This is a genomic window from Roseivirga seohaensis subsp. aquiponti (assembly GCF_001267955.1).
GTDB classification, from domain to species: Bacteria; Bacteroidota; Bacteroidia; order Cytophagales; family Cyclobacteriaceae; genus Roseivirga; species Roseivirga seohaensis.
This window is the reverse complement of record NZ_JSVA01000015.1, coordinates 1-84,783: the sequence shown is the minus strand read 5'-3', so window position 1 is coordinate 84,783 and position 84,783 is coordinate 1. Positions and strand designations below refer to the sequence as shown.

Here is an 84,783-nt window from a genome sequence, read left to right as displayed (position 1 = left end):
GCAGTATTGTCAACCACTGTCACTGTAGCGGTAGCCGAGGCAGTGTTTCCACTTGCATCAGTGCCAGTCAATGTTACGGTTTGAGCACCCAAATCATTACAATTGAATGATGTTTTGTCAACAGACAATGTAAGGTTACAGTTGTCAAAAGAACCATTGTTTACTTGACCAGTAGTGATGTTTGCGTTTCCGTTGGCATCAAGCGCTACAGTGATGTTTTTTGCAAGAACAGTAGGGGCGATGTCATCAACAATCGTTACAGTAGCCGTTTTAGTGCTAGTATTTCCGTTGTTATCAGTTACTGTTAATGTTACAGTGTTATCACCAAGGTTAGAACAGTCGAAGCTTGTTTTGCTTAACGTCATACTTGCAATTCCACAGTTATCAGAAGAACCGTTGTTGATCTGAGTAGCAGAGATGATTGCGTTTCCGCTAGCATTCAGCGATACAGAAATATTCTGGGTGATTACAGCAGGAGCAGTATTGTCAACCACAGTTACTATAGCAGTAGCCGAAGCAGTGTTTCCGCTCGCATCGGTTCCAGTCAAGGTAACAGTCTGCGCACCAACTTTAGAGCAATCAAATGAAGTTTTATCAATAGATAAAGTGAGGCTACAGTTGTCAGAAGAACCATTGTCAATATCGGCAGCGGTGATATTTGCATTTCCGTTGGCATCAAGTATTACGGAAATGTTCTTAGTGATAATGGTTGGAGCAGTGGTATCAGTTACAGTAATTGTTACCGACTTGGTGCTAACATTACCATTGGTATCTGTAGCAGTTACAGTTACAGTATTGTCACCAAGGTTCGAGCAATCGAAATTTACCTTACTTAGTTCAATGGTAGCGATTCCGCAGTTATCTGTTATACCGTTATCTACTTGATTACTAGTAATGGAGGCATTTCCGTTCGCATCAAGTGTTACCATTACGTTCTGAGTAATAATGGTTGGAGCAGTGTTGTCTATAATAGTAATCGTAGCAGGAGCTGAAGCAGAGTTTCCACTAGGGTCTGTTCCTGTTAACATAACTGTATGGGCACCTATTTGAGCACAATTGAACGATGTTTTATCTATGGAAAGCGTAATGCCACAGTTGTCATAAGATCCGTTATCTACTTGCGCAGCAGTAAGATTTACGTTTCCATTCGAATCAAGCGGAAGCGTAATGTTTTGTGTGATAATAGTAGGGGCGGTGTTATCAGCAATAGTAACAGTAGCAGTTTTAGAAGTAGAGTTTCCGTTTGCATCAGTAGCTGTTAATGTTACTGTTTGAGTGCCAACATCTGAACAACCGAAAGAAGTTTTATCAAGAGAAAGTGTGACTCCGCAAACATCAGAAGACCCATTGTCTATTTGTGCAGGGGTAATGGCTGCATTTCCGTTGGCGTCTAAATTTACCGTGATGTTTTTTGTATTTACTGTTGGAGGTGTGATATCGTTTATAGTAACAATAGCTGTTTTAGAAGTTGAATTTCCACTGGCATCAGAAACAGTAACGGTAACTATATTCTGCCCAATATTAGAACAGTCAAAATCAGTAATATCTACACTAACTTCAGTGATAGAACAATTGTCTTTAGTACAGGTTGCTTCTTGATAGTATGGTGCAGGGATAAAACTAGCAGGTTCACCAGCTCCAGGTACAAATCCACCTCCGAAGCCTCCATCGCCAAATCCTCCATCGCCAAACCCACCATCACCAATGTCGATAACAGCATCGTCACAAAGCACAAGTAGGTCAAGCGCATCTGCAATAGATGCTTGACCAAATTCGTCAAGATTTAAGGATATATTTTTGGTTACTACAGTAGGGGCGGTATTGTCAACTACATTCACATTAGCTGTAGCAGTTTTTGTGTTTCCACTGTTATCGGTTACAATCAGCGTTACTTGGTTGAAACCGAGATTTGAGCAGTCAAAGGTTGTTTTATTTAATGATAAGCTAATTGTTCCACAAGCATCGCTTGATCCATTATTTATCATTTGAGGTGTGATTGTGGCAATGCCGTTAGCATCTAAGGCTACCGTTATATTTTTAGCTTTTGCCACAGGAATGGTGTTATCCCTGATATAAACTATTGCAGTTGCCGTGGTTACGTTTCCACTTTGGTCTGTAACAGTAGCTGTAACAATGTTTTCTCCAATATTGGAACAATCGAAAGTCTTTTTGCTTATCACATAGGAGGCAATAGAGCAGTTGTCTGATGTACACGGCTTTGCAAAGAAAAAATCTTCGCCACCTTCATTTGGAGCAACAATACTCTCTATTTTCCCATCAGCATTAAGAGTATTTGGCCCATATAAACTAGAAATACCTCCAGTGCTACAATTAAAATCTAGTACATCGTTTGCTGATATAGTGACTGTTCCATTCATCAGCGTACGGATTACATTTTTCGTTACAACTACAGGAGGTGTAACATCCTTAATATTAATGTCAACTTGCTGAGTACAAGTATCGCCAAACTGATCGGTTGAAGTGATTGTAATCGTATTTAACCCTAAGTTTGAGCAGTCGAAGGTAGTTTGGCTTGCTGTGTGATTGATTACCCTTTGTACCTGAGCAAGATCAAGGTTGAAATCGCCTTGGTGATAGTTTTGTCCATCCAATGAATAACTGAACCAACCCGACAGGCCAAAACCAGAGTTTTTGTTATTCGCAGCTGTACCAACCTGAAAACCAAAATTATAGCTAGCCGGCATGTGTGTAATTTCTACCGTCTTACCAGTATTTCCAGATAACCCCACTATGGTACTCGCTATATTTGGGTTTTCTATATAGTATGACCAATTGGTATAATTATTTCCAACTAGGCCAGACTCATCTTTGTAGGTTCTGCCTAAGCCACTCCACTGTGTCCAATTAGATTTACTAGATAGGTATAGATTAACTTCCCATTGGTCTAATGGGTTACCTGTATTGGTCAAAGTACCTTTTAGGGTAGCAGTTCCATCTGCATTTTCAATAAATGAAGCTCCAGCACTAAATACAAAATCTGTAGTGCTTGAAGGGAATGGGTTATTGCTTAACCACATTGCATGACCATCACCAACCGCTGCAGTAGGCGTGTACGGAGTAGATGTGAAACAGTCATTTAAGTTAAGGGAGGCCAAATCAAGAGAGGCATTTCCAGCTGAGTTCAAGTTAAGAACTGGTGTAACTTGGGCATTGGCTGAAATAAACAAAGAAAACCAACACACAAGTGTTAGTAGACCTTTCTTAAAATTAAAAGCACTCCTGAAGACAGGATGGAGTACAGGTTTTAACATTTTATACACACGTTTTGGTTAAAAGCAATCTTTAATTTTTTCCTCAATAATGCCTTTGCCAGTTTTAAGAACAAATACACACTAATGTTCGGCTAGGCTTGAGGTGAAAGAGATTAAGTGAAAGGAATGCAAATATATAAAAATACGTATAATGTATACGGTATTTTGTTATTTAAATACATTTAACAACTTGAAGATCAGAATTGATGGTTATGGAATACAATCAGAAAGCTTGCTTTTGACTTCTGATTTTGCCATACCCTTATTCAGTCGTTTATTTCTATTAATCCCTGTTTTCAAATTTTATTCAACCCTTCTTACAAGGGCTGTGATATTTCAATTTATAGTTTCTTTTAAGCTGTTTCTCTAACTTGAATAAATGCTTCTTTACTAATCGGCATTTTAAAGCCCTTTTCAATTAAATAATTGTGTAGTGCTGCTTCTAATTTGTAGTCGAGTTCTAAAAAATGATCTAACAAACACCATGGTGAAACCTTCAATTCAACATAATTTTCATGGAGCTTAGTTACTATTATTCTTGATTTAGGAGATTTTAAAATATTAGTGTGCTCTTTCAGAAAAGTATTGATAGCCTCTTTTACATCAGACATATTTTCTGAATAACACACATTAAGTTTTAGGTCTAACCTAATTATGTTTTTGTTGCTCAGGTTATTCAATGTGCCAAATATGAATTGAGAATTGTCAACTAGAACCTTTTCGCCATCAATCGTTTTAATTTCGCTATTAATCCAGTTGCTAGATGTTACTGAACCTATTTCACCATTTATTTCAATGAAGTCACCTGTCTTAAAAGGCTTTACTGTCTTTAAGAAGATACCTCCTGAAAGATTAAGTATAGACGTTAAAAAGGGCGCTTTCATTTTATTTGTAATGGTTCTCATATGCGATACTTTGATGAAAGTTGTTTCAATCTCTGTACCAAATACACATATGTGTATGTATACCCTACCAGATACACATAAATTTATTAGGTATTTCTCTTAGCGTGCAGAAGCATCCCATTTTGGGAGTAAAATAAGGGTGTTGGGAATAATTAAATTCTGTAGGTGGCTTAATGCAAGGCTATTTTATCAATGATAATTACGCCCTTAGAACTCTTGTTAAATACAAAACGTATTTTTGCCAAAGCGTCAAGATTGAACTCTGGCGATTTAGCGTTTAATATTTCTTCATATATAAAGAAGGTGTTGTAAACGGCTTCAGAAGTTTTGGTGGATTGAAGACTAGGGTTTTTCAGAACGTCAACTGTAAGCTGTCTTTGCAAATAACTGTATTCACTTAAGCTAAACTGTACTGTGTGGCCAGTATCATCGGTGAGTAGGATTGTGAAGTCAATAGGTTCTGGTGCTTTTTTGTCATCATCCTCTTCCTTTTTACTTTCTTCTGTTTCCTCATCGTTCTTATTTGAATTGTTTTGGTCATTGTCCGAGTCATTATTCTCGTTCGAATTTTCGTCAGCTTTCTTTTTATCTCTGTCTTTATCTGGGTAAGAGCTTTCTTTAGATTCGGCCAATTCGAAAGTAAGTGCGGTTGATTGCGGTAGTTTTTGTTGATCGCCAACAGAAAATTCAATCCAAGCGGTTTGGCTTTCATAAGCTAAACTGTCCCATCCTACATATACAGCTTGAGTTGCCTTGTTGCCCCATTTCATGCCTACCAACTGTTCTCTCCAAACGGTTAGGTTTTCAGAGGTTACTTTTCCTCCACTTGAATTAGTGGTAAGGTCTAAGTCTTCATCGAAATCGGCAATGACTTTCCAATCTGATGATTCGTATTGGTTGAGGTAAATAGTAGGAGGAAGCCAATTGTTACCGCTTCGATGGTCTTTGAATAGAACTTCATATTCTTTTTTGCCTTGCAATGTGACTTGCAAGAATGCACTTATATATACTTTACCAATTTCCAATTGATCTTCCATCGGTAACAAAGCTTTTTTATTCAGAAGAGAACCATAGGGTTGTCCTGAATCTGAATTGCCCCATGTGGTGTTGAATTGCCCATGATTTGCACCATATATATAGATAGCCGATTTGAAATGATAGAGGGAATCGGTGAATTTGACTCTTTCGTATTGTCTTAAGCCTGCAAACGACTGAACGTCACCATCATTTGCGCCATGTAAAACCAAGTAGTTTAAATTTTCTAATGGCGTTTGAGTTTCTCCTGGTTTGTATTGTCCATCTACAGGAGCAATAGCTACAACAGATTTTATATTAAAGTCGAAGTCGAATTTTTGCTTGGCGTCATCTGGATAGAACTGCAATTTGTTGAAGAAGCCAGCCACCGCAGCTGCTTCGCCACCCCGCGAATGCCCCATTACAGCAATATTTTCTAGGTCAACTTTATTTTGAAAAATATGGTCACTTTCATTATTCCACTTTCTCCAGTATTTTAGGTGCTCTAAAAGCAACCAGCCTCGGGCATCATTTTCCTCATCCAAGCCATCACCAAACATGTCTTTCCACGAGCTGTTGATGAAATTTTCATCTACACTCACCATTATCATTCCTTGGCTGGCCAGGAGTTTTCCTAAGTATTCATAACCGGGGTCTGAAAAATCTTCCATACCATGATTGCCATGAACAATTAATGCTAGAGGAAAAGGTCCATCACCTTCAGGATACCAAACTCGCCCATTGATAGGTAGTGCTTCTTCATCGAACCCCCAAAAGCGAGTGCGTAGTTTTCCTGCAAAACCTTCCCAATTGTCTAATAAGCGAGAGCCGTCTACTGAATCCGTAACAATCGTGACTTCTTCGGCAAATTCTTTTCGCTGTTTGTCATTTCCGCTACCATAAGTGAGGTAAGCAACCTTGTACTCACCTTCTTCGGCAGGATTTGGGGCTTGAATTAATGGGGCTTTGTAAGGAGAGGTTTGGGCTGCATCAATGTGCGCTATTTCTGGTAAGTTTCCTGTGTCGAACAACCAAATAAGGCCCCAGACTAAGCCTGCTAAACCAATAAGGCTGCCCAAACTTGATACGATAAGTTGATAAATAGAAAGTGTACTTCTGTTCTTTTTTGTAAGCGAAAACAAACCTGCGCCCGCTAATCCTGAAAAACCTATAACGAGCAATGGAAATTTTACGGCCAAGCTATCTCCAAAAATCATGGTGGTTAAAAAGAAAGCACCTGGCAACACCCATAGAAAATTCTTGGGTAATTTTTTAAGAATAAGGAGCAACAGAATTAAACTGGCACTACACAGAAATGCAAGAATCAGTCCGAGGGCTAAAGGAATTAGACCGATTGGTGTACCGGGCTCTAACACGAACATGAACATTGCTCCTAAAACCCAAATTACCACTGCGGTTGTGGCGATGGCTTTGTTAGCGCCTTTCCAAGCAATTTTCCCGGGGGTTATTTTTAATAAGAAAGATTTAACTGCTCTAGAAATACGTTTAAAGAAATTGCGCATAACGAATTAAGGTTTCCAAAATCTACTTATAAATCATTGATTATCAAATCAGATGGTTTATAAGTGTAATTATTTCAGAAAAGAGAATTACTCAAATTGTAGCGATGCACTTTAGTTCAATGGCAATTGGGGTAGGGAGGGAGTTAATTTCAACAGTTGTACGACAAGGTTGATTGTCGTTAAAGTATTCCGCGTAGATGCGATTATAGGTTTTGAAATCAGCCTTCATGTTGGTCAGAAAAACGGTAACATCTACCAACTGATCCCAGCTGCTTCCAGAATCTTCAAGAATGAGCTTTACATTTTTGAAAACCGAATGACACTGGGCTTCAATATCGTAAGAGAGAATATTGCCTTCACCATCTAATTCAACTCCAGGGATGTTTTTTGTACCTCGTTCTCTTGGGCCAACGCCAGAAAGAAATAGGAGGTTACCTACTTTTCGCGCATGCGGATATAAGCCTACAGGCTCTGGTGCTCTATTTGAATTTAGCTTGTCGCTCATTGTCTTATGTTATTGTGGAACCCAAATGTGTTTGGCGGAAATGCTCTCTAATCTAGTCGGAATCGTAATCTTTTCATTCGATTTACAATAGAATACAAAGCCTTTATATGAGGTGCTGTATTTATAAACGTCTTTAAAAAATAGTTTACTCTGATGCTCAATTACTAAACCGTCATCCATTTTTGAAAGCATTCGGCTAAAATCATTGGCTTCGATTTTGACAATTGCGCCAGATGCTTTTATGGCTTGTTGAATAGCGGCTTGTGCTGCGGCTGCTGTGCTCATTTTAAATGCTTTACAAGTTCAATGCGATAGTTCTCAAGTTCGTCTTTTGGTTTCACATTAAAAATATCGAAGCCGTTTTTAAGTGCAAACGCTAACATTGCTTTATGGCGGTTTAATGTTTTAAAACGAATTTTGGAATAACCTTTATCTAAGGCCCACACTTCCATTTCATTGGCTAGGGCCTTAGCTACGCCAAGTTTTCTGTATTCTGGTAAAACACCACCCAGCCAACTATAAAATGAGCCGTCTTTGTGTTTATGGTAACCCAATTTGCAACCTACCATGGCGCCATCAATTTTAGCCAATAATACGATATGGGCTTTATTCTTGATTTTTCCCTCGTAGTAATCTGAATCCAACAGTGGATCAAATTCAGGAACACTTTCTAAGACCTTTAATGCCTCTGAAAGTGTTCCGTGATAAATTTCTATAGCCATTTGAAATTAAGCGTTCATTATGCTTTCAATCTCCTCGGCCTCAATCGGGATGTTACGCATTAGGTTGAACGTACCATCTTTCGTAATTAATTCATCATCTTCTAATCGAATACCAAGCCCTTCTTCTGGAATATAAATACCCGGCTCAACTGTGAATACCATGCCCTCTTTAAACTCTGTATAAATGCTGGCTACATCATGGACATCCAAACCTATGTGGTGAGAAGTGCCATGCATGAAATATTTTTTATAAGCGGGCCAATCTGGGTTTTCATTAGCTACATCAGTTTTGTCAATTAAGCCCAAACCGATTAGTTCGCTCGTCATAATTTTACCCACTTCTTTATGGTATTCAGGAATCCTATTCCCTGGCTTCAGCATAGCGGTGGCTTCTTTTTTCACTCTCAAAACAGCATCGTAAACCGCGCGTTGTCTTTTCGTGAATCTGCCATTGACAGGAATTGTGCGCGTCATATCCGCATTGTAGTTGGCGTATTCTGCTCCAACATCCATCAATAATAAATCACCATCTCTCAATTGGTCTTTATTTTCAACATAATGAAGAACACAAGCATTTGGCCCACCACCAATAATTGGAGTATATGCAAACCCTTTAGATTTTCTTTTTACAAATTCATACTGAAATTCAGCTTCTACCTCGTATTCCCAAACGCCCGGCTTGGTTAAGCCTAGTACTTTTCTGAAAGCTTTTTCAGTAATATCACAGGCAGTTTGCATGAGTTCGATTTCTCTTTTCTCTTTAACTGTTCTCAGGTCGTAAATAATTGGTGCTAGTCTTTCATACTCATAGTTTGGGTAGTTGGCATGACACCATTTCGTAAATCTATCTGTGCGGGTTTCTACCTCAGTGGCATTACGAATATGCTCATTATTATAAAGGTAGATGTGCTCTGTTTCGGCAAGAATGGTGTTGAAAGTGTTCTCGAACTTGTCATTCCAAATCACCGTCTGAATGCCTGAGGTTTCCGTGGCCTCCTCTTGTGTGTATTTATGTCCTTCCCAAACGGCAATATGCTCATTGGTTTCTCTTACAAACAATACTTCTCTGAATTTAGGGTCTGGAAAATCAGGAGCAATCAATAGTATGGATTCTTCTTGATCGATTCCCGAAAGGTAGAGCATGTTGCTATTTTGGCGAAATGGCATGGTGCCATCTGCATTGGTGGGCATAATATCGTTAGAGCAAACTACAACAACTGAGTTTGGCTTTAAACGGGCTTTTAGTTTTTCTCTATTTTTAATAAACAGGTCTTTTCCTATTGCTTCGTATCTCATAATCTATGTTTTTATGAATTCAGACGAAATAACTAGGAAAAAGGGAGAAAAGGAAGGAAAGCTCATTAAGTCTTATTGACTATTCATTTATGGTTTCATCTTGTAAGAAATCATTTTTTAAATAGCCCATCTGTTTCTTATTTACCTTTTTGCCTTACCTTTGTGTAGAATTAGTCTAAATAAGGATAGTCAATTGAATCTCGCCCCACTTTACATCTGTTTTCCGCAGTACTTAATTCAGCAGGGTTTGCTGGCTTTGGCCAATAATAGCGGTCATTTTAGTGAGGTGAAGGTATTTAAACACACGTCTGAACTTAAGAAGTTGATTGGGAGTCATGAAACGGAAACTATAATCTTAGACTACCAAAATGAAGACGAAGGCTTTGTGCACGAACTTAGCCGATGGATTCAGACGCATCCTAACCTGAATGTGCTGGTTATTACTGATGATGTAGACAGTAATAGAATACGCAGCGTACTGAAAATGGGAGTGAATGGCTTTTTAACCAAATCTTGTAGTGAAGACGAAATTCTTGAAGCCATAAGCGCAATCAAAAATGGTAAGACATTCTACTGCAATAGAGTGCTAAAAGCGTTGGTTGAAGAAGGTAATGAGTTTTTTGAACTTTCTGAACGAGAGAAGGAGGTAGTGAAGCTGATTGCTGCTGGAAATTCATCTTCTGAAATTGCAGATATACTCAGTATTAGCATTCATACGGTAAACTCACACCGCAAAAACATACTTAAAAAGCTGAAACTCAAATCTCCTACAGAGCTTATCATCTTTGCTGCCGAACAAGGCTGGGTGAGCTTAGAACGTAAATAAGTCACTAATGCTAGTGATTATTTTCCCTAGCAATAGCGATTGTAAGCCAACTTAAAAGCCAGCTACCTTTGTGTTATTAAGAATCAATCTAAATAACACTCGTGCGCAGCGCTATTATTCTCATATTTATTCTCATTTGTTCTACCGTTTTTGGGCAGAAAATTACATTAAGAGACCAAACTACGGGCGATTTAATTGAAGGAGTGGCCTTTATGTTTCAGCCTTTAAATGGCACTTACAGTGGGCAAGTTATTTCCAATAATCTTGGTGTGGTTGAACTGAAATTGATCGACTTCCCTATCGTCATAAAAACCCAACATGTTGGTTATCAGTCCTATTCAGATACATTAAAAACTTCTAAAGATTATTTGATTCACCTTATGCCAAAAAAGGTTCAGCTCGGTGACTTTATTGTTACAGGACAGTTTAATCCTCAATCTGCTGAACAATCGGTATTCACCGTGAAGGTGATTGACCGAGAGGAAATAAAAGCACGAGGAGCGGTGAGTTTATCTGAAGCGCTTTCCAACACTTTAAATATTCGTGCATCTCAAGATTTGGCCATCGGAAGCTCCGGAATTAGCATGCAGGGAATTTCTGGTCAGAATGTAAAGATTCTTCTAGACGGAGTTCCTTTGGTTAACCGAAACGGAAACGGAAATGCGGCCGACCTTTCTCAAATCAACCTAAATAACATTGAAAGAATTGAGATTGTGGAAGGCCCAATGGCGGTGAACTATGGTGCGAATGCTTTGGCCGGGGTAATCAATCTTATTTCTTATAAAGACGCACAAAACACCACCGAAATTTCAGTGGGTATACAAGAAGAAACCGTAGGCTCTGAGTTTGGGGCAGATGAAGGAAAGCACATTCAAAGCATAGATGTAAGGCAACAAATTGCTAAGCAATGGTTTGGGCAAATAGGAGTATTGCATAACGATTTTAAGGGTTTTCAAGGAAATCAAACAGGCCGACCAAGGGAATGGAACCCTAAAGAGCAATATCAGGGCAATGCGCTACTTCGATTTAGCCCAGAAAATCACTCCATTTATTATAGATTAGATTATTTAGACGAGACGATCAATGACCTCGGTAAATCAAATAATAATTATTTACCCTCAGGAGAAAATCAGCCTTTCGCTATAGATGAAAAGTACTTAACTCAGCGTGCTATTCATCATATTCAAGCTGAAGGCAAACTCCCTTTTTTGAGCCGCTACAATGCTTTTGCCTCTTATTCTGACTTTGAAAGAATAAAGAGAAAAGTTTCGAAAAACCTGGTTACAGGTGAAGAACAGTTAACCACTGCTAATGGCGACCAAGATGTAAGTACATATAATGTATGGGAATTCGGAGGTGCTGGATATTTATCTTTTTCCGATAAAATTGATCTTCAGACAGGTTATAATGTAAGCTTTGAAAAAGTAGGTGGTGGAAGAATTCAGGAAGGCGAACAAGAGATTAACGATTTGGCTATTTATGGTTCGCTCGAGTGGAAAATGGCTGAGAATATTCTTGTTCGTCCAGGCCTACGCTTGGCTTCAAATAGTGCTTTCGGAACACAGCTAGTTCCTTCGGCACAAATCAAGAAATCGTTTGAGGGGAATGCAGATTTAAGACTTTCTTATGGAAGAGGCTATCGTGCGCCTTCTGTTCGGGAACTCTATTTTGAGTTTGTTGACTCGAACCATAGAATTTTTGGGAATGAAAATTTAACGCCAGAGTTTTCTCATCATTTAAGCTCTAATTTCACTAAATCTTACGAGGTAGGAAATGCTAAATCAGAAGCTGCAATTAACCTCTTCTACAATACGATTGACGACCAGATTGGGATCGCCCAATCAGCCTCTGATGCAACGGCTACCACCTATGTCAATATTGATAAATACAAAACCTTAGGGCTTGGTGTAAACCAGAAAATGGAGTGGGAGAAGCTCAAAACGAGTTTTGGGATTTCATATGTTGGTAGGTATAACCGTTTAGACGAAAATCAGCAAAATGATTTAAACAAGTTTTTCTATACACCAGAACTCAATGGAAATATTCAGTACGATTGGGCTGCGATTGGAACAAAAATCAATGTTTTCTACAAATACACAGGAGCATTAAGAAACTACATTTTCTCGGAAAATACTGCTGGTGAACAAGAGGTAACCATTGGTGAAGTGGAGGGCTACCACTGGCTAGATTTAACCTTATCCAAAACCTTTTTCACCCATTTTGATATGGTGTTTGGGGCAAGAAACTTACTAGATATTCAAAGAATCAATAACTCAGGAGTTTCAGGCGGAACACACTCTGGCGGTGCTTCTGTGCCTGTATCCTACGGAAGAAGCTATTTCATAAAATTAAACTATAACCTAAAATTAAAATGACGAACAGTAAATACACCTTGAAGCTAATTCTTGCTTTAGTAGCCATTGGCTTCTTAAATGCTTGCGATTCTGAAGATGATCAACCTAAAGTTGACCCTGCAGTTTCAAGCGCAATTATAGATGCAGAAGTGGGAGGGGCTGATCAACCTAACCAAGTTTTTATCGATTTTTCTTCTAAAACTCAAACAGTAGTTAATCGTGCTTCTTGGGATTTAGGTTTCTATGCGGGTAGCGAGTTTAGAGTGATTCTGAACAACCCTGCAAGTATGCTTGCTCAGGCAATTGACAAAACTGATTTGACCGAAGTTACTGCTGAAGATACCGTAGGAATGGGGGCTCAAATGGATATTGATGCCATCTTCGGTTCATTGTTTGGAGCGCCAGCGGAATGGTTACCTCTAGCCCAAACTTGGATGGATCAGCCAGATGGATCTTTAGAAGGAACTGCCATTGCTGAAGTATCTACTATAGCTGAGCAAAACAAAGTTTACATTATCAATCGAGGTAAAAATGCTGATGGATCAGGCCGAGGATGGATGAAAGCTCGATTCTTGAGAGAGGGTAGTGGGTATAAAATGCAATATGCAGAAATCAATTCAGCAACTTTCAGTGAAATACAGATTAATAAAGACAGTAACTACAATTTCAATTACGTCAACTTTAATCAAGGTTTGGTGAGTGTAGAACCAGAGAAAACTAAATGGGACATTTGCTTCACAATTTTCACTAACCTTTTACCTATTGACGCCACTTCCAAGATACCTTATGCTTACAAAGATTTTGTGATTCAAAACAGAGCAAATGTGGAAATAGCTGAAGTATCTGTATCGGATTATGCTTATGAAGATTTCACATTTACCAACTCCACTGACTTAAGTTACTCTTCAGATTTAGCTACAATTGGAAGCGATTGGAGGATTGTTGCCCAGCCTGGCTCTGATCAAGAAACCGGAGTGAATCCAGATATATTCTATGTGGTGAAAGATAGTGATAACAACTATTACAAACTGAAATTCACCAGAATGTTATACCCAATTTCTGGTGAAAGAGGCTACCCTCAAATTCAGTATGATTTATTGGTTCAATAAGAACAACAAGGTCAAAAACTCAAATCATTCAAGTTTAACTAAGTATTAATACACATTCAAATAATAAGTAAAATGAAGAATATACTGATTTGCCTTATGCTGATGATGTCAACTATTGCATTGGCACAGAATAAAAAGAAGCAAGATCAACAAGCCATTAAAGAGATGTGTGGCTGTTATGAAATCACTTTCAACTTTGCGGAAACTTTTGATTATCAGAGAGATTATCAGTTTCATGACAACTATAGAACCAAAGGGTTTGAGTGGGTGCAACTAATAAAAGATGATAAGGATGAAATCTCTATGCAACATTTGTTGATCGTAGGTGGTGGTCAAATTGTTAAGCACTGGAGACAAGATTGGCTTTATGAGAACACAGAGCTTTACAGCTATGTTAAAGACAATGGATGGAAGCTTCACACTTTGCCAAAATCAGCAGTGAAAGGGCAGTGGTCGCAAAAGGTTTACCATGTAGACGACAGCCCCCGTTATGAGAGTTCCGCATCTTGGGTGCATGTAGATGGAAAACATTATTGGGAAGGCGCTTCAGACTCACCTTTGCCAAGAAGAGAATATTCAAAGCGAAGTGATTACAACGTTATGCTTCGTACCAATAGGCATGAGCTTACAGATTTTGGGTGGATTCATGAGCAAGACAATGGAAAGGTAAATCGTACCGAAAAAGGAGATGAGCTTTTAGCTGAAGAGAAGGGAATGAATGTATACACGAAAGTGGAGGATAGTAAATGTGTTGCAGCACAAGAGTGGTGGAAGAAAAATGAGCAGTACTGGGCTGATGTGAGATCTGTTTGGGCTGAAGTTTATGCTGCTAACCCTGATTTTAGTTATGCACAAAGTCTTGATGATAAAATGCTTTATGAAGTACTTTTTGCTTTAGGTGATGAAATGGCTACTGCCGAGAAATACAATAGCACAGAGGTACAGGCTAAAGTATCAGAAATCATTAAATCTTATATGGATTAGGTTGTGTAAAAGCTGGGTGAAAGTCCGTCAAGGGAATTTTAAACAAGAGTTTTTGCCATTTAGAGCACTTCAGAAGAGGTGCTCTTTTTGTTTTAATTCAGGTATAAAAAAACACGTACCGATTGAAAAATCGATACGTGTATAACTGCTAACTAACTAAAACTATTACTAATTCTTTTACTGGATAGTTACGTTAAAAGTAACGCTAATGTCAGTTTCTCCGCCAGCGTTAGTTGGGTCGCCACCGCTAACTCCAGTAGCATCTTTATTTGGTTCGTGAATAAGAAGTACTTGTAAAGTTCCTGTACCTGCTGCACCAACTAAAACAGAGCCCGATAAACCAATTGGTTTTCCATTAACATCAACATCTTGGGCATCATACTGATAAGTGAAATTGATATTGTTGGCAATAAAGAATACTTGATGCTCATCACCTTCTTCCTGTACTTCCAAAGTGATGTTTTCTGCAGGAGATTCTGCTTCATTTAGAAAAGCTACACTTACATCATACGAACCGTTGGCGGCTAATACTGGGTTGGTAATTTCAGGATCATTTCCTCCTGTGCCATCAAGGTCTTTGAAAGTAGCTGTTACTACCTCACCCGCATTAGGTCCTGTTCCTGTAAAAGTTACCCTCAAAGTGGTGATTAATTCTTCTTCATTTACTGGTTCAGGATCGTCAGAACCACAGGCCGTTGTAGTCAAAATAGCTGCAAATACGGCTAAGGAATAAAGCTTGATACGTGTGAGTTTCATAATTATTAAACGTTATATTTTTAAATATACTTAAAGATCAGTTCTAAATCGAATGCAATATATGCAACGATAGTGCAAGTGCAACATTGTTGCAAGGGTTTGAAATTATTTTTCTCTTAATTCTTTATTAGTGGTAAATAAGGCTTGTAGTTTGGTGAATGGGAGAAACAAAAAATGGCCACTGAAAGCGGCCATTTTTTGTTATATAAAAGAATAAATCTTTATTAGTTCAAATGTTTTTTAACATCAACATAAGGTAAGTCAAAGGCTTCAGCAACAGCTTTATATACCACGTCTCCTTTGATTACGTTTAAGCCTAATTCTAGCTCTCTGTTTTCATTACATGCTTTTTTCCATCCTTTATTTGCCAATTGAATAGCGTAAGGTAGGGTTGCGTTAGTAAGTGCCACAGTAGAAGTGTAAGGTACTGCACCAGGCATGTTAGCTACACAGTAGTGAACAATATCGTCAATAATGAAAGTAGGATTCTCATGAGTTGTTGGTTTACATGTTTCAATACAACCACCTTGGTCTACCGCAACGTCAACAAGAACAGTTCCTTTTTGCATGTCTTTCAACATGTCTCTTGTAATCAAGTTAGGCGCTTTTGCACCAGGAATTAGTACCGCACCAATAATCAAATCCATCATCGGAATTAACTCACGAATGTTTACTTCACTAGAATAGCGAGTTACCACGTTTGCAGGCATTACATCGTTTAAATAGCGCAAGCGGTCAAGGTTGATGTCCATAATGGTTACTTGAGCACCAAGACCAGCAGCCATTTTAGCAGCTTGAGTACCAACAACTCCACCGCCTAAAACAAGCACTCTACCCGGGCTAACACCTGGTACACCGCCAAGCAATACACCTTTACCTTTAATAGGTTTTTCAAGGTATTTAGCGCCTTGTTGTGTAGCCATTCTACCTGCTACTTCCGACATAGGAATCAAAAGAGGTAAAGAGCGATCAGCTTTTTCAACCGTTTCGTAAGCCAAACAAACTGAACGATTTTCAATCATCGCTTTAGTCAATGGCTCATAAGAAGCAAAGTGGAAATAAGTGAATAACAACTGATCTTCTTTGATCAATTTATATTCGCTTTCAATCGGTTCCTTCACCTTCATGATCATTTCCGCAATGTCATATACAGCTTCGATAGTAGGCAATATTTTAGCCCCTACACTTTCGTATAATTCATTTGGGAAACCACTATTGAAGCCCGCATTATCCTGAACATAAACCGTGTGACCACGCTTAATAAGTTCTAAGGCACCACCCGGGGTTAAAGCAACCCTGTTTTCATTGTTTTTAATTTCGATTGGTACACCAATGATCATGATATCTGAATTTTAATGTTACTCGGCAAATATAGTAAGCTAGACATCAAACGATGGCAAAGTCAGAGAAAAAAGAGTCCGCTGATATAAAAGGTTTTTATTTAGGGGTTTATAGTCACTTTGATGAAAAATTTTATCTCAAGGTTAATGAGGAATAAAATTTCGTTCGAACAACTTATTCAAAATAATATATTGAAATTGTTGATTTTAATATATTTTATTCTGTATTGCCGTTTGTAATTTAGCTTACGCCAAATTTGATTCGTATCTGTAAAATTGTATTTTTGTTCACATTCGGGTAAAACGTGCTTTAAAAATTTAACATATAAGATCTTGGGAGCGACTAAAACAGATAAAAAACTGAGCATAGGGGTAGAAGAGATATTGAACGATTACCGTTTGGCATGCGAAAGCAGAGAAGCGAGTTTGATGGGGCGAAAGGAAGTTTTCATGGGGAAAGCTAAATTTGGCATTTTTGGTGATGGTAAAGAGGTAGCTCAAATTGCCATGGCCAAGGCTTTCAAAAAAGGAGATTTCCGTTCAGGATACTACCGCGATCAAACCTTTATGTTTGCTATTGGTCAGCTTAGTGTTCAGGAATACTTCGCTCAGTTGTATGCTCATACCGATGTTGAAGCAGAACCTGCCAGTGGAGGAAGATCCATGAACGGCCACTTCGGTACTCGACTTTTAGATGAAAATGGAGAATGGAAGAAGCAAACGGAAATGAAAAACTCCAGTGCAGATATCTCACCAACTGCTGGTCAAATGCCAAGACTTTTGGGTTTGGCTTATGCTTCAAAGCTCTATCGCCAAAATAAAGATTTACATCAATTCTCTGATTTCTCGATAACAGGAAATGAAGTAGCCTTTGGAACAATTGGTAACGCATCAACCTCTGAAGGTCCGTTTTTTGAGTCGATTAACGCTGCTGGGGTGCTGCAAGTACCAATGGTGATGTCCGTTTGGGATGATGAATATGGTATTTCAGTACCTAAAGAATACCACACTACAAAAGGAAGTATATCTGAGTTTTTAGCTGGAATACAGCGCACAAAAGACAAACCTGGTTTTGAGGTGTTTGTGGTGAAAGGCTGGGATTATATGGCATTGGTCGAAACTTTTGAAAAGGCCGCCAAAATAGCGCGAGAAGAACATGTGCCTACCTTTATTCACGTGGTTGAAATGACACAGCCTCAAGGCCATTCGACTTCTGGTTCTCATGAAAGATATAAATCAAAGGAAAGGCTTCAGTGGGAAGCTGATTTTGATTGCCTCAAAAAAATGAGGGAATGGATTCTAGAAAATGAATTGGCGCAAGAAGCTGACTTAGATATAATAGAAAAAGAAGCCAAAGAAGGTGCGAAGTCGGCAAAAACTGCTGCATGGAATGCCTTTATGCAAGACATAAAAGCCGAGCAAAATGAGGCGGTTGCAGCGATCGAGAAATGTGCTGAAGACAGTAATTTTATCGGAGAAATACACCAAGCGGCATCTGACCTAAAGAAAACGATGAATCCAATTCGATTGGATTCGATCAAAGCGGTTAAAAGAGTGCTTAGGCTGACTCGTTCAGAAAATACTGAAGCAAGAACGGAGTTAGCGGCTTGGCTTAAAAATGCCTTAGCGAAAAACGAAGAAAGATTCAGTTCACATCTTTTAAGCGAGTCTGCAAAGTCAGCTTTAAAAGTGGATGAAATTAAAGCAGAGTTTTCAGATGAATCTCCGCTGGTCGATGGTCGAGAAGTGCTTCAAGCATGTTTTGATGCCGCTTTAGCCCGCGATCCTAGGGTTTTTGCCATTGGTGAAGATGTAGGGAAAATCGGAGATGTAAACCAAGCCTTTGCTGGCTTGCAAGATAAATACGGACAGTTAAGAGTTACCGATACTGGTATTCGCGAAGCCACCATTATTGGACAAGGAATTGGCGCGGCACTTAGGGGCTTAAGGCCAATTACCGAAATTCAGTATTTGGATTACTTACTCTATGCTATTCAGATTCTTTCTGATGACCTAGCCTCTCTTCAGTACAGAACTGCTGGTGGCCAGAAGGCACCATTGATTATTAGAACAAGAGGGCATAGACTTGAAGGTGTATGGCATTCAGGGTCGCCAATGGGTATGATTTTGAGCAGCTTACGCGGAATTCATGTGTTAGTGCCTCGAAATATGACGCAAGCAGCTGGGTTCTATAACACCATGCTAAAAGCAGATGAGCCAGCATTGATTATTGAATGTTTGAATGGTTACCGCCTGAAAGAACGAATTCCGAATAATATTGGTGAGTTCACATTGCCTTTGGGTATCCCTGAAGTGTTGAAAGAGGGTACCGATATGACTATTGTTACATACGGTTCAATGTGTAGAATTGTAATGCAGGCTGCCGAAGAACTAGAGGAGATTGGAATTTCAGTAGAGGTGATCGATGTTCAGACTTTACTTCCTTTTGATGTTCATCATTCAATAGTGGATTCAATTAAGAAAACTAATAGGGTGATTTTTGCTGATGAAGATGTACCTGGAGGTGCTTCCGCTTTTATGATGCAGAAAGTAGTGGAGGAGCAAGGTGCTTACTTCTATTTAGATTCTCAGCCAGTAACCATTGCAGCAAAAGAGCACAGGCCAGCATACGCTTCTGATGGAGATTATTTCTCTAAGCCAAGTGTTGAAACTGTTTTCGACACGGCTTATGCGTTAATGAATGAGGTAGATCCAGTTAAATTCCCAGAATTATACTAATAAGGATATTAAAGCCGTAAAGTGGCTTTTAAGTAAAAGGAAAGGCTTTACCATATGGCAAAGCCTTTCCTTTTTTATTGAATAATGGTTGTTTAATTTTCTGTTTCTGCGGCAATGTTGGCTCTTTCTGCATTTGCCCAATTTCTCAGCTTTTCAATTTGCTCGTCAGAAAGTTCGGCATCTTTGTGCATTGGGAGGTAGTTAGGTAGTGGCATTTCACGCTTTTCAACCAACTCGACTACTTCCTCTAATTTATGGTCACGTCTACGGGCAGTATAAGTACCCCATAATGAAAAGTTTAATTCGTCTCTGCCGTGTTCAATATGATCGCCAATCCACCAACTTAAAGGAGCAACGTTTGAATACCAAGGGTAACGTGGTTGATCTGAGTGGCAATCATAACAAGATGTTTTTAGCATGGCAGCAATTTCATCATCTATATTCAGGGAAAGAATGATGTCGTTATCAGTAACTGGCTCACTTATTTTTTCAGGGCGATTGATAAATTGAATAACAACAAATGCAAAAAGAATGAAGAGAAGAATGTAGCGGAGTATTTTTTTCATGGTTAAGAATTAGCAGTTGAACATTCGGTGCTCATTCAAATATGAAAAATATTTCTGTATAAAATTAGGCGCTTGTATAAAAAATGGAAGTCGCAGCCTTTATACACTGCGACTATTGTTGGTATTCTTAGAAGATAAAATTCAGAAATTCATAAACTCCCCAGAATAGTAAAAGAGAGACTGCTGTACTGGCAGTAATTAGAAGTAGTGTTCTTTTTCTTTCTTCTAATTGCTCTTGTTGAATTTGTGTTCTGATTTTTTTTGACACTATAGTACTCAGCTTTTTGAAAGTGTATTTGCGCCCAGAGGGTTGGATGAATTTATTTGCTGACTGGATGTTAAAAGAGCCTCCTCTGTTTAGTAGAGCCCTATTATTCATCATTCTGTTGTTCGCATCTAATATGAAACCTAATCCGCTTGCCATGATTTTTTTAAGTTTAGTGACATGTAGGTTTTCGTGAAAAATTACGTTTGGGTTCCTGGCTGAGGGTAAGTGGTAGGAGACTTGGGTGAAGGGGTCTCGGTGATGTGTAAGATCTATCTTGCCACTTCTAATTCTAAATTTTCATGTAGATCCCCTGAATTTATTGAGAAGAAGGAGTTTTAATGAGTTTCGAAAACCATTTCTGGTTCTTCTACATCAACAGTTCCGTTTTCATTGATAGACTTTAGTGTAACCGTTTTTAGCTCATTGATGAGCATTGGGTCATATTTAGCGGAAACGCGCACATAGTTTTCAGTAAAGCCGTGCATCATACCGTTCTCAATATCATTCTCAAAAAGAACAGTTGCAGTAGACCCCAGATTCTCTCTATAGAATTGCTGTTTCTTTTTCTCTGAAAGAATTCGAAGCATTTTCGAGCGCTCTTTTCTTTCTTTTAAAGGAACTCGCCCTTCCATTTCTGGTGCAGCGGTATTTGCCCTTTCAGAATAAGTGAAAACGTGGAGGTAAGAAATGTTTAACTCGTTTAAGAAGTTATAAGTATCTAAAAAGTCCTCATGCGTTTCGCCCGGAAAACCAACTATAACATCCACACCAATACAGCAGTTTGGCATCAGTTGCTTGATTTTGTTGATTCTGTCCTCGTACAGCTCCCTCAAATAGCGTCTACGCATTCGTCTGAGCGTTTTGTTATTCCCCGATTGCAACGGAATATGGAAGTGAGGTACAAAACGTTTTGAGGTTGAAGTAAACTCAATGATCTCGTTGGTAAGCAAATTGGGCTCGATGGAAGAGATTCGTATACGGTCAATGCCTTCTACTTCATCAATGGCTTTTACCAAGTCTACAAAACGTTCAGTTCTTTTTCCGTCTTGAATTCCGAAATCGCCAATGTTTACACCGGTAAGTACTACCTCTTTCACTTCTGAAGCAGCAATTTCTCGTGCCGAATTCAAAATATTCTCCACACTGTCGCTTCTGCTTTTGCCGCGCGCCAAAGGAATGGTGCAAAATGCACAATGATAATTACAGCCGTCTTGTACTTTTAAGAAAGTACGTGTTCTGTCATTAATAGAGTAAGCATTATTAAAGGCTGTCGCTTCTTTAATTTCAGAAGCTAACACCTGTGTGTTTTCTGGCTTTACAAAGCCATCTAGTAATTCAATAAGTCTGAATTTTTCCGCAGCACCTAAAACTGCATCTACACCTGGAATTTCTGAAATTTCTTTAGGTTTTAGTTGTGCGTAGCAGCCAATAATAGCTACATAACCGTTGGGGTTTATGTTTTGAGCTTCGCGAACAATCTTCGCACACTTTTTATCTGCATTATCAGTTACCGAACAGGTGTTGATAATGAAAATATCGGGTGTTTCAGAAAACTCTACCTTTTGATAACCCTTTTCAGCAAACTGACGGGAAATGGTGGAGGTTTCTGAAAAATTCAGCTTACAGCCTAATGTATAAAATGCTACTTTTCTCATTTCGGGCTGCAAATCTAAGCATTTAACTTAGTATTCAGAAGTATTAAGCTTGAAGTGAGTCTGTTTCAGGTTATGCTTTGGATTTTGAAGTTGAAAATACTTTGTTGTATCTGATTTTAAGGTGTTTTTCGTTTTTTTGAAAAAAGTAGGGTAAAAAATCACCCTGTTTCTGAATTATTTGCTGTAATTCACTTAGTTTTGGGTGTAAATTTTAACCAATCAGTTCTATCGTATGTTAAATCAACGTCAGCGAGCGCTTAATATCGTTCAAACAAGAACTACAGAGCGCGTTTTCGCCCCTGCAGACAAAATTTCAGATTTCTTTGCCGATGATGTATTCACACTTGAGAAAATGAGGTCAACTTTGACTCCAGAAACGTTCAAGAAAGTTGAAGCGGTAATAAAGAAAGGAAAAAAAATAGACCTAGAAACTGCCAGCGAGGTAGCTTCTGCTGTTAAAACTTGGGCCCTTTCTAAAGGAACTACCCATTACACACACTGGTTTCAGCCTTTAACAGGGTCGACTGCTGAAAAGCATGATTCATTCTTTGATGCCCAAAAAGGAATAGAAGTGTTGAAAGGCAGTGCGTTGATTCAGCAAGAACCTGATGCTTCTTCTTTCCCGAATGGCGGAATCAGAAGTACTTTTGAAGCACGCGGTTATACCGCTTGGGATCCTACTTCTCCCATATTCATTTGGGGTAGAACGTTATGTATTCCAACCATCTTTGTTTCTTACACAGGTGAAGCCCTAGACCATAAAGTGCCTTTATTAAAGGCAGTAGAGGCGGTTGATAGAGCAGCTACTAAAGTTTGTCAGCTTTTCGATAGAAATGTAACTAACGTTAGTGTTTCATTGGGTGTTGAGCAAGAATACTTTGTAATCGATAAAGCGTTATTCAATGCGCGCCCTGACTTGGTAATGAGCGGAAGAACAATTTTCGGACACCACCCAGCAAGAGGGCAACAGTTAGATGATCATTACTTTGGTGCTATTCCAAGCCGTGTTTACAATTTCATGAAGGACTTTGAAATTGAGTCGTTGAAATTAGGAATTCCTGTAATGACCCGTCACAACGAGGTGGCTCCAGCTCAGTTTGAAGTAGCTCCATTATACGAAGATATTAACATAGCAACTGATCACAATTCATTGATGATGGATGTGATGGATCGAGTTGCTGAAAGACATGATCTAAAGGTTATTTTCCACGAAAAGCCGTTTGCTGGACTTAACGGTTCTGGAAAGCACAATAACTGGTCGCTTATCACAGGTACTGGTGTAAACGTGTTTCAGCCAAGCTCTAGCGCTAGAGAAAACTTGCAGTTTTTAACCTTCTTAGTAACCACTATCAAGGCTATTCACGAGCACCCAGGAATGCTGAGGGCCAGTATTGCTTCTGCTGGTAACGATCATAGATTAGGTGCGAATGAGGCTCCTCCTGCTATTATGTCGGTATTTATTGGTTCTGAACTTACTTCAGTTTTACAAGAATTGGAGAACAACGGAAACGTTAAAGTTGACAAAGGCGATAACATGTATATGAAATTGGGGATCGATAAAATTCCTCAAATCATACTCGATAATACCGATAGAAACAGGACTTCTCCTTTCGCCTTTACAGGAAATAAGTTTGAGTTCAGGGCTGTTGGGTCTGACCAAAATGTGGCAGAGCCAATGACTGTGCTGAACCTAATTGTAGCAAATCAATTAAAAGAGTTCTACAATGAGGTAAGCAAGTTGATTGGCAAAGGTGAGGACAAGAAAATTGCGATAGTTAATATACTGAGAAAGTACATTAAAGAATCTAAGTCTGTTTTATTTGAAGGTGACGGATATTCTGAAGAATGGGCAGAAGAGGCAAAGAAAAGAGGTCTTCCAAATGTGAAAGATACAGCAAGAGCTCTAGATGCTTATGTTGCTGAAGATTCCATCAAAATGTTTGAGGAATTTAAAGTGATGAATGCAGTTGAGCTTGAAGCCAGAAATGAGATTCAGCTAGAAAACTATATTCTGAAGCTGCAGATTGAAGCCAGGTTAATGGGTGAGATTGCAATGAATATGATTCTTCCTGCAGCTGTTGATTACCAAAGCAGACTAATGGATAATGCAAGTAAGCTTGCAAGTTTGGGTCTCGATAATTCTCATATTATGGCGGTAATAACAAAGGTGAACGGTTACATTCAAACCATTCAAACCAAGGTTAATGCCATGAATGATGAGCGAGGCGAGGTGAACCATATCGAAGAATCTAGAGATAGAGCAATTGCGTATTGTGATAGAATTAAAGGAAAGTACTTTGATGAAATTCGTAATGCAGTGGATAAACTTGAACTATTGGTTGACGATGAGGATTGGCCTTTATTGAAATACAGAGAGATGCTTTTCTTAAGATAACCGAAACTATTTCATAAATTTTAAAACCACTTCCGGTAGGGAGTGGTTTTTTTATGGTATGTTTCAAATGCTTATGAAAAAGAAATCGAAGTGGTTTAAAAGAGTGAGAATTGGTTGCTTTTCAAGCGTGGTGCTTATTATAGCTGTTTCTCAAATAGTAAGCGGTTGTATTAGCTTTTCCAAAAGCGATAAAGAGGTGGCCAAATTTTTTGAAGACCAGCCTGTAAAACCAGTCAGCGATACTTATACGGTTGACGACTATGAAATGCACTATAAAGTGCTGGACCTAAAACAACCTGCGACATTCGTATTTATACACGGTACGCCCGGTTCTTGGGATGCCTTCATTGATTATTTTGTTGATAGCGCGCTTTATAATAAAGCGGTAATAGTATCTCCCGATAGGCCGGGTTTTGGGAAGTCGAGCTATGGTAAACCAGTGGCTTCAATAGAAACCCAAGCCAAATATTTAGCGCCTATTTTGGAGAAATACCCAGCGCCAAGAATTCTGATTGGTCACTCATTGGGTGGGCCTATTGTAGCCAGAATGGCCATGGATTTTCCAGAGCTGGTAGATGGCATTATTATGCTAGCACCAGCACTTTCTGCCGAATTGGAACCGCATGAAGATTGGTTTAGGGTACCAATGCGTTGGCCAATTATTGAAGGAATTTTCCCTAAAATATTTAGAATCTCTAATGAAGAACTTATTTTCTTAAGAGAGGAACTTGAGTTAATGATGCCGCTTTGGAAGGATGTTACAATGCCTAGTGTTGTAATTGAAGGTGAAGCCGATGATCTTGTTCACCCAGGAAATGGGCCTTTTGCAGATAGCGTTTTGGTTAACGCACCTCATAAAATTATTATGCTGCCCAAGCAAAACCACTTTTTGCCTTGGAATGAATCTGACCTCGTTAAAAAAACGATTTTGGAGATGTTGGAAGAAATTAGGAGTGGGGTTGGGAGTTAGGATTTGTGTTCTATTTGATAGACTCTTTCGTTCTCGCCCGAAAGCGAGATCTTAGAGTGGCGGTTATTTTTGTAGTCATTGCGAACCTATAAATGTCAATCGAAGTGGATAAGAAAACGTGAAGCAATTTCACTTCTCCCATAATTGAGACTGCTTCGTTACAGCCCATTGCTATCGCATGGCCTGCTTCTGCGCCAACGCTGAAGCTAAGGCGTAAGCGTTCGCAGTGACGATTCTGATTTAAGCTTTGCGTTCCTTTGCGTGCTTTGGGGTTAGAAACCAAAAAAAACCTAACTCTTTCGAATCAGGCTTTTTTCTCAATACTCAATACCATCTACTCGGTACTAGATGACGATATTCACAATCTTCTTCGGTACTACGATTACCTTCTTAGGAGTTTTGCCTTCGAGCCATTTTTGAACGTTTTCGTTGGCGAGTACTTCGGCTTGAATTTCAGCATTAGGCTTGTCTACTGCGAAACTCATTTTCACCCTCATTTTACCATTAATGGCAATCGGGTATTCATGCTCGTCTTCGACTAAAAACTCTTCATTTAGAACAGGATAAGGCGCATTTACAATACTGCCTTCATTGCCCAATAAGCTCCAAAGCTCTTCAGTAATGTGTGGCGCATATGGAGAAATCAACACCACTAAATCAGCCAACACCTGACGGTTATTACAGTTCAATGCCGTAAGCTCATTCACGCAAATCATAAAGCTACTGACAGAAGTATTGAATGAATAACGCTCAATGTCTTCTTCCGCTTTTTTTATGGTTTTGTGAAGCACTTTCAACTCTGCTTTGTTTGGCGCTTCATCGCTTACTGCAAACTCACCCTCTTGGTTATGGAAGAGTCTCCAAAGCTTTTTAAGGAATTTAGAAACGCCATCAATGCCATTGGTATTCCAAGGTTTGAATTGCTCCAAAGGCCCTAAGAACATCTCGTACAAGCGAAGCGTATCGGCACCGTAACGCTCAATAATATCGTCTGGATTGACCACATTGTACTTCGACTTCGACATTTTTTCTACTTCCCAACCGCAAACATATTTGCCGTTTTCTTCAGTAATGAATTCTGCATTGGCTAAATCAGGTCGCCATTTTTTGAAGGCTTCCATATCGAGTTCATCATTGTAAACGATGTTAACGTCTACATGAATTGGAGAAGCAATATCTCCCTTATCATCTCCAAAGGTTAAATGTTCAGCGTTGATTTTCTTGTCTAATGATCTATTAAGTGTTTCCAGCATATCAGCGCTTAATTTTTGCTTAACAGGAAAAGGTCCGTCCCCTAATCGATGCCAGTTTTTAAATTCTTCAACGAATTCTGCATATCTAATTTTAGAAATAAAGATCTGGGGAAGCTTCTTGGTTTTAATTCCAATTATTTGATAATGAACTCTGAAGACAAAATTCGATCTTCCCTGAATCATCCCTTGGTTGATCAACTTTTTGAAAGGCTCTTGTTGGTTTACAATACCTAAATCGAACAAGATTTTATTCCAGAAACGAGAATACAACAAATGACCTGTGGCATGTTCAGAACCACCAATGTACAAGTCCACATTCTCCCAATATTCCTGAATGTCTTTATCTACAAAAGCCGTGTCGTTTTTGGCGTCCATATAGCGGTACCAATACCAGCTTGAGCCTGCCCAGCCCGGCATGGTGCTCATTTCCAGCGGATAAGCTTCTGTTTCGCCTTTTGGAGTATAATTGAAGTTTTCGGCCCTGGCCAATGGCGGATCGCCATCTTCCGTTGGTAAATACTTATCAACTTCAGGTAGAATAATCGGCAAGTCTGCCTCGTCTACCAAATAAGGAATGTCGTTTTTGAAATAGACAGGTACAGGTTCGCCCCAATACCTTTGACGTGCGAAAATGGCATCCCTAATTCTGAAATTGATTTTACCTTTTCCAATTCCTTTTTCTTCTGCAAACTCAATGGCTTTGGCAATGGCATCTTTGCAATTCAAGCCATTCAAAAAGCCAGAATTCATCATTACGCCTTCTTTGGTAGGATCAGCTTTTTCGCTGATGTCTGCGCCTTCAATTACGGGAACAATCGGTAAATCGAAGTGCTTCGCGAAGTCGTAATCGCGTTGGTCACCACAAGGCACGGCCATTACTGCGCCAGTACCATAACCTGCCAAAACGTAATCAGCAATCCAGATTTGAATTTTTTCTCCGTTGAATGGGTTGGTGGCATAACTGCCCGTAAACACGCCTGAGATGGTTTTTACATCACTCATTCTGTCGCGTTCCGAACGGTTTTTGGCCGTTTCTACATAAGCAGCCACCGCTTCTCTTTGGTCTTCTGTGGTTAATTCGGCCACCATTTCGCTTTCAGGTGCTAGAGACAAGAATGTAACCCCGAAAATTGTATCGATACGCGTGGTGAACACATTGATTTTCAAATCATGACCTACCACAGGGAAAGCCAATTCGGCACCAATGGATTTACCAATCCAGTTGCGCTGCATTTCTTTCAATGGTTCTGGCCAATCAAGATTGTCCAAACCTTCGAGCAATCTTTGGGCATAGGCAGTGATGCGCATGCTCCATTGCTTCATTTTTTTCTTTACTACGGGGTGGCCACCGCGTTCCGAAAAACCATCTTTTACTTCATCGTTAGACAATACGGTTTTCAGTTCGGGACACCAGTTTACTGAGGTTTCGGAAAGGTAAGTGAGTCTGTATTTGAGCAACATGCGCTGCTGCTCTTCTTCCGACCAAGCATTCCATTCGTCTGCTGAAAAAGACGGAGTATCTTCATCGCAAGCAGCATTTACATTTACATTGCCCGATTGGCTAAAAGTAGCTACCAATTGGTCGATGGTTTCGGCCTTTTCGGTGGCTTTGTTGTACCAACTGTTGAATATTCTTAAGAAAATCCACTGCGTCCATTTGTAGTAGGCAGGGTCGCAGGTTTGAATTTCTTTGTCCCAATCAAATGAAAAACCGATGTTCTTCAACTGCTCTTTGTAGCGGTCGATGTTTTCTTTGGTGGTAATGGCGGGGTGCTGCCCAGTTTGAATGGCATATTGCTCGGCAGGTAAACCGAAGGCATCGAAGCCCATAGGGTGCAATACATTAAAGCCCTTGTTTCTTTTGAATCTAGAAACGATATCGGAAGCGATATAGCCCAGCGGATGACCCACATGAAGCCCAGCGCCCGAAGGGTAGGGGAACATGTCGAGCGAGTAAAACTTAGGTTTGCTCTTGTCTACTGTGGCTTTGAACGTTTGGTTTTCGTTCCAGAATGCCTGCCATTTAGGTTCTATATGCTTGTGATTATAATCTGCCATTGCCGCTTAACCGTTTCTAATATCTAAAGTGTGCAAAAATAGTGTTTTTCGCCCTTGAAGAAATCATTTTCGAGATTATTCGTGCCCTTTGAGCAAGAGCCATTATATTTAATCATTGAATAGAAATTTATGTTCGGTTTATTTAAAAAGAAGCCCAAAGAAAAGCAGGCGCCAAAACTGCTCGATCTGAATAGCAATCCCATCAACGAAGGTGATATAGTGACCTCGTTGCGCTATGATTTGGGTGATTGTAAAGTGGTATTGGAAGAACTGGTATTTTTTTACGAGTCGATTGAAACTGGAGAGCGTGTAAGTTATGTACGTATGGTGGATGCGATTACCGAGAATCAGAAAGTGATTTTAAAGAAGGATTGATTTGTAAATGATAGTACTTCACTAGTTCAACTACTGTCGCAGGTTTTCCAAACCTGTGACCCACTATGATTTCTAGGACTCTGTCTACATGATACCAAGTCCTTTGCTAGTTCCGCGTCTCGCTTGGGTTTTTGTGTTAGTGCAAGGCTAATAGGGGGGTATCAGTCCTTTATTTGAACATTAAGAATCGGAATTTCCTTCTAAAATTTAATTTCTTTATAAGAAAATAAGCCCTTGTCGAAATGTTGGAGAAGTATTCTGAGTCTTCAGTAATTTCTTGATTGCTCTTTCGAAGGGTTTCTCGTCTATTAAGAGGGTTGTCCATTTCTAGTGTGTAAGTTATTAACTCCCATCTAATCAGAGTCTTTTTGTTCATTTGCCTAACTTTTATTGATTCTAACCTATCCATTACGAGTTCTCTAAAATCCATCTTAATAGTACTTTCCAAGTGGAATAATAGTAAGGCCGCTCCTGCAACTTCATTGTGGGTGTCACCTACAAACAGAGTATCAATAAGGGCGCTTTTTGATGGGAAAGGAGTTTGCGCCATTACTTCAATGTCCATTCTAAAATACATTGATCTAATGGTGAAAAGTATCCAGTCAGAGTCTTCTCCATGAAAAACTTCCTCTCCTAAAGCATTGAGTCCAGAAGAGTGGAGGTTCTTTTTGAGCTCTAGGATTCTTGATTTGTCTATTTCAATAATGTTCAATGGTGAGTTATCCATAATATTCATCTCAATCTACTAAATTTTACCGCTTTGTCACCTCCCTAACCCTCTTTAAGCAGGGAATGCTTTGGTGGTTAATAATCGGCAGATGTTCATAGGTGCGAAAACTTAATGATGCTCTCAGAAAGCAGTGGAATGAATCATTAATCATTTTCGGAAGAGTTTTTGACAATGGGTTTTAAAATAGCTATAATTTCTACGTAAGGCATTACGTATTTTTATTACATTTATAGCGGTCAATTTTTTTTTAATCAGATTCTCAAATCTAAAAACAACACACATGCTTAAAAATTACATTAAGGTTGCTTTCCGCAGCCTGCTAAGACAACCCGGCTACACGGCACTCAATATTATTGGACTCACCGTTGGTATTGCCTCTAGTTTAATAATTCTTCTATACATCTTTCATGAAACGAGTTTCGATAAGCAGCACTCTAAGGGTGATCGGATTTATCGTCTTTCAACTGAAATTAAGGAACCTGACAATTCATTTAAGTGGGCAAATATGACAAGGCCTGCTGCATTTACAATTAAAAATGAAAATCCAGAGGTAGTACAGGCCACTCGATTGTCTGGTATCAGTGGTCAGGGAGGCAGGCGATTCGACTATAATCAAGTAGACTATTATCAAGATAATGTATACGCTGCGGATTCAACGATTTTTGAAGTATTTGATTTTGAATTTGTAGCAGGAAATCCTAAGACTGCACTAGAGGCTCCAAATTCGATTGTTATCAATCAGTCCATGGCCAAAAAAATATTCAAGAATGAAGACCCCATTGGTAAAACAATTAGAAGTGATGGGAATAGGGAGATTTCCTTACAAGTTACTGGGGTTTACAAAGACATGCCTCAAACTTCTCACCTTATTGCCGAAGCACTGGTTTCTTGGAAGACGATCTTCCCAGATGGAGATGGCAGTTGGGGCGGTTGGGGTGTTTTTTCCTATGTTTTAGTGAATGAAGGTGTGACGCAAGAAGCTTTACAGGTGAAGCTTGATGAGACTGTTACCAAATATATTGCTCCAATTTTTGACCCGCTTAATATCAAGGTTAAAATGATACCAGTTCCGTTAAAAGATATCCATTTAACGTCCGACTTTGAAGGAGAGCCCGTGGCGGTAGGCAATATGGAATATGTTCAAATTTTCACGGCAATAGCAATTTTTCTTATCATTATTGCCAGTATCAATTATATGAACTTGGCCACAGCACGATCTGCCAAAAGGTCAATGGAAGTGGGTTTAAGAAAAGTAATGGGCGCTCAAAGAGGCGGTTTAATAGGTCAGTTTTTAACTGAATCAATTCTGATTACACTAATTTCCTTATTCTTAAGTGTGCTGGTAATGATTGCAGTGGTTCCAGCTATAAATAGCATTGTGGGCACTAATTTGGCTATTGAGGCATTGCTGGATACTAAGGTGATATTGGCCATTATCGGTATTGTATTTATTACAGGATTTTTGGGTGGCTGTTACCCTGCCTTCTTTCTCTCTTCTTTTAAGCCAGCGGCTGTGCTTAAAGGAGGTGGCGGAAAATCTGGAAGTAAATTTTTAAGGAAGTTTTTGGTGACGCTTCAGTTCTCCATTTCCATCTTTATGTTGATTGGTACTTTGGTTATTTATCGTCAAATGCAGTTTTTGAGAGATAAAGATTTGGGTTTTGACAAAGAACAGATGATGCAGATTGACTTTAGAAGTAGGGCCGATGTAGAGAAATGGAATGTTCTTAAAAATGAACTAGTACAAAACGCCAATATAGGTGGAATTGCATCTGCGAGCACCACTCCAGGTAATGGTTATGCTAAAAACGTAATGGCAATTGAGACTGAAGAAGGGCCAATGGATAACCGTGGATTAGATCATTATCAGGTAGATTATGATTTCTTTCCTACACTAGGTATTGAAGTGGTTCAAGGCAGAAACTTTTCGTTGGATTATCCTTCAGACTCATCTCAGGCCGTAATGGTAAACGAGACCATGGTTCGTAGAATGAATTGGACTAACCCAATCGGAAAAAAAGTAAATATATCAGGGGACGAGTCTCTGCCTCCCGCTGTGGTGGTTGGTGTGGTGAAAGATTTTCATCAACAATCTCTTTATGAACCAATTTCGGCTTTATTGTTTACTCCGGGCCGCCTTAATCCTTCGGCAATTGTTAAAATTACAGGCGATGTAGCACCTACCGTTGCCTTTATCGAGGAGGCATGGGAAAGAACATATCCTAATACTGCATTTGAGTATGTATTTATCGATGAGCAATTTATGGCGAGTTACGAGGCTGATAAGATTCGTGGTCAATTATTCTTGGGCTTTTCTGGCATGACAATCTTGATTGCCTGTTTGGGCTTATTGGGCTTGGCTTCGTACACTGCGGAACAGCGTTCTAAGGAAATTAGCATTAGAAAAGTGCTTGGCGCTAATACACAAGGGCTAATTAGCTTGCTTATTAAAGATTTTGTGATCCTTATTGTGATTGCTGCTATACCAGCATCAGTATTGGGCTATTTTTCTATGATGGACTGGCTGGAAAACTTCCAATTTCATATAACTCCGGGTTTCACAATCTTCGCTACTGTTTTGATTGGGACTATTGTGGTAACTGTGCTTACCACGGGTTATCATGCCCGTAAAGCAGCCACCGCTAATCCTGCGGAAAAGTTGAGGAGTGAATAATACGTAAAGTAATTAAAAGTCAAAAGGCTCATTCTGTTTGTGGAATGGGCCTTTTTAGTAACTAGGATAATTCCTAAGACCTGTTTAAGAGGTTTTTATATTTCGATGTCATTCCAAACATCAAAATAATACCCAGTAATGTTGTCGGGCTGAATATACAGTGAGGCTAAACTAGATAGCCACAAGCTAAGAGTTCCTTTAATTTTCGAAAATACGATTGAATTAGTTCCAGTGATACAGAGCATTCTAGGAGACATATTGTCTCTTCGTGATACAGTTTCTCTTATATTGCCTTTGTTATCTCCCACTATGAATGCTTCATTGTGATTAAAAGCCCAGACAAAATCAATCAATTTAGGGTCAATGACTTCTTCGATATCTTTTTTAGTTAGTTGAGACTCTAAGCCAATGATTCCAAACATTGGTGATCTTGTCCCAGGTTTAATTGTTACTGAAAGTGAATTATTGCCCTCGTCTTTTTTTCTAAAACCTTTTATTACGTTTTCATAGGTATTAGATATTTGTTCGAATGCACTCTTAATCGATTCTCTTGTTAACGTTCTTTTCACTTCAATTATACCAACCATTGATTCAATTGGCACAACATCAATTTCATTATTTACAATCGAAAAAATAGGAGGAGTAGCCTTATTTGCAAGAATAATATCATGTTGAGCAAGGTTTATTTCGGACTTTAATATTTTAGGGTTTACCACATATCCAGATGTTACTTTAATGGCGTCCGGTGAGATTTGACTAATGAAATTCCTGATATAACTTTCTACTAGATTTCCTGCTGATTTTAATTCACCAGATTGCCCATAACTATGTTTTTGTAAAAGCAATTTAGATTGAGCTATTACAGCTTCTGTTTCTTTGAGATGTACTTCAATTAAATCCTGAATTCTGGCCATTGCTTTATTTGTGTCAATATTATCATGAAAGCTAGACTGCTACGTTGGCATGCTTACTCTCTTTCTAATTTTTCTCAATCTAACAATTTTTCATGGTCCGTCACCTCCCTAGCCTTCCTCAAGGAGGGAATGCTTTGGTGGTTAATAATTGCAGAATGTTCCTAGCTTGAGTTTGCTGGCGGAGCTTAAAAATAATGCTGAACCATTCCCCTATAATAAGAGGGGCTAGGGGAGTGTCGAAACGTTTTGAAACTCGTGTTGGTGTCAGCGGACACTAAGCCCTTTGAGCTAATCACATTTCGTAAACATTTGTAAGTCAATATTGAATTTGTTCGTCAACTTTGCTGAGCAAGAAGAGAGCGGTGCAATCAAGAGGAACATCCATTTGGTCTTGCTCCATTTCAACATTCACCAAATAAGAATAATTCTATGGGAAACTTCTTTCCAGAGCAAAGATGGACAAGTGAGGGAGAGCCTGAACTAGGCGTGGGAATCGTTACAGAAACCAGCAAAGGAAGGGTCACGATTCATTTTCCTGTACCAGATGAAACGCGACAGTATGCTATGGGAAATGCTCCATTGCGTAGGGTAGTTTTCAAGCCTGGAGACACCATTGTAGATAAGAGCAAGCAACCCTTATTGGTGGATCGGGTAGAGGAGAAGGGTGAATTATTCCTCTATATAGGGAAAGATAGAAGCCTTTCGGAAGCTGAGCTTGGTGATGTATCCGTGACGCACGGGGTTGACGATCGCTTGTTTATGGGAGATGTTGAAACCCCTCAATTATTCGCATTACGTAGAAAGACATTAGAATACGACCACCATAGAAGAATTTCGCCCATCAATGGGTTTGTGGGTGGCCGAATCGACCTTATTCCCCATCAGTTATATATTGCTCACGAGGTGAGTTCGCGTTATGCACCCCGCGTGCTGCTCTCCGACCAAGTAGGGCTTGGTAAAACCATTGAAGCCTGTTTGATTTTGCATAGACTACTCTTGAGCGGACGGATTTCTAGGGTGTTAATCCTTGTTCCCGACTCATTGGTACACCAATGGTTTGTAGAACTGCTCAGACGTTTTAACCTGTGGTTTCATATTTATGACGAAGAACGCTGCGCTTCGCTCGATGAAAGTGCGCCAGAAGGAAATCCGTTCTTAGATGATCAATTGATTATTTGCAGCACTTCTTTTGTGGCGGGTTCAAAAAAGCGTGCTCGGCAGGCCCTAACCGCCAGCTGGGACATGTTGGTGGTGGATGAAGCTCATCATTTGGAATGGTCTGTTGATAAAGTAAGTCATGAGTATGCCATCGTGGAGCTATTAAGTAAGGTGGCAAAAGGCTTGTTGTTATTGACGGCTACGCCTGAACAATTGGGTGTAGAGAGTCATTTTGCAAGGCTTCGATTGCTTGATCCAGAGCGGTATGCGGATTATAATGTGTTTAAAAATGAATCACAGGACAATACTGCCGTTGCCAATATTGTAGAGAAATTGTCGTCTGGCAAAGATTTAGTGGCGGCTGAGTTCCAATTACTGGAACAGATTTTTGGCAAGGAAAGAATGGATGCCTTTGCCAAAGGTAGCAAAGCAGCAAACAACCATCTTATCGAAGATTTGCTCGACCAACATGGCCCAGGAAGGGTGGTGTTTAGAAACACACGTTCAGCCATGAGTGGATTTCCGAAGCGAAAAGTTCACCTTATTCCTCTTCAAGCAGCAAAAGAGCATGACCTGTGGGTAAAACGTTTATCACAGGAATATACACTCGATATGGAGCCATCAGATTCCGCTTCGGCCAAGCAAAAGTTTTGGTTTAATGAAGACCCAAGGGTGAGTTGGTTGGTGAAACTGATGAAGCAATTAAAACCGTCAAAAGCGGTGCTGATTTGCAGAAGTAAGGAAAAAGTACTGGCCTTGGAGGCTGCTTTAAAAAAGCTCAGTAGCGTAAAAGTGGCTGTTTTTCACGAAGACCTTACCATTGTGCAAAGGGATAGAAATGCGGCCTGGTTTGCTGAACCCGATGGTGCTCGTTTACTCATATGTTCTGAAATAGGGAGTGAGGGAAGGAATTTTCAATTTGCCCATCACCTTATTCTCTTCGATTTGCCGGTTCATCCTGAATTATTAGAACAGAGAATTGGGCGCTTGGATCGGATTGGGCAATTGGAAGACATCCAAATTCATGTGCCTTACCTTGAGGGAAGTCCGCAAGAAGTGCTTGTTCGATGGTTTCACGAAGGATTGAATGCTTTTGAAGAAAATTTGGAGGGTGGAAATCAATTAATGCAATTGTTTTACAATCGCCTGAAGGAAGTAACAGTGCCTGTTGCGAATGAAGCCTCGGCTAACCAACTTGAATCGCTGATTTCCGATACAGCAGCTTATCATCAAAAGCTAAAGAAAATGCTGGCCAATGGTCGTGATCGATTGCTTGAAATGAATTCTTTTAGGCCAAAAGTTGCAGAAAAATTGGTAGAACAGATTAAAGCTGCCGACCTGGATATGGACTTAGAAAAGTACATGATTCAAGTTTTTGAGCAGTTCGGAATTGATACGGAAGATTTAGCGTCAAGAACTTATTTGTTACATCCCAAACAATCCAATGCGGTTCAATTTCCTTCCATTCCAGACCAAGGAATTTCAATCACCTTCGATCGGAAACGTGCATTGAGTAGGGAAGATGTAAGTTTTATCAGTTGGGATCACCCCATGGCCACAGGTGCCATTGATATGGTGCTGAGTTCAGGAACGGGAGGCGCCAGTTACGGAGTGCTTCGCGGAACAGGGAATTCAATGATTCTTTTGGAAGTGCTTTTTGTACTCGAAACATCTGGAGGTAAAAATATTAACGTAGATCGTTTTCTTCCCAATACACCTTTGAGGATTGTAGTGGATCATAGTGGTGAGGAGGTTACAGACGAATACCCTGTTGAATTGTTCGATCAGCAATTAAGGCCAGGGCAAGTGAATGATTTGCTGGAGAATGAGTATTTGGTAGATACTATTCTTCCTCATATGATAAAGTGCGCCACAGAATTGGTAGAAGAACATAGAGAGAAGGAAGTCATAAAAGGGCTGAAAAAAATGAGTCAAACTATGAATCACGAAATTGGTAGGTTGGCTTCACTGCATGAGAAAAATAAAAATATTAGGCCAGAAGAAATCCAAATAGCTCTGAATGAACAAGCCATGCTTTCAAGGTTGATAAAAAGTTCACGTGTAAGAATGGATGCGCTTCAGTTGATTAAAGAAGGGGCTTAAAGTTGAGTTATTCTTAAAAAGAAAACACCTCTCTCCATTTTGAAGTGAAGAGAGGTGTTTGAAATCTGTCTTAATACATGGTGTTGGGATTCTTCGATACGCTTGGTATTTGTTGAATGGCATCCCAATGTTCACAGATTTTTCCGTTTTTATCAAAGCGGAAAAAATCCATGGTCACGTATTGGTCATTCCCCGGCCATGTTTGATGGGTGTGTAGCGCTACTAAATCTCCTTCTGCAATGCAGCGCACAAACTCAATCGACTTATTTGGATATTCGGTCTGCATTCGTTTGAAATAGTTGACAAACCCCGCTGTTCCATCCTCAACATCGGGGTTATGCTGAATATACTCCTCACCAACATACAAATCAATTGCCTTTTGAGGACTTCCTTCATAGGCCGTTTTATAGAAAGCAATGGCGTTTTGTTTATTCTTTTCTAAATCCATGTTCGTTTTTTTGCAGGCCGAAATATCAAATTGACTAATCCAATTGAGTAATGATTTCTTCTTCTGGTAGTCTCGATTTTGGCAAAGTCGCATTAAAGTCAGTGTCTTTACGATAACCCAAAGCTACAACTGCCAATGTGGTTAGCCCCTTTTCGCGTAAGCCGAACTCTTGGTCGAGAGTTTTTACATCAACCCCTTCCATGGGTACGGCATCAATGCCTAATTCGGCTACGCCAAGTAAAAGTGAGCCCATATTTAAATAAACTTGCTTTTCTAACCAATGCTGAAGGTCTTTCAAATCATAGCGATGAATGTCGGTAAACGTCTTTCTGCCGCCTCTCATTTGCTCTTTGAATGATTGTTGTGCAAAACGACCGTCTTTATCTTCTTGCTCTAAAATGCGATTTAAGAACTCTTCATCTGCATCAATTTTAGAACAGAAAACAATCACATGAGATGCGTCTAATACTTTAGAATTGTTGAATTGGAAGAAGCCTTGAGTTCCTTTAGCAATTCTTTCTTTCCCGGCTTTTGTGTTGGCAATAATAAAGTGCCAAGGCTGAAGGTTAGTACTTGATGGGCTTAATCTTAGTAATGCTTTTACTTGCTCGAAATCTTCGTCAGAAATGGTTTTTGTTGTGTCAAATTCCTTAGTGGAATAACGTCTGTTTAAAATTTCAGTAATATTCATTTTAATAATAATTTGCTTTTTTTAGTCTCTGGATTAACCCAAGAACGACCCGTGATTTTCTAAATATAGGGTCGTTGGTGTTTAGAAATTTCTATATAGATTTTGCCAACTGTTTTGGGAAGAGATTGGTTCAAAAGCGGGACAGTGTTCTCCCGTTTTCCTATTTTAAATTCGGAAGAGATTATGGAAAGGGTTTCAGCTATTTTTATCAAAATAGTTATTACTGACAGCAAGTGAGATCTTTAAATGTATTGATAATCAAGTGCTTGAATAGTGTTTTCTTCTTAAGCTGTAAACAGCTTTAATTTGCGGTGTATCGCATTACCCTGTAATGGGTTAGTGCTACTGATGAAGTAGTAGATGTAAAAATCAGAAGGTGAGTTTGAAGAGGAACCAAATTGGTCGTCAATATTCAATCTAAAACTGAATATTGACGGCAATTTTTTTTAATTAATATTTTGTTTCGCTACTGGTTATTTGGTTTCCAGTTTCATCATTGACTATTACTTTTATACTATCTTCTTTTTCACCTTTTACTAAAGTAATTGGTACAGAAGTTTCTCCTCCTTCAGCCTCTTCCATAGACATAATTTGAGCTGTAATAACTCTTTGATTGGATCCTTCTTCTAATTTGTTTTCAGTAATGGCAAGAAACTTTCCTTTCTCTAAAGTAGTAGTAAGTTTATGCTCAAAATTCTGTTCTTCTGGAAGTGATTCGATGTTTTGTGTGATTGAATATGCCATGATTTGAATTAAATTTAAAATTTCAATTAAAAATAAGCAATTAATTTCTATTTAAAACAATGGTAGTAGCAACATTAAAGTGTGTGAATATTTATTATAGATAATGAATTGTTTCTGAACACAATATTTGAGGTTCGTTGAATAAATTGAGCTACACTAAATTTAAATTTGACCACTTTAAAAAATTATATGGGTTTGGTGTAGTATTTGCCAAGTCGTTCGTTACGTTCAAACAAAGAATCGTCATTATGAAAAAACTAACATTACTATTTTCCCTTTTCCTATTATTCGGTTGTTCCGCTCAAGGCCAAATATTTAAACAGGCTAAAGATATTTTAGGTGGAGGAGGAGCAGCCTTTTCTAAAGAAGAAGCGGCCAATGCGCTTAAAGAAGCTTTGGAGCAAGGTACTTCAAAAGGGGTTGATATACTTTCTAAAGTAGATGGTTATTATAAAAACCCTGAAATCAAGATCCCTTTTCCGCAAGAGGCCCAGGCGGTTGAAAGTAAGCTAAGAGCACTCGGTTTGGGAAATCAAGTTGATCAAGCGGTGGAGTCTTTGAACCGAGCGGCTGAAGATGCCGCCTATGAAGCCAAGGATATTTTTATTGCTGCCATTAAATCACTCACCATTAACGATGCTATAAACATTGTAAAAGGTGATAAAGATGCGGCTACTCAATTTTTAGAGCGAGAAACAACCGCTTCACTAGAAGTAAAATTCAACCCTATTATACAGGCTTCACTCCAAAAAGTAAATGCTACTAAATATTGGTCAGATGTAATGGGTACTTACAATAAAGTGCCGTTTGTGAAGAAGGTAGAAACGGATTTAACGGCTTATGTTACTGCAAAAGCCATTGATGGCTTGTTCGTGATGATTGCCAAAGAAGAGCTTAATATCAGAGAGAATGCTGGGGCTCGTACTTCGGAATTACTTAAAAAGGTTTTCGGGAAATAATCAAGCTACTAGTCATCCTGATTCCAAAGTCTCAGAAGTCTCAATATCCTTTTTTGTAACAATGAATAAATTAAAGGACTTCAAAATGAAGTCCTTTAATTTTGCTCAAACTTACTTATTTGGCTGTGGTGTGTATCTTAAATAAGGTTTTACTACACGGTGCCCTTTAGGGAATTTCGCAGGAATATCTTCCGTAGCGATAGCAGGAGAGACCACCGTATCTTCTCCATCTTTCCAATCGGCAGGGGTAGCAACGCTATAATTTGCTGTCAGTTGAAGAGAGTCGATTACCCTCAAAAGTTCGTGAAAGTTTCGTCCAGTAGAAGCTGGATATGTCAAGGTCAGTTTCACCTTTTTGTCTGGTCCAACAATAAATACCGAACGTACTGTTAATGTATCGTTCGCATTTGGGTGAATCATGTCATACAGATTGGCTACAGTTTTATCTTCATCAGCAATGATGGGGAAGTCAACAGTGGTGTTTTGTGTTTCCTCAATGTCTTTAACCCAGCCTTTGTGTGATTCCAGTCCGTCAACAGAAACTGCTAAAACCTTTACATTGCGTTTCTCAAATTCTGACTTAAGTTGCGCGGTTCTGCCTAATTCAGTGGTGCAAACAGGTGTGTAATCTGCAGGATGCGAAAACAGCATTCCCCAGCTGTTGCCCAACCACTCATGAAAATTAATGGTGCCCTCAGTTGTTTCTGCTTTAAAATCTGGGGCAATGTCTCCTAATCTAATGCTCATGTTTTATGATGTTTTTAGTGTGAACTAATTGATACGCAAAGCTAAATATTTTGATTAATAAATATAAAGTCTATCGAAAAGGTGGGATAAAAAAATTAGAAAACATACTCAATCGGAGAGAGGCTGTTTTGTTTAAAGTTTGCATGAAAGAGAGAGGCCAGCTAAGATTAAAACAATTCTGATTTTTATAGCTCTTAAAACAGGGTTAATTGGCAACAAAAGTGAAGTTGTAATTGGCGATGAAATTCCAGAGTACCACAATTCCTATGGCTACTAATTTCGCCCAATAGAAGCTTATTTCCTTCTTATTAACCAATAAGTAGATGATTAAATTATTGATAACAAGGCCAATAAGGGCAATGAGAATATACTTTGAGAATTGAGTGACTGCATATGGATTGGTGTCCTGAAAAGTCCAGGTTTTGTTGAGTAAATAGTTGGAAGTAGCGGCAAATACAAAGCCGAGGCTATTGGCGAAATATTTGTTCAAGCGCAGTTTTTCTTTTGCTAAAAAAGTGATGCAGAAATCTATAGCTAGGCCAGAAAGGCCTACTGCGCTGAATTTTAAAAATTTGAATCCTAATTCAAACATGAAGAATACTGAGGTCTGATTTTTTAGGTTAAGTCAAATACAAATATGCTTAACAATTTTCGTAACGCGAAAACTTGTACTTTTGAACTCCCATTTAAACTTGACTATTGGAATGACTTCACTGGATACGCAGCAGAACGGTAAACATGAACGGTTCTTTTTCTATTTTTTAATCCTTTGGATAATCGCAGGCCTAATACAAAACTATTTTACAGAGGTAAGTGGTGAAGAAGCTTATTATTGGTTGTTTTCTCAGTTTTTAGATTGGAGTTACCTAGATCATCCGCCTATGGTAGGGGTGGTTACCGCTCCCGGTTATTGGCTTTTTCCAAACGATATGGGCTTGAGAATGGGAATGTTGATTACGAACATTCTTACCATTATTGTGCTGCGCAGAACACTAGAAGTTAACGATGATAAGCTCTTTGTCTGGATGATGCTGGGGCTACTGCCTTTTCACCTAGGTGCTTTATTGGTAAAAACGGATGTGCCTCTTTTATTCTTTACAGCCACTTTCTTCTATTTCTATAAACAATATTTAAAAGAAGATAACTGGAAAACCGTAGTGCTTTTGGCTTTAAACATTGCCTTGGTGATGATGAGCAAGTACCATGGCGTTTTGGTGGTCTTCTTTACCGTGCTTTCCAATTTGGGGCTATTTAAGAAGAAATCATTTTGGGCCATTGTAGGTTTAACAGTAGTATTTATGCTGCCACATACCTATTGGCAGTATTCTCACGATTTTGCGAGTATCAAATTCCACCTGTACAATCGTATTGATTTAGGTTTCAGTTTCGGTACAATCCTTTATTATATCAGTATTCAACCACTTGTTTTTGGGCCTCTAATTGGTGTAATGCTATTTGCAGCGGCTTATAAGCATAAGACTGAATCGGCTTTTCATAGAGCGCTAAAATTTAATATTGTTGGGGTGCTTATCTTCTTCTTAATTTCTGCTTTTAGGGTAGAAGTTCACAAGCACTGGACAAGTGTAGTTATGATTCCATTAATTCTTTTAGGGCATGAATATATTTCTAGCCGAGAAAATTGGAGAAAGTGGATGATGAAGCTTTGTGTGATTTCATTGGTGTTATTTATTCCTGCGCGTATTTATTTGATGTATGATTTTCTTCCTTCAAAATGGACAGAAGGTTGGGATGTACTTCATGGCTGGGATGGTTGGGCCGAAGAAGTAGAAGATCTTTCTGGTGGGCTTCCTATTGTGTTTATAAACCACTATGAGCGTGCATCGAGATATAGCTATCTGACTGGCGATATTGTGCATTGCTACAATACTTTTGATTACAGAGAAACACAGCACGATTTATGGCCTTTGGAAGAAAATTTACAAGGTAAAACCATTTTCCTTATTGACAGACATAACCGCAAAGGTGAGTATGAAACTTTTACTACTTCAATTGGTAAGGGAATTCATTACAGAGTAGTAGAGAATTTCAGGTCGTTTAGAAATGTGAATGTTGAAGTAGATAAACTTGATGACAATGAGTTTAGGCCTGGTGAAGAGGTAACGCTTAACATTACCATGAAAAACAACTACGATTATGCGGTTGATTTTTCTGATGTCAATGGGAGGGAAGTTTACCTTAATGCGCATATACTCGAAGGGCTAAACCCAATACAAACCGATGTGCTCGAGCTATTGAAAATTAGTCTTGCACCTGGCGAAGAGTTGATTAAAACGGTAACAGTGAAAATGCCTGATATTGAGGGTAAATTCGATTTACGCTTTTCTATTCAAGTAGAAGGAATTGAAGCACCAATTAATGGAAGAAAACAGCGGGTGATTGTTAAATAATCACCCCTGCTTTTAGTTTCCTCTAATAATGGTTTTAGATTTTGGATTGCCTTTTTTATCAAATCGCTTTTTAAGTTCTAGTTCGGTGAGTATAATCACTACTGCCAAACCTATTACTAATACCCCTGATGTAATCAGTATTGACGTATCGGCAGGAACCGTAAAATAGGTAATCACTTGGGTTAATAATGTGGCGCCCGAAGACCAGAGCATGAGGTTAGCACTATAAGGCTGGGCAAAATCCCATGCTTCTTTACTCCTCAACGAGGCCGGAGTTCTATACCCCACAAATGTGTTTGGGTATTCTGATACGACCAATTTCATCAACACTGCGGGTAGTATGACGGTAAATGCGATCACCAAGTGTACTATGAGTAATTCATTTCCTTCCATTATTCTTCATTTTTTGATTTGTTTTTTAATCTGCCAGCGTCTTTCAACGCCTTATTGATCAACCATTCCAACTGCCCATTTGTACTACGAAATTCGTCCGCAGCCCACTTTTCAACAGCCCCCAATAGTTCAGGGTCAAGTCGTAGTACAAATGGCTTTTTCTTTGACATAAGCTTTAGTGTTTAGATCGTCCAAGGATGAGGTAAGCACCACCGCTATAAGAAGTAACAATTCGCCATCCTGACGTGGCTAGGGCATTTAGCTTTTTCTCAAAGCTCTCTATTTTCTCAAATGGCCCTTTATGTATGATTTTATATTCCATAGTTTAATGAGTTAGTGAATGAATGACTTAATGAGCCCTTGAATTAATGATTTAGTGTGCCGGTATTGACTACTGGGGTTACGGCCCTGTCGGAACAAAGCACTACCATTAAATTAGATACCATTGCGGCTTTCTTTTCTTCGTCTAATTCTACGATACTCTTTTGGTTCAGTTCATCTAAAGCCATTTCTACCATTCCCACAGCACCTTCAACAATCTTTTGTCTGGCGGCAACAATAGCAGTAGCCTGTTGACGCTGCAGCATAGCGCTTGCAATTTCTTCAGCATAGGCCAAGTAACCAATTCTAGCTTCAATTACATCAATTCCAGCCATGGCCAATCTTTCACGAAGTTCTTCTTCAAGGTCGTGGTTTACTTCGTTCATGCCACTTCTTAAAGTAATTTCACCATCGTCTTCAAAGTTGTCGTATGCGTAGCTTCCACCTAATTTACGTACAGCGGCATCGGACTGAACACGGACAAAATGTTCGTAATTATTTACTTCAAACATGGCTTTGTAAGTGTTCTTTACTTGCCAAACTAAAATCACCGAAATCATAATTGGGTTTCCTAGTTTATCATTCACTTTTAGTCTTTCACTATCAAAATTATAAGCTCTGAGCGATACTTTCTTTTTTGAATAGAAGGGGTTGGCCCAGAAAAAACCATTTTTCTTAACGGTTCCGCGGTAGTCGCCAAAAAATACCATTACCCGAGATGAATTTGGGTTAATTACGAAAAAGCCCAAAAGCATAATAAAGAATGCAAGGAAGAACAATGCGAAAATCGGCATCTGTGTAACAATCAATGCGGCTATGGTTCCGAATAAAATAAGGAAGGTCAATAAGAGCATTGGGAAACCTGACCTTGGTTCAAAAGTTTTTTCTTCTTTCATGATGTATGTGTTTTGAGTTGATTTAAAGTGATATTAATTTAATATCAAAGTAACTCATTTTACGGAAGAACTAAAGAATAGGTTCTGAATATTTTTACTGTTCGGTTTAAAAGGGGCTTTGCCTTGATTTTTGGGCATAAAAAAAAGTGGCAAAAGCCACTTTTAAAATTCTTGTTCGAGAGATAACTAATTACGCTTTTCTCTTTTTTACCACCAATACAACCAAACCAACTACAAGGAATAATGGCCATAGACCTATGATCCACATGATTCCGTTGATAAGACCTGCCCAGCCATTGGCTAACGATTTCAAAATACGTTGGCCAAAGTTGTCTTGGTTTTCTGGCTCATACACATAAGGTTTTACTTCATAAGCATTCAATTGAATAGTGCTCATATCTACCTGATCGTTGAGGTATTTCAGTCTTCCTTCTTGAGATTCAATCTCGGAACGAACTTGGTTCAATTGCCTTTCGATATTTAGCATATCATTCACATTGTTGGCCTTTTTCAGAAGTTCTAAATAGCGTGCTTCTAGCGCTTTTCTGTTTTTCAACCTAGTTTCAACATCAATGAATTGCTCAGTAACATCTTGCTGATTAAGCGACTGATGTTCGATTTTTTTAGCAAGTGGTTTTAAGCCGTCAAACAGATTATTGAATTGATCTTGTGGAACACGAATAGTAAAATAAGCATCCAACCTTCTGTCCGAATCATTTCGGCTTTGGTTAGTTACATTGGCTTTGTACTTACTCAAAAGTTCGCTTAAACTAGCTTCGAATTTTTCTAAACTGGCCACTTCCATATTTAGGTCGGCTGTGGTTATAATTTTTGAGGTTTGGTCTTGTTCTACAAAATTAGAGGTAGCCATTGCTCTACCTGAATAACTATCGGCAGAAAGTTTCATGCTTTCATTTGGGTTTCCATACCCTACCGCAATCTTTTCGCGCTCTACATCTGCAAGTTCTTGTCCAAGGTAATTGCTATTGCCAGATTCACAACTACTCAAAATAAGTATGGACATAAGGATAAAAAGTGGTTTCTTCATGGCTATATTCATGTTAATGTTTTTAATCGTTCGAATCCAATGATTGCAATTACCAGACCAACCTTATTGCTAAACGAAAAACAGTGCAAAATTAATATTCAGCGAATGGCCGACAAAGCCAAACGTTTGAATGTGCAACTGGTTCCTCACTTTAAAACCCATCAGTCGTCAGAAATTGGGGAGTGGTTTAAGGCCCATGGTATTGAAAACATCACGGTTTCTTCTGTAAAGATGGCTGAATTTTTTGCACGTTCAGGTTGGAGTAATATTACTGTAGCTTTTCCTTTCAATATGCATGAAATTCCAGCAGTGAATAGAATGTTGAATCAAAACGTTAAGCTTACTCTTTTTGTGGTGAATACGGGGGTGATTGATCGGTTGAATGAAGAACTGGAAGCTCCGGTAAACTTATTTATCGAAATGGATGCGGGATATGGTAGGTCTGGTGTTTCTACAAAAGATATTGCTAAAGTAAAGGAATTAGCTGCATTGATTGAGGCAGGAAGTATGACTAGCCTTTATGGTTTGTATTGCCATCCGGGGAATACCTATCACGCCCATTCGGTAGAGGAAATTAAAAACATATGGGCGGGCGTAATTCAAGAAATGTTGGCCGTTAAAACTGCTTTAGAACCTGATGGAGCATCATTGAAAATTAGAGTGGGAGATACGCCAGGCTGCGCCATGGTAGAAGAAATGGAAGGGGTGGACGAAATTGGCCCAGGTAATTTCGTTTTCTACGATTTAGTAATGAATTACCTAGATGTATGCACCGAGAGCGATATTGCGGTAGCAATGGCCTGCCCAGTAGTAGCTAAGAATGAAGGTCGAAACGAAATCATTATTCATGGCGGAGCAGTTCATTTTTCAAAAGATCACCTCTTTGATGAAAACGAAGAAAGATTTTTTGGTGAAGTAGTAGTGTTAGAAGAGGAGGGCTGGTCGCCAATTCTAGGAGGAATTAAATTGGTTTCTCTTTCACAAGAGCACGGTGTGCTTAGGGCAACGCCTGAAGTATTTGAAGCCATTGAAGTAGGTGATATTTTAGGAGTACTACCTATTCACTCATGCCTTACTGCCAATTTAATGAAGTCATACACCACGCTCAATGGTCAGGAAATTAAACATTTAGAAAGTTTTTAGGTCGGTGCAACCATTGGGTAAATGGTGTCGTCTTGTTTTTGAGCCTGTTGGATAGCAGGCTAAGGTCAAACAACTCAAACAACAACCGTATGCTTAAAAATTACCTCAAAATTGCATTCCGCAACCTTTTGCGTGATAAGTTCTTTTCATTTTTAAACGTCACCGGACTTGCCATAGGCATTTCTTGCGTGCTGTTAATCATGACTTATGTAAACTACGAACTGAGTTTCGATAAACACTTCGAAAATCAGGAACAGATTTACAGAGTAGTGATTGAAGGCCGTTTTAATGGCCGTGATTTCACAGGTTCCCAAAATCCATCCCCAGCCGGACCAACATTTAAAGAGCAGATTCCTGAAGTAGAGGAACGCCTTCGTTTTAGGAATACTGGCGACTGGGTGGTGCAGTATGGCGATAAAGTTTTCAATGAAGACGACTTGGTTTTTGCAGATGAAACTTTCTTTAAGGTGTTTTCTGTAAACCTTGTTCAAGGTAACCCCGAGGAAGCTTTGTCGAGACCAAATCATTTGGTGTTGAACCAGACCCAGGCCAAAAAATATTTTGGGGAAGAAGACCCAATGGGCAAAGTGCTCAAGCTAGATAATGACGAAGAATGGATAGTTAGTGGAGTGTACGAAGATATTCCAGATAACAGCCACTTTCATTTCGATTTTATACTCTCATTTATCACTAGAGAAGGCGATTATAATAATCAGGAATGGTTGAGTCAGAATTTTGACACCTATTTGGTGATTAATAAGAATGCTGACATTGCTTCTGTTGAAAACAAAATCAACGAGATTGCTATCGAGAAAATGGGCTTGGAGCTTCAGCAATACCTCAATATGAGTTTTGAGCAGTTTAAAGCTGGAGGAAATAACTTCAATTACTTTTTGCAGCCATTAACTGATATTCATTTGAAGTCGAATAATTATGGTGGCTTTGAACCTGAAGGTGACATTACCTATGTCTATATATTTACCTCAATTGCTATTTTTATTCTTGTAATCGCTTGTATCAATTTTATGAACCTATCTACCGCGCGTTCTGCCAATAGGGCAAAAGAAGTAGGTGTTAGAAAAGTTTTAGGTTCATTTAAGTCTCAGCTAATTGGTCAATTCATTTCCGAGTCTATACTTATTACGTTTATTGCTGGTCTTTTGGGGCTTTTATTAGCCGTGGTGGTTATTCCATTCTTCAATGATTTCACCGATAGACAGATGGTTTTGGAGTTTATTCCCAATCTGCCAATCGTGGCTATTGGGTCAGTTTTAGTTGGATTTTTAGCAGGGCTATACCCAGCATTTTTCCTTTCAGCTTTTAGTCCGGCAAAGGTTTTAAAAGGAGATGTGAGTACTGGCGGAAAATCGGGCGGTCTTAGAAAAGCCTTGGTAAGTTTTCAGTTTTTTGTTTCTATACTCTTAATCATCGCTACTTTTAGTATTCTCAACCAACTGAATTTTATTCAGAATAAGAAGTTAGGTTTTGAAAGAGATAGGGTTTTGGTCATCCACAATGCATATATGTTGGGCGATAATTCAGATGCCTTTCGGAATATGATTTTGCAAAATCCTGATGCAGAGCAGGCTTCATTTTCAAGCTATTTACCTACTTCGAGTAGTCGTTCTTCAACCGTGTTTTTTCCTGATGGAATAATTGATAAAGACCGAGGAATGGTGTGTCAGAATTGGCGAGTAGATGAAAATTACCTCAACGTGTTTGGCATGAAGATGAAACAAGGAAGGTTCTTTTCTAAAGAGTTTGGAACGGACTCTACCGCCATGGTCATCAATGAAACTGCAGCTAAGAATTTAGGTATTGAAGAAATTGATGGCCGTATTATAGGCACCTTTGGTGATAATGCAGAAGTGCTCGATCGCTACAATGTGATAGGAATTATTGAAGACTTCAACTTTGAATCTTTGAAAAGCGGTATTGAGCCCTTGATTATGCGCTTGGGTAAAACTACTGGCTATTTAAGTATTAAGTTGAATAGTGAAAATGTTAGTGCTCAGGTGAAAGATGCAGAAGCCAAATGGGATGAAATGGCTCCAGGCCAACCCTTTGAGTATTCGTTTTTAGATGATCGCTTTACAAATATGTATACTGCCGAAAGTAAATTGGGCGAAATTTTTACGGTTTTTGCAGCCTTAGCGATTGTAATCGCTTGTTTAGGTTTATTTGGTTTGGCAGCATTTACCGCCCAAAAGAAAACCAAAGAAGTGGGAATCAGAAAAGTATTGGGTGCATCAGTTATTCAATTGGTGTATTTAATGTCGAAAGAAATTTCAATTTTGGTATTTATATCCTTTGTGTTAGCATCGGCCTTGGGCTATTGGGGAGTAAACTGGTGGATGCAAGATTTTACATATCGACCACCAATTAGTTTACTATCATTTGTTTTAGCGGGTGTGTCTGCTTTTACAATTGCCTTACTCACTATGAGTTATCAGTCCATTAAGGTGGCAAGGGCAAATCCAGTAAAATCGCTTCGAAGTGAATAGAGAATTATCTTATTGATTATAAAGCAGTTCGTAATTGAACTGCTTTTTTTATGCTCTGAATATTAGAATTACGATCGAAAATGGTTAGAATAGCAACAATTACCTTAATCAATGAAGCGCATTTTAAAACTTCCCATTTTCATTTGGTGTATTCTAACGCTAGTTGTTTACGGAAGTGTTTGGGTTTCTCCTGAGTTGTTTAAATACTCAGGGCTGGTTTCATTGGGTATTCCTTTTTTACTGATTCTAAACCTAATTTTCTTCTTGATCTTTTTATTTGCAAGGTCAAGAATAGCAGTTGTACCAGCCGTGTTGCTCCTCATTGGGCTTCCCTTTATTAAATCAACATTCTCTTTAAGTAAAAGCAATGAAGCCCCTTCATCTTTTCAAGTAATGAATTACAATATGATGAGGATGAACAAAGGAAATGAAAAGGATATGCTTCAGTGGATTGCCTCTCATCCTTCTGATATTAAATGCTTTCAAGAATTTCTAGGTTCGAAAAATGTAATGAAAGCCATTTCACAATCGGGAAAGTATAACAGTTTTACTGGAGGTTATGCTGACAGCTATGCTATATTTTCGAAATACCCTATTTTGAACAAAGGCGTATTTTATGAAAAACAAACGAGCAACAATATAATTTTTGCCGATTTGAAAATAGGAAAAGATACGCTTAGGGTGTACAATGTGCATTTGCAGTCTATGAGTATAAATGTCGATCAAGAAGTGATTGATCAGGCTGAATTTGAAAAGAAGTATGAAACAGTGCGTAGAAAGTTTCAAGATGGTTCAGTAAGAAGAACTGCCCAAATTAAGGATTTACTCAAGCATGCAGAAAACATTACTTACCCGATCATTATTGCAGGCGATTTTAACGACATACCCTATAGCTACAATTACTTTAAAATTTCAAGAGAATTCAATAATGCCTTTGAAGATGCCGGAAGAGGTTTTGGGTTTACCTATAACGGAAAATTACCATTTTTAAGAATCGATAATCAGTTCTATAACAATAAGTTAAAGGTCCTTGACTTTAACACATTAAGCGAAATAGACTACTCTGACCATTTTCCAGTAGTAGGTATTTATTCAATAAGTCACTAATTTAGTGACTTATTTTTTACACATGTCATCAAATAAAAAACTTAAAAGAACTTCTGATAAAGTAATCGCAGGAGTATGTGGAGGTCTTGCAGAATGGCTCGGTTGGGACGTTAGCCTTGTGAGGGTTTTGTATGTATTCGCCACAATTTTCACCGCATTTTCTGGGCTTTTGGTCTATATAGTTCTGTGGATAGTAATGCCTCAGGAATAACTAAAGTGTGTACTTAATAATATTTTTATGTCGATAAAAAGAATAAAGAGCTTTCTGCTTGCAGTATGCGCTACAGCAATATTGGTGGGCTGTAATTTCGAGTACTTCGCAGACGCCAAGCTGAATGATTTTGTGTGGAAACCCTCTTTAGCCATTCCAATTGGCGAACTTTCCTATACGGTAGAAGATCTGTTTGATGAGTTGAGTGGTGCTGGAGTAGATATCGGTCAGAATTCAGATGACATTGTAATGCTTACTTATGAAGCACAATTACAATCTCAAAGTGCCACTGGTTTTCTAACCTTGGCCAATCAGAGTTTCGGACAAAGTGTAGATGCTGGTTTAAATATTAATGCCCAAGGCTTTTCTTCTCTACACGATTATAATGAGGTTTTCGTATTTGATCTTGCGGCCACTCAGAATGAAGAATATGATAGTGTGAATTTCAGTGGAGGAAACCTCGATATTTTGATGTCTTCCGAATTGGATGCTGAAGTGGCATATACACTTACTTTGAACTCACTGATCATTAATGAAACTCATCAGCCATTGGTGGTTTCAGGAGTTTTGAATCCATCTAATCCCTCTGCAAGTTTTACCGATGCGTTGAATAAATATTTGGGCGATTTTTCTAAAGATGCTAATGCGAATGCGGTAAGAAATAAAATTGTTGTAAAGCTAGATTATCAAGTGAGAGTATCACCAACCTCTGTGATTCAACCAACTGATGGAGTTAGTTTTACAATGAACCTTTCAAATCCAGAGTTTGATTTGGTTTATGGCTATGTAGGTGAAAGAAGACTTGATGTAAATTTTGAGTTGCTGAATCTCGATTTCTTTGACTCCTTTAGAGAAGGAACGATAAGCTTTTCAGAACCTCGTTTTAACTTTGTTTTCGATAATAGTTTTGGGTTTCCATTAGGCGTTAGCTTCAATCAAATTGCTGCCATTACTCAACAAGGCCAAATTATTCCTTTAACAGGAAGTGCAGCTACTACTCCAGGTATTGTTAACGGTCCTCTTATTGATGCAATTGGCACAAATGTAAATACCACTTTAGATTTAAATTCAACCAATTCTAACCTTCCAGAACTGATAAGCTCAATGCCAAAGAAGGTGATTATTGAAGTGAATACCGAAGCGAACCCTGCAAATGCTCCAGCACAGTATAATTTTGTAGATGCCGGTAGTGAGTTAAATGTGGGGGTACGATTAGAATTACCAATGATTGTGAACATCAATGGTTTGGTTTCAACACAAAACGTTGAATTTGATATTGCTGACGATTTAGAGCAAGCCAAGCAATTAACGCTGAGGTTGATTGCCGAAAATAATTTACCGCTCGGTGGTGAAATAGAACTTGTTTTTAAAGATGCTAATAACAATGCAGTTTTTACTGTAAGTGAAAGAGCTTTGTTTGATGGTGCTCCAGTAGGAAGTGACGGCAGAACAACTCAAACCACCTCTAAAATTGTGGATATTCATTTTGCAGATGCTGATATTCGACTTTTAGAGAACGCAACGAGTATTGATGTGATAACTCGAATGACGACAACTGGCGCTGCTTCTAACGAGATCGTGAAGTTCTTTTCAGACTACACACTCAAAATTAAGTTAGCCGCGCAGGCCGATATTGAAATAACCTCTAACGATTAATCTAAGCCATGAAAAAACTTCTACTTACATCGTTAATATTGGTATTCGGTATTCAACTGTCATATTCTCAAGCCTACTTTTCTTATTTTCAACTAAGAGAACTAGTTCCTCAGACACAGAGTTTACAGCCAGCCTTTATTCCTAACAATACTTTTACTTTTGGCTTGCCAACTGCTGGTTTCGTGGCGCAATCAGACTTCAGACTTCGCGAACTAATTTCTAAACCTGATGGAGATATTAATTTTGAGATCAATTTTAATGTGCTTTTGGGAGCTTCCGCAGAAATAAACAGAGTAAGCACAGATGTAACCGCAAACCTTTTTCATATTGGCTATAAAACTAAGAATGGTGCGTTTAGCCTTTTTGCCAATGCCAGAGCTTCTGTAGACCTAAGGTATGGAAAGGATTTTATGGAGTTTATGGCCAACGGTAACTCAAACCGAATTGGAGGTGAAATTAACCTTTCTGAATCTAGGGTTTTTGCAAATTCTTATCAAGAAATTGGGGTAGGACATGCCCGTAAATTTTTAGGAGACCGCTTAACAGTTGGCGCGAGGGTTAAAGTTATTACAGGTTTGTTTCATGCCTCGACTGCCGAAGGCGCAAGTGGAACCTTATATACCAATGAAATAGACAATAGCTGGAGGATTTCACTGAAAAACGCAACAGTGAACACGGCTGGATTAGACCTATTAATGAATAGCGATGATTACGAAAGTAATGCTACTTCTAAATATGCCATGAACAACCAAAACAAGTCAGTAGCTTTTGATTTAGGGGCGAAATTTAAGGTGTTGGATTGGCTCACAGTCGAGGCTGCCATGAATGATATTGGTACCATTAAATGGAAGGAGCAGGTAAGGAATTACAACTCTGCCGACACTACGGTAATTATTAATGGTGTGCAGTTAAGAGGCTTAGAAAATTCTTCTGAAGTATTTAGAGATAGTATTGAGAATAAATTCAGATCAAACGAGACTCAAAATGAATTCAACACAAGCTTGCCAACAAAAACCTATTTGGCAGCTTCTTTATTTTTAACTTCAAGAGATAAGTTTACCGTAGTGGCATTCAATAATCATGTATTTAAGGAAATTGATCCTTCTTTTGCTGTTGCTTATAACCATACGGTGAATAAATTTACATTCGGACTATTAGGTAGTTATAGAGGGCCTCAAAATGAATTTAATATGGGGATGAACATTGCTGCTGATATTGGTCCTATACAACTTTATGTAGCAACCGATAACGCCTTGGTTTCAAACAAGCCTGAGCAATACTCTAAATTTGACCTTCGTTTTGGGCTCAACCTTATGTTTGGTTATAAAAAATGGTTGCCAAAATTAGACATTGTTGATTTAGACTCATTGTAAAACTTTAGGCCACTATTTTTTATAAATTTTGAAAAGAATAGTGGCTAAAAAGGCGCCATCAAACTTCGGATTGATCTTTAAAATAACTTATTTTGATGATCAATTCTTAATTCGAAAACACCCTTACGTATGAAGCAGTACCATGACCTAATGAAACACATTCTTGAAAACGGAGTGGACAAAGGAGATAGAACAGGAACAGGTACTAGGAGTATTTTTGGTTATCAAATGCGTTTTGATTTATCTGAGGGTTTTCCAGTGGTAACCACAAAAAAACTCCATCTGCGGTCTATCATTCATGAATTGCTTTGGTTTCTTCAAGGCGATACCAACATAAAATACCTGAAAGAGAATGGTGTTTCCATTTGGGATGATTGGGCAGATGAAAATGGAGATTTAGGCCCAGTTTATGGCTATCAGTGGAGAAATTGGCCTGCCAGAGATGGTGGAACAATCGATCAAATCACTAAACTTATCGATCAAATTAAGAAAAACCCTAACTCCAGACGACTAATGGTGAGCGCTTGGAATGTAGCAGACGTAGATCATATGGCGCTTCCGCCTTGTCATGCATTGTTCCAGTTTTATGTGGCAGATGGAAAGCTTTCTTGTCAGCTGTATCAGCGTAGTGCAGACGTGTTTTTAGGTGTGCCGTTTAATATTGCTTCATATTCCTTGTTAGTGTTAATGGTGGCTCAGGTGTGTGGTCTAGAGCCAGGTGAATTCATCCATACTTTTGGTGATGCCCACTTATACTCTAATCACTTTGAACAAGCAGAACTTCAATTGTCAAGAGATTTCCGTCCATTGCCAACCATGAAGATTAACCCTGGTGTGAAGAATATTTTTGACTTCAAGTTTGAGGATTTCGAATTAGTGGGTTACGATCCCCATCCACATATTAAAGGGGCTGTAGCAGTTTAAGCACTTCCATTAGTTTTTCTTTTGGGTTTGAATACTTCTTTTTGCCAAAAGAAGTGAAGTAACGAATTCCGCTTGCGTTAGAATTAAATATAGAATCTGCTTGAAGAAGAATTTCAGGTTTAGCCAAAACTTCCTTTACTTCTAAGGTTTCTAGAATCAATTTTCTCATTATTCCTTCAATACAGCCTGTTTGGAGAGAAGGGGTGAATATTTTATTACCTTCAACCCAAAAAAGATTCGAACTGTGGGTTTCTGCTAAATTCCCTTGGGTATCCAGTAAAATAATTTCGTCTAAGTTTTTTTGTCGCATTTCTATGCCAGCCAATACATAAGGTAATGCACTCATGGTCTTAGCAAAAGAGATGGCATTATGGCTCACTTTTGATGACTCAGAAACGCCAACTGCCCCGCCTTCCGTAAAGGCAGGTTTTGTGGTTTCGGCTACTTGTAATAAAAAAGAAGATGCAGATTGTTCAGGAGTATAGAGCCCGCCTTCCTCTCTCCAAACTTGAATTTTTGCTCTTATGTTTCCTTTAAGTTGATTGATGTCAGCTAGTTGTGAAATCATTTCATTTAAAGTTTTACTTGAAAGTTGAGGCGGTTCAAGGTCTAATACTTGACAAGCCCTTGTTAATCTTTGCAAGTGAAAATCAGTCAAATTAATTCTGTTGGGGCCTGTAACAATTGTTTCGAACAGGCCGTCTCCATAGCAGAACGCTCGGTTTTTTATATTGAGCGCTAGGCTGTCAATTTCGATGAGTCGGGAATTAAATATCGCTTTCATGTATTCTATAAACCACTTAAACAGATTGCCAATTCAAGTAGGGGATTATTCTCTAATATTGAAAGTAGAATAAATTTAGGTTATGGCTGAACAAAGTAGCGTATTTGATATGATTGGCCCTGTAATGATTGGCCCATCTAGTTCGCATACTGCCGGAGTAGTTAGAATTGGGCGGGTGGCCAGAAAAATTTTAGGTTGCCAACCAGATACTGCTGAAATCACTTTTTATAATTCTTTTGCGAGAACCTATGAAGGGCATGGAAGCGACAGAGCTATTGTAGCCGGACTTCTCGATTTTAAAACAGATGATGCTAGAATTAAAACATCATTTGATGAAGCTGAGAAAGCAGGCTTTACTTACACTTTTAGGTCAGTTGGTAACTCGCTCACCATGCACCCTAATACGGTTAAGATTCGAGCAACCGCCAAGGAAGAAACCATTGAGGTGATAGGAGAAAGTAGAGGAGGAGGAGTAATAAAAATTGTTAGTGTAAATGGATTTTCTACAGGCTTTAATGCCAATTTGCACACTTTGATTATTACGGCAGACGATAGAAAAGGAGCAATAGCGTTTATCGCAAGCATTTTAGCTAATTCTGAATGTAACATCGCAAATATGTCGGTAAACCGTAAAGGCAAATCTGATATGGCTTGTCATTGTATTGAAGCCGATTCAGGATTAGATAAAATTACTATTGAATATTTAAACCATTTAAGTTGGGTTCAAAAGGTCATTTACATACCCGATATAGATTTTTAAAAAGCAATCAAACATGATTTGGAAAAGAAAAATTTACCTGAGTCTCACAGGGCTCTTTATGCTAATGGCGTCCTACGGTCAGCAGAATAACTGGACGCTAGAAGAGTGCATTAATTATGCATGGCAAAATAATTTAACCGTTCGTTCAAGCGAGCTGAACAAGTTGAATAGTGAAATAGCCTTGAAGGAATCAAAATTTGCTCTTTTACCGAGCCTAAGTGGTGGAGGTAATTTGAGTAAATCATTTGGTAGAACTATTGACCCAGTTACAAACGGTTTTATTAGCACAAGCTTTGTGAGTAGTGGTGTTTCTGCTAGTTCTTCTGTTACATTATTTAATGGAGGAGCGCTTAGAAATACCATTAAGAGAAATGAGCTTAACCTTGATGCAAGTGAATTTGATCTACAGAAGGCAAAAAATGATATTGGGGTAACTGTAGCAACAAACTTTTTAAATGTTTTATTGGGAAGAGAACAGCTTAAGAATGCTAAGTTTCAATTAGAGTCTTCTCAAGCACAGTTAGAAAGAACCAAAAAATTAGTAAACGCAGGTTCTTTGCCTATGACTAACCAATTGGATTTAGAGTCGCAAGTGGCCACAAACGAGGTGTCTGTAGTAAATGCAGAAAACAACCTTAGGGCAGCTACTTTAAGCTTAAAGCAGGCTATGCAAATGCCAGCTGACGAACCTTTAGAAGTTGAAGCACCAGAGGTTTCGGTAGATAATATGGGATTTATATCTCAAAGCCCAAATGAGATATATAACATTGCAATGGGTGTACAACCAGAGATACAAAGTGCTGAACTTGGCGTAAAAAGTAGCGAAGTGGGAGTCGATCTTGCTAAGAGTGCTTTCTTACCTAGTTTAAGTTTAAGTGGTAGCATTTCCACAAACCATTCTGGAAGAGCTAGGCAGCTAATAGGAACACAGCAAGTAACAGTTCCAGCACAGAATATTGGTTTTGTAGATGGAACTAATCAATCTGTTTTTTCTAACCCAAGCCAACAAACGGTTCCGGTATACTCAGAGAGCTACGGGGTATTAAATCAGTATGATGACAACCTTGGTCAGTCGGTTTCTATTCGTTTAAACGTTCCGATTTTCAGCAGATATTCAAATAGTGCTAACCTACAGAGAGCCCAAATAGCAAAACAAAGGGCTGAAATTACTTCTATGAACACTAGAAACCAGTTGAGACAAAGTATCGAGTCTGCTTATAATAGTGCGTTAGCGGCCTTAAATACATACAACGCTACGCTTAAGCGTGTAGCCGCCTTAGAAGAATCGTTCAGGTCAACTGAACAACGATACAACGTAGGTGATGTGAACAATCTTGATTACCAAATTGCGAGTAACAACTTGTTTTCAGCAAGAGCAGATTTAATTCGAAACAAATACGAATACATTTTTAGAACAAAGATTTTAGATTTCTATTTAGGGAACCCAATTACATTACAATAACATGGCAAAGAAAAAGAAAGGATCAAATAAACTAATCTATATACTGTTGGTAGCAGTAGTACTGGTTTTAGTAATTGCCGTGGTTGGCAAGCAAGCAGGCTTTATTGGCCAGCCGAAAACATTAAAAGTTCAGATGGCATCTGCCAAGAAAGCTACTATTATAGAGAAAGTAACTGCCTCTGGTGTAGTTCAGCCCGTAACAGAAATTAAGCTTAGTCCAGATGTGGCAGGGGAGATTATCGAGTTGAATGTTGAAGAAGGAGATTTTGTAACTGAAGGTATGATTTTGGTAAAAATCAGACCAGATAACTTACAGTCGGCATTAGAAAGAGCAAGAGCAAACTTAAATCAGCAGAAGGCCAATTTAGCCTCAAGTATTGCTCAGGTAGCTAGAAACGAAGCGCAATTGCTTCAGTCTAAACAAGCTTTTGAGCGTTCGGAGCAGCTTAGAAAAGAGAATGTAATCTCAGAGTCTGATTTTGAAACAGCAAAAGCAAATTATGAAGTAGCAAAAAAGAACTTAGACGCTGCAAAAGAAAGTGTTAAGGCATCTGAGTTTGTTATTAAGTCGAGTCAAGCTACGGTAGAAGAAGCAGAAGAAAATGTTAGACTTACTGTAGTAAGAGCGCCATCGTCTGGTACTGTTTCGAAGCTAGATGTTGAAAAGGGAGAGCGTGTGGTAGGAACTCAGCAAATGGCGGGTACCGAAATGATGCGTATTGCCGATTTAACAATGATGGAAGTTAGAGTAGATGTAAATGAAAATGACATCATCCGTGTAACTCAAGGTGATACAGCTATTATTGATGTTGACTCTTACAGCTCAATGGATAAAAAATTCAAGGGTATTGTAACTTCAATTGCTAATACCGCAAATGCTAAATCATCTGCAGATGCAGTAACTGAATTTGAAGTGAAAATCAGAATATTGAACGAGTCTTTTGCGGACTTACTTTCTGAGATTCAAAGTGCTTCTCCTTTCAGACCAGGTATGACGGCTAGTGTTGAGATTATCACTAATACTAAAGCAGATGTACTTTCAGTTCCTCTTTCAGCAGTAACTACAAGAAACCCAAGCGCTAAAGCAACAGAAGGACAGACCACAGGAACCAATGCGGTTGCAACTACAAATGCTTCATCTAAGGATGAAACCAAAGAAGTAGTATTCATTGATGAAGGTGGAAAAGCTAAAATGGTTGTAGTAAAAACTGGTATCAGTGATTATGATAACATCGAAGTACTAGAAGGATTGAAAGAAGGTGATGTTGTAGTTTCTGGTCCATTCTTAGTGGTATCTAAAACCATTAAAGAAGGCGATTTAATAGAGAAAACTGAGGCTAAGAACTTCGGTGCTGTATCTAACAATTAAAATGAACTGAAGCGCTTAAAAACCGTTTAAAAAAATATTGATCTCCCTGTAAGTAGTCTTCTACTCGCAGGGAGTTTTTTTTGGCTATCTGTTATAACCAAATGAGCTTTTTACTTCTCTATACACTTAAATTAGTTTGTTGGGTAATGAGTAATATTTAATTAAGGCTTAGTAATACGGTTATATATGGTTTGACTCGTTGACTTTAAAAAGGGGTAGCCTTAACTAAAAGTTAAACGAACTAAATAGGGTTACCTAAAAAGCAAAAAGACAACCCCATTCGAGGTTGCCTTTTATTTGAGTTGAGATTGAAGTTCTTATTCGTATCGCAATGCTTTTACAGGGTTCTGGTTTGCAGCTTTTAGCGAATGGAAGCTGACCGTTATAAAAGAGATAACTAAGGCCAATATTCCCGACATACCTGCCGCAAGCAGTATAACTTCTTGTAAATTCATTCTATAAGCAAATACATCTAACCAATCATTGATTAACCAGTAGGCGGCAGGTGCGGCCAATACTAAGCCAATCAGTACTAGCTCCATAATATCCTTGAAAATCATGAAGACCAATTGAGGAACTGTGGCACCTAATACTTTTCTCACCCCAATTTCTTTTATTCGGGTAGCCGTAGTGAATGACGATAGACCTAATAAACCTAAACAAGAGATCAAAATACAGATGTATGAAAGTATTCCTGTAAGCTTGCTTTGTCGTTGATCTCCACGGTAAAGCTCTTCCGCTTGCTGATCTAGAAACTCATATTCGAATGGATGATTAGGGTCTAATTCGGTAAATTTATTTTCTAAGTAATTCATGGTGGGACCAATAGCACCATCATTCACATGAACCATCAAGGTGGGTAATCCCTGCGCTCCAGCATTTTGTAATTGGTATCTAAAAATAGCGGTTGGTTCTACCTTTACGTGAAGTGAAAACGCATTAAAATCTTTAACAATACCAATCACTTTAGTTGGTTCTGGTAAGCCAATAGGTGAAACTGTTTGGCCAATAGGGTCATCCCAACCCATAGCGTCAACAACCGCTTGATTAACAATTACCCCTTGAGTAATATCGGTAGGCATTTTCTCGTCAAAATCTCTTCCCAGAACAATTTCAATGTCCATTGTTTTGAAGTAATCTTTTCCAACAGTAAGAACATTGTATGTGTCTTGAGTAATGTTGTTTTCATTGTCACTTACACTTAATAGTCGTCTGCCAGCCCCTAAAAGATTATTACCTACATTTCCACCACCTCTGCCTACACCGAAAGCATCAGTAATGCCTAGAATATTTGGGTTCTGCATTAATTCTGCTTTTATAATCTCCATTCTATTTCTAACTGTAGTGTCTTGCAATGGAATCAACACCACATTGTCTTTATTAAAACCTAGGTCTTTGGTTCTTAAAAAGTCGATTTGGCTATTCATTAGTAGAGTGGTAATAACAACTGCAATGGAGATAAAAAATTGAAATGCCACTAAGACTTTTCTTAAGAAAACACTCTTAGGGCCAGTTTTTACACTTCCCTTCATAGCCACCAATACTGAAATAGCAGACAGATAAAAAGCAGGATAAATACCTGAAAATAAACCGATGACTATAGCCACCCCCAGCGACCCAAACAATAGGAGTGGATTGCCAAAGAAGTTGAGTTGAAGGTCTTTTCCTAAGAGTGCATTTAAGTTTGTACCATGAATTAAAATGTTCACGATTAATATGGCCAACATCAAAGAAAGAAAAGTAATGATGACCGATTCACTGAGAAATTGAGCGCGAAGTTTCCCTCTGCTAGAACCCAATACTTTTCGTACTCCTACTTCTTTAGATCGGTTGGTGGCCCTTGCTGTGGCCAAGTTCATGTAATTTATGCTGGCTAATAGAAGAATGAAAATGCCTATAGCAGTAAAAGCTCTTGTGTAAGTTAAGTTACCGGTAGGTAAATCATACTGCACCTTTGAATTAAAATGAATGTCTGCCAAAGGCATCAGTCGCGGGCTAAAGCCAGCATCTCCCAAGCCAGCTTGTAGCACCAATGGCTTCATGTATTTTTCAAAAAAGTCAGGAAACTTGTTGTAGATGTTATTCACATCATAGTTTTTCGGAAGCATGATGTAAGAATAGAGAGAGATATTCCACAACTGATTGGCTTTTTGTTGACCTGTTTGTACAGGTTGCCAGACGTAATTGTAGAGATTGAAATCAATCCTTCAAATGTGAGATGGACGTTGTCCGGTAAGTCTTTGATTATACCCGTTACCTTAAAGTTATTGTTATCGGTTTCTATTACTTGCCCCATTGCTTCGCCATTACCAAAAATACGCTTGGCGGCTGTCTGTGTGAGCACAATACTGCTAGGCTCTACTAAGGCCGTTTTAGGGTTTCCTTCTATAAATTCATGAGTGAAAATGCTAAATACAGAAGAGTCGGCAAAGTATAGGTTGTCTTGATAAATATTCTTATCACCAATTCTGAACAATTGCCTTCCAGCACCCATAAACCTTGTGAAATTCTGAATTTCAGGGAATTCTTCCTTCATCATTTCGGCCAATACAAAAGAGCTAAGAGCAAATTCATCATCCTTAGGAGGGATTCTAAATTTAGATTCAATCCTATAAATCTGATCGTACTTTTCATGGTGTTTATCAAAGCTCATGTCGCTTTGAACATACAGAAGAATGATAATAGCCACAGCCAAGCCAATAGCTAAACCGAAGATATTTAGGAATGAATAAAACTTATTACGAAGTAAGACTCTGAAGGCGTAGGAAAAATTCTTCATAGAAGTGGTTTAAAGCTGATGAACAACCAGCTTGTACCACTAAAGATGCTAAAGCTTTATATTGGTTTTAATGCTTTGTTAATCAATGTTTTATATTAAATATGATTAGAGTGAGTTACGATTGCTGTTCGCTATTGAACTGAATTATGAACGCATTCGTACAATTTAAGTACGGTGTTTTTTAATTAAAAGAAGGCGATAGAGCTGAATGCAGCAAATGGCTAAACATCTGATTTGATGGTTTTTAGTGATTAAATCAGAACGACTTGCCATGAAAGGAGGTTTTATACTACCTCCTTTTAAATCCTTTTTTATTGCCGAAGGAGCGTTTGCCCTTGCTCTTATTTTTGACAGGGTTATAAACAGGAGCCTCTCCCAAAAACTCAGGCAAAGCTACTTTACGCACGGGTTTACCGATTAGATCTTCAATTTTTGAAAATTTGAACTGATCTTCTTCATTGATAAAAGTTACCGCTTCACCTTCAGAAGATGCTCTAGCCGTACGGCCAATACGGTGGATGTAATCTTCCGCATCGTTGGGTACATCATAGTTAATCACCATGTCAATATTGTCAATATCGATACCTCTTGAAATTACATCGGTAGCCACTAAAATTTGAAGTTTTCGGCTTTTAAATTCTCGAAGAATGTCTTCTCTGTCTTTTTGCTCTAAGTCAGAAGAAATTGGTTTCGCATTCATTTTTTCACGCTGTAACTCTCTAGTGAGTTCTTTTACCTTCAATTTTGTAGAAGCAAAAATCACCAAGCTAGGAATGTCGTTGAAACGCAACAAATGCTTTACAAGGCCAATTTTCTGATTATTGTAGGTATTGAAAGCTACCTGAACCACCTTTTCGGCAGGTTTAGAAATGGCTATGCTAATTTCATGCGGGTCTTGCAGAATGTCTTTAGCCAGCTTCCTGATTTTTGGAGGCATAGTAGCTGAAAACATCAGGTTTTGTCTGTTTTTAGGCAGAAAACCGATGATGCGCATCAGGTCTTCATAAAAGCCCATGTCCAACATGCGATCGGCTTCATCAAGAATAAGATGTTCTAAATGGTCAATTTTAGCGTAACCCAAATTAAGGTGAGAAATAAGTTTTCCCGGTGTTCCTACAATAATATGAGCTCCAGTGGTCAGCGCTTTCTTTTCTCTTGAAAATCCATCACCATCACCGCCACCATAAATCGGTAATGATGTAGCTGGAGTAAAGTAGCCAAGGCCTTCAAGTTGCTGATCTATTTGCACGGCAAGCTCTCTGGTAGGGCAAATAATCAAAGTATTGATTTGGCCGTCTGGTATTTCATTCGAACAGATTTTATGTAGAATTGGTAGCAGAAAAGCAGCAGTTTTTCCGGTGCCCGTTTGAGCCACAGCAATTAAATCTTTGTTTTCAATAATTACTGGAATAGCTTGCTCTTGGATAGGGGTCGGGTTTTCAAAACCCATAGCATCCAAACCTTCCAATACACTTTCGTGGAGATTAAGTTCTTTAAATGTCAAGTGTGATTTATCTTTATGAGACTTAGGGAATTGCCTAAGCCTGTTACAATTTAGATTGAAAATTAAATGAAAAAAGCCGTATATAAAACCAATATTAATTGTGGTAGCTGCCTTTCTACGGTTACACCTTTCTTAAATGAGTTAAAAGAACTGTCGGAATGGTCTGTAGATTTAAGCAGTAAAGATAGGTTGCTTACCGTGAAGGCCGAAAATATTGATTCTGACCGAGTTGTTCAAGCGGTCGAACAAGCAGGATTCAAGGCAGAAAAAAAGCAGTCCGTTTTTGGTAAGTTATTTTAATTCTTCTTCCAGAAATAAGGAGAAAGCAACATCAGTACGGTAAATAACTCTAGCCTACCTAAAAGCATCAAGAAAGAAAGTAGCCATTTTCCTGGAGCTGGTATATTATAAAAGTTGTCCAAAGGGCCTACATTTCCAATTCCTGGCCCAACGTTACCTAATGAAGTAGCCACGGCTCCAAAGGCAGTGTCGAAGTCTACATTCATGGTAGAGAGTAAGATTACTCCCAAAATCATTACTAAAATATAGATCATAATAAAGGCCAGCACATTCGACACAACCCCTTGTTCAATGGCTTTTCCGCTTATTCTTACGGGAATAACTGCCGATGGATGAAGTTGCCTTTTTAATTCTAGAAATGAGTTTTTGAACAACACTACATGTCGAATCACTTTAACTCCACCAGCTGTGGAACCAGCAGAACCTCCAACTAATAATAGAATGAAAAAAAGTGTGGTTAGAAATGGTGCCCAAGCAGTATAGTCGGCTGATACAAAGCCAGTTGTTGTAATGATTGAAACCACCTGAAAGAGTGAATCTCTGAATGATTTTTCAAGTCCACTATCCGTAGCAATAAATACCGTAATGGTAACAATAAGCGCTATAACGATGGTGAAAATGGTATAAACAACGAACTCTTCATTTTTAAATACTTTTTTGAAATTCCTTTTAAGTGCGTAGTAGGTAAGCGTAAAGCTAGTGCCCGCTAAAAACATAAATACGATTAATACATATTGAATAAAAGGAGAATCGTAATGTGCTGCACTGGCATTTTTAGTAGAAAAACCTCCGGTAGCCATGGTGGTAAGCGAATGATTCACGGCATCGTAAATGGTCATTCCACCGAAGTAGAGCAGAATAGCTTCTGCAACAGTTAATCCTACATAAATGAACCAAAGGCGTTTGGCGGTGTCTTGAATTCTAGGTTGAAGTTTATCGGGTGTAATGCCAGGAGCTTCTGCCACAAAAAGCTGCATACCACCAATACCCAAAAATGGAAGAATGGCTACGGCCAATACAATAATCCCCATTCCACCAATCCATTGGGTAAGACTTCGCCATAGCAATATACCCTTTGGAGCGGCCTCTATATCATTAAGAATTGAAGCTCCTGTGGTCGTATAGCCAGAGATGGTCTCGAAAAAAGCATTGGTGAAATCAGGAATACTATTACTCAACACAAATGGCAGTGCCCCAAAAATTGACATGAAAATCCAGCCTGATGTAACAACAATGTATCCATCACGCTTTTTGAGTTCTTTGTCTGGAAGTTTTCGCGTAAAAAATTTCATTGAAAACCCCACCAATGCCGTAATGGCTGCTGAAGAGGCAATGGCCATTAAATCATGTTCGCCATAATAAATAGATACAGGCAGACAAAGAGCCATAAAGCCAGCATTCATCATAAGAAGAATACCGAGGACTTTTGAAATTGCTTTAATATTGAACCTCATCTGTCTGTAATTTATCAAATAAAGTAAGACTCTACTTTATTGATACTTTCTGGTTTCGATAGCACAACTACCCTGTCTTTTGGTTGAAATCTAAAATCACCAGGAGTGGTGAAACCTCTGCCATCACGAATAACACCGCCAATAATTGCGGTTTTCGGAAATTGAAGGTTCCTTAATTGGTGCTGGGTAATCTTTGAGCCTTCTTTTACTTCAAACTCAAGAATTTCAGCGTCTACACCATGAATACTGGTAATAGATACAATATCACCTTGCCTAATATGGCGGAAGATAAAGTTGGCTGCAATCAGCTTTTTGTTGATCATAGTATCCACTCCAATGCTTTGAGAAAGGTGGATGTAGTCCATGTTTTCTACCATAGCAATGGTTTTCTTCACCCCATTGTTTTTGGCTACCAAACAGGAAATAATATTGGTTTCTGAGTTTCCAGTTACAGCAATAAATGCATCAATATCGCTAATGCCTTCTTCATGAAGCAAATCTACATTTCTTCCATCACCATTAATTACCATGGCATCAGGAAGCTGATCGGCAAGTTCGAAACACTTCTGAGGGTCGCGCTCAATGATTTTAACATTGTAACGGTTACTTAAGATTTTAGCTGCATGAAACCCAACTCTTGACCCTCCTAAAATCATTACACTTTTAACGGGTTCTTTTTTCTTGGCAGCCAAGAAGAGTAACTTTTCAACCCCGTCAGGTTGTGCTACAAAATAGGCATGGTCGTTTACTTGAAACTTAGTGTTTCCGTATGGAATTAATGTTTCATCGTGGCGTAGAATGGCCACGGTCATGAACTTCTGATCTGGATTTAATTTGGCTACCTCCATCATGGTTTTACCATTCAGAGGGCTGTTTTCTGCGATATTTACCCCAATTAAAGAAAGAAGCCCCTTTTCAAATTCAAAACTGTCGGTGAGAGCTACTTCTTTTAAAAGTCTTTTAATTTCTTTGGCGGCTAGCGACTCTGGAGAAATGATATCATCAATCCCTAGATGTTTAAGGTTGAGTTTATCTTTTTGATAGATAAACTCGGTATTCGATATTCTTGCAATGGTTCTCTTTGCGCCTAAGTGCTTGGCTATAATGGCCGTGGCTATATTGGCGTCTTCTGATGAAGTTACGGCAATAAGTAAATCTGCTTCTGAAACTCCCGCTTCTTCCAAAACACTGTATGAAGTGGAGTTTCCTTTAATCGTAGACGCATCTACAGAGTTTGACGCAGACTTCAATTTATCTGCTACTTGATCAATCAATACAATGTTCTGACCTTCAGCGCATAGTAATTTAGCCAAATGAAATCCCACATTTCCAACACCCGCAATTATTACTCTCATTGTCATATCCGAAAATCGCTATGTTTAGCTTAAATCCTAGTGGTGCAAGTAAATGCTTTTAACAATATGCCAAAAAGGATTTCTATCATTTTTGAGAAACTACATTTCCAGTTTTTATGTGAATATCTCTTTGAGGGAAAGGTATTTCTACATTGTGCTCTTTAAACTTCTCAAATATTAAATAATACAACTGACTTTTTAATACGGTTGGCTTATTTATATAGGTGCTTGTCCATACTAACAAGTCGAAATTTAGAGAGTTGTCGCCATACTCTGTGAAGAGTACATCAGGTGCCGGAGTTTGTAGTACATCTGGGTGTTTGGTGGCTATGCCCAATAAAATTGATTTAATGTGCGCTGGGTCTTCTTTATAAGCCACTCCAACAGGAACATGAAAACGAATATTTCTACCACTATGGCTCCAGTTGATTACTGGCTTACTGATGAATTCGGCATTAGGAATAATGATTGAAATATTATCGTTAGTACTCACAGTAGTGGCTCTGGAAGAAATCCTGACGATATCACCTGTTACTTGCCCTACTTCAATTCTGTCACCGACTTTGATAGGGCGTTCAAAAAGTATAATCAGACCCGAAATAAAATTGTTAGCAATATTCTGAAGACCAAAACCAATACCAACACCAAGTGCACCTGCCAATACATTTAAAGAGCCTAATTCAATTGTACTTTGTATTATAATGAGACCTCCAATTAAAACCGCGGTGTATTGAAAAATAGTACCAATAGACTGGTTCACACCGAGGTCATCGGAATAACGACTCATGATTTGTTTTACAAAGATGATTTTAAGTTTTCCACTTAAAAAAATGAGTAAAATCAAAAGAAAAATCACCCTGAGTAGTTCGAAGAACATTAATGGGTTTTCTCCAGTTTTGCTTAGTGCAAAATTTAAACTTGAGTCTTTATCTATTCCAATAGCGGTAAGTGCCATTAGCAAACCGAAAAACAAAATAATGTATTTGGTAGTGTTTCCTATTGAAAGAATTGTTTTTCGGTCTTCAATATACTTACCCAGCACTTTATTGATTAAGAAAGACCTAACCAGATTACCCAATAGGTTAATTAATATCAAGAAAACAACAGGCAGAACCACTTCAGCGATGGTGAACTCTATGCCTAAAAAAGAAATAGGCTCGCTGATGAATGGGATATTATCATTAATAGAGGTGATTAACTGTTCATAACTAGATAATACCTCTTCTAAGTCGTTTTGCATAAGTGGTTACCAATATAACACATTTCTTTACTTAGGCAGTAAGAAAGATGAGTCGCCATAGCTCAGAAAACGATAGCCGTTGGTGTCGGCTTCTTGATATACTTTGCGCCAATCTTCACCAATGAATGCTGCTACCAGCAGAATGAGCGTACTTCCGGGCTGATGGAAATTGGTGATCAAACCATCACAAACCCTGAATTGATAGCCAGGAAAAATGAAAATCTCTGTTGTGCCAATTACTTGATTTAATTCGTTTATGTCCATCCATTTTAGAATGGCAGAAAAGGCTTCTAAACGACTGGCTTTTTGTGGGCTTTGGTAAGGCTCTAGCTTCTCAATCGCGAAATTTTCATTTCCATTCATTAGCCGAACACCAAACCAATAAAGGCTTTCCAAAGTACGCATGGAGGTTGTGCCAATGGCAATGATCTTTCCTTCGGCCTCAACTACACTCTGAATACTCTGTCTATCCACCACCATTTGTTCCGAATGCATGGGGTGTTCCAAAATATTCTCGGTTTTAATAGGCTGAAAAGTACCAGCACTTACATGGAGCGTAAGGAAACTTTCTTTAATCCCTCGGTCAGCCAAAGACTTCAGAATTTCTGGGGTGAAATGCAGACCAGCTGTTGGAGCGGCTACAGCACCGTCATGTGCTGAATAAACAGTTTGATAGCGGGGTTTGTCATCTTCTTCTGGCTGTCGGTTTAAGTAGGGTGGAAGCGGCACCTTACCATAAGCTTCAACTATTTCTGAAAACGAAATAGAGTCATCACTCCAGCTGAATTGAATTTGTCGGCTTTCGCGATCGTGAATACTGGCACTGAGGGTGATGTTTTTTTCACCAATAGTAAGTTGCCTCACCAACGGAATATCATCCTTCCATTTTTTGACATTGCCAATCATGCATTCCCAAATCACGGTTTCACGTTCTTCCATTACAATACTTAAAATGGGCGAAGGCGAAATGGGTTTGAGTAGAAAAATCTCAATTTGGGCACCAGTAGATTTATGGAAAATTAATCGGGCTGGAATTACTTTAGTATTGTTAAAAAAAAGTGTGGATTGACTAGGAATGAGTGCTTCAATGTCTTTAAAACTCTTATGCTCAATTAAGCCATTATGATAATGCAGAAGCTTAGACTGATCTCTTTTGGCTAACGGATATTTAGCAATTCGTTCATCAGGTAGCGAGTAGGTGTAATCGCTTAGGTTAATCTCTTTCTCTGGTTTCATCATTTGCAGTGCAATTTATTAAGGCACAACCGTAAACGGAGATAGATTGAAACTTTTTTCTAACCGATTAGTAAAATGAGTAAATCTTAAACAATCAATATTATGGGAAAAGGAGACATAAAAACCAAGAAAGGCAAAATCGCCAACGGAAGTTTTGGCGTTAACCGTCCTCGGAAAGCGAGTAAAATCGTTAGTCCTAAACCAAAAACAAAGCGCTGAATTAAGTGCTAATCAACTGAACAAATTTATGTGGGGTCGGCAGAAATGCCGACCTCACTGTTTTTGGGTATTCGAAAGTGTTCACATGATCGGTCGTTTCCGTACACTTTTTGAGTGGTTGATCTCCTTTGTTTTGTTTAATTAGCTGATAATCAAATGGTTTGATCTTTTGGCACATCTATTGGAAAGAAGTTGGCAAGGTTAAAAACAATAAGGTTAAAATTAACCGCCTTTGGTCGGGCGGTAACTCAAAATATCAAAGCAACAACATGAAAAATCTAGGTCAAAAAAACATCTCTGCGTTAATCGCACTTTTTTTAGCAATTACAATCGTTACATCGGTTGACGCTAAATCTAATGATTCGAACACCCCAATTTTCGAAGAAGACTTATCCTATTTAGAGGATGTTCAAGAGTATGTTGACGCATACATGGAACCAAGTCCTATGGTGTTCGAAGAAGCTCCTCAAACTGTAAAAGTATTCGATGCGGAAGGCAACTTGGTTTTGCAAGGTATGGTTTCCGAATTGAGCGAAGAAGGTTTGAGAATTTACAGACAGGCAGATTATTTGTCGTCTTTGTATAACACGAAATACTATCGATTGAAATAATAGTATAGCTAGTAGTTTAGTTTAAGGTTGATTAAGGCGATTTCAGACGGAGATCGCCTTGTCTATTTTAAAGGCTATTATTTAAAACTTATCAACTCAAACCTTACCGTATCTCCAGGTTTAAAATGAGCCAGTCTATCCAGCTCGGTTGAACTTACATTGGCAATTCTTGGATAGCCGCCAGTGGTTTGGGCATCGGCCATTAAAACGATGGGTTGACCTGAGTTGGTGATTTGTATGGTGCCCGGAATTACCCCTGACGAAATCACTTCTTCCTTTTTGGTATAGCCGTTAAGCGCTTCTTTTAGTCTATAACCCATTCTATTCGAATCTTGGCCAATGGTGAAGCGGTCGCCAAAAAAGCTTTGTTTTTCAACAGCAGAAAAAGCCTCAAATTCTGGCCCGGGATACACTTTTATTGGGGCTTCAATGGATAGACTTGGTCTTTCACTTTCAGAAATAGTAATAATAGGCTGATCTTTGCCACGGATAATCTCTAAGATTTGATCTTTGACGATTATACTGTCAGGTGTAGTTTGGGCTGTGTTTGTGGCCGAAGCACTAAAGCTTCCTAACCAACTTTGAATGTCCCATTTCCCATTGATGGCTAAATAAGCCCTGCAACCTGTAAGGGGTTTACCAAAGCTTAATACATCCCCATGTTCAATGTTTATTGTTCTGAATAGTGGTATTGTATTTCCGTTAATTTCCGCAGAAAGGTCAGCACCCGTAATCGCAATTTGACATTGTCCTTCGAATTGAATTTTCGGCCCTAGTAAAGTGATTTCTAAAACCTGGGAATCGGCTGAATTTCCTACCAAATGATTAGCAAGTTGAGCCGAAGCTTTGTCCATAGCTCCGTTGATGGGGATGCCCAAATCTTGCACGCCATGTCTACCCAAATCCTGTATGGTAGTTTGTAAACCCGGTTTTAGAAAATGTAGCCTAGCCATAATATTCTTCTAAGTTGAATGTATTGCTGGATACTCGCTTTTCAATCTCTTCAAATTCTACCGAGGAAATAGGCTTGAATTTGACAGCATCACCCGCTTTTAAAAGCGTAGGGTTTTCTGTTTTAGGGTTGAAAGTAGGGATAGGAGTGCGGCCTATAATTTGCCATCCACCCGGTGCATTCGCTGGGTAAATTCCGGTTTGCAAACCCGCTAAACCGACTGAACCCGCCAAAACTTCTTTTCTTGGTTCTGCTTTTCTAGGGCAGAATAATTGTCCAGGCAAACTGCCCAAATAGGCGAAACCCGCTACAAAACCAAGCATGTATACTTTGTAAGTTTCTTGGCAATGTGTATCAATAATTTCCTGCTGAGTCAGGTCAGTTTTTTCACTTACTTCATTTATGTCGAGCGCGTAAAGTGCCTCATAGCAAACAGGAATATGAATGATTTTTGAGTTTAACTCTAGGTTTTTCGATTGGATTTTTGAGTTGAGTTCTTCAATTTGTTTAGAGAGAGTTTTGAACGAAGTGTTCTCACTAAAACCCACTGTTAACGAGCAATAAGCCGGAATAAGAAAGGTAACTTCTTTGAGCTCTTGAAGTTGTTTATACAGTGAAAGCACTTGATTGTTGATGGCTTCATCAATTTTCTGCTCAAAATTCACGAGCAAAGCTGAGTCGCCAAAGCGCACAATTTTCATGGTGTTGAAAAGGCTTTTTGAGTTATTCCGTTTTCTTCCAAACCTAATTTAATGGCTTTTAGAATCTCCACCGCCTGAGGATTGTCGCCATGAATGCAAAAGCTTTCCGCTTGCAATTCAACCTTTTCGCCATTCAGTGTTTGAGTATAGCCGTTTTTAATAACTGATAGCACTTGACTAACAGCGGCTTCAGCATTATGAATTACTGAGTTTTCTTTTCCTCTGCTCATCAACTTTCCATCAGCTTCATACCTCCTGTCGGCAAATGCTTCGGCAATAAAAGTCATGCCTTCTGCTTCCACAATGTGCTTCATGTGACTGCCTGCTAAGCCCATGATCATAAGGGTTGGGTCAATGGATTTAATGGCTTTCACAACGGTGGCAGCTTCCTTTTCATTCTTGGATATTTCGTTGTAAAGTGCACCATGTGGTTTTACATATTTCAGTTGCCCTCCAGTGCTTTCCACCATTCCTTTTAAAGCAGACACCTGATACTTGACAGAGGCATACAACTCTTCAACAGACATTTGAATCACCCTTCTACCAAAACCCTGTAAATCAGGATAGCCAGGATGCGCACCGATTTGAATACCTTGAGCAATGGCCATTTCTATGGTTTTCTGAATATGGTAAGGATCGCCAGCATGCATGCCACAGGCAATATTGGTGGAGGTAATATGAGGAAAAATAGCCTTGTCATTGCCAACTGAAAAGTTGCCGTAGCTTTCTCCCATATCGCAATTGATGTCTATTTGTTTCATTTTTGCATGTACTTATGAAGTGATGATAAAGCAGTTTTTCGCACTTTATTTTTCATAAAGCCACTCCAGCCTAAAAGCATTCCGGGTAAACCCAGTGCCATCGAACACCATTTCCACATATTGAAACGATCTTTGTGGTAAACAATCTTCCCTTCTTCAATAATAAACTCTGCAGTAATTTTGTTGCGCACCACACGCTGTGTTTTGCTGAAAGGGTACACAGCCGTCCATTGAGCTTTGGCTTTTCCGTTAGTTACCTCAAGTATTTTATGGGTCACCGTCAAATCTTTCCCACCTCTTTCTATCAACATCGACCACATAGAAGTGATTTCTGAATCATTTAATCGACCAAAGGCTGGATCTTCGAATACAGCTTGCTTGGCATAACAAGCATTCATGGCTTCGGCATTCTTTTGGGCAAATGCAGTGTAAAACTGATCGATAAGCAGGCGGTTCTCTTGTATCGACATAAGGCAGCGGAGTTAAAATTTACTCAATATAACCTTCTTTCTTGAACCAATTGTAAGCTCGTTCGATAGCATCTTTCACGGTAAGGTCAGGTTCGTAACCCAATTCTTCTTTGGCCTTACTTCCATCCAAATGCTGACCGTAAGCTAAAATGGCCACTGCCGTTGAGGAAAGAGTAGGAGGAGAGCCTCTGAAAAGCGTATATTTTATTTCTTGTGATTTAGAAATGAATTTGGCCATGTTCAAAGGAATGGTCTTTTTGATCATGGGAACTTGGGCAATCTCACAAATCATTTTAATGATTTCTTCTATCGAAGTATTTTCACCAGTGATTAAGTACCGCTCTCCAAAACGGCCTTTTTCTAGAGCCAACAGTAAACCTCGGGCAGCATCGCCAGCATAAACCGCATTTCGAAGCCCATGAACATAAGCCGGGATTTCTTCATTGGCCGCATCTTGAATTAACCGGCCTGTGGTAGGGGAATAATCATATTCACCAAAAGTCATACTTGGAATTCCAATTACAAGAGGCAGGCCGTCTTCAGCGTTTATTTTAGCCATATAATCCATCAGCCATTTTACCCTTAAATAGGCATTAGTGCTTTCTGGCTCTTGGGGGTAATCCAGACTTTCATGGCCTAACCCGTTAGGGTTTTTAGGCAAAACAATGGAACCGCCCACATACAATGCTCGACTTACTTTTGCTTCGCGAACGCCATCAATAAAGAACTGCATTTGCAAACGGGCAGTCTTAATTTCTTGGGCGAGTGGTTTTGGAACGGTGGGGTAATAGGCAGCGCAATTGGCTACATAGTCTAATCCTTCCATGGCTCGAATCATACTGCCTCTATCGTTTAGGTCGGCAATACGGCTTTCGAACTTAAGGTCTTTAATATGGGATAGGTTGGAGTCTTTTCGATGAATAATCACTACTTCGTACTGCCGCAATTGAGCAGCAATGGCCAAATGGTGACCCAACATGCCTGTGCCACCAATAATGCCAATTTTCATAATGTATAGGAAGTAGTAAGTTTTAAGTAAGAGGATAGATAGAGGAGTGAAGATTAATCTTCATCATCATCTTCGTCCTCATCATCTGCAATGTCGAAGCCAGTACCTTCGTCTTCGTCATCCACATCTTCAGCATGTCTTTCTTCGTATTCCTCTTTAATCTCATCTTTGAGGTTACCGTCTGCATCGTAATCATCGTCATCTTCAATGATTTGTTGTGCTTCTTCAACGGTCATTCGAACAAGGTAATATTTCTCCTCAGTTTCGAAAGGAAGGGCAGATACACGTTTACCATCTTTATTGGTAAAGTAAATAAGGTTGTCTTCAAAGCCTTCAGGATACTCAAGCTTAATTTGCTCTTGGATTTCTACGTCCAGCTTGTCAAAATCTTTAATTACCCTTGGCTTGGGACTTGGTGAGCTCATAGTTTATTTCCGATTCAATTTTAAGGCAATTTCTATTTAAAAGTTAAAAAGTCAAGGGCTAGGACAAATAAAAAGAGAATATCTGTTTTAACCTGATTTGTCTGGGCCGTTATTTCACCTCCCGAGCAACAATTTTTAACTGTCGTTCTCTTTCAAATCTTTCCAAGCCAAACTGAATAAGCAACTCAATTAATTCAGAATAACTTACACCTGTGGCTTCCCACATTTTTGGATACATACTAATAGGCGTAAAGCCTGGAAGCGTATTAATCTCGTTGATCATAATAGTGCCATCGTTGCTGATAAAGAAATCGACACGGGCAAGGCCTTCACAACCTAATGTAGTGTATGCCCTTTTCGCCATTTCACGAACATCGTTGATTTGCTCATCGGTGAGTTGGGCTGGAATATGAATGCTCGAAGCATCTTTACTTACATATTTGGATTCGAAATCATAAAAACCAGCTGTGTTTACAATTTCGCCAGGCAATGAAGCCTGAGGTTTTTCATTGCCCATCACCGCTACTTCGATTTCGCGTCCGTTGATATTCTGTTCAATAAGCACTTTGCTATCGTACTTTAGCGCATCTTGTAAGGCCGCATCATATTCCGTTTTGGAATTTACTTTATGCACGCCTACAGAAGAACCTAAATTAGCAGGCTTAATAAAAAGTGGGAGACCAAGCTCTTGTTCTACCTTTTCGAAATTAGGTTGATGAGTCCATGTAGCGCAAACATAAGGGGCAATTGCAATGTTGGCATCGCGCAACAAACGTTTGGTTACATCTTTGTCCATGCAGGTAGCTGAAGCTAAAACTCCGCAGCCTACAAAGGCCACATTGAGCATTTTCAACATGCCTTGAATGGTTCCGTCTTCCCCAAAAACCCCATGTAATACAGGGAAGACAATGTCGATTTCTCTTAATATTTTTCCAGAGCCGTTTTCCAGCACTGCAGCTCCTTTTTCACCCTGAATCAAGGTTACAGAGGTTCCTACTTTATCATGCGTGTTTTCAGTGTCTTGTAAAAACCAATGGCCTCCAATGTCAATTCGCAGTGGAATGACTTCAAACAACGATCTATTAATATGTTTTAGAATACCTTCTGAAGATATAAGGGAAATTTCGTGCTCGGTAGATCGCCCACCGAAAACCACCGCAACTTTAATTTTTGACATTTAAAAAGTAAATGAATTTGTACACGTGAATAACGCCAAGAGAACTAAATATTCATATTGGTTTAAGAAATTTATTCAAGAGAGTTTGACAGGAATAAAGGTATTTACTGATTTCTATCTGACTTGAACTTGGTGTTGGCTTTTTCCATTGGCCATGCCAGCGATTGAACGGGGTTTACTTTTTCCGATGCCCTTACTTTTAGGTTATACAGCGTGCCGCTCAATCGTTTTCTAATTCTACTGATAATGATACTGTTTAGGTTAATTACCATTTTTTGATCCTGATATACGCCCAAGTAGTTAACCTTCACATCATTTGCCCCGTGCTTTTGCAATTTCCATTGAGCAGAATAGAAATTCACTAAATCGTAGTCCTCATTTCTGTTATACTCTTTTATTTGGGTGGAACGAGTATAAAAAGTCTCGTTTTCGTACCTGACATCTACTTTTACTCGGCCTGTTTTCTTAACAAAGAGCCAGGGGATGTCGACAAAGAAATCGAATGTGAAAGAGGAATCCTGTTTATCTACCAAGAGCATTTTGGATTTGCTTTCACCTTCTACCCAGTCATAACCATCTACATCTAAAATGAGGTTCATGACTTCATAGATGCTTGAATTTTTTATAATGAAGGAACCTCTTAATGCCTCATATCCATCTCCAAGGGTGTCTAATTGAGTCATGGTAATGCCTTTGTGTTCCCAAGTTTTTTGAGAAAAGGCATTGATTGACAAGAGAATGAGAAATGAGGTGATTAAAAGTCGTTGCATAGTTTTAATAGAGTGCCAAGATAACGGTTTTGATGAGTTTAGGGCAAATATTTGGTGAAAGGGTTTTTAGCTTTTACTTTTTAACTTGCTGAGATGAAATCAAAACTGTGGAGCTTACTTTTTTGGATGGTCATTGCTGCCGCCTTTATTGGGCCCGGTACTGTAACTACAGCGGCTGCCGCTGGCGCTGGCTATGGTTATAGCTTACTTTGGGCATTGGTGTTTTCGGTCTTTGCTTGTATTATCTTACAAGAATCTGCGGCTAGAATTACCATTGCTTCCGAACTCAGCTTGGGCGAAGCCATTAAGGATAGGTTTAAGTCGCAAAAAGTAGCACTGAGCATTGGAGTAGCTATATTTTTGGGCTGTGCTGCTTATGAAGCTGGAAATATTTTGGGTGCGATTTCAGGCGTTGCATTGATTTTTACTGGTATCCAACCTTCCGTTTTCACTTTGATTATTGTAGGGGTAAGCACACTTGTATTGTGGAGCGGTAAAACGCAAACCGTAGCCAATATTATGGGGTTTGTGGTGGCCATTATGGGAGTCGCCTTTCTGATTTCGGGCTTAAGTACTCCGATTAGCGGAGGGGATTTATTAAAAGGCGCTTTGGTTCCATCCTTTCCAGAGGGTTCTGTTTTGATCACTTTAGGCTTGGTAGGAACCACCATTGTGCCTTATAATATTTTTATGGGTTCAGGCTTGGCGAAAGGGCAAAGCTTGTCTTTTATGCGTTTTGGTTTGGTGCTGGCCATTTTAATTGGCGGATTGATCTCTACGGCCATTTTATTGGCGGGGGCTTCAGTAGTGGGGGAATTCAGTTTTGAAAATTTAGCCGCTACTTTGATAAAGAATAACGGTGTTTGGATGTCCTATACGTTTGCAATTGGCCTTTTTGCGGCAGGTTTTACTTCCAGCATTACAGCGCCATTAGCAGCAGCCATTACTTTAAAGAGTGTGGCCAAAAGTGAAAAAGGTTGGGAAGATAACGGTCTAAAATATAGATTGGCTTGGGGCAGCGTAATGCTCACGGGGTTGGTTTTTGGTGTAACGGGCGTGAAACCCATTCCTGTAATAATTTTAGCCCAAGCGGCCAATGGTTTGATACTTCCCGTGATTGCTATTTTTCTTTGGTTAATCTGCAATAATAAAAGTTACCTCAAAGTACATAGGAATGGGTTTGGAATGAATTTAGCCATGCTAATTACTGTTTTTGTTGCTAGCGTTCTGGGTTTTATTAACGTTTTTAAAGCGGGTTATGCTGTAGCGGGAAGTAGTTTTGCTTTTGAAGACTTAAATCAAATGGCTATTCTTGCTTTGTCACTTTTAGTTACTTTTTTGGCGGGCTGGAAAGTGATGAATGAGAGGTCACAATAGCTTATTACAACTTGTAAAGGTTTTACTAAAAATGGGTTCAAGAATTTATTTTTGTCTGTTCATGGTGCTGGTTTCCGTAGTACTGTTCAGTATGCAACTTCCAAATGTTCATCAATTAAAACACACTCCAAAACTTACGGTTACCGAACTTGATTTTGGAACAGAAGCTGTTACTTTTTGTATGCACGAAGGAGTCAAAATTAGATTCAAACTGGCTTTGGATGATTTCGGAACTGAAGATGTAGTAGTGAAAATATCCAAAGGTGAGGTAGACTTGAAAACTTGGGAAGCCGAAACGTTTACCTACTTAATCAATCCTAAAGCGGAAGCCTTTGAGGTAGAGGTTTGGGTGAAGACGAAAGATGTAGTCGAAATCCAAGTGCCGGTAGTAAATGGGAAGCTTGCAAACTATGATGTTTCTGGAGCTTTTGATACTTCAAATGCTAAATGGAAACCGATCAGTGAAGTTTTTCAAGTCGATGGAGATTATGTAAAGGTGATTTCTAATTGGAAACTATATGGCCGTATTTGTGAGTAGATCTTTGACTTTCAGCGCGAAAAAGGTAATGTTAGCTTAATACGAATTGATAGAGATTAATCATGCAATGCATGAAATATCGTTTAATTTTGCACAAAAAAAACATTATGAAGTTGTGGAGATCGGTGGTGGTGATTTGTTTTTTGGCAACAGCTTGTGGGGGAGGAGATATCCCAACGCCAGATCCGGTGGTAGAAACCCCAAATTACGATGCTTGCTTGCCAGAAGTTGGAGAGAGTACTCTAGAAGTGGTGACTTGGAATATTGAAAATTTCCCGGTGCACACCAATACTGCGGTCGCGGTAAAAACAATCATTGAAGATACAGATGTGGATGTAATCGCACTTCAGGAGATTACCTCAAAGTCAGAATTTAATGCCCTTGTTGATGCTTTAGATGGCTGGTCTGGCCATGTTGAGGACTATGCAGGCTCACAGTGGGTGGGATATATGTATAAGACTTCTGAAGTTACAGTATTGACGCAACCCGAAAACCTATTTCCAGAAAGCAGTAATGACGATTACAATTTTGCTTTCACCAGTGTAAGAAGGCCATTATACATGAAATTTCAGCACATTAACGGATTGACGGTGAACATTATCAATGTACATATGAAGTGTTGTAATGGTTCAGAAGACAGAAGAAGAAGTGGGGCTGTATTACTGAAAGACTACATTGATACTAATTTACCGAATGAGAATGTGATTTTACTCGGAGATTTTAATGATGAAATTGTAGACCAAGCAGATAATGTTTATCAGAACTTTATTGATGACAATGCGAACTATAAATTTGCTACCATGCCTATTGCCCAAGGGCCTTCAAGTGAATGGTCATACCCTTCTTGGCCTAGCCAAATCGATCAAATTCTAATCACTAATGAGCTTTTTGCAAAGGCAACAGAAACACTAGTATTGAAACTCGACAATTGTCAAACTACATTTGAATCTCAAGTATCCGACCACAGGCCTGTAATGATTCGTTTGAATAATAATTAGGCCCGATGCTTCTAAAGAAAATCGCCCTTCTAAGAATTTCTTGGAAGGGCGATTTAGTTTTTTATAGCCATTGTAAGACGCTTTAAGCTAGAACTTGATCCACTCAACCATGAATGGATTCTGATTTACCGTAGCGTTGTATAATCTCGCCTTCGATTTCAATCAGTTCTTTCCATTGTTTATCTACATCTAAACCTTCACCATACTTTCTGGCAAAACCTAGAAATGTGGTGTAATGACCTGCTTCGCTAACCATTAGCTGGTAATAGAATTTAGACAATTCTTCATCTTTAATATTTTCGGAAAGTACTTTAAAGCGTTCACAGCTTCTGGCTTCAATCATGGCAGAAAATAAAAGTCGGTTTACCAAGCTTTGTTGTCTGCTGCCCCCTTTTATTCTCGCTTTAAACAGTTCATTGACATAACTGTCTTTTCGTTCTCGCCCTAAAGTATAGCCACGTTTCTTGATGATTTCATGCACCATTCTAAAATGCTCGAGCTCTTCTTGCGCCAAAATAAGTAGTTCAGTAACCAGTTCAGTATGTTCCGAATTCCCCGCAATAATGGTGATGGCATTGGTAGCTGCTTTTTGTTCGCACCAAGCATGGTCTGTTAGAATTTCTTCAATATTAGTTTCTGCTAAATGTGCCCAACGTGGGTCTGTGGCAAGTTTTAAACCGAGCATATCAATTTGATTTTATAAGAAAGCCAAAAATAGGGTTAAGCCTAATGGATTAATAATTATGCAGCCTTTACTTCAACAACTCCTCAAATACCTTTTGAACATATACTGTAATCGTTCCTAAGTATTCAAAATTGATGGTTTCGAAAGTATCACTTGGCTTGTGGTAATGTGGCGTAGTGTCTTTGTTTACGTACTCTTCAGTCAAACCAATGGCATTAAAGCCCACATTTCTGAAAGAACGGTGGTCGGTAGAAGTTACGGTAGACATATGGATTGGGAATTCATAACCGTAATCTTTAGCCACTTTTAAGTAATGATCTTTTAGTGCTTCGGTAGGCATTTCTAATTCAAAACCCCTGTCACCATCATTGTCCCAACCCATTTGGTCAATGGTATGTACCGAAACAATATTGAAGTTCTCATCCTTTAGTTTTTTAGCGTAAGCCTTGCTACCTATTAAGCCGCGCTCTTCTTCATCGAAGAAAACAATCTTCACATTGTATTTACGTGAATTTAAACCGGCAATATGCTTGGCCACGGAATACACCAAAGCCACACCTGAGGCATTATCATTTGCGCCTGGGCAATCTTTTACAGAATCATAATGAGCACCTAAAACTACCCATTCATCAGTTTTTGTAGTGGCCATAATGGTGCCTACCACATTATTTCCCGTGGCGCTGTAGTTCTCAATTTCAACTTGATCGATAAACTCAGAAAGTTCATTCTTTAAGAAATCAGCTACAATTTCACGCGATTCTTGTGCATGACGATCCTTTAGTTTTGTATTGCCTTTGATTTCCGTATGGCCAGTAATCTTAGAAGTTAAGTCTACTTGTTCTTGAAGTTTTTGCCCCTGAAAGGCTAACGAGTTGAAAGAAAAAAGAAGAATTGTAGCGACTAAAAAATTCAATTTACGGGTCATGGCTTATGCGTTTTTTTGAGCTCACAATTTAAGGTATTCCTCAATGATAAAAACAAGAATGTCGGTTGAATGGCTTTTCACTTCAGTTTCTGGATAGAAAAGTAACCTCAAATGGAAAATTCTAATTTTCTGTTTGCTTTAGAAAAATCCTTTCCTAGATTTGGGGCATAATGAGAAACACAAATTTACATAGCGCATGGTGGTGGCATTTAACTGAACTCAGTTGATGTGAACACATGCTATATGTAATATAACGATATTCAAAAGCCTGCTTCACGCAGGCTTTTTTTGTTTTAGGCCATTCAAGAACCGAAAAATGAACAAGATTAAATTAAATACTACCTCGCAAAAACTATTGGCAGATACCGTCACCCCGGTGAGTATCTACTTGAAGTTGCGCGATAAATACGAGAATCCAATTTTGTTGGAAAGCTCTGATTATCATGGAAATGACAATAGCTTTTCTTACATCTGCTGCGAGCCTTTGGCCAGTTTTAGGTTGAAAGATGGCCAATTGACAAAGCAGTTGCCTGGCCAAGCGGAAGCTCAATATCAAGTAGAGAATAGTAAGGTAGGCGATGAATTAAGTGCTTTTTCAAAAAGTTTCGAATCGGATGATAATCCTTATAAATTCATCAATAATGGCCTTTTCGGTTACATTGGCTACGATGCGGTGAAGTATTTTGAGAACATTCCTGTGAATGAGGTAAAGGAAGATCAATACGGAATTCCCGATGTGCTTTACCATGTGTATCGTTATGTAATCGCCATCGATCATTTCAAAAACGAACTCTATGTTTTTGAGCATTCACCAGAAGGAACTGCGCCCAAAGGCTTGGAGCCAATTATCAATTTGGTGAACAATAAGAACTATCCATCTTACGAATTCAAAACAATAGCTGAAGAAAGCTCTAACTATACAGATGATGAATTTTTGAACATCATTCAAAAAGGAATTGATCATTGTCACAGAGGAGATGTATTCCAGATTGTGCTTTCAAGGAGATTCCAGAAGGGCTTTAAGGGAGATGAGTTTAACGTTTATCGTGCCCTAAGGTCGGTAAATCCTTCGCCTTACCTTTTCTACTTTGACTACGGTAGCTTCAAAATATTCGGTTCTTCGCCCGAAGCGCAATTGGTGATTAAAGATGGTGAGGCTACTATTCACCCCATTGCAGGTACTTTCAAACGTACTGGAAACGATGAAGCAGATGCAGAGTTGGCCAAGGTATTACACAACGATCCAAAGGAAAATTCGGAACATGTTATGTTGGTGGATTTAGCCCGCAACGATTTAAGTCGTGCTGGATCGAATGTGAAAGTGGATACCTATAAAGAAATTCAATATTACTCGCATGTAATTCACTTGGTATCTAAGGTAACAGGAACGCTGAATGCCGATGTACTATCAACCGACATGGTAACAAGCACTTTCCCAGCCGGAACACTTTCTGGCGCCCCTAAAGTCCGTGCCATGCAGCTAATCAACGAATACGAAAAAACCAGACGAGGCTATTACGGTGGCGCTATTGGTTTCATGGGTTTCGATGGCAATTTCAACCATGCGATTATGATCCGTTCTTTTCTGAGCAAAAACAGCAATCTACATTTTCAAGCAGGTGCTGGCGTAGTTGCCAAATCAGACAAGACCTCTGAACTACAAGAAGTAAATAATAAACTAGGAGCATTGAGAAAGGCCATTGAAATGGCGGAGAATATTAGATAGTAGTAATCAGGGATCAGAAAATCAGTGGATCAGGAATTAGGAACGGAGAAAAAAAATAATCAGATGAAGAGTTTTAAGGATTTAGAAGCTTGGAAAAAGGGTAGAGTGCTAAGGAACGATATATCGGCTTTGACAAAGACTTTTCCTGTCGAGGAGAAATTCAAACTTGTTGATCAAATTATCAGGGCTTCGCGATCTGTTACTGCCAATTTAGCTGAAGGCTACGGAAGGTTTCATTATCAGGAGAATATCCAGTTTTGTAGGGTTTCTAGAGGTTCTTTAACTGAAATACAAGACCACATAACTGTGGCCTATGATGAAGGATACATTGATGAGAAACTAGCAAAGAAGTACGATGAACAAGTGGAAGAATGTATTCGAATCATTAACGGCTACATCAATTACTTAGTTAAGAGCAAACAGGAGAAACAATAAACCCTGATAAACTGATTCCTGATATACCGATAACCGATAACTGAACAAAATGAAGATACTAATACTAGATAACTACGATTCATTCACCTACAACTTGGTGCATTACCTGCGCGAGTTGGCCAAGGGTGCGGAAATGAAGGTCGTACGAAACGATCAAATTACAATAGACGAAGTGGAGGCTTATGATAAGATTTTGCTTTCTCCTGGGCCAGGAATTCCAGAAGAAGCGGGAATTATGCCTGAACTGATAAAGCGGTATGGGGCAACCAAAAGTATTTTAGGTGTTTGCTTGGGGCATCAGGCCATTGCCGAGGCCTATGGAGCTTCACTTTATAATATGTCGGAAGTATTGCATGGTGTTTCAAGCAAAATTAAAGTGGTGAAGCCTGAGGACAGACTCTTCAATGGCATTCCAAGCGAATATGAAATTTGCCATTACCACAGCTGGAATGTGAGTAAGGAGAATTTAGGAAATGAACTTGAAGTCACCGCCTATGACGAACTCGGTGAAATCATGGCCATCAGTCATAAAGAATATGATGTTAAAGGCGTGCAGTTTCACCCAGAATCCATCATGACAGAGTATGGGCATAAATTGCTTGAGAATTGGCTCAATGATTCAGTGAACAGTGAAACGGTGATCAGAAAACAGGAACTCACCTCATTTACTAAATCCTGATCCACTGATTTTCTGATTCCTTATAACTAATAAAAGAAGATGAAAGACATACTAAACCAACTTATAGAATATAAATCGCTGGATAAGACCACAGCAAAGGAGATTTTGATGAATCTCACATTGGGGAAATACAATCAGAGTCAGGTGGCGGCATTTCTAACGGTGTACTTAATGCGAAGTATCACAGTGGAGGAACTCGAAGGCTTTCGCGATGCCATGCTAGAACTTTGTGTGCCGGTAGATATTCCAGAATACGATGCCATCGATCTTTGTGGAACAGGCGGAGATGGAAAGAATACTTTCAATATTTCCACACTAAGCTCTTTTATTGTTGCTGGTGCAGGGCAAAACGTAGCCAAGCACGGAAACAATGGTGTGTCCTCTGTTTCTGGTTCTTCGAATCTGATGGCGCATTTCGGTTACGAATTCACCAACGACATTGGTAAGCTCAAAAAGAGTTTGGACGAAAGTGGAATTGCTTTTTTGCATGCACCACTTTTTCACCCTGCCATGAAAAACGTAGCACCCATTCGAAGAGACTTGGGCGTAAAAACCTTCTTTAATATGTTGGGGCCAATGGTGAATCCTTCATTTCCTAAAAAACAATTGGTAGGAGTGTTTAGTCTAGAGTTGGCCAGATTATACGGCTACCTTTACCAAAAAACCGATAAGCAGTTTGTGATTTTGCATGCCCTCGATGGCTATGATGAAATTTCATTGACAGGAGGTTTTAAGAAAATCACGCATTTGCAGGAAGAAATTGTTCAACCCGAAGATTTAGGACTTACCCGAATTCAACCCGAAGCCATTTTTGGTGGCGAAACGGTGGAAGAATCAGCTAAGATTTTCGAGAGGATATTAAAAGGCGAAGGTACAAAAGCCCAAAACGAGGTAGTGATTGCCAATTCGGCTATGGCTTTACAATGCGGTAAAGGCTATAGCTCCGATGATTCAGTGGGTTACGCACGGGAATCGCTTGAATCGGGGAAGGCACTCAAGGTATTTAAGACATTATTAGATTTATAAAATCGAGAAAACAGGGAATCAGTAATCAGTAGAATAGATGATAATAATTCACTGATCCACTGATTAACTAATCCCTGATAACTGACATAGAATGGATATTTTACAAAAAATCATTGCACACAAAGAGAAGGAAGTGGCCGAACGAAAAGGGCTTTTTCCTCCTAAGTTATTAGAGCAGAGTATTTACTTCGAGAGCAAACCCGTTTCGTTGAAAAAGTATTTGCTGCGCGAAGATAAATCGGGAATTATAGCCGAATTCAAGCGTAAATCGCCTTCGAAGGGCGTGATTAATGCCCACGCCAAGGTAGAAAGAACTACAATCGGTTACATGCAGGCAGGTGCTTCGGCACTTTCTGTATTGACGGATTCTGAGTTTTTCGGAGGAAAGAACGAAGACCTTTCTACGGCCAGAAAATTCAACTTCTGCCCTGTACTAAGAAAGGACTTTATTATTGATGAATACCAGATCATTGAAGCGAAGTCGATTGGTGCCGATGCTATTTTGTTGATTGCTGCTTGTTTGACACCAGAACGGTTGAAGGAATTAGCGGCATTTGCCAAAACGCTTCAATTAGAAGTGCTGATGGAAATTCACAATGAAGAAGAGTTGCATCCGTACCTCTCTCCAGATTTAGACGTAGTAGGAGTGAACAATCGTAACCTTAAGACTTTCGAAACCAGCATTGAAACTTCAAAAATGTTGGTGGACAAAATCCCGAACGAGTTTGTGAAGATTTCAGAAAGCGGCATTAGTGATCCTGCTACCATTGTTGAGTTGAAAAAGGCAGGCTTCCAAGGCTTTCTAATTGGTGAGACCTTTATGAAAACTGGCAGGCCAGAAAGGGCAGCTGCTGAGTTTGTCGAACAAGTAAGGAAACAGCTTTCAGTGTAAAAAAGGAAAAAGTTGATCAGAAAATCAGAAATCAGGAAAAAATGAAATAGTTGATCAGAAAACAGAGAAACAGGGAACTGAAATCGCTGATAAAAATTCGTTTTAACTGATAACTGATAACTGATAA

The 84,783-nt window shown here is 39.0% G+C and carries 76 protein-coding genes; 33 read left to right on the top strand and 43 right to left on the bottom strand.

Features of this window, described 5'->3' with window-relative positions; all coding sequences use genetic code 11:
• The 7 genes from OB69_RS13490 to OB69_RS13460 form a co-directional block, all read right to left on the bottom strand.
• Positions 1 to 3,272: beta strand repeat-containing protein (locus OB69_RS13490; protein WP_394324655.1), on the bottom strand; the 3,272-nt coding region annotated here is incomplete at its 3' end.
• A gap of 353 nt (positions 3,273 to 3,625) precedes the next feature.
• Positions 3,626 to 4,177 carry a mechanosensitive ion channel family protein gene (locus OB69_RS13485; RefSeq protein ID WP_053224268.1) on the bottom strand — a complete coding sequence of 184 codons (552 nt, stop codon included), beginning with the start codon at positions 4,175 to 4,177 and terminating at the stop codon, positions 3,626 to 3,628.
• A gap of 170 nt (positions 4,178 to 4,347) precedes the next feature.
• Entirely contained in the window at positions 4,348 to 6,714 is a 2,367-nt protein-coding gene (locus OB69_RS13480) for an alpha/beta hydrolase family protein (RefSeq protein ID WP_053224267.1), read from the bottom strand.
• A 91-nt stretch (positions 6,715 to 6,805) separates the two neighbouring features.
• A complete protein-coding gene (locus OB69_RS13475; protein ID WP_053224266.1) occupies positions 6,806 to 7,219 on the bottom strand; it encodes a RidA family protein in 414 nt (137 codons plus the stop codon).
• A 9-nt stretch (positions 7,220 to 7,228) separates the two neighbouring features.
• Positions 7,229 to 7,504 carry a hypothetical protein gene (locus tag OB69_RS13470; RefSeq protein ID WP_053224265.1) on the bottom strand — a complete coding sequence of 92 codons (276 nt, stop codon included), beginning with the start codon at positions 7,502 to 7,504 and terminating at the stop codon, positions 7,229 to 7,231.
• Positions 7,501 to 7,941, bottom strand: a complete 441-nt coding sequence (locus OB69_RS13465; RefSeq protein WP_053224264.1) for a GNAT family N-acetyltransferase — start codon at positions 7,939 to 7,941, stop codon at positions 7,501 to 7,503. The genes OB69_RS13470 and OB69_RS13465 overlap by 4 nt, the downstream gene beginning before the upstream one ends.
• A 6-nt stretch (positions 7,942 to 7,947) precedes the next feature.
• Complete coding sequence (locus OB69_RS13460; RefSeq protein ID WP_053224263.1) at positions 7,948 to 9,237, bottom strand: aminopeptidase P family protein; 1,290 nt, start codon at positions 9,235 to 9,237, stop codon at positions 7,948 to 7,950.
• Positions 9,238 to 9,430: 193 nt separating this feature from the next.
• Between OB69_RS13460 and OB69_RS18925 the strand changes: the two genes are divergently transcribed.
• The 4 genes from OB69_RS18925 (at position 9,431) to OB69_RS13440 (ending at position 14,510) form a co-directional block, all read left to right on the top strand.
• The gene (locus tag OB69_RS18925) at positions 9,431 to 10,063 is read left to right on the top strand and encodes a response regulator transcription factor (RefSeq protein ID WP_053224262.1); all 633 of its coding nucleotides are present in this window, start codon (positions 9,431 to 9,433) and stop codon (positions 10,061 to 10,063) included.
• Positions 10,064 to 10,164: 101 nt separating this feature from the next.
• Entirely contained in the window at positions 10,165 to 12,438 is a 2,274-nt protein-coding gene (locus OB69_RS13450) for a TonB-dependent receptor plug domain-containing protein (RefSeq protein WP_053224261.1), read from the top strand.
• A complete protein-coding gene (locus tag OB69_RS13445; RefSeq protein ID WP_053224260.1) occupies positions 12,435 to 13,526 on the top strand; it encodes an HmuY family protein in 1,092 nt (363 codons plus the stop codon). Before OB69_RS13450 ends, OB69_RS13445 begins: the two co-directional genes overlap by 4 nt.
• 72 nt (positions 13,527 to 13,598) lie before the next feature.
• On the top strand, positions 13,599 to 14,510 hold the full coding sequence (locus OB69_RS13440; protein ID WP_053224259.1) for a DUF6607 family protein: 912 nt from the start codon (positions 13,599 to 13,601) through the stop codon (positions 14,508 to 14,510).
• A gap of 177 nt (positions 14,511 to 14,687) precedes the next feature.
• Here OB69_RS13440 and OB69_RS13435 read toward each other — a convergent pair whose 3' ends face one another.
• Both OB69_RS13435 and ald read right to left on the bottom strand, forming a co-directional pair.
• Positions 14,688 to 15,266: a hypothetical protein gene (locus tag OB69_RS13435; RefSeq protein WP_053224258.1), complete on the bottom strand. Its 579-nt coding sequence runs from the start codon at positions 15,264 to 15,266 to the stop codon at positions 14,688 to 14,690.
• A 224-nt stretch (positions 15,267 to 15,490) separates the two neighbouring features.
• The gene (gene ald / locus OB69_RS13430) at positions 15,491 to 16,606 is read right to left on the bottom strand and encodes an alanine dehydrogenase (protein WP_053224257.1); all 1,116 of its coding nucleotides are present in this window, start codon (positions 16,604 to 16,606) and stop codon (positions 15,491 to 15,493) included.
• Positions 16,607 to 16,939: 333 nt separating this feature from the next.
• Here ald and OB69_RS13425 point away from each other — a divergent pair, with 333 nt between their 5' ends.
• Positions 16,940 to 19,345 (top strand): alpha-ketoacid dehydrogenase subunit alpha/beta, encoded by a 2,406-nt coding sequence (locus tag OB69_RS13425; RefSeq protein ID WP_053224256.1) that lies wholly within the window; start codon positions 16,940 to 16,942, stop codon positions 19,343 to 19,345.
• A 92-nt stretch (positions 19,346 to 19,437) separates the two neighbouring features.
• Here the strand turns inward: OB69_RS13425 and OB69_RS13420 are convergent, their stop codons facing one another.
• The 3 genes from OB69_RS13420 to mtaB all read right to left on the bottom strand — a co-directional run bounded on the left by OB69_RS13420 (position 19,438) and on the right by mtaB (position 21,834).
• Positions 19,438 to 19,911 (bottom strand): heme-binding domain-containing protein, encoded by a 474-nt coding sequence (locus tag OB69_RS13420; protein ID WP_053224255.1) that lies wholly within the window; start codon positions 19,909 to 19,911, stop codon positions 19,438 to 19,440.
• Between the two features lie 127 nt (positions 19,912 to 20,038).
• Complete coding sequence (locus OB69_RS13415) at positions 20,039 to 20,335, bottom strand: hypothetical protein (protein WP_053224254.1); 297 nt, start codon at positions 20,333 to 20,335, stop codon at positions 20,039 to 20,041.
• A gap of 179 nt (positions 20,336 to 20,514) precedes the next feature.
• Positions 20,515 to 21,834, bottom strand: coding sequence for a tRNA (N(6)-L-threonylcarbamoyladenosine(37)-C(2))-methylthiotransferase MtaB (gene mtaB, locus OB69_RS13410; protein WP_053224253.1), 1,320 nt, complete (start codon positions 21,832 to 21,834; stop codon positions 20,515 to 20,517).
• A gap of 232 nt (positions 21,835 to 22,066) precedes the next feature.
• On the opposite strand from mtaB, the gene OB69_RS13405 reads away from it, so the two are divergent.
• Both OB69_RS13405 and OB69_RS13400 read left to right on the top strand, forming a co-directional pair.
• Positions 22,067 to 24,229 (top strand): glutamine synthetase III family protein, encoded by a 2,163-nt coding sequence (locus tag OB69_RS13405; RefSeq protein ID WP_053224252.1) that lies wholly within the window; start codon positions 22,067 to 22,069, stop codon positions 24,227 to 24,229.
• A 73-nt stretch (positions 24,230 to 24,302) separates the two neighbouring features.
• A complete protein-coding gene (locus tag OB69_RS13400) occupies positions 24,303 to 25,199 on the top strand; it encodes an alpha/beta fold hydrolase (RefSeq protein WP_071426789.1) in 897 nt (298 codons plus the stop codon).
• Positions 25,200 to 25,543: 344 nt separating this feature from the next.
• Here the strand turns inward: OB69_RS13400 and OB69_RS13395 are convergent, their stop codons facing one another.
• Complete coding sequence (locus OB69_RS13395) at positions 25,544 to 28,510, bottom strand: leucine--tRNA ligase (RefSeq protein WP_053224250.1); 2,967 nt, start codon at positions 28,508 to 28,510, stop codon at positions 25,544 to 25,546.
• 129 nt (positions 28,511 to 28,639) lie between these two features.
• Between OB69_RS13395 and OB69_RS13390 the strand changes: the two genes are divergently transcribed.
• Positions 28,640 to 28,885 (top strand): hypothetical protein, encoded by a 246-nt coding sequence (locus tag OB69_RS13390; RefSeq protein ID WP_053224249.1) that lies wholly within the window; start codon positions 28,640 to 28,642, stop codon positions 28,883 to 28,885.
• Positions 28,886 to 29,054: 169 nt separating this feature from the next.
• Here the strand turns inward: OB69_RS13390 and OB69_RS13385 are convergent, their stop codons facing one another.
• Positions 29,055 to 29,612: a hypothetical protein gene (locus tag OB69_RS13385; protein ID WP_053224248.1), complete on the bottom strand. Its 558-nt coding sequence runs from the start codon at positions 29,610 to 29,612 to the stop codon at positions 29,055 to 29,057.
• 283 nt (positions 29,613 to 29,895) lie between these two features.
• On the opposite strand from OB69_RS13385, the gene OB69_RS13380 reads away from it, so the two are divergent.
• Positions 29,896 to 32,289, top strand: a complete 2,394-nt coding sequence (locus OB69_RS13380) for an ABC transporter permease (RefSeq protein WP_053224247.1) — start codon at positions 29,896 to 29,898, stop codon at positions 32,287 to 32,289.
• A 95-nt stretch (positions 32,290 to 32,384) separates the two neighbouring features.
• Here the strand turns inward: OB69_RS13380 and OB69_RS13375 are convergent, their stop codons facing one another.
• On the bottom strand, positions 32,385 to 33,203 hold the full coding sequence (locus tag OB69_RS13375; RefSeq protein WP_053224246.1) for a DUF6602 domain-containing protein: 819 nt from the start codon (positions 33,201 to 33,203) through the stop codon (positions 32,385 to 32,387).
• Between the two features lie 429 nt (positions 33,204 to 33,632).
• Here OB69_RS13375 and rapA point away from each other — a divergent pair, with 429 nt between their 5' ends.
• Positions 33,633 to 36,464 carry an RNA polymerase-associated protein RapA gene (gene rapA, locus OB69_RS13370; RefSeq protein WP_053224245.1) on the top strand — a complete coding sequence of 944 codons (2,832 nt, stop codon included), beginning with the start codon at positions 33,633 to 33,635 and terminating at the stop codon, positions 36,462 to 36,464.
• Positions 36,465 to 36,534: 70 nt separating this feature from the next.
• On the opposite strand, the gene OB69_RS13365 is transcribed toward rapA, so the two are convergent.
• From OB69_RS13365 to OB69_RS13355, 3 genes are all read right to left on the bottom strand, one after another.
• Entirely contained in the window at positions 36,535 to 36,912 is a 378-nt protein-coding gene (locus tag OB69_RS13365; RefSeq protein ID WP_053224244.1) for a nuclear transport factor 2 family protein, read from the bottom strand.
• Positions 36,913 to 36,946: 34 nt separating this feature from the next.
• Positions 36,947 to 37,603, bottom strand: coding sequence for an oxygen-insensitive NAD(P)H-dependent nitroreductase NfsB (locus OB69_RS13360; protein WP_053224243.1), 657 nt, complete (start codon positions 37,601 to 37,603; stop codon positions 36,947 to 36,949).
• Between the two features lie 450 nt (positions 37,604 to 38,053).
• Complete coding sequence (locus tag OB69_RS13355) at positions 38,054 to 38,347, bottom strand: hypothetical protein (protein ID WP_053224242.1); 294 nt, start codon at positions 38,345 to 38,347, stop codon at positions 38,054 to 38,056.
• A gap of 248 nt (positions 38,348 to 38,595) precedes the next feature.
• Between OB69_RS13355 and OB69_RS13350 the strand changes: the two genes are divergently transcribed.
• The gene (locus tag OB69_RS13350) at positions 38,596 to 39,306 is read left to right on the top strand and encodes a DUF4197 domain-containing protein (protein ID WP_053224272.1); all 711 of its coding nucleotides are present in this window, start codon (positions 38,596 to 38,598) and stop codon (positions 39,304 to 39,306) included.
• Between the two features lie 111 nt (positions 39,307 to 39,417).
• On the opposite strand, the gene OB69_RS13345 is transcribed toward OB69_RS13350, so the two are convergent.
• Together OB69_RS13345 and OB69_RS13340 are read right to left on the bottom strand one after the other, a co-directional pair.
• Entirely contained in the window at positions 39,418 to 40,053 is a 636-nt protein-coding gene (locus tag OB69_RS13345; RefSeq protein WP_053224241.1) for a peroxiredoxin, read from the bottom strand.
• 205 nt (positions 40,054 to 40,258) lie between these two features.
• Positions 40,259 to 40,645: a GtrA family protein gene (locus tag OB69_RS13340; RefSeq protein WP_053224240.1), complete on the bottom strand. Its 387-nt coding sequence runs from the start codon at positions 40,643 to 40,645 to the stop codon at positions 40,259 to 40,261.
• 112 nt (positions 40,646 to 40,757) lie between these two features.
• On the opposite strand from OB69_RS13340, the gene OB69_RS13335 reads away from it, so the two are divergent.
• Positions 40,758 to 42,461 (top strand): ArnT family glycosyltransferase, encoded by a 1,704-nt coding sequence (locus tag OB69_RS13335; RefSeq protein ID WP_053224239.1) that lies wholly within the window; start codon positions 40,758 to 40,760, stop codon positions 42,459 to 42,461.
• Positions 42,462 to 42,473: 12 nt separating this feature from the next.
• Here the strand turns inward: OB69_RS13335 and OB69_RS13330 are convergent, their stop codons facing one another.
• The 5 genes from OB69_RS13330 to OB69_RS13320 form a co-directional block, all read right to left on the bottom strand.
• Entirely contained in the window at positions 42,474 to 42,854 is a 381-nt protein-coding gene (locus tag OB69_RS13330; protein WP_053224238.1) for an SdpI family protein, read from the bottom strand.
• The gene (locus tag OB69_RS18255; RefSeq protein WP_071387139.1) at positions 42,854 to 43,024 is read right to left on the bottom strand and encodes an Arc family DNA binding domain-containing protein; all 171 of its coding nucleotides are present in this window, start codon (positions 43,022 to 43,024) and stop codon (positions 42,854 to 42,856) included. Before OB69_RS18255 ends, OB69_RS13330 begins: the two co-directional genes overlap by 1 nt.
• A gap of 5 nt (positions 43,025 to 43,029) precedes the next feature.
• Positions 43,030 to 43,176 (bottom strand): hypothetical protein, encoded by a 147-nt coding sequence (locus OB69_RS18630; RefSeq protein WP_157608580.1) that lies wholly within the window; start codon positions 43,174 to 43,176, stop codon positions 43,030 to 43,032.
• 43 nt (positions 43,177 to 43,219) lie between these two features.
• The gene (locus tag OB69_RS13325) at positions 43,220 to 44,071 is read right to left on the bottom strand and encodes an SPFH domain-containing protein (protein ID WP_053224237.1); all 852 of its coding nucleotides are present in this window, start codon (positions 44,069 to 44,071) and stop codon (positions 43,220 to 43,222) included.
• Positions 44,072 to 44,261: 190 nt separating this feature from the next.
• The gene (locus tag OB69_RS13320; protein ID WP_185096911.1) at positions 44,262 to 45,119 is read right to left on the bottom strand and encodes a DUF4349 domain-containing protein; all 858 of its coding nucleotides are present in this window, start codon (positions 45,117 to 45,119) and stop codon (positions 44,262 to 44,264) included.
• Positions 45,120 to 45,158: 39 nt separating this feature from the next.
• Between OB69_RS13320 and OB69_RS13315 the strand changes: the two genes are divergently transcribed.
• The 7 genes from OB69_RS13315 to OB69_RS13285 all read left to right on the top strand — a co-directional run bounded on the left by OB69_RS13315 (position 45,159) and on the right by OB69_RS13285 (position 54,037).
• Positions 45,159 to 46,262, top strand: coding sequence for an alanine racemase (locus OB69_RS13315; protein WP_053224235.1), 1,104 nt, complete (start codon positions 45,159 to 45,161; stop codon positions 46,260 to 46,262).
• An 89-nt stretch (positions 46,263 to 46,351) separates the two neighbouring features.
• The gene (locus OB69_RS13310) at positions 46,352 to 48,766 is read left to right on the top strand and encodes an ABC transporter permease (protein WP_071426788.1); all 2,415 of its coding nucleotides are present in this window, start codon (positions 46,352 to 46,354) and stop codon (positions 48,764 to 48,766) included.
• Positions 48,767 to 48,877: 111 nt separating this feature from the next.
• Entirely contained in the window at positions 48,878 to 49,873 is a 996-nt protein-coding gene (locus OB69_RS13305) for an endonuclease/exonuclease/phosphatase family protein (RefSeq protein ID WP_053224233.1), read from the top strand.
• A gap of 22 nt (positions 49,874 to 49,895) precedes the next feature.
• Positions 49,896 to 50,084 carry a PspC domain-containing protein gene (locus OB69_RS13300; RefSeq protein WP_053224232.1) on the top strand — a complete coding sequence of 63 codons (189 nt, stop codon included), beginning with the start codon at positions 49,896 to 49,898 and terminating at the stop codon, positions 50,082 to 50,084.
• Between the two features lie 27 nt (positions 50,085 to 50,111).
• A complete protein-coding gene (locus OB69_RS13295; protein ID WP_157608579.1) occupies positions 50,112 to 51,740 on the top strand; it encodes a hypothetical protein in 1,629 nt (542 codons plus the stop codon).
• An 8-nt stretch (positions 51,741 to 51,748) separates the two neighbouring features.
• Positions 51,749 to 53,113 carry a DUF5723 family protein gene (locus tag OB69_RS13290; RefSeq protein WP_053224230.1) on the top strand — a complete coding sequence of 455 codons (1,365 nt, stop codon included), beginning with the start codon at positions 51,749 to 51,751 and terminating at the stop codon, positions 53,111 to 53,113.
• 129 nt (positions 53,114 to 53,242) lie between these two features.
• Entirely contained in the window at positions 53,243 to 54,037 is a 795-nt protein-coding gene (locus tag OB69_RS13285) for a thymidylate synthase (protein WP_053224229.1), read from the top strand.
• Here OB69_RS13285 and OB69_RS13280 read toward each other — a convergent pair.
• On the bottom strand, positions 54,015 to 54,821 hold the full coding sequence (locus tag OB69_RS13280; RefSeq protein WP_053224228.1) for an aminotransferase class IV: 807 nt from the start codon (positions 54,819 to 54,821) through the stop codon (positions 54,015 to 54,017). The two genes, OB69_RS13285 and OB69_RS13280, sit on opposite strands and share 23 nt — an antisense overlap.
• Before the next feature lie 82 nt (positions 54,822 to 54,903).
• Here OB69_RS13280 and sdaAB point away from each other — a divergent pair, with 82 nt between their 5' ends.
• Genes sdaAB through OB69_RS13265 form a run of 3 tightly spaced genes read left to right on the top strand, consistent with a single transcriptional unit; the run spans position 54,904 to position 58,412 of the window.
• Entirely contained in the window at positions 54,904 to 55,581 is a 678-nt protein-coding gene (gene sdaAB / locus OB69_RS13275) for an L-serine ammonia-lyase, iron-sulfur-dependent subunit beta (protein WP_053224227.1), read from the top strand.
• 13 nt (positions 55,582 to 55,594) lie between these two features.
• A complete protein-coding gene (locus tag OB69_RS13270; RefSeq protein WP_053224226.1) occupies positions 55,595 to 57,043 on the top strand; it encodes a TolC family protein in 1,449 nt (482 codons plus the stop codon).
• Position 57,044: 1 nt separating this feature from the next.
• A complete protein-coding gene (locus OB69_RS13265) occupies positions 57,045 to 58,412 on the top strand; it encodes an efflux RND transporter periplasmic adaptor subunit (RefSeq protein ID WP_053224225.1) in 1,368 nt (455 codons plus the stop codon).
• Between the two features lie 317 nt (positions 58,413 to 58,729).
• Here OB69_RS13265 and OB69_RS13260 read toward each other — a convergent pair whose 3' ends face one another.
• From OB69_RS13260 to OB69_RS13250, 3 genes are all read right to left on the bottom strand, one after another.
• A complete protein-coding gene (locus tag OB69_RS13260; protein WP_053224224.1) occupies positions 58,730 to 60,520 on the bottom strand; it encodes an FtsX-like permease family protein in 1,791 nt (596 codons plus the stop codon).
• On the bottom strand, positions 60,496 to 61,191 hold the full coding sequence (locus OB69_RS13255; RefSeq protein WP_053224223.1) for an ABC transporter permease: 696 nt from the start codon (positions 61,189 to 61,191) through the stop codon (positions 60,496 to 60,498). The genes OB69_RS13260 and OB69_RS13255 overlap by 25 nt, the downstream gene beginning before the upstream one ends.
• 289 nt (positions 61,192 to 61,480) lie before the next feature.
• Complete coding sequence (locus OB69_RS13250; RefSeq protein WP_053224222.1) at positions 61,481 to 62,695, bottom strand: DEAD/DEAH box helicase; 1,215 nt, start codon at positions 62,693 to 62,695, stop codon at positions 61,481 to 61,483.
• A 66-nt stretch (positions 62,696 to 62,761) separates the two neighbouring features.
• On the opposite strand from OB69_RS13250, the gene OB69_RS13245 reads away from it, so the two are divergent.
• Complete coding sequence (locus OB69_RS13245) at positions 62,762 to 62,995, top strand: heavy-metal-associated domain-containing protein (protein WP_053224221.1); 234 nt, start codon at positions 62,762 to 62,764, stop codon at positions 62,993 to 62,995.
• On the opposite strand, the gene OB69_RS13240 is transcribed toward OB69_RS13245, so the two are convergent.
• The 4 genes from OB69_RS13240 to OB69_RS13225 all read right to left on the bottom strand — a co-directional run bounded on the left by OB69_RS13240 (position 62,992) and on the right by OB69_RS13225 (position 68,280).
• Positions 62,992 to 64,449 (bottom strand): TrkH family potassium uptake protein, encoded by a 1,458-nt coding sequence (locus OB69_RS13240; protein ID WP_053224220.1) that lies wholly within the window; start codon positions 64,447 to 64,449, stop codon positions 62,992 to 62,994. The two genes, OB69_RS13245 and OB69_RS13240, sit on opposite strands and share 4 nt — an antisense overlap.
• Before the next feature lie 14 nt (positions 64,450 to 64,463).
• The gene (trkA, locus tag OB69_RS13235; protein WP_053224271.1) at positions 64,464 to 65,804 is read right to left on the bottom strand and encodes a Trk system potassium transporter TrkA; all 1,341 of its coding nucleotides are present in this window, start codon (positions 65,802 to 65,804) and stop codon (positions 64,464 to 64,466) included.
• An 85-nt stretch (positions 65,805 to 65,889) separates the two neighbouring features.
• Positions 65,890 to 67,044, bottom strand: a complete 1,155-nt coding sequence (locus tag OB69_RS13230; protein ID WP_245620819.1) for a mechanosensitive ion channel family protein — start codon at positions 67,042 to 67,044, stop codon at positions 65,890 to 65,892.
• A gap of 27 nt (positions 67,045 to 67,071) precedes the next feature.
• On the bottom strand, positions 67,072 to 68,280 hold the full coding sequence (locus OB69_RS13225) for an S-adenosylmethionine:tRNA ribosyltransferase-isomerase (protein ID WP_394324656.1): 1,209 nt from the start codon (positions 68,278 to 68,280) through the stop codon (positions 67,072 to 67,074).
• Positions 68,281 to 68,382: 102 nt separating this feature from the next.
• On the opposite strand from OB69_RS13225, the gene OB69_RS18250 reads away from it, so the two are divergent.
• Positions 68,383 to 68,499: a 30S ribosomal protein THX gene (locus OB69_RS18250; RefSeq protein ID WP_071426786.1), complete on the top strand. Its 117-nt coding sequence runs from the start codon at positions 68,383 to 68,385 to the stop codon at positions 68,497 to 68,499.
• A gap of 269 nt (positions 68,500 to 68,768) precedes the next feature.
• Complete coding sequence (locus tag OB69_RS13220) at positions 68,769 to 69,110, top strand: hypothetical protein (protein WP_141655458.1); 342 nt, start codon at positions 68,769 to 68,771, stop codon at positions 69,108 to 69,110.
• Positions 69,111 to 69,187: 77 nt separating this feature from the next.
• Here the strand turns inward: OB69_RS13220 and OB69_RS13215 are convergent, their stop codons facing one another.
• The 8 genes from OB69_RS13215 to OB69_RS13180 all read right to left on the bottom strand — a co-directional run bounded on the left by OB69_RS13215 (position 69,188) and on the right by OB69_RS13180 (position 75,375).
• Positions 69,188 to 70,063, bottom strand: a complete 876-nt coding sequence (locus OB69_RS13215; RefSeq protein WP_053224217.1) for a 5-oxoprolinase subunit C family protein — start codon at positions 70,061 to 70,063, stop codon at positions 69,188 to 69,190.
• Positions 70,056 to 70,763, bottom strand: a complete 708-nt coding sequence (gene pxpB / locus OB69_RS13210) for a 5-oxoprolinase subunit PxpB (protein WP_053224216.1) — start codon at positions 70,761 to 70,763, stop codon at positions 70,056 to 70,058. The genes OB69_RS13215 and pxpB overlap by 8 nt, the downstream gene beginning before the upstream one ends.
• On the bottom strand, positions 70,760 to 71,524 hold the full coding sequence (locus tag OB69_RS13205; RefSeq protein WP_053224215.1) for a LamB/YcsF family protein: 765 nt from the start codon (positions 71,522 to 71,524) through the stop codon (positions 70,760 to 70,762). Before OB69_RS13205 ends, pxpB begins: the two co-directional genes overlap by 4 nt.
• Positions 71,521 to 71,994: a nuclear transport factor 2 family protein gene (locus tag OB69_RS13200; RefSeq protein ID WP_053224214.1), complete on the bottom strand. Its 474-nt coding sequence runs from the start codon at positions 71,992 to 71,994 to the stop codon at positions 71,521 to 71,523. The genes OB69_RS13205 and OB69_RS13200 overlap by 4 nt, the downstream gene beginning before the upstream one ends.
• A 19-nt stretch (positions 71,995 to 72,013) precedes the next feature.
• Positions 72,014 to 73,003, bottom strand: a complete 990-nt coding sequence (locus tag OB69_RS13195; RefSeq protein WP_053224213.1) for an NAD-dependent epimerase/dehydratase family protein — start codon at positions 73,001 to 73,003, stop codon at positions 72,014 to 72,016.
• Between the two features lie 53 nt (positions 73,004 to 73,056).
• Positions 73,057 to 73,428: a hypothetical protein gene (locus tag OB69_RS13190; protein ID WP_053224212.1), complete on the bottom strand. Its 372-nt coding sequence runs from the start codon at positions 73,426 to 73,428 to the stop codon at positions 73,057 to 73,059.
• A 109-nt stretch (positions 73,429 to 73,537) separates the two neighbouring features.
• Positions 73,538 to 74,605, bottom strand: coding sequence for a D-alanine--D-alanine ligase family protein (locus OB69_RS13185; RefSeq protein ID WP_053224211.1), 1,068 nt, complete (start codon positions 74,603 to 74,605; stop codon positions 73,538 to 73,540).
• Between the two features lie 104 nt (positions 74,606 to 74,709).
• Positions 74,710 to 75,375, bottom strand: coding sequence for an SRPBCC family protein (locus OB69_RS13180; RefSeq protein ID WP_053224210.1), 666 nt, complete (start codon positions 75,373 to 75,375; stop codon positions 74,710 to 74,712).
• Between the two features lie 93 nt (positions 75,376 to 75,468).
• Between OB69_RS13180 and OB69_RS13175 the strand changes: the two genes are divergently transcribed.
• The 3 genes from OB69_RS13175 (at position 75,469) to OB69_RS13165 (ending at position 78,288) form a co-directional block, all read left to right on the top strand.
• Positions 75,469 to 76,752 (top strand): NRAMP family divalent metal transporter, encoded by a 1,284-nt coding sequence (locus tag OB69_RS13175; RefSeq protein WP_071426785.1) that lies wholly within the window; start codon positions 75,469 to 75,471, stop codon positions 76,750 to 76,752.
• A gap of 31 nt (positions 76,753 to 76,783) precedes the next feature.
• A complete protein-coding gene (locus tag OB69_RS13170) occupies positions 76,784 to 77,290 on the top strand; it encodes a hypothetical protein (protein WP_157608578.1) in 507 nt (168 codons plus the stop codon).
• A gap of 107 nt (positions 77,291 to 77,397) precedes the next feature.
• On the top strand, positions 77,398 to 78,288 hold the full coding sequence (locus tag OB69_RS13165) for an endonuclease/exonuclease/phosphatase family protein (RefSeq protein WP_185096910.1): 891 nt from the start codon (positions 77,398 to 77,400) through the stop codon (positions 78,286 to 78,288).
• A gap of 103 nt (positions 78,289 to 78,391) precedes the next feature.
• Here the strand turns inward: OB69_RS13165 and miaE are convergent, their stop codons facing one another.
• Together miaE and OB69_RS13155 are read right to left on the bottom strand one after the other, a co-directional pair.
• Positions 78,392 to 78,973, bottom strand: a complete 582-nt coding sequence (gene miaE / locus OB69_RS13160; RefSeq protein WP_053224207.1) for a tRNA-(ms[2]io[6]A)-hydroxylase — start codon at positions 78,971 to 78,973, stop codon at positions 78,392 to 78,394.
• Positions 78,974 to 79,040: 67 nt separating this feature from the next.
• Positions 79,041 to 79,898: a M28 family metallopeptidase gene (locus tag OB69_RS13155; RefSeq protein ID WP_053224206.1), complete on the bottom strand. Its 858-nt coding sequence runs from the start codon at positions 79,896 to 79,898 to the stop codon at positions 79,041 to 79,043.
• Positions 79,899 to 80,214: 316 nt separating this feature from the next.
• Between OB69_RS13155 and OB69_RS13150 the strand changes: the two genes are divergently transcribed.
• The 5 genes from OB69_RS13150 (at position 80,215) to trpC (ending at position 84,656) form a co-directional block, all read left to right on the top strand.
• Complete coding sequence (locus OB69_RS13150) at positions 80,215 to 81,624, top strand: anthranilate synthase component I family protein (protein ID WP_053224205.1); 1,410 nt, start codon at positions 80,215 to 80,217, stop codon at positions 81,622 to 81,624.
• Positions 81,625 to 81,687: 63 nt separating this feature from the next.
• A complete protein-coding gene (locus OB69_RS13145; RefSeq protein WP_053224269.1) occupies positions 81,688 to 82,059 on the top strand; it encodes a four helix bundle protein in 372 nt (123 codons plus the stop codon).
• A gap of 49 nt (positions 82,060 to 82,108) precedes the next feature.
• Positions 82,109 to 82,738 carry an anthranilate synthase component II gene (locus OB69_RS13140; protein WP_053224204.1) on the top strand — a complete coding sequence of 210 codons (630 nt, stop codon included), beginning with the start codon at positions 82,109 to 82,111 and terminating at the stop codon, positions 82,736 to 82,738.
• A gap of 39 nt (positions 82,739 to 82,777) precedes the next feature.
• Entirely contained in the window at positions 82,778 to 83,764 is a 987-nt protein-coding gene (gene trpD, locus OB69_RS13135; RefSeq protein WP_053224203.1) for an anthranilate phosphoribosyltransferase, read from the top strand.
• A 91-nt stretch (positions 83,765 to 83,855) separates the two neighbouring features.
• Entirely contained in the window at positions 83,856 to 84,656 is an 801-nt protein-coding gene (trpC, locus tag OB69_RS13130; RefSeq protein WP_053224202.1) for an indole-3-glycerol phosphate synthase TrpC, read from the top strand.
• The last annotated feature ends 127 nt before the right edge of the window (positions 84,657 to 84,783 follow it).

Coding starts and splice junctions, on each gene's coding strand:
- OB69_RS13485 (WP_053224268.1), bottom strand. CDS start 4,177: ATGAGAACCATTACAAATAAAATGAAAGCGCCCTTTTTAACGTCTATA.
- OB69_RS13480 (WP_053224267.1), bottom strand. CDS start 6,714: ATGCGCAATTTCTTTAAACGTATTTCTAGAGCAGTTAAATCTTTCTTA.
- OB69_RS13475 (WP_053224266.1), bottom strand. CDS start 7,219: ATGAGCGACAAGCTAAATTCAAATAGAGCACCAGAGCCTGTAGGCTTA.
- OB69_RS13470 (WP_053224265.1), bottom strand. CDS start 7,504: ATGAGCACAGCAGCCGCAGCACAAGCCGCTATTCAACAAGCCATAAAA.
- OB69_RS13465 (WP_053224264.1), bottom strand. CDS start 7,941: ATGGCTATAGAAATTTATCACGGAACACTTTCAGAGGCATTAAAGGTC.
- OB69_RS13460 (WP_053224263.1), bottom strand. CDS start 9,237: ATGAGATACGAAGCAATAGGAAAAGACCTGTTTATTAAAAATAGAGAA.
- OB69_RS13445 (WP_053224260.1), top strand. CDS start 12,435: ATGACGAACAGTAAATACACCTTGAAGCTAATTCTTGCTTTAGTAGCC.
- OB69_RS13440 (WP_053224259.1), top strand. CDS start 13,599: ATGAAGAATATACTGATTTGCCTTATGCTGATGATGTCAACTATTGCA.
- OB69_RS13435 (WP_053224258.1), bottom strand. CDS start 15,266: ATGAAACTCACACGTATCAAGCTTTATTCCTTAGCCGTATTTGCAGCT.
- ald (WP_053224257.1), bottom strand. CDS start 16,606: ATGATCATTGGTGTACCAATCGAAATTAAAAACAATGAAAACAGGGTT.
- OB69_RS13420 (WP_053224255.1), bottom strand. CDS start 19,911: ATGAAAAAAATACTCCGCTACATTCTTCTCTTCATTCTTTTTGCATTT.
- OB69_RS13415 (WP_053224254.1), bottom strand. CDS start 20,335: ATGGCAAGCGGATTAGGTTTCATATTAGATGCGAACAACAGAATGATG.
- mtaB (WP_053224253.1), bottom strand. CDS start 21,834: ATGAGAAAAGTAGCATTTTATACATTAGGCTGTAAGCTGAATTTTTCA.
- OB69_RS13405 (WP_053224252.1), top strand. CDS start 22,067: ATGTTAAATCAACGTCAGCGAGCGCTTAATATCGTTCAAACAAGAACT.
- OB69_RS13400 (WP_071426789.1), top strand. CDS start 24,303: ATGAAAAAGAAATCGAAGTGGTTTAAAAGAGTGAGAATTGGTTGCTTT.
- OB69_RS13395 (WP_053224250.1), bottom strand. CDS start 28,510: ATGGCAGATTATAATCACAAGCATATAGAACCTAAATGGCAGGCATTC.
- OB69_RS13390 (WP_053224249.1), top strand. CDS start 28,640: ATGTTCGGTTTATTTAAAAAGAAGCCCAAAGAAAAGCAGGCGCCAAAA.
- OB69_RS13385 (WP_053224248.1), bottom strand. CDS start 29,612: ATGGATAACTCACCATTGAACATTATTGAAATAGACAAATCAAGAATC.
- OB69_RS13380 (WP_053224247.1), top strand. CDS start 29,896: ATGCTTAAAAATTACATTAAGGTTGCTTTCCGCAGCCTGCTAAGACAA.
- OB69_RS13375 (WP_053224246.1), bottom strand. CDS start 33,203: ATGGCCAGAATTCAGGATTTAATTGAAGTACATCTCAAAGAAACAGAA.
- rapA (WP_053224245.1), top strand. CDS start 33,633: ATGGGAAACTTCTTTCCAGAGCAAAGATGGACAAGTGAGGGAGAGCCT.
- OB69_RS13365 (WP_053224244.1), bottom strand. CDS start 36,912: ATGGATTTAGAAAAGAATAAACAAAACGCCATTGCTTTCTATAAAACG.
- OB69_RS13360 (WP_053224243.1), bottom strand. CDS start 37,603: ATGAATATTACTGAAATTTTAAACAGACGTTATTCCACTAAGGAATTT.
- OB69_RS13355 (WP_053224242.1), bottom strand. CDS start 38,347: ATGGCATATTCAATCACACAAAACATCGAATCACTTCCAGAAGAACAG.
- OB69_RS13350 (WP_053224272.1), top strand. CDS start 38,596: ATGAAAAAACTAACATTACTATTTTCCCTTTTCCTATTATTCGGTTGT.
- OB69_RS13345 (WP_053224241.1), bottom strand. CDS start 40,053: ATGAGCATTAGATTAGGAGACATTGCCCCAGATTTTAAAGCAGAAACA.
- OB69_RS13340 (WP_053224240.1), bottom strand. CDS start 40,645: ATGTTTGAATTAGGATTCAAATTTTTAAAATTCAGCGCAGTAGGCCTT.
- OB69_RS13335 (WP_053224239.1), top strand. CDS start 40,758: ATGACTTCACTGGATACGCAGCAGAACGGTAAACATGAACGGTTCTTT.
- OB69_RS13330 (WP_053224238.1), bottom strand. CDS start 42,854: ATGGAAGGAAATGAATTACTCATAGTACACTTGGTGATCGCATTTACC.
- OB69_RS18255 (WP_071387139.1), bottom strand. CDS start 43,024: ATGTCAAAGAAAAAGCCATTTGTACTACGACTTGACCCTGAACTATTG.
- OB69_RS18630 (WP_157608580.1), bottom strand. CDS start 43,176: ATGGAATATAAAATCATACATAAAGGGCCATTTGAGAAAATAGAGAGC.
- OB69_RS13325 (WP_053224237.1), bottom strand. CDS start 44,071: ATGAAAGAAGAAAAAACTTTTGAACCAAGGTCAGGTTTCCCAATGCTC.
- OB69_RS13320 (WP_185096911.1), bottom strand. CDS start 45,119: ATGAAGAAACCACTTTTTATCCTTATGTCCATACTTATTTTGAGTAGT.
- OB69_RS13315 (WP_053224235.1), top strand. CDS start 45,159: ATGATTGCAATTACCAGACCAACCTTATTGCTAAACGAAAAACAGTGC.
- OB69_RS13310 (WP_071426788.1), top strand. CDS start 46,352: ATGCTTAAAAATTACCTCAAAATTGCATTCCGCAACCTTTTGCGTGAT.
- OB69_RS13305 (WP_053224233.1), top strand. CDS start 48,878: ATGAAGCGCATTTTAAAACTTCCCATTTTCATTTGGTGTATTCTAACG.
- OB69_RS13300 (WP_053224232.1), top strand. CDS start 49,896: ATGTCATCAAATAAAAAACTTAAAAGAACTTCTGATAAAGTAATCGCA.
- OB69_RS13295 (WP_157608579.1), top strand. CDS start 50,112: ATGTCGATAAAAAGAATAAAGAGCTTTCTGCTTGCAGTATGCGCTACA.
- OB69_RS13290 (WP_053224230.1), top strand. CDS start 51,749: ATGAAAAAACTTCTACTTACATCGTTAATATTGGTATTCGGTATTCAA.
- OB69_RS13285 (WP_053224229.1), top strand. CDS start 53,243: ATGAAGCAGTACCATGACCTAATGAAACACATTCTTGAAAACGGAGTG.
- OB69_RS13280 (WP_053224228.1), bottom strand. CDS start 54,821: ATGAAAGCGATATTTAATTCCCGACTCATCGAAATTGACAGCCTAGCG.
- sdaAB (WP_053224227.1), top strand. CDS start 54,904: ATGGCTGAACAAAGTAGCGTATTTGATATGATTGGCCCTGTAATGATT.
- OB69_RS13270 (WP_053224226.1), top strand. CDS start 55,595: ATGATTTGGAAAAGAAAAATTTACCTGAGTCTCACAGGGCTCTTTATG.
- OB69_RS13265 (WP_053224225.1), top strand. CDS start 57,045: ATGGCAAAGAAAAAGAAAGGATCAAATAAACTAATCTATATACTGTTG.
- OB69_RS13260 (WP_053224224.1), bottom strand. CDS start 60,520: ATGCTTCCGAAAAACTATGATGTGAATAACATCTACAACAAGTTTCCT.
- OB69_RS13255 (WP_053224223.1), bottom strand. CDS start 61,191: ATGAAGAATTTTTCCTACGCCTTCAGAGTCTTACTTCGTAATAAGTTT.
- OB69_RS13245 (WP_053224221.1), top strand. CDS start 62,762: ATGAAAAAAGCCGTATATAAAACCAATATTAATTGTGGTAGCTGCCTT.
- OB69_RS13240 (WP_053224220.1), bottom strand. CDS start 64,449: ATGAGGTTCAATATTAAAGCAATTTCAAAAGTCCTCGGTATTCTTCTT.
- trkA (WP_053224271.1), bottom strand. CDS start 65,804: ATGAGAGTAATAATTGCGGGTGTTGGAAATGTGGGATTTCATTTGGCT.
- OB69_RS13230 (WP_245620819.1), bottom strand. CDS start 67,044: ATGCAAAACGACTTAGAAGAGGTATTATCTAGTTATGAACAGTTAATC.
- OB69_RS13225 (WP_394324656.1), bottom strand. CDS start 68,280: ATGAAACCAGAGAAAGAGATTAACCTAAGCGATTACACCTACTCGCTA.
- OB69_RS18250 (WP_071426786.1), top strand. CDS start 68,383: ATGGGAAAAGGAGACATAAAAACCAAGAAAGGCAAAATCGCCAACGGA.
- OB69_RS13220 (WP_141655458.1), top strand. CDS start 68,769: ATGAAAAATCTAGGTCAAAAAAACATCTCTGCGTTAATCGCACTTTTT.
- OB69_RS13215 (WP_053224217.1), bottom strand. CDS start 70,063: ATGGCTAGGCTACATTTTCTAAAACCGGGTTTACAAACTACCATACAG.
- pxpB (WP_053224216.1), bottom strand. CDS start 70,763: ATGAAAATTGTGCGCTTTGGCGACTCAGCTTTGCTCGTGAATTTTGAG.
- OB69_RS13205 (WP_053224215.1), bottom strand. CDS start 71,524: ATGAAACAAATAGACATCAATTGCGATATGGGAGAAAGCTACGGCAAC.
- OB69_RS13200 (WP_053224214.1), bottom strand. CDS start 71,994: ATGTCGATACAAGAGAACCGCCTGCTTATCGATCAGTTTTACACTGCA.
- OB69_RS13195 (WP_053224213.1), bottom strand. CDS start 73,003: ATGAAAATTGGCATTATTGGTGGCACAGGCATGTTGGGTCACCATTTG.
- OB69_RS13190 (WP_053224212.1), bottom strand. CDS start 73,428: ATGAGCTCACCAAGTCCCAAGCCAAGGGTAATTAAAGATTTTGACAAG.
- OB69_RS13185 (WP_053224211.1), bottom strand. CDS start 74,605: ATGTCAAAAATTAAAGTTGCGGTGGTTTTCGGTGGGCGATCTACCGAG.
- OB69_RS13180 (WP_053224210.1), bottom strand. CDS start 75,375: ATGCAACGACTTTTAATCACCTCATTTCTCATTCTCTTGTCAATCAAT.
- OB69_RS13175 (WP_071426785.1), top strand. CDS start 75,469: ATGAAATCAAAACTGTGGAGCTTACTTTTTTGGATGGTCATTGCTGCC.
- OB69_RS13170 (WP_157608578.1), top strand. CDS start 76,784: ATGGGTTCAAGAATTTATTTTTGTCTGTTCATGGTGCTGGTTTCCGTA.
- OB69_RS13165 (WP_185096910.1), top strand. CDS start 77,398: ATGAAGTTGTGGAGATCGGTGGTGGTGATTTGTTTTTTGGCAACAGCT.
- miaE (WP_053224207.1), bottom strand. CDS start 78,973: ATGCTCGGTTTAAAACTTGCCACAGACCCACGTTGGGCACATTTAGCA.
- OB69_RS13155 (WP_053224206.1), bottom strand. CDS start 79,898: ATGACCCGTAAATTGAATTTTTTAGTCGCTACAATTCTTCTTTTTTCT.
- OB69_RS13150 (WP_053224205.1), top strand. CDS start 80,215: ATGAACAAGATTAAATTAAATACTACCTCGCAAAAACTATTGGCAGAT.
- OB69_RS13145 (WP_053224269.1), top strand. CDS start 81,688: ATGAAGAGTTTTAAGGATTTAGAAGCTTGGAAAAAGGGTAGAGTGCTA.
- OB69_RS13140 (WP_053224204.1), top strand. CDS start 82,109: ATGAAGATACTAATACTAGATAACTACGATTCATTCACCTACAACTTG.
- trpD (WP_053224203.1), top strand. CDS start 82,778: ATGAAAGACATACTAAACCAACTTATAGAATATAAATCGCTGGATAAG.
- trpC (WP_053224202.1), top strand. CDS start 83,856: ATGGATATTTTACAAAAAATCATTGCACACAAAGAGAAGGAAGTGGCC.